At 38.1% G+C, this 115343-nt stretch carries 96 protein-coding genes and 1 tRNA gene (1 of these 97 only partly in view); 55 read left to right on the top strand and 42 right to left on the bottom strand.

What is annotated here, in order from left to right:
* The first annotated feature begins 326 nt into the window (after positions 1–326).
* On the top strand, positions 327–2297 hold the full coding sequence (locus IPI99_03185) for a hypothetical protein (GenBank protein ID MBK7339515.1): 1971 nt from the start codon (positions 327–329) through the stop codon (positions 2295–2297).
* Here the strand turns inward: IPI99_03185 and IPI99_03180 are convergent.
* The 7 genes from IPI99_03180 to mutL all read right to left on the bottom strand — a co-directional run bounded on the left by IPI99_03180 (position 2294) and on the right by mutL (position 8432).
* Positions 2294–3253, bottom strand: coding sequence for a M28 family peptidase (locus tag IPI99_03180; GenBank protein ID MBK7339514.1), 960 nt, complete (start codon positions 3251–3253; stop codon positions 2294–2296). The two genes, IPI99_03185 and IPI99_03180, sit on opposite strands and share 4 nt — an antisense overlap.
* A 142-nt stretch (positions 3254–3395) precedes the next feature.
* Positions 3396–3466: transfer RNA gene (locus IPI99_03175), tRNA-Gln, on the bottom strand.
* Positions 3467–3540: 74 nt separating this feature from the next.
* Entirely contained in the window at positions 3541–4125 is a 585-nt protein-coding gene (locus IPI99_03170; GenBank protein MBK7339513.1) for an aminoacyl-tRNA hydrolase, read from the bottom strand.
* A 31-nt stretch (positions 4126–4156) separates the two neighbouring features.
* The gene (locus IPI99_03165; protein MBK7339512.1) at positions 4157–5200 is read right to left on the bottom strand and encodes an endonuclease/exonuclease/phosphatase family protein; all 1044 of its coding nucleotides are present in this window, start codon (positions 5198–5200) and stop codon (positions 4157–4159) included.
* A 2-nt stretch (positions 5201–5202) separates the two neighbouring features.
* Positions 5203–6030 carry a rhomboid family intramembrane serine protease gene (locus tag IPI99_03160; GenBank protein ID MBK7339511.1) on the bottom strand — a complete coding sequence of 276 codons (828 nt, stop codon included), beginning with the start codon at positions 6028–6030 and terminating at the stop codon, positions 5203–5205.
* Positions 6031–6036: 6 nt separating this feature from the next.
* The gene (locus tag IPI99_03155) at positions 6037–6630 is read right to left on the bottom strand and encodes a rhomboid family intramembrane serine protease (GenBank protein ID MBK7339510.1); all 594 of its coding nucleotides are present in this window, start codon (positions 6628–6630) and stop codon (positions 6037–6039) included.
* A gap of 5 nt (positions 6631–6635) precedes the next feature.
* Entirely contained in the window at positions 6636–8432 is a 1797-nt protein-coding gene (gene mutL / locus IPI99_03150; protein MBK7339509.1) for a DNA mismatch repair endonuclease MutL, read from the bottom strand.
* A 134-nt stretch (positions 8433–8566) separates the two neighbouring features.
* Between mutL and IPI99_03145 the strand changes: the two genes are divergently transcribed.
* Entirely contained in the window at positions 8567–10459 is a 1893-nt protein-coding gene (locus tag IPI99_03145) for an amidophosphoribosyltransferase (protein ID MBK7339508.1), read from the top strand.
* On the opposite strand, the gene IPI99_03140 is transcribed toward IPI99_03145, so the two are convergent.
* On the bottom strand, positions 10456–10839 hold the full coding sequence (locus tag IPI99_03140; GenBank protein ID MBK7339507.1) for a DUF2237 domain-containing protein: 384 nt from the start codon (positions 10837–10839) through the stop codon (positions 10456–10458). The genes IPI99_03145 and IPI99_03140 overlap by 4 nt on opposite strands.
* Before the next feature lie 183 nt (positions 10840–11022).
* Between IPI99_03140 and IPI99_03135 the strand changes: the two genes are divergently transcribed.
* From IPI99_03135 to IPI99_03095, 9 genes are all read left to right on the top strand, one after another.
* The gene (locus IPI99_03135; protein ID MBK7339506.1) at positions 11023–11808 is read left to right on the top strand and encodes an OmpA family protein; all 786 of its coding nucleotides are present in this window, start codon (positions 11023–11025) and stop codon (positions 11806–11808) included.
* A gap of 82 nt (positions 11809–11890) precedes the next feature.
* Complete coding sequence (locus tag IPI99_03130; protein MBK7339505.1) at positions 11891–12607, top strand: hypothetical protein; 717 nt, start codon at positions 11891–11893, stop codon at positions 12605–12607.
* 71 nt (positions 12608–12678) lie between these two features.
* Positions 12679–13392 (top strand): YebC/PmpR family DNA-binding transcriptional regulator, encoded by a 714-nt coding sequence (locus IPI99_03125; protein MBK7339504.1) that lies wholly within the window; start codon positions 12679–12681, stop codon positions 13390–13392.
* Between the two features lie 8 nt (positions 13393–13400).
* Positions 13401–15338 carry a glycosyltransferase family 39 protein gene (locus IPI99_03120; protein MBK7339503.1) on the top strand — a complete coding sequence of 646 codons (1938 nt, stop codon included), beginning with the start codon at positions 13401–13403 and terminating at the stop codon, positions 15336–15338.
* Between the two features lie 2 nt (positions 15339–15340).
* Positions 15341–18247: a serine hydrolase gene (locus IPI99_03115; GenBank protein ID MBK7339502.1), complete on the top strand. Its 2907-nt coding sequence runs from the start codon at positions 15341–15343 to the stop codon at positions 18245–18247.
* Between the two features lies 1 nt (position 18248).
* The gene (locus IPI99_03110; GenBank protein ID MBK7339501.1) at positions 18249–19478 is read left to right on the top strand and encodes an ABC transporter permease; all 1230 of its coding nucleotides are present in this window, start codon (positions 18249–18251) and stop codon (positions 19476–19478) included.
* Between the two features lie 6 nt (positions 19479–19484).
* Positions 19485–19835, top strand: a complete 351-nt coding sequence (locus IPI99_03105; GenBank protein ID MBK7339500.1) for a hypothetical protein — start codon at positions 19485–19487, stop codon at positions 19833–19835.
* A 5-nt stretch (positions 19836–19840) separates the two neighbouring features.
* A complete protein-coding gene (locus IPI99_03100) occupies positions 19841–20509 on the top strand; it encodes a peptidylprolyl isomerase (GenBank protein ID MBK7339499.1) in 669 nt (222 codons plus the stop codon).
* 19 nt (positions 20510–20528) lie between these two features.
* Entirely contained in the window at positions 20529–21419 is an 891-nt protein-coding gene (locus IPI99_03095; protein MBK7339498.1) for a peptidylprolyl isomerase, read from the top strand.
* Between the two features lie 33 nt (positions 21420–21452).
* Here the strand turns inward: IPI99_03095 and IPI99_03090 are convergent, their stop codons facing one another.
* The 3 genes from IPI99_03090 to IPI99_03080 are packed head-to-tail and all read right to left on the bottom strand — an operon-like array spanning position 21453 to position 26593.
* Positions 21453–23054 carry a M28 family peptidase gene (locus IPI99_03090; protein MBK7339497.1) on the bottom strand — a complete coding sequence of 534 codons (1602 nt, stop codon included), beginning with the start codon at positions 23052–23054 and terminating at the stop codon, positions 21453–21455.
* A gap of 23 nt (positions 23055–23077) precedes the next feature.
* Complete coding sequence (gene rpiB / locus IPI99_03085) at positions 23078–23509, bottom strand: ribose 5-phosphate isomerase B (GenBank protein ID MBK7339496.1); 432 nt, start codon at positions 23507–23509, stop codon at positions 23078–23080.
* A gap of 15 nt (positions 23510–23524) precedes the next feature.
* Positions 23525–26593 carry a DUF2723 domain-containing protein gene (locus IPI99_03080; protein ID MBK7339495.1) on the bottom strand — a complete coding sequence of 1023 codons (3069 nt, stop codon included), beginning with the start codon at positions 26591–26593 and terminating at the stop codon, positions 23525–23527.
* Between the two features lie 114 nt (positions 26594–26707).
* On the opposite strand from IPI99_03080, the gene IPI99_03075 reads away from it, so the two are divergent.
* From IPI99_03075 to thiL, 3 genes are read left to right on the top strand one after another with little or no spacing between them, the layout of a single operon-like run.
* Positions 26708–26944 carry a hypothetical protein gene (locus tag IPI99_03075; GenBank protein ID MBK7339494.1) on the top strand — a complete coding sequence of 79 codons (237 nt, stop codon included), beginning with the start codon at positions 26708–26710 and terminating at the stop codon, positions 26942–26944.
* Positions 26945–27646 carry an RluA family pseudouridine synthase gene (locus tag IPI99_03070; GenBank protein ID MBK7339493.1) on the top strand — a complete coding sequence of 234 codons (702 nt, stop codon included), beginning with the start codon at positions 26945–26947 and terminating at the stop codon, positions 27644–27646.
* A gap of 6 nt (positions 27647–27652) precedes the next feature.
* Entirely contained in the window at positions 27653–28690 is a 1038-nt protein-coding gene (thiL, locus tag IPI99_03065) for a thiamine-phosphate kinase (GenBank protein MBK7339492.1), read from the top strand.
* 428 nt (positions 28691–29118) lie between these two features.
* Here thiL and rfbA read toward each other — a convergent pair whose 3' ends face one another.
* The 4 genes from rfbA to odhB all read right to left on the bottom strand — a co-directional run bounded on the left by rfbA (position 29119) and on the right by odhB (position 32298).
* The gene (gene rfbA, locus IPI99_03060; protein MBK7339491.1) at positions 29119–29988 is read right to left on the bottom strand and encodes a glucose-1-phosphate thymidylyltransferase RfbA; all 870 of its coding nucleotides are present in this window, start codon (positions 29986–29988) and stop codon (positions 29119–29121) included.
* A 65-nt stretch (positions 29989–30053) separates the two neighbouring features.
* Entirely contained in the window at positions 30054–30572 is a 519-nt protein-coding gene (locus tag IPI99_03055; GenBank protein MBK7339490.1) for a DUF1572 family protein, read from the bottom strand.
* Positions 30572–31075, bottom strand: a complete 504-nt coding sequence (locus tag IPI99_03050; protein MBK7339489.1) for a hypothetical protein — start codon at positions 31073–31075, stop codon at positions 30572–30574. The genes IPI99_03055 and IPI99_03050 overlap by 1 nt, the downstream gene beginning before the upstream one ends.
* Before the next feature lie 11 nt (positions 31076–31086).
* On the bottom strand, positions 31087–32298 hold the full coding sequence (gene odhB / locus IPI99_03045) for a 2-oxoglutarate dehydrogenase complex dihydrolipoyllysine-residue succinyltransferase (protein ID MBK7339488.1): 1212 nt from the start codon (positions 32296–32298) through the stop codon (positions 31087–31089).
* 192 nt (positions 32299–32490) lie between these two features.
* On the opposite strand from odhB, the gene rmuC reads away from it, so the two are divergent.
* Positions 32491–33981, top strand: a complete 1491-nt coding sequence (rmuC, locus tag IPI99_03040; protein MBK7339487.1) for a DNA recombination protein RmuC — start codon at positions 32491–32493, stop codon at positions 33979–33981.
* Here rmuC and IPI99_03035 read toward each other — a convergent pair.
* The 4 genes from IPI99_03035 to IPI99_03020 form a co-directional block, all read right to left on the bottom strand.
* On the bottom strand, positions 33978–34736 hold the full coding sequence (locus IPI99_03035) for a glycosyltransferase family 2 protein (GenBank protein MBK7339486.1): 759 nt from the start codon (positions 34734–34736) through the stop codon (positions 33978–33980). The two genes, rmuC and IPI99_03035, sit on opposite strands and share 4 nt — an antisense overlap.
* A 17-nt stretch (positions 34737–34753) precedes the next feature.
* Complete coding sequence (locus tag IPI99_03030; protein MBK7339485.1) at positions 34754–35179, bottom strand: DUF5606 domain-containing protein; 426 nt, start codon at positions 35177–35179, stop codon at positions 34754–34756.
* A 62-nt stretch (positions 35180–35241) separates the two neighbouring features.
* Positions 35242–35688, bottom strand: coding sequence for a 3-dehydroquinate dehydratase (locus IPI99_03025; protein MBK7339484.1), 447 nt, complete (start codon positions 35686–35688; stop codon positions 35242–35244).
* Positions 35689–35693: 5 nt separating this feature from the next.
* Positions 35694–37892, bottom strand: a complete 2199-nt coding sequence (locus IPI99_03020) for an ATP-dependent DNA helicase RecQ (protein MBK7339483.1) — start codon at positions 37890–37892, stop codon at positions 35694–35696.
* Between the two features lie 165 nt (positions 37893–38057).
* Between IPI99_03020 and IPI99_03015 the strand changes: the two genes are divergently transcribed.
* The 3 genes from IPI99_03015 to IPI99_03005 all read left to right on the top strand — a co-directional run bounded on the left by IPI99_03015 (position 38058) and on the right by IPI99_03005 (position 41786).
* Entirely contained in the window at positions 38058–39518 is a 1461-nt protein-coding gene (locus IPI99_03015) for an aminotransferase class V-fold PLP-dependent enzyme (GenBank protein MBK7339482.1), read from the top strand.
* A gap of 160 nt (positions 39519–39678) precedes the next feature.
* On the top strand, positions 39679–40878 hold the full coding sequence (gene dinB, locus IPI99_03010) for a DNA polymerase IV (GenBank protein MBK7339481.1): 1200 nt from the start codon (positions 39679–39681) through the stop codon (positions 40876–40878).
* A gap of 17 nt (positions 40879–40895) precedes the next feature.
* Positions 40896–41786 carry a hypothetical protein gene (locus IPI99_03005; GenBank protein MBK7339480.1) on the top strand — a complete coding sequence of 297 codons (891 nt, stop codon included), beginning with the start codon at positions 40896–40898 and terminating at the stop codon, positions 41784–41786.
* A gap of 172 nt (positions 41787–41958) precedes the next feature.
* On the opposite strand, the gene IPI99_03000 is transcribed toward IPI99_03005, so the two are convergent.
* Positions 41959–42762 (bottom strand): GHMP kinase, encoded by an 804-nt coding sequence (locus IPI99_03000; protein MBK7339479.1) that lies wholly within the window; start codon positions 42760–42762, stop codon positions 41959–41961.
* A gap of 344 nt (positions 42763–43106) precedes the next feature.
* On the opposite strand from IPI99_03000, the gene IPI99_02995 reads away from it, so the two are divergent.
* From IPI99_02995 to IPI99_02960, 8 genes are all read left to right on the top strand, one after another.
* Positions 43107–44045 carry a glycosyltransferase family 2 protein gene (locus IPI99_02995; GenBank protein MBK7339478.1) on the top strand — a complete coding sequence of 313 codons (939 nt, stop codon included), beginning with the start codon at positions 43107–43109 and terminating at the stop codon, positions 44043–44045.
* A 97-nt stretch (positions 44046–44142) separates the two neighbouring features.
* Positions 44143–45273: a glycosyltransferase gene (locus IPI99_02990; GenBank protein ID MBK7339477.1), complete on the top strand. Its 1131-nt coding sequence runs from the start codon at positions 44143–44145 to the stop codon at positions 45271–45273.
* On the top strand, positions 45263–46300 hold the full coding sequence (locus IPI99_02985) for a dehydrogenase (protein MBK7339476.1): 1038 nt from the start codon (positions 45263–45265) through the stop codon (positions 46298–46300). Before IPI99_02990 ends, IPI99_02985 begins: the two co-directional genes overlap by 11 nt.
* Positions 46297–46875: an SIS domain-containing protein gene (locus IPI99_02980; GenBank protein ID MBK7339475.1), complete on the top strand. Its 579-nt coding sequence runs from the start codon at positions 46297–46299 to the stop codon at positions 46873–46875. Before IPI99_02985 ends, IPI99_02980 begins: the two co-directional genes overlap by 4 nt.
* Positions 46872–48134, top strand: coding sequence for an HAD-IIIA family hydrolase (locus IPI99_02975; GenBank protein ID MBK7339474.1), 1263 nt, complete (start codon positions 46872–46874; stop codon positions 48132–48134). The genes IPI99_02980 and IPI99_02975 overlap by 4 nt, the downstream gene beginning before the upstream one ends.
* Positions 48131–48679 (top strand): hypothetical protein, encoded by a 549-nt coding sequence (locus IPI99_02970; GenBank protein ID MBK7339473.1) that lies wholly within the window; start codon positions 48131–48133, stop codon positions 48677–48679. Before IPI99_02975 ends, IPI99_02970 begins: the two co-directional genes overlap by 4 nt.
* Positions 48680–48682: 3 nt before the next feature.
* Positions 48683–49321, top strand: a complete 639-nt coding sequence (queE, locus tag IPI99_02965; GenBank protein ID MBK7339472.1) for a 7-carboxy-7-deazaguanine synthase — start codon at positions 48683–48685, stop codon at positions 49319–49321.
* Between the two features lie 182 nt (positions 49322–49503).
* Positions 49504–53145: a T9SS type A sorting domain-containing protein gene (locus IPI99_02960; GenBank protein MBK7339471.1), complete on the top strand. Its 3642-nt coding sequence runs from the start codon at positions 49504–49506 to the stop codon at positions 53143–53145.
* Positions 53146–53179: 34 nt separating this feature from the next.
* On the opposite strand, the gene recO is transcribed toward IPI99_02960, so the two are convergent.
* The 3 genes from recO to IPI99_02945 form a co-directional block, all read right to left on the bottom strand.
* Positions 53180–53863 (bottom strand): DNA repair protein RecO, encoded by a 684-nt coding sequence (gene recO, locus IPI99_02955; protein ID MBK7339470.1) that lies wholly within the window; start codon positions 53861–53863, stop codon positions 53180–53182.
* 224 nt (positions 53864–54087) lie between these two features.
* A complete protein-coding gene (lysA, locus tag IPI99_02950; GenBank protein ID MBK7339469.1) occupies positions 54088–55296 on the bottom strand; it encodes a diaminopimelate decarboxylase in 1209 nt (402 codons plus the stop codon).
* 26 nt (positions 55297–55322) lie between these two features.
* Positions 55323–56651, bottom strand: coding sequence for a hypothetical protein (locus IPI99_02945; protein ID MBK7339468.1), 1329 nt, complete (start codon positions 56649–56651; stop codon positions 55323–55325).
* A gap of 4 nt (positions 56652–56655) precedes the next feature.
* Here IPI99_02945 and nadB point away from each other — a divergent pair, with 4 nt between their 5' ends.
* Positions 56656–58311 (top strand): L-aspartate oxidase, encoded by a 1656-nt coding sequence (gene nadB, locus IPI99_02940; GenBank protein ID MBK7339467.1) that lies wholly within the window; start codon positions 56656–56658, stop codon positions 58309–58311.
* A 92-nt stretch (positions 58312–58403) separates the two neighbouring features.
* Here nadB and IPI99_02935 read toward each other — a convergent pair whose 3' ends face one another.
* Positions 58404–58904, bottom strand: coding sequence for an IS30 family transposase (locus IPI99_02935; protein ID MBK7339466.1), 501 nt, complete (start codon positions 58902–58904; stop codon positions 58404–58406).
* Positions 58838–59371, bottom strand: a complete 534-nt coding sequence (locus tag IPI99_02930; protein ID MBK7339465.1) for an IS30 family transposase — start codon at positions 59369–59371, stop codon at positions 58838–58840. The genes IPI99_02935 and IPI99_02930 overlap by 67 nt, the downstream gene beginning before the upstream one ends.
* 125 nt (positions 59372–59496) lie before the next feature.
* Between IPI99_02930 and IPI99_02925 the strand changes: the two genes are divergently transcribed.
* The 10 genes from IPI99_02925 (at position 59497) to IPI99_02880 (ending at position 67727) form a co-directional block, all read left to right on the top strand.
* A complete protein-coding gene (locus IPI99_02925) occupies positions 59497–61134 on the top strand; it encodes an NAD+ synthase (GenBank protein ID MBK7339464.1) in 1638 nt (545 codons plus the stop codon).
* Between the two features lie 56 nt (positions 61135–61190).
* On the top strand, positions 61191–62999 hold the full coding sequence (locus IPI99_02920; GenBank protein ID MBK7339463.1) for a tetratricopeptide repeat protein: 1809 nt from the start codon (positions 61191–61193) through the stop codon (positions 62997–62999).
* 25 nt (positions 63000–63024) lie between these two features.
* Positions 63025–63354: a DUF4286 family protein gene (locus IPI99_02915; protein MBK7339462.1), complete on the top strand. Its 330-nt coding sequence runs from the start codon at positions 63025–63027 to the stop codon at positions 63352–63354.
* 82 nt (positions 63355–63436) lie between these two features.
* Positions 63437–63751: a rhodanese-like domain-containing protein gene (locus tag IPI99_02910; GenBank protein MBK7339461.1), complete on the top strand. Its 315-nt coding sequence runs from the start codon at positions 63437–63439 to the stop codon at positions 63749–63751.
* A 99-nt stretch (positions 63752–63850) separates the two neighbouring features.
* On the top strand, positions 63851–64060 hold the full coding sequence (locus IPI99_02905; protein ID MBK7339460.1) for a DUF2892 domain-containing protein: 210 nt from the start codon (positions 63851–63853) through the stop codon (positions 64058–64060).
* A 2-nt stretch (positions 64061–64062) separates the two neighbouring features.
* A complete protein-coding gene (locus tag IPI99_02900; protein MBK7339459.1) occupies positions 64063–64326 on the top strand; it encodes a heavy-metal-associated domain-containing protein in 264 nt (87 codons plus the stop codon).
* Between the two features lie 80 nt (positions 64327–64406).
* Positions 64407–64700 carry a thioredoxin gene (trxA, locus tag IPI99_02895; GenBank protein MBK7339458.1) on the top strand — a complete coding sequence of 98 codons (294 nt, stop codon included), beginning with the start codon at positions 64407–64409 and terminating at the stop codon, positions 64698–64700.
* Positions 64701–64780: 80 nt separating this feature from the next.
* Entirely contained in the window at positions 64781–65182 is a 402-nt protein-coding gene (locus tag IPI99_02890; GenBank protein ID MBK7339457.1) for a BlaI/MecI/CopY family transcriptional regulator, read from the top strand.
* A gap of 6 nt (positions 65183–65188) precedes the next feature.
* A complete protein-coding gene (locus IPI99_02885; GenBank protein ID MBK7339456.1) occupies positions 65189–66631 on the top strand; it encodes a M56 family metallopeptidase in 1443 nt (480 codons plus the stop codon).
* A 10-nt stretch (positions 66632–66641) separates the two neighbouring features.
* The gene (locus IPI99_02880) at positions 66642–67727 is read left to right on the top strand and encodes a PDZ domain-containing protein (GenBank protein MBK7339455.1); all 1086 of its coding nucleotides are present in this window, start codon (positions 66642–66644) and stop codon (positions 67725–67727) included.
* A 384-nt stretch (positions 67728–68111) separates the two neighbouring features.
* Here IPI99_02880 and IPI99_02875 read toward each other — a convergent pair whose 3' ends face one another.
* From IPI99_02875 to IPI99_02865, 3 genes are all read right to left on the bottom strand, one after another.
* On the bottom strand, positions 68112–68873 hold the full coding sequence (locus tag IPI99_02875) for a LexA family transcriptional regulator (protein ID MBK7339454.1): 762 nt from the start codon (positions 68871–68873) through the stop codon (positions 68112–68114).
* A 78-nt stretch (positions 68874–68951) separates the two neighbouring features.
* The gene (metF, locus tag IPI99_02870; GenBank protein MBK7339453.1) at positions 68952–69908 is read right to left on the bottom strand and encodes a methylenetetrahydrofolate reductase [NAD(P)H]; all 957 of its coding nucleotides are present in this window, start codon (positions 69906–69908) and stop codon (positions 68952–68954) included.
* 73 nt (positions 69909–69981) lie between these two features.
* The gene (locus tag IPI99_02865) at positions 69982–70617 is read right to left on the bottom strand and encodes a carboxypeptidase-like regulatory domain-containing protein (GenBank protein ID MBK7339452.1); all 636 of its coding nucleotides are present in this window, start codon (positions 70615–70617) and stop codon (positions 69982–69984) included.
* Between the two features lie 127 nt (positions 70618–70744).
* Between IPI99_02865 and IPI99_02860 the strand changes: the two genes are divergently transcribed.
* Genes IPI99_02860 through IPI99_02850 form a run of 3 tightly spaced genes read left to right on the top strand, consistent with a single transcriptional unit; the run spans position 70745 to position 75649 of the window.
* Entirely contained in the window at positions 70745–72115 is a 1371-nt protein-coding gene (locus IPI99_02860) for an alkaline phosphatase family protein (protein ID MBK7339451.1), read from the top strand.
* Positions 72116–72147: 32 nt separating this feature from the next.
* Complete coding sequence (locus IPI99_02855; protein MBK7339450.1) at positions 72148–74823, top strand: D-alanine--D-alanine ligase; 2676 nt, start codon at positions 72148–72150, stop codon at positions 74821–74823.
* The gene (locus IPI99_02850; protein MBK7339449.1) at positions 74807–75649 is read left to right on the top strand and encodes a PASTA domain-containing protein; all 843 of its coding nucleotides are present in this window, start codon (positions 74807–74809) and stop codon (positions 75647–75649) included. The genes IPI99_02855 and IPI99_02850 overlap by 17 nt, the downstream gene beginning before the upstream one ends.
* Positions 75650–75674: 25 nt before the next feature.
* Here the strand turns inward: IPI99_02850 and IPI99_02845 are convergent, their stop codons facing one another.
* From IPI99_02845 to IPI99_02825, 5 genes are all read right to left on the bottom strand, one after another.
* Positions 75675–76547: a sterol desaturase family protein gene (locus IPI99_02845; GenBank protein ID MBK7339448.1), complete on the bottom strand. Its 873-nt coding sequence runs from the start codon at positions 76545–76547 to the stop codon at positions 75675–75677.
* Positions 76548–76574: 27 nt separating this feature from the next.
* Entirely contained in the window at positions 76575–77963 is a 1389-nt protein-coding gene (locus tag IPI99_02840; GenBank protein ID MBK7339447.1) for a carboxylesterase family protein, read from the bottom strand.
* Between the two features lie 140 nt (positions 77964–78103).
* Positions 78104–78793, bottom strand: coding sequence for a ribonuclease III (gene rnc / locus IPI99_02835; GenBank protein MBK7339446.1), 690 nt, complete (start codon positions 78791–78793; stop codon positions 78104–78106).
* A gap of 71 nt (positions 78794–78864) precedes the next feature.
* Positions 78865–80112, bottom strand: coding sequence for a beta-ketoacyl-ACP synthase II (fabF, locus tag IPI99_02830; protein ID MBK7339445.1), 1248 nt, complete (start codon positions 80110–80112; stop codon positions 78865–78867).
* Positions 80113–80181: 69 nt separating this feature from the next.
* The gene (locus tag IPI99_02825; GenBank protein ID MBK7339444.1) at positions 80182–80418 is read right to left on the bottom strand and encodes an acyl carrier protein; all 237 of its coding nucleotides are present in this window, start codon (positions 80416–80418) and stop codon (positions 80182–80184) included.
* A 140-nt stretch (positions 80419–80558) separates the two neighbouring features.
* Between IPI99_02825 and pyk the strand changes: the two genes are divergently transcribed.
* The 5 genes from pyk (at position 80559) to IPI99_02800 (ending at position 86364) form a co-directional block, all read left to right on the top strand.
* Positions 80559–81983, top strand: coding sequence for a pyruvate kinase (gene pyk / locus IPI99_02820; GenBank protein ID MBK7339443.1), 1425 nt, complete (start codon positions 80559–80561; stop codon positions 81981–81983).
* Positions 81984–82039: 56 nt separating this feature from the next.
* The gene (locus IPI99_02815) at positions 82040–83713 is read left to right on the top strand and encodes a tetratricopeptide repeat protein (GenBank protein MBK7339442.1); all 1674 of its coding nucleotides are present in this window, start codon (positions 82040–82042) and stop codon (positions 83711–83713) included.
* Positions 83710–84477, top strand: coding sequence for a DUF4292 domain-containing protein (locus IPI99_02810; GenBank protein MBK7339441.1), 768 nt, complete (start codon positions 83710–83712; stop codon positions 84475–84477). The genes IPI99_02815 and IPI99_02810 overlap by 4 nt, the downstream gene beginning before the upstream one ends.
* Positions 84478–85626, top strand: coding sequence for a peptidoglycan DD-metalloendopeptidase family protein (locus tag IPI99_02805; GenBank protein MBK7339440.1), 1149 nt, complete (start codon positions 84478–84480; stop codon positions 85624–85626). It abuts the gene before it with no gap.
* A 69-nt stretch (positions 85627–85695) separates the two neighbouring features.
* Positions 85696–86364: a lipoprotein signal peptidase gene (locus IPI99_02800; GenBank protein ID MBK7339439.1), complete on the top strand. Its 669-nt coding sequence runs from the start codon at positions 85696–85698 to the stop codon at positions 86362–86364.
* A gap of 539 nt (positions 86365–86903) precedes the next feature.
* Here the strand turns inward: IPI99_02800 and IPI99_02795 are convergent.
* The 5 genes from IPI99_02795 to IPI99_02775 all read right to left on the bottom strand — a co-directional run bounded on the left by IPI99_02795 (position 86904) and on the right by IPI99_02775 (position 91013).
* Positions 86904–87221, bottom strand: a complete 318-nt coding sequence (locus IPI99_02795) for a helix-turn-helix transcriptional regulator (GenBank protein MBK7339438.1) — start codon at positions 87219–87221, stop codon at positions 86904–86906.
* Positions 87222–87397: 176 nt separating this feature from the next.
* On the bottom strand, positions 87398–87736 hold the full coding sequence (locus IPI99_02790; protein MBK7339437.1) for a helix-turn-helix transcriptional regulator: 339 nt from the start codon (positions 87734–87736) through the stop codon (positions 87398–87400).
* 138 nt (positions 87737–87874) lie between these two features.
* The gene (gene tsaB / locus IPI99_02785) at positions 87875–88600 is read right to left on the bottom strand and encodes a tRNA (adenosine(37)-N6)-threonylcarbamoyltransferase complex dimerization subunit type 1 TsaB (protein MBK7339436.1); all 726 of its coding nucleotides are present in this window, start codon (positions 88598–88600) and stop codon (positions 87875–87877) included.
* Positions 88597–90225, bottom strand: coding sequence for a S41 family peptidase (locus IPI99_02780; protein ID MBK7339435.1), 1629 nt, complete (start codon positions 90223–90225; stop codon positions 88597–88599). Before IPI99_02780 ends, tsaB begins: the two co-directional genes overlap by 4 nt.
* Positions 90226–90281: 56 nt before the next feature.
* Positions 90282–91013: an alpha/beta fold hydrolase gene (locus IPI99_02775; protein MBK7339434.1), complete on the bottom strand. Its 732-nt coding sequence runs from the start codon at positions 91011–91013 to the stop codon at positions 90282–90284.
* Positions 91014–91152: 139 nt separating this feature from the next.
* On the opposite strand from IPI99_02775, the gene uvrB reads away from it, so the two are divergent.
* Both uvrB and IPI99_02765 read left to right on the top strand, forming a co-directional pair.
* The gene (uvrB, locus tag IPI99_02770) at positions 91153–93171 is read left to right on the top strand and encodes an excinuclease ABC subunit UvrB (protein MBK7339433.1); all 2019 of its coding nucleotides are present in this window, start codon (positions 91153–91155) and stop codon (positions 93169–93171) included.
* Positions 93172–93237: 66 nt separating this feature from the next.
* Positions 93238–93909: a hypothetical protein gene (locus IPI99_02765; protein MBK7339432.1), complete on the top strand. Its 672-nt coding sequence runs from the start codon at positions 93238–93240 to the stop codon at positions 93907–93909.
* 25 nt (positions 93910–93934) lie between these two features.
* Here IPI99_02765 and IPI99_02760 read toward each other — a convergent pair whose 3' ends face one another.
* Positions 93935–94834 (bottom strand): hypothetical protein, encoded by a 900-nt coding sequence (locus tag IPI99_02760; protein MBK7339431.1) that lies wholly within the window; start codon positions 94832–94834, stop codon positions 93935–93937.
* 32 nt (positions 94835–94866) lie between these two features.
* On the opposite strand from IPI99_02760, the gene IPI99_02755 reads away from it, so the two are divergent.
* The 4 genes from IPI99_02755 (at position 94867) to sprA (ending at position 103737) form a co-directional block, all read left to right on the top strand.
* Positions 94867–95253: a YqaE/Pmp3 family membrane protein gene (locus IPI99_02755; protein MBK7339430.1), complete on the top strand. Its 387-nt coding sequence runs from the start codon at positions 94867–94869 to the stop codon at positions 95251–95253.
* A 4-nt stretch (positions 95254–95257) separates the two neighbouring features.
* Entirely contained in the window at positions 95258–95566 is a 309-nt protein-coding gene (locus IPI99_02750; protein ID MBK7339429.1) for a DUF2752 domain-containing protein, read from the top strand.
* Positions 95567–95675: 109 nt separating this feature from the next.
* Positions 95676–96275: a Holliday junction branch migration protein RuvA gene (ruvA, locus tag IPI99_02745; protein ID MBK7339428.1), complete on the top strand. Its 600-nt coding sequence runs from the start codon at positions 95676–95678 to the stop codon at positions 96273–96275.
* 88 nt (positions 96276–96363) lie between these two features.
* A complete protein-coding gene (gene sprA, locus IPI99_02740; protein MBK7339427.1) occupies positions 96364–103737 on the top strand; it encodes a cell surface protein SprA in 7374 nt (2457 codons plus the stop codon).
* 361 nt (positions 103738–104098) lie between these two features.
* Here sprA and rsmG read toward each other — a convergent pair whose 3' ends face one another.
* Positions 104099–104731 carry a 16S rRNA (guanine(527)-N(7))-methyltransferase RsmG gene (rsmG, locus tag IPI99_02735; protein MBK7339426.1) on the bottom strand — a complete coding sequence of 211 codons (633 nt, stop codon included), beginning with the start codon at positions 104729–104731 and terminating at the stop codon, positions 104099–104101.
* Positions 104725–105789, bottom strand: coding sequence for a glycosyltransferase (locus tag IPI99_02730; protein ID MBK7339425.1), 1065 nt, complete (start codon positions 105787–105789; stop codon positions 104725–104727). Before IPI99_02730 ends, rsmG begins: the two co-directional genes overlap by 7 nt.
* A gap of 63 nt (positions 105790–105852) precedes the next feature.
* Between IPI99_02730 and IPI99_02725 the strand changes: the two genes are divergently transcribed.
* A complete protein-coding gene (locus IPI99_02725; GenBank protein MBK7339424.1) occupies positions 105853–110928 on the top strand; it encodes a hypothetical protein in 5076 nt (1691 codons plus the stop codon).
* A gap of 63 nt (positions 110929–110991) precedes the next feature.
* Here IPI99_02725 and IPI99_02720 read toward each other — a convergent pair whose 3' ends face one another.
* Positions 110992–111861 (bottom strand): hypothetical protein, encoded by an 870-nt coding sequence (locus IPI99_02720; protein MBK7339423.1) that lies wholly within the window; start codon positions 111859–111861, stop codon positions 110992–110994.
* A gap of 203 nt (positions 111862–112064) precedes the next feature.
* Here IPI99_02720 and IPI99_02715 point away from each other — a divergent pair, with 203 nt between their 5' ends.
* The 3 genes in view from IPI99_02715 to IPI99_02705 are tightly spaced (at most 37 nt apart) and all read left to right on the top strand, a layout consistent with a single transcriptional unit that may run on beyond the window.
* Positions 112065–113393, top strand: a complete 1329-nt coding sequence (locus IPI99_02715; GenBank protein MBK7339422.1) for an oligosaccharide flippase family protein — start codon at positions 112065–112067, stop codon at positions 113391–113393.
* Entirely contained in the window at positions 113394–115019 is a 1626-nt protein-coding gene (locus IPI99_02710) for a 7-cyano-7-deazaguanine synthase (GenBank protein ID MBK7339421.1), read from the top strand.
* 37 nt (positions 115020–115056) lie between these two features.
* A protein-coding gene (locus tag IPI99_02705) for a glycosyltransferase family 4 protein (protein MBK7339420.1) crosses the window boundary here: on the top strand, positions 115057–115343 show its 5' end (the start). Its footprint extends 793 nt past the window's final position; 287 of the gene's 1080 nt are visible here — the first part of the coding sequence; it begins with the start codon at positions 115057–115059; the stop codon falls past the right edge of the window.

Below are 115343 nucleotides of genomic sequence, written 5' to 3'. Positions count from 1 at the left end.
TATATGGATTTTCGGAACCAACAAAAAAATATTTCCGGCAGATATCTATTCTCATCATTGAGTTGAGTCCGGGATAGAAAATTTGATGCTTTTTTTAGTCAGGTTTACCTGTTTTTTGGTAGAGTCGGCTCTAAAATGAAATTTTTTTGAAAAAACTTCTTGGGCACCATTGATTCTAATGCATGTTTTTTTGACGAATTATAAATATGCACTTTGTATAATATAAATTGGATCGGTTTTTGATGTCCAAAAAGACCAATTTTTATCAATAATTTTGGTAACCCAAAGAATCAAATAGCGTCTTATTAATGCGAATTTAGCAGGGAATGAAATTAGTGAACCTATTGACAATAGGCCTCTGTTGCTTGATTTTCTCACATCAAGCACAAAGCCAGTGCAGCGAGTTTCGTCAACGAGACTCAGTAGCTTTACGTCAATTTTATTCGAATCTAAGTTCAGTCGGTAATTTGAACTGGGACTTTAATCTACCTTTAGAGCAAATTGATCCCAACAGAATAAAACTTGATGATCAAGGTTGTCAAGTGAAATATTTGAACCTGGAGGCATCCTCTTTCAGTTACGCCTCAGGCAGTTTCCCAACACCTCTACTTCAATTGAGCGGACTGCAGGTACTTAACTTGTCTTCCAATGGTATACAGGATGAAATTCCATATGAATTATACGATTTGCGTGAACTTCAAGTAATAGATCTCTCTTATAATGGTGGCTTGAGAGGAGGAATTGCTGACCAGATTGAGAAGCTCTCAAATCTACGGGTACTGCAAATGTCCGGAAATAAGCTTTCTGGACTTTTTCCAAAATCTATATGCAAATTGGCTTCTCTCGAAGAGCTTTCATTGACTCGAAACGAGTTCTATGGCACTTTACCCACTGAACTAGGACAACTAAGCAATCTGAAGTATCTGAGACTTGGATTCAATAAGTTTTCAGGAGCAATACCAGTGGAAATTGCCAATTTAACCCAATTGAACACGCTTTCTCTTCCTTCGAATGGTTTTACAGGAGATCTGCCAGCTGCTGTCGCAAACATGCCTTTTTTAGAGAACATTATTTTGTTCAATAACTTCCTTGAGAAAATGCCATCCTTTGAATATTTGAGAACTTATCAGGTAGAAAATAACCTTCTTAGTTTTGAAGATGTGCTTCCTATGTATACAAAGCACCATCATCCTAACTGTGATTTTACTTTTACTCCACAGAAAAAATTCAAGCTTACCAAAACTATACAGGTTGAACCCGGTGAAACGGTGCGTTTCGACTTACCCTTTGATAAGGCTGTCGCAAACAATCTATATGATTGGAGAAACCAAAATGGAGATTTTTTGTCTAACACAGGCGATTTTACAATCAAGTACAATAATAAGGTACACAAAGGTCTTGTTAGTGCGAAGATTACTAATCCTGAACTTGCCGAACTCTCCCTGGAAGTAGAGCATTTTAGATTGGAATGTGCGCCTCGAGTAAGGTATCTGGACACGGCGATTTGTGAAAATGCTTTTTTTGATATTCACAATGTTCGATTCGATGCGGCTCATGTCAGAGACACTATCTACCTGGAAGGCATGGGAATTCAAGGATGTGATTCTGTAATTATCGTGCATGTTGACCTGAGAAAATTCATTGAGCATCGCAGCTCTGCCGAAGTTTGTTATGGTCAATTTTTTGAGTGGAACCAACAATTGTACCATACTCCGGGAACCTATATCCAAAGATTTGCAAGTTCCAACGGATGTGATTCCATAGTGTATTTACAACTCAATGTTCTAAATAAAATGGAAGACTACGCAGAAATTAAAGCTTCCCAAATCACTCCGGGTTTTGTAGATATTAAGTTGAACATGGCATATGGTAAAAAACCGTATACATATGACTGGAATACAGGAATCAAAGAATCTGAACTTGTTAATGTGCGTCCCGGCTATTACAAAGTGAAGGTGACTGATGCCAATTTATGTACAGCTGAATTTATTTATGATCTTCGAACCTGGACAGGAACAACAGATCTGGCTGAGAGACCTTTCTATCTTTTATCTCCACAGCCGGCCAATCATTATGTTGTATTGAAATTTTTATCTGGAAGCCGGCATTCCGGAAATACGGAAATCTGCATTCTCCAGGGCGAGGGAAGGTTGGTGAGAAAAATTGTAACTGACACTCATCAATTTCAAGAGGGGTTCCATATAGATACTGAAGATCTTGCTTCAGGTATTTATTATCTGAGCATCAAATCCGAAGGGAATATTGCGACCATGTACCGATTGGTGATCAGTCATTAAATTTCATCAACATCTTCTTTAAATAGGAGTAAAAGGAGAGTTTTTCCCACCATTTCCAGGCTTACAGGATCTACCGCATCAGGTGTGTCTTTGTGCGTATGCCAATGACTTACAAAACCTGTGGGTGAGTTTAATGGACGGTTGATAATATCTATCATTGGAGTTTCGGCAATTGTATTGACAAATACATGATCATCAGTCAATGCACCTTCTGCTATTGGTACAAAGTAATTTTTATAGCCCAGCTCTTCACCTATTTTCCACACCTTATTGAGTACTCTCGAAGCATATTGAATAGATACCTCATCCCATGTAAAACGAGGATCTTTGCCTCCAACCATATCTAATAAAATGCCATAATCGGCCCTGTAACCGTTTTGCTTGGCAAGTTTGGACCAATGTTGAGCTCCGAGGCACCAGGATAATGGATCACCTCCATTGTCATTGCCATAATCCTCAGCATCAAACAAAACGATATCTACACCTATCTTGGAAAGCGGTTTGTGTTGTAGCAACTTAGCGATTTCAAGAAGAACAGCAACTCCACTGCCACCATCGTCGGCACCCAAAATGGGTTTATGGTGTAAAGATGTATCCGGATCATGGTCGGCAAATGGTCTTGTATCCCAATGAGCAGCTAAAAGTATCCTTTGCTTGGCACCGGGATTGGTTGAAGCAATAATGTTTGTTGCCGGAAGCGTTTTTCCATCAAAGGTTTTCGCATCAAAAGCTTGTTCGTTAACGCTCAATCCATATTCTTTGAATTGGCTGACAAGCCAGTCTTTGCAGTTGCGATGCCCTTCAGATCCCGGTACTCTTGGCCCAAAATCCGTTTGTTTTCTTACAAATCCGTAAGCTGAAGACTTATCAAATACTGGAAGATCTCCAACTTTTGACCGCTTGCAGGCAGTAAACATCAAAAGAAAACTTAAAGCAACAGTAAACCCAAACTTCATGGTCAAAAAATTTTTTCAAAGATAAGATCAATCTATCAACACCATAGATCTTGGGTCAGACTCTCTTTTCGATTAAATTATTTTTAGCCTTGGATAGGCCGAACCAAAATAAAAAAGGCCGGTAAATCACCGGCCCGGTTAGTTGACCTATAAGGATTCGAACCTTAACAAACGGAATCAAAATCCGGTGTGCTACCGTTACACCATAGGTCAATCTCCAAAATGGAGCGCAAATTTACAAAAATTCTATAAGTCAGATCCTGTGTGATGTTTTTTTACACAAAATTCTACTCATGGAGTTCAACTTTAGATGAATTGAAACGATTCATAGCTGGATTGATACCGGCCATAATGAATTCGATGATAGCCTCACTCGCCAGTTTTGTGATTTGCGGTCTCACGAAGGCTTCCTTTGCTGTCCACTTCCCCAAGACATAATCTACCTGCCTCCCCATAGGAAAACTTGAACCGATTCCGATGCGCAACCTTGAGTATTTGTTAGTCTGGAGCTCATCCTGGATATTCTGAAGGCCGTTGTGTCCACCAGCAGTACCATTCGGTCTAAGGCGAATGCTACCGTAAGGAATATGCAGGTCATCAGTAATAACAAGCAGATTTTCGATATCTATTTTATCTTTTACTAAAAAATTGCGAATCGCTTTGCCGGAGAGATTCATATAGGTTGTGGGCTTGATGATGGTCAGCTGTTTTCCTTTGTATTTTCCAGAGGCGACCTTGGCTAAATGGCCTGGTCCAAAATCGATGCCAAGCGATTGCACGAGCTCATCCACGACATCAAAACCAATATTGTGCCGAGTGTCCACATAATCGACGTCATAATTTCCCAATCCGGCTATAAGGTACTTCATGATTGATTTGAATTTGTCAAGCTTATTTAGGAATTTAAATTCTCGAATAAAGTTTTACAAGTATAGGATTATGGTCTGAAAAAGATGTAGACAAAACCCGGTGAAAACAAAATTCAAAATGTTTTTTTCCACCCCATACAAAATCAATTCTCAGCCCAGGAAGAGCGCCGACAAACGTGCTTCCAAATCCGCTACCCCTTTCCTGAAAACTATCTTTGTACTTTTCAGACAATAATGAGTAAACATAAGAAAATGGTGTGTCGTTAAAGTCTCCTGCGATCACTACAGGGTTTTTCGCTGTTTGGGCATGATCCAAGATCATTTTGGTTTGTTGGGCGCGAATGATGGAAGAGTTTTTGTAATTTCTCAACATCCGTCTCACTATAGCCAAGCGTTCAGGATCATCTTCTTTGTCGGTAATTGTTTCTACGTCTTTTGAAACGCGATTGGATTCCAGATGGACACTGTAAAACCTGATTTTTTTACCATCCACAAGAATATCAGCCCACAAACAACTATTGGTTTTCCGCCCAAATTCGACGAATCCTTTGTCTACTATTGGATATCTTGAATAGATGGAAGCACCATGTTGAATATCAAAATGGGTATATGGATATAATGCGGATTTAGTGATCGCCTCATCTGCATAAAAATTGTTTTCTTGTACACACAGGACGTCGGGATTGTGTTGTCTGATAAAGCTTAGAAATTTTGGAATGGAAAGTGCCTGATTTTGATCTCCGGCTATTTTGATATTTTTCAACCCATATAAGTTAAATGACATCACGGTGAAGGCACTATTGGAACACTTTCCCTCTATGCTGGAATCATTAAAAGCTACCATCAGATGCAGCTGAGGTATTGCAAACATCAACAGTAAAATTGATGAGATTGCGTATCTCCACTTGATCAACAACCAAAAAACAACAAATAGAATGTGGATTACTATAAAAATAGGCACCAGAAGACTGCTGATACTAAACAACCAATACGTTGATGGATCTGCTCCAGCTGCGATCAAAGTAATTACAAAAACCAAACTGCAGATTAGATTCAGTATGAAAAAAAATCTAATCATTTCTAGTCACCTTTTTTGAGGTTTTCTAAAAAATTCTGCTCTTCTTTACTGAGACTTTGAAGACCGCCGGATTTAATTTTGTCCAAAATTTTATTGAGTTGTTCTTCTTGACTTAAGTTGGAAGAGGGGGAGGTTTTTCTTGGAGATATAAGTCTTGGTCCCTGCATACGTTGACTGCGAAATAAATGGTCAAATCTTATAGTATAACCTTTCCAGCTAAAAACCATATAAAGGTATCCGAATAAACCACCGGCAACCATTGCCGCAGTATAAGGAGGATAAACAGGTAAACTGAAGATCACAGCAAATACAATCATTGCCATCGTAAAATATTTCAGAGGAACATGTCCTATCAATACAAATTTGAGTCTGAATTCCGGAGAGATTGTCGTAGCTGCTAGCAGCAAAGCTGCTATACCTGAGCTAGATCCATACCACAAAGCTTTATTCTCTTGAAAAAAAAGGGCACAGATCAAAAATGCAATTACTCCTGATAATAAACCTCCAATGAATATGAAAATGGCTTTTTTTCTCCCGATAAAATCTTCCACCCAATATGAAATCCAGTACAAGAAAATCATTTGAAATAAAAGAGACATCAGAGAAGGTACGAAAAATGCATGCGTTACCAATGTCCAAGGTTTTATGAAGAGCTCACTGCCTTGATTACTAACAAATAAAAAGGCTGCAGCATCAGGCAGAATTTGTTGAAATAGACTTTGGAAGATCACGAAAACGATCGAGGCGAAAACAGATAAAGCCAAAAACCAAATCCAAAATCCGCCATACCTCAGTTGATGCCTCAAATCCTGGTACAGATTCCTAAACATAGAGCATTATCTATATTTAGTCCAATAGATGATCAACAACAAGCCAAACAATGCTCCACCCAAATGTGCGAAATGAGCTATTCCGGGTTGGGTACCTGTCACCCCATACACAAAATCCAAAGCTACCATTGCAATAGCCATATACTTAGCCTTTATCGGAATGGGAAGGAATAAAAGCATCATTTCCAAATCCGGATACAGATAGGCTAAGCCGATAAAAAGTCCATTGATAGCGCCCGAAGCCCCTAGTACAGGTATTTCTGTGAGGTAAGTCATTCCCTGATATTGGATCTGGTAGTATTGAACCAAAAGATGTAAAATGGAACCACCAATACCTGATGCGAGATAAAAGATCAGAAACCTCTTAGATCCAAGGCGGTTTTCCATAAATGGCCCAATAAAAAATAAGGAAAGCATATTGAAAAGCAAATGGCTTGGGCTACCATGCATAAACATGGAAGTGATAATTTGCCAAGGATGGAAATGCTCGCTACCAGGATAATACAGAGCAAAATACTCCCTAGGGAGAGCCATAGTACCTAGATACACCAAGATGTTGATGATCAGAAGATGTTTGACTATTTGCGTGAGTTGCATCATTTGATTTACTTAAGTTTGGATGAAATTTCTTCCAAACTGATAGAAAGATAACATTTTCTGCCGGAAGGTCCTGCATAAGGCATTTCACACTCAAATAATTTATGAATGAGTAGTTCTATTTCTTCCTTCTGCAATTGACGACCTTTTTTCAATGCACTGCTTACAGCTGCAGACCGCGCCAGATTTTCTTCAACATTTAACTCAAACTCGAGGTTCATTTGATACTGATCAATAATTTTTTGGATAACATCTACCTCTAGGCTGTGCAGACTGTATATCTCAGGAAAAGCGTGAATGATAAAGCTGTCACCACCAAACTCTTCCAGTTCAAATCCTAGTCCTTGCAATTGGGGCATGAGAACTTTAAGTATGTTCGCATCCTGTGATCCTAAATGGATCGTATGTGGGAAGAGAAGCTTAATAGAATGTGATTTTTTATGCTGAATTATTTTTTTGTACTGTTCATACAGGATTCTTTCATGAGCGATTTGCTGGTCGATGATTACCAGACCATTCGCTGATTCGACAACGATGTAAGCATTGTGCAGCTGAAAGAAAGTATAGTCAGTAGTTTGAGGCTTGTGCAATCCACCTTCTGAAATACCTGAGGAAAATTCTTGCGGAATATCAACAGCGCGTTGTCTGAGTTCAGCCATTTGAGCCCAATTGAGCTGTTGCGAAAAATTTGGAATCAAAGATGGCGCCTGCTGATTGATTTTGTGTAAGCTGCCGGGCTGACTTGCTTTACCTGTGGATGCCAATAATTGTTCTATCCCAGGTTGACTGTTCTCAAAATCGAGCTGAGGTGCTAGTGTGAATTTTGCCAAAGCATGACGTACAGATACTTTGAGAAAATTGTATATCAATCTCTCGTCTTCAAACTTGATTTCATGCTTTGTAGGATGCACATTAATGTCAATATACTGAGGATCAATATCCAGAAAAAGAACATAAAATGGAAACATTCCGGGAGGGATGATTTCCTCATATGCCGAATGAATTGCATGTTGCAGATATAAATTCTTAATAAAGCGACGGTTGACAAAAATCAGTTGGTCTCCGCGGGATTTCTTGGCCAAGGTCGGTGTGCCTACAAAGCCGGATATATGCATGACCTCTGTTTGTTCGTCTAGTGTGAGTATATCTTCATTGTATTTTTTGCCAAAAATGTTGATCAATCTCTGCTTCAAGCTGCTGGCCGGAAGTTGGAAGATTTCATTTTCTTGTAAAAAATAGCTGAATGAAATTTCAGGGTGTGATAAAGCCTGGCGAACAAATTCGTCATACATATGCTTTGCCTCAATGCTGTCTGTTTTTAAAAACTTGCGTCTGGCTGGTATATTGTAAAACAAATGCTGTACTGCAATCTGAGTCCCTTGATTCGCTGCAAATGGTTCCTGAGATTTTATTTTGGAGTCCGCAGCAAAAATTTTAGTGCCGACAATATCTTCACTTCTTCTTGTCCGGAGTTCAACTTGTGCCACTGATGCAATTGAAGCCAATGCTTCTCCTCGAAATCCCATGGTCTGAATATGAAATAAGTCGTCTGCAGAGCGAATTTTGGAAGTTGCATGTCTCTCGAAAGCCATTCTGGCATCAGTGGCGCTCATGCCGACACCATTATCATTGACTTGAATGAGTGATTTTCCAGCATCCTGAACGATTAGTTTAATTTGGCTTGCTTGAGCGTCAATGGCATTGTCCAAAAGTTCTTTGACTACGGATGCTGGCCTCTGGATTACCTCACCGGCGGCAATCTGGTTGACAACTGCATCAGGTAAAAGAAAAATTTGGTCAGCCATGCAAATCGAAAATGTTTCTCAAAGGTAATCCAAGCAATTGGAGTGGCAGGTCTATCAGGTGGCGATTTTTTTTAGATCGAGATGAACCAATGGAGCTGGTATTTCTGCAGTATCTTTGCACCGCAAATCAAATTATGAGTGATCAGGTCAAACACGAGTGCGGGATAGCTTTTGTCCGACTGCTCAAACCTCTGGAGTTTTATGCTGAAAAATATGGAACTCCTTTTTACGGTTTGCAAAAGCTCCAGATACTCATGCAAAAGCAGCGCAACCGAGGGCAGGATGGAGCGGGTATGGCTACGATAAAACTCAATATTCCTCCGGGGCATAAGTATATTTCGAGAAGGAGAAGCAATGCTTCTAATTATTTACAACATCTGTTTGAAGGTGTCTTTAATCATTTTGAAGGTTTAAATGAGAATCAACTAAACGATGCAAATTGGCTCAAAAAAAATAAGCCTTTCATTGGTGAAGTGTTATTAGGTCACCTTAGATATGGAACACACGGTGACAACAGTATAGAAACAGTTCATCCTTTCATCAGGGAGAATAACTGGATAAGTAGAAATCTGGTATTGGCCGGCAATTTCAATTTGACGAATGTCGAAGAACTTTTTGATAAATTAGTGTCTTTGGGGCAGTATCCCAAGGTCAAGTCAGATACAGTGACAGTCCTAGAGAAAATAGGCCATTTTTTAGATGAAGAAGTCCAACAATTATTTAATTGGTACAAACCGGAAGGACATTCTCAGGTAGAAATCAATCCTCTGATCTTTGAGAACCTTGATGTATGCAATGTATTAAAGAAGGCAGCTCGCAAATTTGATGGAGGATATGTCATGGCAGGCATGATCGGTCATGGTGATGCTTTTATCCTTCGGGACCCACAAGGTATTCGTCCGGCATTTTACTACCAGGATGATGAAATAGTAGCGATGGCTTCGGAGAGACCGGCACTGATGACTGCACTCAAAGTGCAATTCAACAAAATCAAAGAGATCAAACCGGGCAACGCTTTGATTATTAAATTCAATGGAAAGGTGAGTGAAGAAAACTGCCTTGAACCACTTGAACCGAAACATTGCACATTCGAGCGTATCTATTTTTCCAGAGGAAATGACAGGGACATCTATAAAGAGCGCAAACAGCTGGGGATTGAGCTAGCTCCACAGATTCTTCAAACACTGGATTATAAGCTCGACCACGCAGTTTTTTCCTATATTCCCAACACTTCAGAGACAGCTTTTTACGGCCTATGCGAGGCTTTGCACGACCACATGAGCATGGAAAAAATTCGCATGATAAAAGCGCATCCTGAAGGTTTGAATGATGAACTCCTCCGAAAAACAATTCTACAAAGACCTCGTATCGAAAAACTTGTGGTGAAGGATGATAAAATGCGCACATTCATAGCGAACGATAAAATTCGAGGTGGGATGGTCTCACATGTATATGATGTGACATATGGGTTGGTAGAAAATGATGTTGATACTCTCATCGTGCTGGATGATTCTATTGTCAGAGGGACTACCCTCCGCGATAGCATTATCAGAATCTTATGTACACTGCATCCTAAAGAAATCATAGTAGCCTCATCAGCACCTCAAATCCGCTATCCGGACTGTTATGGCATAGATATGTCACAAATTGACAAGTTCGTGGCATTCAGGGCTATGGTTGATCTATTGCAAGAGCGTAATCTGGAGTACAAGCTAGATGAGGTCTATGAAGCTTGTCTAGAGGAGTTGAAAAAGCCACTTGAACAAATGACTAATAAACTTCAGGATCTATACGCATTATTCAGCGATGAAGAAATATCAGACAGAATAGCAAGAATGATTGAGATACCTGAATCAGGAATCCCTATAAAGGTGATTTTCCAAACACTGGAAGGCTTGCATAAAAGCTGTCCAAGACATTCCGGAGATTGGTACTTTTCCGGAAATTATCCTACACCTGGAGGATATCGGGTGGTGAATAAAGCTTTTGTCAATTTTATGGAGAAAAACGATGTACGGGCCTACTAAGGCTTTTCCGGTGAAGTATACTTGAATTCCAACAACAGACCAAAATCAATGTAGTGAAGTACATCTCGATTGGTGGCTTCCAGCACGACCTGAGGCGCATATCCTGCGATATAAGCTTCTTTCCATCTGAGGGCACATAAGCACCATTTGTCCCCTGGCTTTACACCAGCGAATTGATAAAGGGGCTGAGGATTGCTGAGATCGTTGCCTACTGATTTTGAAAATCTGAGAAATTCTTCATCTGCCACAATACAAACCGTATGCATTCCCACATCTTCCTTTCCGGTGGTACAGCAACCATCCCTGTAAAATCCGGTCAAAGGCTTGAAATTACAAGGTTCCAGCTTTTTGCCGAAGACGTTTAAAGGATTTTTTTCCATAAATGAAACTTAAGGAAGTCAACTTTTTTATAAGAACAATGGTTCAATTTCAAGTAACAATCCAATTAAATCATGATACGATATTTGTTTTTACCCCTTTTAGGTGGGATTTTGCTTTTTTCTTCGTGTGTTTCATCTAAAAAATTTAAGAATCTAAGTGAAGAGGCAGAATCTCTCAGGTCAATGCTGCAAAAATGCAAAAGCGACATAGCTGATTGTGAACGAGACAAGAATGACATCCTGGTCCAATATAAAACGAGACTAAGCAATGCAGACTCTGATCTTTCCACCCGAGATACAAAAATCAAATCTTTGGAAGACCAACTAGATTATGTCAAGCGCACCAATAGAAACCTTCTCGAAAGACTATCCGACCTGTCTGTGATTAGCAAATCAGGTGCTGAGAGTATTAAAAAATCACTGGAGTCAATGAATGAAAAAGACAAACAACTCTCACAATTGAATGCTGGACTGAGGCAAAAGGATTCCCTTAATCTGGCACTTGTTCTCAACCTGAAGAGGTCTCTGAGTGATGTGCCAAGTGATGATATACAAATAGAAGTCAAGAAAGGTGTGGTCTATATATCTCTATCTGACAAAATGTTGTATCGCTCTGGCAGCTCTTCCATTACAGAACCCGCCTTTAATGTGTTGAGCAAGATTGCCAAAATCCTCAATGATTATAAAGAATTAGATATTTTGGTTGAAGGTCACACAGACAATGTGCCGATCTCCACAGCCTGCCTAGAAGACAACTGGGATCTCAGCGCCAAGAGAGCCACCTCAGTAGTCCGTGCTTTGCAAAATAGATTCTCGGTCGATCCTGCGAGAATGACTGCAGGAGGACGTTCTGAGTTTGAACCAAAATCAGACAATTCGACCGCAATGGGTAAGAAAGAAAACAGAAGAACAGAAATCATCATATTGCCTAAACTCGATCAGTTCTTCAAACTGATGGAAAACAAGTAAATTAGGACATTGCGGTAATCACGATCTTCCTTAAATAAGAAGAGAGCTATTATTTTTGCACTCAATAATGATAAAAAAACAAATGAAAAAATTTTCATGGTCTGTCTGGATGTTGATCCTGATGACCAGTATTTCGTGTAAGACTAACACAGAAAAATCTGAGTCCAATACAAAGCGTATTGCGGAAGTGCCTGCAGACTTCCAATCTCAACTTCACGCCGGAATGCAGGCGATTCAGGCATATCGAGAGAACAAACAGGCAGACAGTACACAGCGGAAAGAGCTTCTTGACGCAGCAGTTATCCATTTTGAAAAAGCGAGTCAAATCGACAGTACCAACCAAGATTTATGCTTCCTTTTGGGCAATGCATATTACCTGTCTTCGAGTTATTACAGAGCGATGAATGCTTTTGAAAAATATAATCGCCTCTGGCCTGGCAATGCAGGCGTTGCGAACAATCTTCGGGTGACATATCGGGAAGTAGCAAAAGCTGAACTATATAATGAGAATAACCCTTTGAGTGCAAAAACATTCATAGATAAATCCCTTAGCCTGAATCCAAATGATCTGCAAACATTGGAGCTTCTGGGTGTATCCATGGCGAGATTGAGCAATTTTGACACGGCTCTCATTGTGTTAAAACAAGTCATCGAAAAAAATCCAAAGGCGGCGACTGCAATGACCAACGCCTCAATCGTGTACACCAAAATGGATATGATTGAGGAAGCTAAAAAGTATATCAAAATGGCACAAGCTATTGACCCAAGGCTCAATAATCCTATGTTGGAAGGCAAATAAGTCTTCTTAATCAGTGAGAAATTGGGGATTGGGATCAAAAGATGTAATTTTACCAGCCAAATTGATTAGACATGGGTAGGATTTTTGAAGTAAGAAAGCATAAAATGTTTGCGCGATATGCCAAAATGAGCAAACAGTTTGCTAGAATCAGCAAAGAGGTTTTTATGGCTGTAAAAGCATCCGGACCCAATCCGGACAGCAATCCGCGTCTGCGTGCCGCCATGCAGAACGCCAAATCCGTCAACATGCCTAAAGATCGACTTGAGTCAGCTATCAAGAAAGCGAGTTCCAAGGACGAGAAAGACCTCGAATTGCTTACCTATGAAGGCTATGCACCGCATGGAATTGCCGTGTTTGTAGAAACAGCAACGGACAACCCCACGCGAACTGTTGCCAATATTAGATCCTACTTCAATAAATATGGAGGATCCCTTGGTGTCAACGGGTCTGTAGGTTTTATGTTTGAACACAAATGTCAGTTTCGTGTAAAGAAGAAATCAGATGATCTCGATTTGGATGTGCTGGAACTAGATCTGATCGACAGTGGTATGGAAGAGCTCAATGCCGAAGCTGATGAAATTACAGTGTATGGTGAGTTTGATTCATTTGGAAAATTGCAATCCTACTTTGAAAAAAACGAATACGAGATCATCGAATCTGGTTTTGACCGAGTACCCACCACTACCAAAAAACTAAACGCAGAGCAAGAAGAAGAAGTCAATAAGCTTTTAGATAAAATTGAAGAAGATGATGATGTGCAAAACGTTTACAGCACCATGGAATAAATCTTTTGATGATTAAAAAACAACCGGCATCTCTCGATAAAAATCAATTTTTGTGGTCAATTTACAGACCCTATTTAGCTTGGTTTATCCCAATCCTGGCAGCTATCCTGTATCTTAATACAGTTCTGCATGATTTTGTACTTGATGATGCTATTGTGTTGTCCAAAAATGAATTTGTTCAAAAAGGCATTTCAGGAATTCCGGATATATTATCCAAAGACACTTTCAAGGGATTTTTCAAGAAGGAAGGAAAAGATAAACTAATATCAGGTGGAAGATACAGACCGTTGACTTTGGTTGTATTTGCTGTTTTGTTTGAAATTTTTGGAAACTCTGCATTTGTGTTCCATTTGTTCATGGTTATTGCATATTCAGCTTTGTGCTGGTTGATTTATAAATTGCTTTCGGAAATTTTAAAGGATTACCCTTCCGGCGAAAACCTTGCAATAGTTGCAAGCCTGCTTTTTGCAGTACATCCGGTGCACACCGAAAGTGTAGCGAATATTAAGGGTTTGGATGAAGTATTTGCCCTTGGATTTTCTTTATTGAGTTATTATCTCATCGTACTATATCTAAAGCAAAACAGAATATCATTCATGATTGGATCTGTTTTAAGTTTTCTGATCGCTCTGTTTTCGAAAGAAAATGCAATCGTGTATCTCGCATTAATTCCCATTTATTTGTTATTCATCCGGAAGCCGGCGAGTCAGAAATCTTGGTATGCTTTGGGAGGTTTAGCATGTGCAGCCTTATTTTTCATTCTTGTCCGATCTTATGTACTCAATTGGTCTTTCAGCAGTTCCGCAGGTACGGAATTGATGAATAATTCTTTTTTAAAATGGAATAATGGAAGCTATGTTGAATTTAGTTTGATTGAGAAATTGGGGACGATTTCCTTTACGCTTTGGAAATATTTTGCATTGATCTTCTTTCCATATCCATTGACTCACGATTATTACCCTCGCCACATTGGTATATATTCTTTTCACGATGTGAAGAGCATTTTAGGACTCGTGATCACCTTTGCATTATTTGTTTTTGGTGTCTTCAATATTAGGAAAAACCCTTGGTATAGTTTTGCCGCTTTTGCATATTTATTACCTCTGATCCTGGTGAGTAATCTCTTTTTTCCTGTAGGTACTAATATGGGAGAGCGATTTTTATTTATGCCAAGTTTTGGGATTATTTTACTCATTTCATTTTATTTGATCCCTCTGCTTTCTCAATTCAAAGTGCTTCAATATGTTTTCATTGGAGTATTGTTACTTTTTTCGATCATGACTGTCATGAGAAATCCTGCATGGAAGAATGATTTCACTCTATTTTCTACCGATGTAAAGACTTCAACCAACAGTGCAAAAATTAATAATGCAATGGGAGGAATTCTCATCGAAGGACTTCATTTGGAGACTGATTCTTCCGAACTACGGAGGAAAGCCAACACTGCCATCCGGTATTTGGATAAAGCAATAGAAATCCACCCTTTGTATTATGATGCTATTGTGCTCAAAGCAAATGCGTACTATTACCTCAAGGATTTTCCTACAGCTGTGAAATTGTACCAAAGTGTTCTCGCTCAGAAGCCTGGTGACGAAAGTGCAAATAAAAATTTGCCATTAGCGCTTCGTGAATATGGTAGAGATTTGGGAATGAATCAACACAATCCCGTTGTGGCAAAAGATATATTGCTCCAGGCTTATAAAATAAACCCAAGTGACATTGAAACTATCATGTTGTTGGGAATTGCCGAGGGAAGCACAAACAACAACGAAGCGGCTTTAAAATATTTTGATGAGGCAATTCAAATCAATCCAGAAAATGCTCAAGCCCACTTCAATAAAAATATAGCATTGCTCAATTTAGGGAGGAAGTTAGAAGCAGAACAAGCTTTAATGAGAGCCAAAGAACTGGATCCTCAAATATTATCCAAGAACGGAATTCAATAAAATTGATCAACAAACTGAAATATATTATATTGTTCGCCCTGACTTTGGGACAAGTCTCCGGGCAAATTCAATCGCAGGACGAATGGATTGCTGAACAAATGTACAGGATGTCAGTAAGAGAGAAAATCGGACAATTGTTTGTCATCAGAGCAAATAGTACTGACGACGAAAAGCAACAATTATCGGTTGAAAATCTGATCAGGAATTATGCAATTGGAGGAATTTGTTTTTTTCAAGGAAAAGCGAGCAAACAAATCGAATTAATTCAGAAATATCAGGTGCTTTCCAAGATACCCTTGATGATAAGTATGGATGCTGAATTTGGACCGGCAATGAGGTTGAAACAAGACGCTTTGCCTTTTCCAAAACAGCTTACACTTGGTGCAATAGATGATAATCAAATGATATTTGATATGGGCAAGGAAGTCGCAAGACAATTGCGATGTGTTGGTGTCCATATGAATTATGCACCTTGCGTGGATATATATGTGAATCCAAAGAATCCTGTCATCAACGATAGATCTTTTGGTTCTGATCGTTATGTGGTTACGGAAAAGGCATTGGCTTATATGGAAGGCATGCAAGCAGGAGGGATTTTAAATTGTCTCAAACATTTTCCGGGACATGGCGATACGGAAGTGGATTCTCATCTTGACTTGCCCTTAGTGTCACACGATAGAAGACATATGGATAGTCTGGAATTGTATCCTTACCGAATCCTGATGAATTCAAAACCTGATGCAGTCATGGTAGGTCATATTCAAATACCTGCTTTAGACACTCAGGCAAATCGAGCTACAAGCCTTTCACATAAAGTGGTATCAGAGATATTGAAGGATGAGTATCACTTTGAAGGCTTGGTGATCACAGATGCACTTGAAATGAAAGGCGTTGCCAAGCATTTTGTATCAGGAGAATTGGAACTTGAAGCTTTGAAAGCTGGAAATGATATATTGTTATTGAGCGAAAATGTTCCGGTAGCAATCGACAGGATAGAGCAAGCCATAAATTCCGGTGAAATCAGTATAGAAGATATCAACCTCAAATTGATTAAAATACTTCGTGCAAAGTGGAAACTGCAATTATATAAACCTATACTTCCTTCCGTTGAAAATATTTCAACAGAGATTAATGCCCCTGAGGCCAAAGCACTGCGCGATAAAATATATCGCAAATCCATTACTCTCATCAAGGACGATTTTCAGCAAGTGCCAATTCGTGATCTTAAGCAGAAAACACTATTTATCGCTGTTGGTGTGGACGAAGAGCCAATGTTTCTAACCCGATGTAAGAAATATTTACCTAAATCCAGAATGTTATTTTCAAAAACTCCCTCAAGTTTTAAAATCAGTGATTTAGAGTTGGCAAAGTTCGATCACATAATTATCTCAATACACAAGACTAACTATAAATTTGAAACTAATTATGGCCTTTCAGATGAAAATATTCAATTTGTCAAATCAGTATGCAAAAGTAATAAAGTCAGTCTCGTAATATTTGGAAATCCGCATGTAGCCGATTTTTTTCAGGATGCTTCTGCTCAAATTTTGTGCTATGAAGAAAACACTCTCAGTCAGGATATAACAGCTCAACTGCTATTTGGTACAGATGCTTTTACCGGGCGCTGTCCTGTTCGTTTGAAAGAAAAAACTCAGGGATCCATTATACCTTTGAAAAGACCTTCACTCCAACGTCTTGGATATGCTGAGCCGGAAGCTGTAGGTCTTGCATCTTCATTAGTTGAGAAAATTGACACTATTGCTCAACAATTGATCCAGGATCATGCTAGTCCAGGTTGCCAAATTCTGGTTGCTCGAAGAGGAAAAATAGTTTACCAAAAGAGTTTTGGATACCTCAGGTACGATTCTCTAGAGCCTGTCACTGAGAATACGATTTATGACCTGGCTTCTATTACAAAGATTGCAGCAACTGTACCCGCTTTGATGATATTGGATGACTATGGAAAAGTAAATTTGAGTTCTACACTAGCTTCATTAATTCCTTCTTTGGAAGGTTCAAATAAAGCAGATATCAAATTGAAAGATATTCTATTGCACCAATCGCGAATGGTGTCTTGGATTCCTTTTTACAAGGCTTCATTGATATCACCTGATACATTGAATATTAGGATAGATAGTTTTTATCGTACTGAACGAAATGATTCATTTCAGTTGGAGATCTGTAATCATGAGTTTATGAGGAATGATTTTTTGGATACGGTTTTCTCAAAAATTATAAATAGCAGGTTGCACACAGAAAAAAAGTATTTGTATTCCGACCTAGGATTCTACTTCATCCCACAAATTATAGGAATGATCTCTGGAAAATCATTCGAACGATTTTTGCAAGAGAGATTTTACAATACTTTAGGACTAGAAACGATGACTTTCAATCCATTGAAATCTGCTGTTCCGCTGTCACAAATTGCGCCCAGTGAATGTGATCATTATTGGAGACAAGAAGAAGTGCAAGGGTATGTCCATGATATGGGTGCAGCCATCACACATGGTATCAGTGGTCACGCAGGTTTATTTTCAAATGCAATGGATCTTGCAATTATTATGCAATGTTATTTAAATTTAGGAAATTATGGTGGACACGAATTGATTTCTTCGGGCACTGTGAGATATTATACAGCCAGAGATGGAGAATTGATGAGAAGAGGAATTGGTTTTGATCTTCCTGAACTTGGTCCTAATCTCAATCCTTATATTTCAACTTTAGCATCTCCCAAAACTTTCGGTCATCAAGGATTTACTGGTACATGTGCTTGGGTAGATCCTGATCAGGAAATCATGTATATCTTTTTATCCAATAGGACATTTCCTGATTCGTCACAGAATAAATTACATAAAAACCGCTATAGAACCAAGATCCAAGACAGTATTTACAATTCCATTCTGCCCTGACATGATTCTGCCTGCCTATATAGCTGCCAGATATATCATTTCGAAAAAATCATCTCAGGTGATCAACTGGATAACAGGCATATCTATCTTAGGAATAGCTTGTGGCACAACAGCGCTGATCCTTGTCCTCAGTGTTTTCAATGGATTTGAGGAGCTCCTGTCAGGGATGTTTAGCAAACATAATCCAGATATTAAAATCACAGTGGTACAGGGGCGGTATTTTGAAGAAGACAAGACTCTATTAAGCAAAATAACTGTGCTTGATGAAATACAGTTTGTGAGCAGGACCTTGGAGCAAACAGCGATGTTTCAATATGGAGACAATCAGGATTTCGGTATAATTAAAGGTGTTGATGAGTCTTTTCATCAGGTGTGTGGAATGGACTCTGCGCTAATTGAAGTTTCGGATTTACCTGACAAGGACAAATCCGATGATATTTATATTGCTTCAGGGATGGCTAATAAATTGGGGGTGGATATCACTAACCAAATTGAACCAGTACGGGTATATTGTCCGGGATTGAATCTGGAAAACTCAGATTGGCAACTGTCAGGTGTTCCCTATCAGGCTTTCGAACCAAGAGGCGTATATGCATTCCGCCAAGATCAGGATGCAAATTATATGATTTGCCAGCTGGACTTTTTGCGAAACTACCTGTCTTCCCCAACTGAATTAAGTGCGTATGAGATAAAACTGAAATCATCAAATGCACGTCATTCCAAAACTGTCGTCACCAAATTGAATCAGATTCTAGGATCGGATTATATTGTTAAAGACCGCATGAAACAAGATGAGGCATTTCTTAAAATTATGAAGTTGGAAAAATGGCTTTTTTTTACGCTATTCAGTCTTACCTTGATTCTGGTATCCTTTACGCTTGTTGGTACAGTTTGGATGATCGTACTAGAAAAGCGAAAGGATGTGAGCATTTTGAAGTCATTGGGTCTTGATGATCCTTATACGAAACAAATATTTCTCATGGTTGGAATCCTGGTCACAATTTGTGGGATTATTCTAGGGTTTGTAACATCATATGCATTTTATTTTTTGCAAAAAAAGTATAAACTTATTGGTGTCCCTGAAGAGTTTATTATTGATTCTTATCCGATGCAAATGAGATTTACCGATTTTATTTTGGTAGCATTGGTCGTACTGGTAATAGGAACTTTGGCGACTTTGCTACCGGTTAAAAAAGTAGGTGAAATTAAAGCAATTTTTAGGGAAGATTAGCGGATTATGGAAGAGTGGGAGTTTGAATTCAAATGGTTGGAGCTTAGACATAAAGTGAAGCAACGCATGGGCAAAACCAGCTTGCCAGATCTGAACGTTATCCTGCTCCTGATAGGGATACAGGAATATGGAAGACTCAAGACCAAATTTTCCAGAGAAGAAAAACAAGACTTGTTGCACATCGCGAGTTGCAGACTGCTTAGCCAGGATGGATTTTATAAATTTACTGGATTAGACGAAGAGGGATGGCCACATTATGAAATGCTAAAACCATTTAAACTTAAAGGTGTTAAAGAGCAGGAAATCTATTTGAAACACCTCATTATAGATTACTTTGAACGGGAATTGAATAATTAAAAGAGATGAAAATAAAATTACTGTTTGCATTTGGCTTACTCTCCATGTTGGTGTTGACAGCTTGTCAATCCGGATCCAAGAAAACTGCGAATGGAGAAACTCTGGTCATGATTGAGACAGATTATGGCAACATGAAGGTGAAACTTTATAACTCCACACCAAATCACCGTGATAATTTCATCAAACTGGCAAAAGAAGGATATTACAATGAGCTTTTGTTTCACCGTGTGATCTCAGGGTTTATGATCCAAGGCGGTGATCCACATTCAAAGAATGCGCCAGCCAATGCAATGCTTGGTGGGGGAGGTCCGGACTATAATTTAGAACCTGAATTTGGCAAGTTTCACTTCAAAGGAGCCCTGGCCGCTGCAAGACTAAGTGATCAAGCCAATCCTCGAAAACGATCTTCCGGTTCCCAATTTTATATCGTACAGGGTGGCCCTGTAAGTGCAGACATGTTACAAGGTATGGCTGCCCAAAAGGGAATAACGTATTCTCAGGAGGATTTGCAAAGGTATCAGAGTGTAGGAGGCACACCTTTTCTGGATAATGAGTACACTGTGTTCGGGGAAGTAATAGAAGGCCTGGATGTAATCGACAAAATCGCAGGACAACCTACAAATGAAGCCAATAGACCTCAACAAGATATTAGGATGAAAGTCCGTGTCCTTTAAATCGATCAAGTATAAAATTATGAATAGAGCGATATCATTAATAGCAATAGCTGCTGTTTTGTTATTTACATCTTGTAGCAGTAAGTTTTCTCAATTTTCTTCAGATAAAACTGAAGTAAAAATCCCTGAAAAAGTGAATTTCACCGCAATGAGTAAAACCGGGGATGAATATCATTGGGATTTTGGCGATGGAGAAATAAGTACAGAAAGAAATCCTCAACACCGTTTTGTCAAATCAGGACAACGTACAGTAAGCCTAACCGTAAAAAAATCAAATAAATCAAGTACAACCCAGATGAAAATGAATATCAATCCAACGGATCAGTGTCTGATCGAAATTCAGACTGAATTTGGAAATATGTTGGTAAGACTATACGACGAAACACCCCTGCACAGAGACAATATGATCAAACTTATTGAAAGTGGATTTTATAATGATTTGTTGTTTCATCGCGTGATCAATGGATTCATGATTCAAGGTGGCGACCCTGAATCTCGCAATGCACCGGCCTCAAAACAGTTGGGTGGAGGCGGTCCAAGTTATACGATCCCTGCAGAGTTTAACCCACATCTTGTCCACAAAAAAGGGGCAATCGCTGCAGCACGAACCGGTGATGCAGTGAATCCTGAAAAGCGTTCTTCCGGGTCTCAGTTTTATATTGTTCAAGGGACAAAACAATCAGAATCCGGCTTGCGTAGAATTGAAGATCAAAAGGGAATCAAATACTCCGCTGAGCAATTGAAAGCTCTGACTGAACAAGGAGGCACTCCCTTTTTGGACCAAGAGTATACGGTTTTCGGAGAAGTGATAGAAGGCTTAGAAGTTATCGACAAAATTGCAGCAACCCAAACAGGCAAATCAGACAGACCAGTGAAGGATGTAAAGATGCGAATCGTATCTATCCATTAATGAGTAAATCAGACTATTTCTTCTGTTGAAAACTTAGTTTCTATCAACCGGCAGCCGCTCATCTTGATTGGCAATGGCCCAGGCTAAATAGAAAATATGCTTGCCGATCTTTTCCATTTTACCAAAGAGTATTTTCTCACGGTCATCGGTTATCCGGTGATAGTCTTCATGCGTACCGTTGAAGAAGAAAATTGAAGGAATTCCTTTTTCAGCAAAATTGTAATGATCTGATCTAAAATAAAAGCGGTTTGGATCGTTAGCATCATTATAGGTGAAATCTAAAGTCAGTTTGCTATATTTTCTATTAATATTCAAATTAAGTTCATGCAACTGAGAGCTGAGTCGATCCGATCCTATTACATAAATATAATTTCCGTCGGTGTATTTGTCATCGATTCTTCCAACCATATCCATGTTGATATCTACTACCGTCTTATTGAGATCCAAACGAGGATTATTCACGTAATACAATGACCCCAGCAGGCCTTTTTCTTCACCGGCCATCCATAAGCAGAGAATGGATCTGCGAGGTCGATGACCATTTTGAGCTGCTTTTTGAAATGCTTCAGATATTTGCAATAATGTGCTAGATCCTGAGGCATTGTCGTCGGCACCATTGAATACCTCTGATCCTCGTTTTCCAATATGATCATAATGGGCCGATAAGATCACGATTTCGTTTTTGAGGTCAGTCCCTTCAATATACGCCATTATGTTTTGGCCTCTGACAGTTTTTTCTTCTCGATCCATCAGGACGTTCAGATTAGTTTTGACCGTTAATGTACCTGGTTTTCCTGATTTTTTTGAGCGATCTCGAAGAGCAATAACTTTGGTCAGTTTTTTACCTAACAGTTGAACAGCCATCGTTGAAGAAATGTACATTACCGGCGTACTGAGCTCGGATTCTTGGTCTTTTTTTTCAAAAACAATCGCCGGAGATAAAACTGAATTACGGTTTTCGTCTATTCGTTTTTTTAATCCATCGTCGATTACGATAATCATTTTAACTCCGTGGCTGGCTGCAGCTTTTTGTTTCAAATAGAAACTTGAAGACCATACTGAAGCCGAATTATCGTGTGTGATTTTGCTGATTCCATGTTCGTCTGTCGGTTCTCCATTGTAAATCAAGATGACCTTATTTTTGACAGTAGCATTTTTGTAATCACTATACTCCGGATCATCTATGCCGTATCCCAAATAAACGACTTCATTTGCGTCAAGCTGTAATGATCCACTTTGTGTTGGAATTACAAGATAATCCCATAGATGTCTGTACAATAGTCCATTGATTTTGATGGATAGATCATGCCAAGAAAGCCATTTTAGACCAATTTGCTGATAATAGCTGTTTTGATCCCCTATTTTTCGGACACCATATTGTGCCAATTTGCTAGAAATAAAACCTGCTGCCATTTCAATTCCCTTCGTTCCCAGTTCTCTACCTTCCATAGAGTCAGAGGCAAGAGTATATAGGATTTCTTTGAGATCAACGGAGTCGATCACCTGTGCCATTTCATGGAGCGAATCCAATGTTGGATTCAATTCGTCCGGAATAACTACTCCTGAGAAATACTGAGCGTATGACGTAAGAGATGTCTGCAAAGAAATTAAAACTGCTAAATATCTAAAGATCATTTTGAATGATGTCATTCGAGTATTCAACTACATTTCATTTTTTGAACTCGTTGCAAATGCCTTCCACCATCAAAATCGGTGCTTAAAAATATTCTGACCATTTCAATAGCCAGTATTTCACTGACAAATCTGGCTGGAATGCTGATAGTGTTTGCATCATTGTGTTGTCTAGCCAACCTGGCTGTTTCTTCATTCCAACACAGTGCACAACGAACGGATTCATGCTTGTTTGCAGTAATGGCAGCTCCATTACCACTGCCACAAAGCACTATCCCTTTGTCTGCAATTCCTTTATCCAAATCATTGCCGACTGGATGCACATAATCTGGAAAGTCCACAGAGTTTTCTGAGAAAGTCCCGTGATCATTTACCTCATGTCCATCGGCGATTAAAGCTGCGATGATCGCAGCTTTATACCTGTAACCTGCATGGTCAGAGCCAATGGAAATTTTCATGACTGCTGATGTTTATTAATTCGGCATAGATGCCGGAATGTATTTTTTCAATTGACTTTCAATAGCTGTTCCGAAACTTGGATCAATGAGTTTGGCTCGTTGAATAATTTCAGGTACACTGCTTTGTGTAAATGCTTGATCTTGCTCAAAACCTCCCTGTATTTCATCCGGTGATAAGGTCGAATAGAATTCCAACATATCCAGAGTTTCGTCAGCCAATGTCTGGATTTGTTTTTGGCCTTCCGTTTTATTACCTGCAGCTATGAGATTATCTACAAACGGCAATACTCGAGCATCATATTGGAAGTTCATATTTGGAAAAACTTCAAAAAATTTCGCAGCTACTTTACCCGCTCTTTCCAAATCTCCTTTGCGTTGTAAGCCCTCGGCAAGTCTCATCATCACCATACGGATAGCCTGTACACTCGGTGCATAGGAATGATCGACAAATAATTGTTTTTTGTCAAAATTTCCCCACTTGTATTTATTCATGACAACGTCATAAGTGAAATCCAGATCCATTTTTCCTGCACCATAGATAGACATATTTTTTTCGCTTATTGATTTTACAGGTACAATCCTGAGCGCCATACCATCCATGTTCACATAGTCACTGAGTCCCATTAGTTTTTCACCATGACAAGTTACAGAAAAGTAAATTGGTCTGTCAGCTATGTTTGAGTATAAAATATCTAAAATGGCCAACTCGTCTTTGGTGATATACGATTTGCCGGAAAGATTAATTGGAATTTTTGAAACCACATTTGAATCTGCGGCTGTAATCATTCCTGATTTCAATGCTACATCTGTAGGAATATTGAGCGAAACGAAATGTGTTGGCATGAAAGACTCAAATTCCCTGCCCCCACCTCCTGAAAGTTTATGGTCTTCACCGATAAATTTCAGAAACGCGCCTAAGTCCATTTCTCTGTCCAAATTGCCTTTTCCTTCGGGATCTTCCGGATTGTAGTAATAAATCTGATTGCGCAACATCCCACGGTATTGACTGGACGGAATTGACATTTTAACAGGAGCAGAATCATTTATTTTTCTCCTCTGTGAATCAATATACCAATCCACCGCGATAAGACTCAGGTTGATAACTCTCACGTCTCTACGTACACCTTCCACTTCCTGTGCATACCATACCGGATAAGTATCGTTGTCACCATAAGTAAATAGAATAGCATTAGGTCTACAACTTTCCAAGATATTGATTGCATAATCTCTGGCAGCTGTTATGCCATTTCGTCCCAGATCATCCATGTTTTTGGAAGCCATGATTACCGGTGCCGTAAGAGCGAGGGCAATCGCGACACCAGCTGAAGCCATACCTGCTACTTTTGCTTTTGAACTTAAGATTTCATAAAGTTGAAGTACCCCCATTCCTATCCATACACAGAAAATCATAAACGATCCAATGAGTACATAATCTCTTTCGCGGGGTTCATTAGGTGGTGAGTTGTTAAAGAAACAAAGCCCAAGTCCCGCAAGTAACCACATGGAAAATAAAGCCCAAAATTCCTGGCGACCTTTTCTGAAATTGTAAATAACACCTAATATTCCAAGTATTAATGGTAGGAAATAATATCCGTTTCTGGACTGATCTTCGCGAATTACGCGAGGAAGCCTATCCTGGTTATAAAGTTTGCCGCTGTCGAAAGCCTTGATTCCTGTAAACCAGTTACCATCTTTTACATTCCAGGGGTAAAATCCTTGTTCTGCATTTTGCCTACCGACAAAATTCCACATGAAATATCTCCAATACATCCAACCGAACTGATAGTTCCACATGAATTTTAGGTTGTAAGCCATTGAAGGTGTACCTTCTTTTTTCCCTGTCAGGTAGTCCATCCACATCCGATGTAACTGTGTACGTCCCTGATCATTATGACTGATACGAGGGAGAAACATTTCATCTTTTTTAGAGAATACGTAATCCATTTTACGATCCACAACAGCATATTTATTTCCCAGGCGTCCCCACCTGTCCTCTGATGTCATATCTATTGGTCTGGCATCGAAATGTGGACCTTTTAAAAGCGGCCTCTCACCGTATTGCTCACGATTCAAGTATGGCAATAGTCTCATCACATCAGTAGGAGCATTCATATTGATCGGAGGGTTGGCATTTGCGCGAATTAACACAACGCCAACTGAAGAAAAGGATATTGTGAGTACAAGGAGAGTGAATACCAGTTTGTGCCCAAGATCATTACCTTTTTTCTTGAAATAACCGAAGGCCCAATAGAATAATCCGCCGATGACCAAAATGGTTGGAATAAGTCCACTGTGGAATGGCAAACCCAAAGAATTTACCATGAATTTATCAAAGAAAGCCCACAGTGATGGAATTCCTGAGATAATGATTTTTTGAAATAAGACTGTAGAAACAACCCCTGCCAATGCCGCAAGGATTAGGCCCAGATAACTGTGTTTTTTAAATTCTTTGTAATAAATAAATATGGCTATAAGAGGGAAAGTCAGCAAGCTCAACAAATGGACACCTATAGACAAACCTGTTGCATATAGAGCAAATATCAACCATTTGTCATTTGACGGACTATCCTCTTTGTAATACCATTTTGTAGCAGCCCATAAAGTGAGACCTGTAAACATTGTTGACATCGCGTATACCTCACCTTCTACTGCAGAAAACCAAATCGAAGTACTGAATGCTGTAACCAAACCTGTAACCAATCCTGCTCCACAAACAGCTATGTCGGCCGGCCCTTCCGGATTTTTTCCGCGTCCAAATACCATGATTCGTCCTAACATAATGGTCATCCAAGCTAAGCACATTGCAGCTATGGACGTGCTGAGTGCAGACATAAGGTTGACACTAAATGCGATATCTGAAGGATTATTACTGATCAAGCTTGCTACCCAGGTAAATAATCTACCGGTCATAAGAAACAAAGATGCTCCCGGTGGATGCACTATTTGAAGTTTGTAAGCTCCTAAAACAAACTCTCCACAGTCCCATAAACTCCCAGTCCTTTCTACTGCAAAAAAATACACGATGAAGGTTACCAAAAACACCAGCCACCCTGTGAAATTAGCGCGATTTGTTAAAACATTCATTTGAAAATGAGTTGATTATAAATATAGTAAAATTATATTTTAAAAATATTCCTGTAAAAGTAGCAAAAGTCCGCCAGTCCTTTACACTTTACGCGATTAAATAGGCTCTGACGCATGACTGCTTCGGAAAAAATACCAATAAATAACGCAGGATTGAACTATTTCGTACAGTTCACATTGATTAAATTAAATCCTCTCCTCATGGTCAGATTGCTCATTGTCATATTGGCAGCTTATGGTGTCTATACCCTGTACAACAAGTTCATTGCCGTCAACCGCGCCTTAACAGAACAGGAAAATAAATCAAAGAACATAGGGTTTACAGACTACGAAGAAGTTGAGAAAAAGTAAATGGAAGAAATCAAGAAAGTTCCGATTTCGGAATTGATTCTATACAAGGATCATCACATCGTTGCAGTCAATAAACCTCCCGGAATGCCTTCCCAAGAAGATCCGTCCGGAGATAAAAGTGTACTAAGACTAGCAGAAATTTACACCAAGCAAAAACTCTTTTTGTGCAACCGGCTGGATAGGCCGGTAAGCGGGGTGATCTTACTTGGAAAATCACCCCGAATCCAAACAATATTTCAAGATCAAATGCAACAAGGGCTTTGGAAGAAGTCTTATATCGCAATAGTCCCTTATGATGAAGGTGATTTCCCTACCAGCTTAAAGCATTTCGTAAAAAAGTCCGGACAAAAAGCTCAAATAAGGGATGATGAGGCCGAATCCTATCAAGCTGCAGAGCTGCAATGCATTTCTTTGGCTACTTCTGACAAATACAGGCTGTTGGAACTTAGGACCGGCAGTGGTAAGTTCCACCAGATCAGAGCACAACTTGCTCATTCAGGATTCCCAATAAGGGGAGATGTAAAGTATGGTGCGCGGCGAAGCAACAAGGACAGGAGCATTGGATTGCATGCTTGGAAGATTAGTCTATATCATCCAATCACGCAGCAAGAAATGAATATTGTCACTCCTGTACCCACACATGATATATGGCCTGTGTTTGCCTCAAATATTGAGGCTTTGATTCAAACTCAAACAAATTAGTTTTTCATGGAGAATCAGGAAATAAACCGCACAGAAATCAATGACCTGGGTGAGTTCAAGTTGATTGAATTATTGACACAGGATTTTGATTTGAAAAAATCCTCCAGTGTGTTGGGTATCGGTGATGATGCAGCGGTGATCCAACCTCCTCAAGGCAATATGGTAATGACAACAGATTTGTTGGTCGAAGGAATTCATTTTGATATGACATATACTCCTCTCAAATATCTGGGATATAAAGCAGTGGTTGTCAATCTTTCCGATATATATGCGATGAACGCTATAGCGACTCAGATCACAGTATCGATTGCAGTTTCTAACCGCTATTCAGTTGAAGCATTAGCTGAATTGTATGAAGGAATTAGAGAGGCTTGCGAGGTTTATAAGGTTGATCTTGTAGGGGGTGATACGACATCATCACCAAAGGGATTAGTTATTTCTGTGACAGCAATAGGTTTTCAACAAAAAGAAAAAATCGTGACCCGCTCAGGTGCTCGCGAAGGTGACCAAATTTTTGTGAGTGGCTATTTAGGATCTGCTTATTTGGGTATGCTGTTGCTGGAGCGTGAGAAGCAGATTTTCCTGGAAAATCCACAGATCAAACCTGATCTGGAAGGTAAAGATTATCTGGTAGAGAGATTTCTCAAGCCGGAAGCTCGAAAAGATAGTGTCGCTTGGCTGGAAAAAATGGCGGTAGTGCCTAGCGCAATGATGGATTTGTCAGACGGACTTTCCTCCGACTTGATGCATATTTGTAGACGATCTTCCTGTGGTGCAGAGGTGTTTGAAGATTCTCTTCCGATTCATCAGGATGCTTCTATGCTGGCTTTTCAATTTCAAATGGACCCGATAACATGTGCATTGCATGGTGGTGAAGATTATGAATTATTATTTGTAATTAAACCTGAGGATACGGATAAACTAAAATATTTACCGGAATTTTATCATATCGGTGAGATTAAAAATCAGGAAACAGGCATCCAATTGCGAAGTAAATCAGGCAAATTGCATCCATTGCAAGCACAAGGCTGGAAGCACTTTTGAATGAATATGTAATTCAATTTTTTTGTTGATTCAATATTGAGAGCCAAATTGAATTTATTATTAAAATCAAGCATTTTAGGAGATTCGCAAGTAGAAATTTTTTTTAAAAAATGTTAAGTGAAGCTGTTCTTGGTTTTTTTATCATTAGGTGAAATCGCTCACTCAATTTTCGTTTTGCGAATCCACTCGGTCACATCTAATCCCAATACCTTATTGCCCAGTGGATTCTAACAAGGATCCCACATGCAAAATCCGGGTTTACATAATTTTTTTGTCTTTAACTTTTGAAAATAATCAAAAGAAACCATTTATTTAGGTTTTATCCGGAATCAAAAAAAGTTCATGTGTAAATTAGCTTTCGATTGAAATAATTCATCTCATCTTCAATCTGTATAACCGTTCTGCTATTTTTTATATTAAAAAGTGCGTTAATCCAAACTTTTGAGTAGTTGAATTAGGTATTCACCATAAATACTTTTTTTTAATTTTTCTGCTTCCGCACTGAGTTGACTTCTTGTAATAAAACCCATCGTATATGCAACCTCTTCAATGCAGCCTATTTTTAATCCTTGTCTGTCTTCTATGACTTGAATGAAGTGGGATGCATGCATTAAAGACTCATGAGTACCTGTGTCCAGCCAAGCCACGCCTCTTCCAAGTACACCTACTTTTAATTTACCCATTCTCAAATATTCTCTGTTGACATCAGTGATCTCATATTCTCCTCTTGCACTGGGTTGAAGGTTTTTTGCAATTTCGATGACGCTGTTATCATAAAAATAAATGCCAGGTACAGCATAATGCGATTTTGGGGATTTAGGTTTTTCTTCTATTGATAAGGCATTAAAATTTTGATCAAATTCAACCACACCATAGCGTTCCGGATCTTTTACCTGATATGCAAAAACTATCCCACCATTGGGATTTGCGCTTTCACGTAGCAATTCAGGGAATTTATGTCCGTAAAAAATATTGTCACCTAAAACGAGACATACACTGTCGTCACCGATGAATTCAGCACCAAGTACAAAAGCCTGAGCCAATCCATTGGGTATAGCTTGTTCCTTGTATTGGATATTTAATCCGATCTGTTTTCCATCTCCAAATAATTGAGCAAAAGATGGCAAATCACGCGGTGTAGATATAATCAGTACATCTCTGATACCAGCCAACATCAGAGTGGACAATGGATAATAAATCATCGGCTTGTCATATACTGGCATCAGCTGCTTGCTGACCGCAAGTGTGCTCGGAAATAATCTAGTACCTTGCCCTCCTGCTAAAATAATTCCTTTCATTTTTGTTCCTATCTTTGAATATTGAAGTTTGTGTTTTATATTTCAATATAATTTATCCTTCTTGCTTATTCCTTTTTTTCGGTAAAATCCAGTTTTTGATCATTATAAAACTTCAGATCTTTGTCGGTAATCATTTTGGTGAGAAAAATGATCTGACCGGTATGATATGAAAAGTGTTCTATCACATGGACAATTATTTCTATTGAGTTGAGATGATAAATTTGAATCTCAAATAATTTGTTCCACTCATTTTCATCCAAATTTTGAATCGCCCGATCCGCTTCAAGAATGGTCTTCTTCAAATTCAGTAATAGTTCTGCTTTACTTTTGTTAATAGGATATGCAAATTCAGAATTCCTGTCACGAAAACCATTACCAGACCAAGTATGTAATATATATTGCTTGACATTTCCGTTGAGATGTTCCAGCTGGTTTGCTATAGAATTGCAATGTACGTTTGGACGAAATTGAATGTCCTCCTCATCCAGTAATTGTAGGCAAGATTCTATTTTTGAAAAGTTCTCATCAATTACTCTTTGGGTAAATTGCAGTTTAAGAAAGTCGAAAACAGGATTTGCTGACATCAGCTGACCAATTTTTTGGTAAAAAATCTCACGAGTAAAACGGCTGCTACTATGAGTAATAATACTACCGGAAAAGGCATAAAACTGATGGAATAAATATGGGTGCGGTCGAGAACCCACATCATCGTCAAAATAATTCCAATGATCATGGCAAGTCCACTTAACTTGTCAAAACCCGGAATATAATCTAGGTCCACTTGTCTTCGAATCAACCATAGTGTGAAGATCATAGAAAGTATTGGAAATACCTGGATTAGAAGATCACTGTCCATGATACTCCTTCTCTCAAAAAAGAAGAAATATACATTTAATGTGACAGCAAAAATTCCAGGAATAGTTACAGCATAAATTAGAAAGCTGTATAAATTTTTCCAGGGGGAGAGATATGCCTCATCCTTTGCAAAAACCCCAGCAAGGAATGCCAATGCAGGAATCCCCAAAAAGTAAATCCAAAGAAACGATGGATTCTGTTGCACCCAATCAAAAAAATCCCGAAGCGTCATACCATGATAATTTATAAATGCAAAAATAAGCTCATCGGATCTTCGAGTAAAGATTTTACTCTGACGAGGAAAGTTACTGAGGAACTACCGTCGATCACTCGATGATCATATGAAAGCGCAAGATACATCATTGGTCTGATTACTACCTGGCCATTTAGAGCGATTGGTCTTTCTTTAATAGCGTGCATCCCCAGAATAGCAGATTGCGGTTCATTCAATATTGGAGTGCTCATGAGAGAGCCAAATACTCCTCCATTAGTAATTGTAAAAGTGCCACCAGTCATCTCTTCCAAACTCAAGCTACTGGTGCGGGCTTTTTCAGCGAGGACCTTTAATTGTAACTCGAATTCATGTAAAGAGATAGATTCCACATTTTTAATAGGAGGGACGACAAGTCCTGAGGGTGTAGAAATGGCTATAGCAATATCTGCATAATCGTGGTAGATGATTTCGTCTTCTTCGATAAAAGCGTTGACTTCAGGCATCTCCATCAAAACTTGAGCACAGGCTTTTGCAAACAAAGACATAAATCCGATCTTGATACCGTATTTTTTTTGATAAGCTTCATTGTAGCGATTGCGTAATGTGATCAGTTCTGTCATGTCTACCTCATTAAAAGTCGTCAACATAGCAGTCTCATTTTTGACCTTTACCAATCGTTTGGCAATGGTTCGCCGCATTCTGGATAATTTTTGTCTGCGGTCTGTTCTAGCTCCCGAAGGAAAGCTGGCTTTAGGGGCATGATACGGAGGTGTGGCAGTCTTCAGATCTTGGGATGCAATGTCTGTTATGGCTACAGTCGCAGATACAACGTCAGATTTAGTGATTCGACCTTCCTTTCCTGTCCCTTCAATTTGATCCGGCTGAAGCTGCCTTTCCCGCATCAATTTTTCGGCAGAAGGTGAGGCGATTGACTCTTTTGTAGAAGTTTGTGTTTTTTCAGCTGGAGCGGATGCAGTATTGTCGCCCGGCGATACAGTCTTTTCTTCTTTTTCCGTATCGATCAAGGCAACCAGGTCTCCAATTTTAAGATCCTGACCTATGTCTGCTTTCCAGTGGATGACACCCGCTTTTTCAGCCGGCAATTCAAATGTGGCCTTTTCAGATTCAAATTCACAGATGGCCTCATCCATTTTTACGAAAGAACCTTCGGATTTCAGAATTTTGATAAGGGTCACCTCAGTTACGGATTCTCCTACAGACGGAACTTTGACTTCTAGCATGGGCTTTTAATTTTTACAAAATTACTATAAAGCGTAAGTAATGTGAATTAATATTAAGTAAGCTTAATTTATATATTAATTTAATTAAATATGTGAAACATTTTCAAATCTGATCTTTTGCCGGACGATTGATTCCTTTTGCTTATCTTTCCCCAGCGAAACCCTTAATGGACTCACTACAATAACCAAGAAATGGAATCTCTCATTTACGGACTGATAGGGCTTTTGATCGGAATGGTGCTCTTCTTGTTAAACAAGCTCAGTTCTGTGCCCAAAAGTCAATTTGATGAGCTCTCAAAAAAGTGGGCAGATCTTCAGATGGAAAGTAAATTGGTCCAAGATAGGTTCTCTCATTTAATTTCGGACCATAAGTCACTTGGGGATCAACTTCAGATGAAAAGAGACGAGAGCCAAAAACTAAATTCTGACAATGTGCAACTCCAAACCAGACTGGATCACGGTTCACAGCAATGGAAACTACTGCAACAGGATCTTGAAAAGGAACGCTTGCTCAATCAACAACAACAAAATCAGCTCCAACAACTATCAAGAAGCATTACAGAGTTTAGCTCACAAAATAAGTTTCTTCAGGAAAAACTCGAATCACAAAAACAGGAAGTTGAAGAATTGAGGAAGCAGAGTATCCTTGAATTTCAAAATTTGGCCAATCAGATCATGGAAGAAAAATCCCAAAAATTTACATTGGCGAATAAAGAAAATTTAGAAACAATTCTCAAACCATTGGGTGAAAACATTCATCAATTCAAGCAAAAAGTTGAAGAGACATATGATAAGGAATCTAAACAAAGGTTTTCGTTAGAAGAGAAGGTGAAGGATCTCATTGAAATGAATAATAAACTTTCTCAGGAAGCGCATAATTTATCTTCAGCTCTCAGAGGTCAAGCAAAAAAACAGGGTAACTGGGGAGAAATGATTCTTGAAAGTATTTTGGAAAAATCCGGACTTCAGAAAAATCGAGAATACAAGGTTCAGGAAACTTTGTATGATGAGCATGGAAAAATGCTTAGACCGGATGTGATCATCTACCTTCCTGAAAATCGAACGATCATCATTGACTCAAAGGTATCATTGATTGCTTACGATAGGTTCAACTCAGAAGACGATAAACCAACACAGGACATTTATTTGCAACAACATGTACAGTCTGTTCGTCAACACATCGACGATCTGGCAAAGAAAAAGTATGATACACTAACCTCCGGATTAGATTTTACAATGTTATTTATTCCTATTGAACCGGCATATATTCTAGCGGTTCAGGAAGATAATGAATTGTGGAATTATGCCTACCAGAAAAGGATTTTGTTGATTTCACCAACCAATTTGATAGCAGCGCTTAAGTTGGTTACAGATCTTTGGAAAAGAGAACAACAAAGTAGAAATGCAGCTGAGATTGCAAAACAAGGTGAGAGACTTTATGAAAAAATCGTAGGATTCCTGGAAAGCATGGAAGATATTGGAAAACATATCAATAAGAGTCAGGAGATGTATTTAAAAGCAATAGGCCAATTGCGCGATGGGCGTGGAAATCTAGTCAATCAAGCAGAAAAATTAAAAAAACTTGGAGTTAAGTCTAACAAAGAAATTCCTTCAAATTTACTTGCTTTTGATGATGAGGAAGAGGATGAAGCAACTGATCAAAAAAAGCTTGGACAATTCTAATAAATCGAATTGTCTTTTTGATAAAGTTTTGATTTTAATAATCCAAACTTTTGTAATCTGTGGACTATAGAAACACGTAACACACCAAGACCGTAAACCACACTTCTTTTGAAATTGATAGATGAAGCTTCGTCGAAATATTTGGTAGGGCAACTAATTTCAGCAATTGAATAATCGAAATAAATAATTTGCGACAACATTTCATTGTCAAATACGAAGTCATCCGAATTCTGATTGAATGGTATATTTTGCAGCACCTCTCTGGAAAAGGCTCTGTAACCGGTATGATACTCTGACAATTTATATCCGCAGAGAAAATTCTGTGATAAGGTCAGGAAACGATTGAAAATATATTTGTAAATAGGCATGCCTCCTTTTAATGCACCTACACCTAGTATCCGTGAACCAAGAACTACATCATACAATTGCTCTCCAATAATATTCACCATGGAAGGAATAAGTTTTGGGGTGTATTGATAATCAGGATGAAGCATGATGATGATGTCAGCGCCGATCTCAAGAGCTTTGTTGTAAAGTGTTTTCTGATTTCCACCATAGCCTTTATTTTGTTCATGTCGGATGCAATATTGGATGCCGAGAGATCTCCCAATATCAAAGGTATTGTCCTTGCTTGCATCATCGCAAAGAATGATGTCGTCTACAATGTCCATTGGAATTTCCCGGAAGGTGCGCTCCAAAGTGAGTGATGCATTGTAAGCAGGTAAAACGACAGCGACTCTTTTGTTTTTATACATGATTTCGAATGCTTGAATCAATCAGTTTTTTCTGGTGGATTTGAGGTATTATCTTCTGGTACGATGAGTTGGTGAGATTTTAATTGATGATACCATTTAAGACATTTTTTCATATCTCTTGGTCTTACACGATATGGATCATGTTCCGGTAAAGCAATCTGAAAAAACTCTTTGATCACATTATCGGCTTCATCATGTGATGGAATCTTTGTATTTTTTTCAAACTCCACAAATTTTTCGTAAACGTCTTTGAGAGCGATCGTTTCTCCAAGAGTATAAATTCCCATACTTTCAAGTGGTGCGAATTCAGAATTTCGGGAGGAATAAAAATTAGTCTTTCCATTAGTCAGATCTTCTAATACAAGGCCATTCGATCTTGACGATATCAACTTGTATAAACCCGGTTGACCACTGACTGCAACTATTTGCTCTATTGAAACCATAATTTATTTTCAAATAAAAACTCAAAGATAAAATTTTGTCTTAAACATGAAAAGTGGATATTTTAAACCAATTGATCTGCATGAATAAATTCAAGCAGACGTTCCACTCCTATCGCATAACCACCCACACCCATACCTATGATTCTTGTATAGCACAACGGATGAATCAAAGAGTGATGCCTGAAAGATTCACGTGCAGTGATGTCAGAAATATGGACTTCCACTACTGGAATTTTTAACATACTGAGTGCATCAAAGATACTTACAGAAGTATGCGTATATCCACCCGGATTGATGATAAGACCTTGCACTTCAGATCCGATTAACGATTGAATAGCATCGATGATTTGATTTTCATCGTTAGATTGATATTGGCTAAACTTGCATCGTGGAAACTGTTGAATAAGGCCATCTAAAATATCCTGCAAATTTTGAGACCCATATATTTCAGGATCTCTCTGCCCGAGAAAATTCAGATTGGGTCCCTGTATGATACAAATTTTGATCATGCTGATCAATTGACCATTTCAGATAAAAACTTCAAACGTATGAGTCTTATTTCTTCAAAAGTGATATCATCCTCTTTCAATGCGCGATAAGCTTCTTCTGCCGAATCTGAGTCTGCCGTCGAAAAATATTCGTAAATATCCTGTTTATTGTATTCATCAACATTGTCTTCAATATAATAATCGATATCGAGTTTGGTACCTGAACTTACGATCATGTTGAGCTCATCCATAAGTTCTTCCATATTCATCTGGACATTTCTGCAAATATCTTCGAAGGGAATTTTTTTGTCAATTCCTTTGATGATTTCAATTTTAAATTTGGATTTGTCAGCTACCTGTTTGACTACAAAATCATCGGGTCTCTGTATATCATTTTCTTCTACATATTTTTGAATGAATTCAATAAAAGCGTTTCCGTATCGTTCCGCTTTACCTTTATTCACTCCGGATATTTTACAAAGATCCTCTATAGAGATAGGATAGCGTGTGGCCATTTCTTCCAGAGAAGGATCAAAAAATACAACCCATGGTTTTACATTGAATTTCTTTGCTACTTGTAAACGTATATCCTTTAGGGTAGCAAACAATGCTGGGTCCAGAGCCACACCTTGTGCAGGTGCACTGTCTTCCTCAAAACTGGAAGTGACCTCATAATTATGGTTAATAGATATCTCTACTTTAATTGGTTTGGTGAGGTATTCTTGGCCTTTCTCACTGATTTTCAAAACTCCATAAGATTCGATATCCTTAATGAGATATCCCATGAGAATTGCTTGCCTGATCAAAGAATACCAGAAAAGACTTCCTTGGGTTTCACCTGCACCAAACAGTTCATGTGAATCCAGTTCATAGTCCAGAATATCTTTTGTTTTTACTCCACAGATGAATTCTACCACCGGTTTGATGGTGAAATTTTGATTGAGAGCCAGTATTGTTTTGAGAGCTAGTTCTAGTTCAGATTTGACCTCCTGAGATTGCTTAGGATGTTTGCAATTGTCACACATTTGATGACAGGTCTCAGACTCGAATTCTTCTCCAAAATAATGTAATACAAATTTACGTCTGCAAACCGGACTTTCTACGTACGCCAACACTTCATCCAAGAGTTGAGCGCCCATTTCTCTTTCTGATGCGGGCTTGTCTCTAAGGAATTTTTCAAGTCTTACAAGATCAGCATTTGCAAAAAATGCATAGCAATCTCCGACCATTCCATCACGTCCTGACCTGCCGGTTTCCTGGTAGTAGTTTTCCAGTGATTTTGGAATATCGTAATGGATGACAAATCTCACGTCGGGCTTATCAATACCCATTCCAAAGGCTATCGTTGCACAAATGACATCAATCTCTTCCATTAAAAAATCATCTTGCACTTGACTGCGTGCTTTAGAGTCCATACCGGCATGATAAGGGGCTGCTTTGATACCATTGACTTGTAAAATCTGTGCTATATCTTCAGTGGTCTTCCGTGCCTGAACATAGATGATCCCGCTATGGCCGGGATGCGCTTTGATGATTTGGATGATCTGGCGTATCGTCTGCTCTTTATTGATTTTGGGCCTTACTTCATAATATAAGTTGGGCCGGTTGAATGATGACATGAAAATACCGGGGTCTTTCATCTCAAGGCTCTTGACAATGTCCACCTGTACCTTAGGGGTTGCAGTTGCTGTCAGTGCAATGATCGGGATGCGATGGTCTATAGAGTTGATCATATCCCTTATTCTTCTGTAATCCGGTCTGAAGTCATGTCCCCACTCCGAAATACAATGAGCCTCATCTACAGCGACAAAAGACAGATCTACGCTGCTAAGAAATTCTATGGTTTCGTCTTTTTGGAGCGTTTCCGGCGCTACATAGAGGAGCTTTGTTTTAGCGCGGATGATATCGTCTTTTACTTGTTTGATCTCACCCCGGTTGAGAGAAGAGTTCAAAAAATGAGCAACTTCATCCGTTTGTCCATAACCACGGATAGAATCCACTTGGTTTTTCATCAAGGCGATGAGGGGTGAAATGATAATGGCTGTACCTGGCATCATTAATGCCGGTAGCTGATAACACATTGACTTGCCTCCACCCGTGGGCATGATGACGAAAGTGTCTCTTCCTGCCAGTACACTTTGTATGATCGGTTCCTGATTCCCTTTAAAGGATTCAAATCCAAAGTGAAACTTTAGGGCTTCGTAAATTTTTTCTTCGTAAGGCATGATTTCTGAGATGTAGGCCTTTCCATTTTTTTCCTTAGATGGAAAGGGTTTAAAAATACGTATTAGAATACAAATTGTTGTAAATTTTTTATAAAAAAATAAATAAAGTGCGGTATCATATGGAGTTCATCCGAATTTGAATATATTGCCTTTTTCTACCTTGCAATGTCAGATGAATTACGTGAAAATATAGCTTCTCTTGAGCGTCAATCCTTGGTTTTAGAACCGGATTCTTCTCAGAGAAATGAATTGAGCCAGGCTGTGCAAAGTTTCGCAGAAAATTTTCTGGAATCTTTAGAAGAAGGAAATGCCTACCAGACATTTGACAGCGTAAAAGGATATTTTAAATTGAACGACAGTCCTGTGTCCACTGAGGATATGTTGGATGAACTGCGTAAAGGTATGCTCGACCATGGATTGAATCCTGCTTCAGGTGGTCATCTTGGTTATATACCCGGAGGAGGACTATTTGCCTCAGCTTGCGGAGACTTCCTCGCGGCAATTACAAATCAGTATGCAGGCATCAGTTATGGTGGTCCGGGAGCTGTGAGAATTGAGAATGAGTTGATCCGATGGCTCTGTGATCTCATGTCATATCCTTCAACTGCCCACGGCAATCTGACCAGCGGAGGATCGATCGCCAATCTCATCGCTATCGTCACAGCGCGGGAATCTAAAGCTATAAAGTCATCCCAGATCTCTGAGACTTGCATATATCTGAGTTCTCAAGTGCATCATTGTGTTCATAAGGCGATTCGGATCGCCGGTTTAGCGGAGGCCGGACTCAGAATTGTACCTCTGGATGGGCATTTTCGGATGGACGCGGGTGCTTTGGAAGAGATGCTTCATCATGATATTACTTCCGGTCTCAGACCATTTCTGGTAGTTGCGAGTGCCGGTACTACGGATACGGGTGCCATTGATCCATTGGATAGAATAGCCGATCTTGCTGGCGAGCATGGCCTTTGGTTCCATGTTGATGCTGCTTATGGTGGTTTTTTTAGACATTCCCATTTATCTCATCCGGATTTCGGGAAAGTAAGCGCTGCTTTTGCCGGTATAGAAAGGTCGGATTCTGTGGTGGTGGACCCTCACAAAGGTCTTTTTCTTCCTTATGGTCTGGGAGCTGTCCTCATCAAGGATATGGCCTCAATGTACAGAGCTCATTACTATCGCGCTGCATATATGCAGGATAGTCTGGGAGTGACTGAGGAGTGGAGTCCTGCGGACCTCTCACCGGAATTGACTAAGCATTTTAGAGGCCTTCGTTTATGGTTGCCCTTGAAAATGTATGGATTTGAGCCATTTTTAGCTGCTTTGGATGAGAAGCTGCTGTTGTGTCGGTATTTTTATCGCGAAGTGAGGAATCTGGGATTTGAAACCGGCCCATTTCCTGATCTTTCTGTTTGTATCTATCGCTATGTGCCTGCCGACCGTGATGCCAATGCTTTCAATGAATTGCTTGTCAGGGAGATTGTGAAGCATGGACGAGTTTTCGTCTCTTCCACCACGATTGACGAAATTTTTTGGATCCGTATCGCGATTTTAAGTTTTCGGACTCATATTAGACTCATTGACGAGTATCTGTTCCTCTTGAAGGACTACGTCCACCGGCTTCTGGCTTAGCAATGTGCACTTTTTGCTGCGGCAATCCGATTCTTTTTTCAACCACCCAAACAATTTTTATTTTTAGTCGAAATAATATACATATAGAATTATATTTGCCATAATATTCGACATTGTTGATTGGTCTTGGATAGGTCAACAAGAGAATAAGAAGAAAATTATGATGTCGGCTATGCGTTCCATATTACATCTTGACCTGGACAGTTTTTTTGTTTCTGTAGAAGTCAATAAGAATTCGGCGCTGAAGGGCAAACCATTGATAGTTGGTGGGATGAGTCAAAGGGGTGTAGTGGCGGCGTGTAGTTATGAGGCGCGCGCTTTTGGTATACACAGTGCTATGCCTATGAAGATGGCTCTGCGGCTTTGTCCTCAAGCCATTGTGCTGCGGGGAGACTTTGACAGTTATGTGTACTACTCACAGATGGTCACTGACATCATCGACGAGGAAGCTCCACTGTTTGAGAAATCCAGTATAGATGAATTTTATCTGGATCTGAGTGGCATGGACAAGTATTTTGGTTGTATGAAGTGGAGTCTGGAGTTGCGTCAGCGCATTATACATGAGACGGGCTTGCCGATATCGTTTGGGCTGTCGATCAACAAGATCGTCTCCAAGGTAGGTACGAATGAGGCAAAACCCAATGGTACATTACTGGTCCCCAATGGTGAGGAGAAGGGTTTTCTGGCACCTTTGTCCACCAATAAATTACCCGGAATTGGCAAGGAAACCTACAAGAGACTTAGTTTCATGGGTGTGCGCACCCTTAAGGTACTCAGTGAGATTCCCGTCAAGTTACTAGAGCGCGAGTTCGGCGAGTCCGGTAAGACAATTTGGGAACACGCCAATGCCATCGATAACCGTCCTGTGGTGTCATACCACGAAGCTAAATCCATCTCTAAAGAACAGACTCTGGAAAACGATACACTGGATATGGCGAGGATCAGACTGATCCTCTTGCGGATGACAGAAAAACTCGCTTTTGAACTGCGCGACTCCGGGCGTTTGTGTTCTGTGATCACGGTAAAAATACGTTATGCTGATTTCAATACTTTTAGTCGCCAAACCAAAATCTCCTTCACTGCTCTGGATGAGCCTCTGTGGGTGGCAGTGCAGACACTCTTTGACAAACTCTATGATCGAAGACAACTCATACGACTTGTTGGCGTAAAATTTGGTGGGCTCTGCTATGGACGTTCACAGTTGAGTCTCTTTGAGAATACTGCAGAACAGATCTCTCTGCTTAGACAGGTGGATCGGATCAGACATCGATTTGGCTACGCGGCTGTACAGCGCGCCGTGTTTTCCTCGACAGAATCTGACGGAGAACCGGAATCAAAAGCTCCGGCCTCAGGTATTTAGCCCGTACATTTGCAATCATGCGCGAATTCTATCCTTCGAAAATCCTGCTGGCAGGAGAGTACAGCGTATTGCTAGGATCAAGAGCATTGGCCTTGCCCTTTTTTAAAAAAAGAAGCAGTTGGTCCCAATCAAAACAGCTTGACGAGCCGATATTGCTGCCATACTTAAAACAATATGCAGAGAATCCCATATGGAGTGAACTGATAGACCAGAAACAGATGGACACTGACCTCAAGGCTGGATGGACACTAGAAACCAATATACCGCTGGGATATGGGCTGGGTAGTTCTGGAGCACTTTGTGCAGCAATAATCGACAAGTATAGCCGCGAAAGATCATGGACTCAAGAGAAGCTGCGAAGTCAATTGCAGCAGATGGAGTCATTGTTTCACCGTACAAGTAGCGGCATAGACCCGCTGATCTCCTTTCTACAAAAACCATTGATCATGGATGGGGATCGGATCAGTGAGCTGGACAGCAGCTATTTAACTCATTTGAACAATTATCCTATCCACCTGGTCGATAGTAAAAGGCCGCGCCAAACCTCAGAGTTTGTTCAAAAATTTAGGGATAAAATCACAGACGGGAAATATGAATCCAGAATTAAAAATGAGCTGATTCCACTCAATAATCGGATGATCTCTCATTTTGTCAGTAATCAAACCAAGGAGTTCAGAAACAGCTGGGTGCAGATCAGCGAGCTGAGTTTGGAATTATTTGCAGAGATGATACCACCTGACATAGAGCTTTTCTGGAGAAGGGGATTAGAGAATGGACGATTCGCTCTAAAGCTATGTGGAGCGGGAGGCGGAGGTTATTTTTTGATGTTGGGAGAATCAGATCGAGAAGAGCTCAATGTATTGCGACCCAATTTTTGCAATGGAAATTCGTCGGAGGAGACAATTTAAGTTGATTTGCTGACAATAAAACCCGTACTAGAAATTTAGCAACGAATTTTGGTTTCAAAGGAGCAAATTGAATTCAGTTGTTAAGCTGATTTTCGAAAGCAATTTGTACAAAGCAAAAATGAGGAAGGAAATGTGTAATGGAGGAATTTAAATCAGTGAGAATGAAGCAGAATTAAAGCACGAGTTCTTTGTATGGGATGATTTTAGTAAAGCCCTTGTTGTGAAAATAACTTTCGACTGTATCCCGTTTGCCACAGGCAAGCACCATATCACCTCCCCAGGCACCTAATGATTTCACCGCTCCGGGAAAATCAGGAAATTGAGTTTGGCGAATGGGTTTGACACCGAGATAATTTCCGATCAGATTTTCATGTTCTTCCACCCACTCCTCAAAAGATGAGAGAGTTTTTAACCCAATCAAGCGATCCGTAAGCTGAGAAACTTTATTGATAAGTTTTGAATCAGGTTTGTTCTTTTGAGTGAATTTTACAGCATCGCGACTATCCGCTTTTTGATTCAGCGGTATGAAAAATAATTGATCCATGAACGGTGGCAAGTAGTCTATTTCTGAAAGATCGATGCTTCCATCGCCCAGAGTAAATAAAACCGGACTATCTGCACCTGCACATGCGATATCATATCCCGAGCCTTCTTCTATATCAAAATAAAGATGATATGGATTGACATCTGCCCAAGCAGCCATGTTGTAAATCAAAGTGGAAGAGGAGCCCAGTCCCCAATTGCGTGGAAATTCTAGATAATGATCGACCTTGTATTTTTTCCAGTGAGATAGGAATTCGCTATTGTTTTGACAGCAGGCTTTGAATAGCTTGCGGAGATACTTGCCAATATCGGGATCAGTAGTTTCGACTACGTCAAAACCCATCAAATCTATTTCGGCAGAAAACCATTTCTTCCCGTTCTCGTCATAGCTGTTCCAAAGAACTTCAGATCCTGAGAGTTCCTGAACTTTCATTTTTTGGCCGAATTTTGCAGGGAGCGCCAGCGCAGTCGCACCGTGTACTACACAGTATTCTGCACTAAGCAGAACTTTTCCTCGTGCATAATATTCAGCTTTTATATATATAAAATTTTAAAATTCATGCGAAGATACACAGGATTCATGATCTGCCAAGTGTTTAGCACTGAATACCTAAAGTATTTTACTTTTTTTTTATACGAAAAGATGTTGCTTCCATATGCCTCATACAACGAAAGTGGGATCTGCCAGCCATATATATTAATAATTTGTTTAATATGTAAAACATAATTTCATTTTTTATATATGTTTTTCCTTATTTTTGCGCAAAATACAGTGATTTGGATCTATCTATTGCGATACCCGCTTACAACGAAGAAGAGTCATTGCCGGAGCTGGTCGCCTGGATAGATAGGGCATTGGCGAATTCGGGAATAGAGTATGATATTTGGTTTGTTGACGATGGCAGCACCGACCAAACTTGGGAAGTCATTGAAACATTGCACAGGAAATACCCAGTAGTGAAAGGGATTCGCTTCCGCCGCAATTACGGGAAGTCGGCAGCGCTACACACTGTATTTCATCAATGTACAGGTAAAGTAGTCATCACGATGGATGCTGACTTGCAGGATAGTCCTGATGAAATAATACCTATGTACAACATGCTACTCTCCGAAAAGCGTGACATTATCTCAGGTTGGAAGAAGAAGCGCTATGATAACGCAATTACTAAAAATCTTCCTTCCAAACTTTACAATACCGTCACTGGTTGGATGAGTGGTGTAAAACTTCACGACATGAATTGTGGACTCAAAGCCTATCGATCAGAAGTAGTGAAGAGCATTGAAGTGTTCGGAGAGATGCACAGATATATTCCGGTGATTGCAAAGTGGGCAGGTTTTAGAAACGTGGGGGAGAAAGTAGTTCAACACCAGGCTAGAAAATATGGACATTCCAAATTTGGAATGAGTCGTTTTTTATATGGATTTTTGGACCTCTCCACAATCATGTTTATAGGAAAATTCGGCAAAAGGCCGATGCACTTTTTTGGTGTATTAGGAGTACTGTTTTTTTTTCTCGGCGCCTGTTTTGTCATGTACATGATTTTTACAAAATATGCATACAATGTTTACGGGATGACTGCGCGTCCGGCATTTTATATTTCACTGGTTTTAATGATTATCGGATCACAACTGTTTCTCACAGGTTTTACTGCGGAATTAATCAGCAGGAACGCATCTGAACGCAATCACTACCAGATTGATAAGATCATGGATTAACACTCATTTTATGAGTTATCTTCTGTTTTTCACAAACATCTAAACTCTCATACCAAGTGGAAGCAACAATATTTCAGATTAAAAAGCATCATTGACTATGAGCAAAATTGTCATAGTTGGCCCTGCGCATCCATTGAGAGGTGGTCTGGCTTCATTCAATGAACGCTTGGCACGTGAATTTAAAAAATCAGGAGATGAAGTTTTGATATATACCTTTGCTTATCAGTATCCTTCTTTTTTATTTCCTGGAACAAGCCAATATTCAAGTGAACCTGCTCCTTCAGATATCGACATTCGAGTAAAAATAAATTCTGTAAATCCTTTGAATTGGTTTGCAGTCGGAAAGGAATTAAACAAACTTCGAGCCGACATTTTGATAGTTCGATATTGGTTACCCTTTATGGGGCCTTGTTTAGGAACTATTCTCCGACAAGTCAGAAAAAACAACCATACTAAAATCATTTGTATAGCTGACAACATCATCCCTCACGAAAAGAGACTTGGTGATCACGCATTTACCTCCTATTTTCTAAAACCTGTCCATGCCTGTATTACGATGAGTGAAAAAGTAATGGAAGACCTCAGAAAATTGAGACCCGATATTCCTGCAACTATTGTAGATCATCCCTTGTATGATGGATTTGGAGAATCAATTTCAAAGGTGGAAGCGCGTCGTCATTTGAAGCTGGGAACAGAAGAAAAGATCATGCTTTTTTTTGGTTTTATCAGAAAGTATAAGGGCTTGGATATTCTACTCGAAGCGATGAGTAATGAAGCACTAACTCTGTCAGGTATAAAGCTACTCATCGCCGGAGAGTATTATGAATCCGCCGAGCCATATCAAAAGATGATAGAAGCCAATAGTTTATCCACGCGGATTTATGATCACAGTCATTTTATTCCGGATAGTGATATCAAGTACTATTTGTCTGCAGCGGACGTTGTAGTTCAACCATACAGATCTGCCACGCAGAGTGGTGTCACACCATTGGCTTACCATTTCGAAGTACCAATGATCGTTACAGATGTGGGTTCATTACCGAGATTGGTCCCACATGGAAAAGTGGGATTGGTTTGCAAAGCTGATGCAAATTCTCTTGCGGCATGTATAGTCGACTTTTTTGCATATCCACAAGATTATTTTTTACCACAAATTCGGATAGAAAAAACTAAATTGAGTTGGGAAAAACTCAGACAAAAAATATTGAATCTCGCTTATGATATTTAGAAGCAGAGCTCCATTTAGGCTGGGTCTGGCCGGAGGTGGAACAGATGTGAGTCCGTATAGCGACCTATATGGAGGCGCTATATTGAATGCAACGGTGTCATTATACGCCAGTGCAACGATTGAATTGATCGATGATCCTTTAGTGGAATTGCATTCCATTGATCAAAAACAGGTTCAGATTTTTCAGATGGATGAAGAGCTGCAGTTGCATACAGGGTTGGAATTGCAAAAAGGGGTGATCCTGAGAATGCGGCAAGAGCGATGGCTCCCAGAAGGCAAAGGATTCAGGCTGACCACGGCAATGGATGTGCCCGCCGGCAGTGGATTAGGGACTTCTTCTACCCTGGTTGTTGCTATTCTAAAAGCTTTTGCTGAATGGAATAATCTTCCTCTCGGAGATTATGATATGGCACATCTTGCTTATGAAATTGAAAGAAAAGAACTTGGACTTGCCGGCGGGAAGCAAGACCAATATGCTGCAACTTTTGGAGGTTTCAATTTTATGGAATTTTACCACGACGACCAGGTGATTGTCAACCCACTTCGTATTAAACCTGAGTATATTCAAGAATTAGAACACAATCTCATCCTTTATTTTACTTCTTCCAGTAGAAAATCAACGGAAATCATTCAAGAGCAGCAGTTGAATGTAGAGAATAAGAAACAGAGTTCCATTGAAGCAATGCACCAGCTTAAAGAACAGGCGCGATTGATGAAAGAAGCTCTTTTAAGAGGACGACTTCATGAAATAGGCGAAATCTTGGATTATGGATTTGAGCAAAAGAGGAAAATGGCTCATAGTATTTCCAATGAAAGCCTGGATCATATCTATTCATCTGCTAAAGAAGCAGGGGCCACCGGGGGCAAAATCTCGGGTGCCGGAGGAGGAGGATTTATGTTCTTTTATTGTCCTGGAAATACAAAATATGCGGTTGCAGAACAATTGAAAAAACAAAGCGGTTATATCATTTCCTCCCATTTTACAGATAGAGGCGTACAAAGCTGGAGGGCTAGTTCGAAATTATGAAATCTAAAATAGAAAATATCATCAGAGAATCCATAGCTGTAAAAACTGCCTTGGTGTCTGATTCAGAAATGATCCGAAATATGGAAAACGCTTCCAATTGGATCACTGAGGCTATAAGCAGAGGTGGAAGAATCTATTTTTGTGGAAATGGAGGTTCAGCTGCAGATGCACAACATTTAGCAGCAGAGTTATCCGGTAGGTTTTATAAAGACAGGCCCGCATTGGCAGCGGAAGCGTTGCATTGCAATAGCTCATACCTCACTGCCGTTGCAAATGATTATTCATACGAGGTCATTTTCCAACGAATGATAGCAGGATTTGGAAAAAAGGAAGACATTCTTGTAGGACTAAGTACTTCTGGAAATTCGCGCAATATTGTGCTTGCCTTTGAAGCAGCAAGAAATCAAAAAATGAAAACCATAGGTTTAACGGGAATAGGTGGAGGTAAAATGAAGGAGTTGAGCGACATTCTGATATGTGTGCCTTCCGGTGATACGCCGAGAATTCAGGAGAGCCATATTTTAATAGGGCATATCATTTGTCAACTCGTAGAGGAAAAACTGTTTTTGTCTTGAAAGAAGTTATCCTGCTTGCAGGAGGGCTCGGTACACGCCTGCAGGGTGTAAATCCTCATCTGCCCAAATCACTCGCACCAGTAGCCGGGAAAGCATTTTTGTCTATCGTGATTGATGCATTATTTGGACACAATATTGATCGCATCATTTTATCCCTCTCTTATAAAGCCCAAGATATTATCCATTTTATTGCAGATCATTATCCTGGAGATTCAAGAATCCAATGTGTTGTTGAACCCAAAGCATTAGGTACAGGTGGGGCGATCAAATTTGCTTCTCAATTTTTGTCTGCTGATCGTTTTTTTGCTTTGAACTCCGATACTTTTTTTGACATTGACTTGGAAGGGATGAAGAGTTTTGCAGTATCAAGAAATGCTGACTTGGTATTGGCTGCAAAACGTATGCTGAAGCCGCACAGATATGGGACAATTGATATTGGTGACAATGACCAAATCCAAAAATTTAATGAAAAGAAGGAACTCGATTATGGTTGGATCAACGGAGGTGTTTATTGGATGAAAAAATCAGTGTTGAATGATTTTGTGATAGGAGATGTTTTTTCTTTTGAAAAAGAAATTTTAGAAAAAAAAGGTGGAAATACAGGTCTCTACGCTTATAAATCTGATGAAGCGTTCATAGACATCGGCATCCCGGAAGATTATTTTCGGGCACAAAATTGGTTTTCATCTGAAAGGCTCCAACAGCTTAGAAATCAAAAATCAAATCGCGTTTTGTTTCTTGATAGAGATGGTGTAATCAATGTCCTTCTACCTGGAGATTATGTCAAGAATTGGGACGAGTTTGTATTCAAAAAAGATGTTTTTGAAGGGCTGCGGTCAGTGAATGATTTCTTTGGTAAAATGATTATAATAACAAATCAACAAGGTATTGCCAAAGGAAAATACACTCACGGGGATCTTGAGCAAATTCATCTACAAATGAAGAATGAATTGAGTCGTCAGGGAATTGAAATTGATGGGGTCTATTTTTGTCCGCATTTAGAATCCGAAAATTGTAATTGTAGAAAACCCAAACCGGGAATGTTTTTCTATGCGAAGCAGGATTTTCCAAATATAGATCTGGAGCAATCTTTTTTTGTTGGTGACCAAGCCACAGATGTTTTAGCTGCCAAAGCAGCTGGTATTCAATCCATAGCACTTTTAGATCGTGCACCAACAGATGAAATGAAATTGGCAATGCCTGGAGCAACAATTTTTAGTCTTTTAGAGTTAAAATACCTGATTTTAGAGAAAGGATGAAACAGAATATTTTCCTAGCTTTCTTTTTGGGATTGACTTTGACACTTGCAGGGCAGCAAGACGGTACTTTTAGAGTAGAGATAGCACCTTTTTCACCTCCTATTGAGGCGATGATCCAACATTTTGAGGGTAGTCCGGTGACCCCAGTCATGGCTCCTGATCTGGATCAGAAAATGGTTACTATAGATGAAAATCGAGGCAGACCGCAAGTCCTGATTTTTGCTAATCTGACTGACCCACGAGTACTTCCCATTTTAATTCAATTTGCCAATTGGCACAAGTCAAGCAATAAGCCATCGTATATCATTGCATTAATGGATGAAACGCCTGAGCAATTATTAGCGGCGAAACTTAAGGAACAAGCTACGGATTTGACGATTATACCCAATTGTAAAATGCTGAGTGAAGCTGTTTATGGAATTGAACTCGGTGTGCCAAGGATGTTTTTGATAGATCAGATGGGTAATATTGCGAAAGTATTTCCTGCTGAAAGATTTAGCCAGCCGGAGAGGATTTTAGAAGAGTTGGATCATTTGTTACCCTGATTGATGGGACAGATTTATTCAGTCAAAGAGATTTTTTATACGCTACAAGGTGAGGGCTTTCATAGTGGAAGAGCTGCAGTTTTTTTGCGATTTTCAGGTTGTAATTTGTGGAGTGGCCGTGAAGAAGACAGGGCAAAGGCGAAATGTAAGTTTTGTGATACCGACTTTGTAGGGATTGACGGCGAAAATGGAGGAAAATATAATGCTGCAGAACTGGCAGAGCTGGTATATCAACAGTGGCCAATTTCTAACAGCTCAAACAAAATGGTTGTGTGTACAGGAGGAGAACCCATGCTGCAACTCGATCCGGAACTGTTGTCAATATTGCAGTCAAAAGGATTTTTTGTGGCAATTGAAACCAATGGAACAATTCCTGTGCTTGAAGGAATTGATTGGATTTGTGTTAGCCCAAAACCTCAAACAGAGATTGTGCAGATAAGGGGCAATGAATTGAAGTTCATTTACCCACAGCCGGATCAGGACCCTCAACAATTTGAAGAATTGGCTTTTGAGCATTATTTCGTTCAACCGATGGATGGCTTGGAACTTCAGAAAAACACTGAATCGTGTGTCCGATTTTGTAAATCACACCCAATGTGGAAGCTCAGTCTTCAAACTCACAAGATTCTGGGGATTCCCTAATAGTCGCCAAACTGGGACAGACGATATTGGTCAACCTGATTTTGAATCTGAGCTGTTTTTCGTCTAAATATACCCTGAATGGTAAAATCATCGGAAAATAAGCGCTGCTTGCCGAAATAATTGGGTCATTCCATAACGAAATTCTAATTTTGACCGTTATTCTTTTTTGCCAAAATTTCTTTATGTTAAAATTTATACTCTCATTTTTATTATTGGGCCTGATTCTAACAACTCAACAGGCAGATGCTCAGAAATTCTTTAAGTTGATTGACCAGGCAGATCATCTGCCTTCCAAAAATGGTTTTCGAACTATGAAGCATTATCAGCCATTCTACTTGGATAAAGCGCAACTGAGCAAATATTTGTCAACGCAGACAGCAAAGGATGATTATTCCAAAGCCATACCGCTTACTTTTCCTATGCCTGATGGAACTTGGGAAACATATCAAGTAGTAGAGTCGCCGGTAATGGAAGAAGCGCTAGCTGCCAAATTTCCTGAGATTAAAACCTATAAAGGCTTTCAGGGTGCTAGTACGATGAGATTGTCGATTTCTCCATATAGTTTTCAAGCTATCTTTCTGACAACGTCAGGTGAAATAGTGATAGAAAATCTAAGTGAAGGAAATCAGCAATATTTTGGGGTGTTCAGGGCTTCAGATCTTGAAGTCCGTTCAGGAAGCCAAGATTTGGCTTGTGGCACTCATGATCTGGAAGCAATAGTCCATACAGGTGAATCTAGTGAATTCAAGCAAAATATTTTGAAAGTAAGAGGTGTAGAACCGATGAATCTAAGGAAGTTTCGCCTTGCCTTGAGTTGTACCGGTGAATGGGGATCTGCAGCTAGCTTGGGAGGCGGCACCACGCAGTCAGCTTTAGACAAAATGGTAGCATCAGTAAATATTCTCAATTCTATATACGAAAAAGACTTTGGTGCACATTTGGACTTGATAGCAAACAATGAATTTTTGATTAATTTAGATGCTTTGCTGGATCCATATAGTTCACCGAGATCTGGACGCGATATCATTTCAGAAAATACCCAAATCGTAAATCAGAAAGTAGGCTCAAGATCTTATGATGTAGGTCATTGTTTTACTGTTGGATGTACTGATGTCGGTGGTGTGGCCAATCTGGCAAGTCTTTGCAGTACCACAGGTGGAAAAGCAAATGGATGTACCTGTTGGTATACAACAGACATCAACTATGTTACACAAAGGATTTTCTGTCATGAAATGGGCCATCAGTTTTCAGCTACGCACACTTTCTCCAATTGCAACGGGAATGAAGAGGGAAGAACAGCCTATGAACCCGGATCCGGTACCACCATTATGTCTTACAGCGGTTTGTGTGGTGGATTAAATGTTGAAATGGGTTCTACTCCACACCCCGATTTTTTTCATGTGGCATCTGTGGAGCAGGCTTTGACAATGACGAGATTAGCTGTTTCAAGTTGTGGCACAACTTTAACGACAAACAATACTAAACCAACGGTAAACATTGAGGTCCCTGAAGGATTGACGATACCGATACAAACACCTATTTCTCTGACGGGTTCTGCCACAGATGCGGAAGGAGATGTACTTACGTATAGCTGGGAGCAATTCAACCCCGGAGCTTATGGAGATGCGATTGGATCGGTAAGTTTGACAAGCGTAGGCCCATTGTTTAAAGTGAATTTCCCATCTACTGATCCTGTACGAGTGATTCCGAATTGGTCATCTATTCTGGGTGCACAAAACTTCAATTTGCGAGAAGTATTGCCATCAGTCTCCAGGCCTTTGGATTTCAGATTTGTGGTACGGGACAACAATGCAGAAAGTGGTGCAGTCTCATGGGAAAATCTTCATCTGGAAGTAACAGATCAAGCCGGGCCATTTACGGTGATGAAGCCCAATGGATCAGGAGACGTGCTCTATAAAAATGCTTGTAATGTCATCAAATGGGATGCAGCAAATACTAATGTTGCTCCTGTGAGTTGCAGTAAGGTAAATATTTATTTAATCTACAAGAACAATGTTAAGAATCCAATTTTGCTCAAAGAAAATGCTGATAATGATGGTGAGGAAATTGTCGATATACCGGATTCAATGGCAGTTGCCAACTGCAGAATTATGGTTAAATCCGTAGGAAATGTGTTTTTTGATGTTTCTGATCAAGATATTTCATTGATAGAAAGCAATTCGCCTTCTTATGACTTCAATGTCAACCCTCAGGTAGCAAAAATTTGTCTCCCTGCAAGGTTGGACTTGCATCTTCAATCATGTTTTCGGAATAGTAATTCAAGTAGTATTCAGCTAATAGTAGGACAAGGATTGCCAACGGGAGCTACATATCGTTTTAGTAAAACCGAACTTGGTCCAAATGACAATGCTGAGCTTTCTATAGATTTAAATTCGGTAAATGTATTGAGTAACTTAGTTTTTCAGGTAGGAGCTGTTCGTCCGGGTGGTGACACAGTGTACAGCGACGTGAAAGTAAAAGTGATCAACAACAATTTTTCGGATATGGCACTTTTATTGCCTTCTAATGGATCCACGGGGATTATCGAAGCTCCATTGTTCCAGTGGCTTAGTAGCATCAATTCAATAACAAATGATTTTGAACTTGCAACCAGTCCGGAATTTGGAAATACAATTATATTTTCCAAAAATAATCTCACCGTAAATAAACTACAATTGCCAATTACCCTTGAACCAAGTAAAGTATATTATTGGAGACTGAGACCTAATAATGAATGTGGTTCCAACTCCACAAGTGAAGTATATACTTTTCAGACTGTCAATAAAAATTGTAGTGTCAAAAGCTATCCTGATAATCCTGTCAATGTAGGAAGTGGTGTGTCAACAAAGAGAATTCCAATCGTAATTGAAGAAGAAGGAATTATCTCTGATTTGAATTTAAAAAAAGTAATCATTGATGCAGATGCTGTCACAGACGTCAAATTAAATCTTGTCAGTCCAAATGGGACTGTGATCAATTTGCTCAATTATAATTGTGGTATATCTACCGAAATAAACTGCCAGTTTGATGATGCTGCACCCAATGGCATATACTGTCCTCCGACAAACAACGTTGCAATGCGACCAAACACAAAACTTGCCTTGCTCAATGGTGAGAATGTAAAAGGTGAGTGGAATTTGGAGCAGCAGACGAAAACCAGTTACCGTGGAGGAGTCATGGTTGAATATTCTATAGAATACTGTGCTGATATCATTGTGAAGAATCCATTTGTTGTAAATAATGTAGCATTGCGTTTGGATAATCTTCAATCAAGAGAAATTCCAAGTAGTCTTTTGGAAGTAAAAGATGACGACAATGGTGCAGCTGAGTTGAAATTTACCTTGATGAGTATCCCTACATATGGAGATTTGAAGTTGAAAGGTAATTTATTAACTTACGGTTCAACATTTACACAGGCTGATATTGATTCCGGCAATCTCTCATACAGTCATACAGCAGCCCCTAATGTTACAGATGGATTTATTTTCAATGTTCAAGATGGAGCAGGAGGTTTTTATGGAGTGGACCTTTTTAAAATAATAGTTGGAACTGTAAGTTCAAAAGACCTTGCAGATGAATTGCATTTTGGTTTGTTTCCAAACCCTACAGACGGAGAAATTCATTTGATATTCCCCCAGTCATTATCGGAAAAAGATAGAATCCAAATTTTCAGGTTGGATGGTGTGGAGATAAAAACTTTTCAATGCGAAAAGAGCTCTACTCAAACATTAGATTTGTCGGATCTGACAGATGGAATCTATATTGTAAATGTACAAGTGAACGGTAAAAAGGCACAAAAGAAATTAATCATTTCCGGTAATTAGCCAAAATTTTGACCGCAATGAGGGAGATTGCCTATTAACCAAAGATTGTTTTATAAATTTCAGGTGATTTCATCTCACCGAATTGGTCGATATGCATTTTGTAATACAGGATGATAAGATCCATTATTTTTCGACGCGTGTCCAGCTTCAATTCAGCTTTTTGAGCAGTGAGCAACTGATAAAAGACAAAGCTGTATTCAGGTAAAATATGAAATTTATTCTGGGAATTATATGGTACGAAATCAGAATTTTCAAGGTCAAATGAGTTGTTCCTTACGTTGTAGTTGGTTTGAGGAGAGAAGCCAATATATTGAAGCAATTCAACAGAAAATCGGAGGTGGAAATCAAACTCTAGCTTTTCGATCCTATCTAAATAGACAAAGCTGGTTTTGAGAAAAGTGAATAGTTCAGGATTGCTTTGTTTTTCGTGGATAGATTTTCGGCATAATTCCAGCATGAAACTTGTCACTGCAGACCTGACGATATCCGAGTGTATGTGTTGGTAAATGATTGAAGATCTGGCTTCTTTAATACGGTGTAAAGTTTTGTTTTCATGGTAATAGCAGACGAAATCCAGAATATTGGAAAGCTGGAATAATGCTGCCAGCCTTTGATTGCCTCTGCTGAATACTCCATTCATAACAAAGCTCTGCATACCGAGTTTGTCTGTATACATATCCAATATGAGACTGCTCTCTTTATAGCGAACGAGTCGCATTACAATTCCTTCAAGCTGAAGCATCGCCGATAAGGAGCAAATTTTATACCATAATGTGGCCTATTTTTCATTTCGCACGGATATGGCAGTTGGGTTTTGTACCGATCCTTTACTGTAAAATTTGGGTTAAAGGAAATGAGCTTGTTGCTCTCAATATTGCTGGTGATACTCTAAAACAATAACCGGAGATACAGGTGCATTAAATTATGCAGATTTGTGCTTGTCTAAAAATCCTGAAGTATCTGATTTTTTAAGAGATCTTCAATGGTTTCTCTTTGGCGGATTAAAAAATCTTTGCCTTCGTAAAGCATTACTTCTGCTGGTCGAAAACGGCTATTATAATTAGAAGACATTGAAAAACAATAAGCACCTGCGTTTTTGAAACAGAGTATATCTCCGGGATGGATTTCTGAAATAGCTCGATTGCTTGCAAAAGTATCGGTTTCGCATATATAGCCAACGACATTATAGATTCTAGGACGACCGCCCGGATTACTGATATTTTCAATCTGATGATAGGAGCCATAAAACATGGGCCTGATCAAATGATTTAATCCCGAGTCTACTCCGGCGAATACTGTAGAAGGAGTTTGCTTGATCACATTGGTTTTTACAAAAAAATAACCACTTTCGCTCACAAGAAATTTTCCAGGCTCGAAAAGCAACTTCAATGGGCGACCATACTCCTTACAAAATCGGTTGAATGAAGCCGAGAGCAGACTTCCAAGTTCTTCTATATCCGTAGAAACATCATCAGGTCTGTATGGGACCTTAAGTCCGGAGCCAAAATCAATGAACTGCAGATCAGGAAATTTTCTGGCGACATCAAATAAAATTTCGGAAGCTAATGTAAAAACACCTGGATCCAAAATATCTGATCCAGTATGCATGTGCAAACCATTTATTTTAAGTTTTAAGGTGTCAACCAAACGTAAAACAAGAGGCATCTGATAAATTGATATTCCAAATTTGGAATCGATATGACCAACACTTATTTTTTCATTTCCACCTGCCATGACATGTGGATTGATCCGGATACATATTTTTGTATCCGGATAATGAGATCCAATATATTCCAGTGTTTCAATATGGTCTATATTGATTTGAACACCCAATTCAATTGCCATTTCTATCTCATCAGGCCCTACACAATTGGGCGTATAGATAATTTGTTCCGCTTTGAATCCCGCTTTGAGACCTAACCAAATCTCTTGAATAGAAACGGTATCCAATCCACAATTCCACTTTTGAATAAGTTTAAGAATATTAATATTATTTAAGGCTTTACAAGCAAAGTGGATATCAAGTTCGTCCACATCAAAAGCTGATTTCAATCTATTTATCTGGCGAAGTATTATATCTGTATCATAGATATATAGCGGGGTGTCATATTTTTTAACCAGATCTAAAACGGGAATATTTTGTATAAGCATAAATTGCAAACAATGAGTAGGTAAAATTATTCTGGAATTTGTATTTTGGTTTTGGTGTATGCAGAAAGTAAGGAGTATATTTTTAATTTGTCAGTTGTATCCAGATTTTTAATTCGCGTTCTGTGTCCACCAAATTTTTGATCAAATCTGTATGATTTTCCTCTTGGAAAAATGCCACATGCTGTCCAAGTATCACGACCCCCATAGATATAAATGATATTTTTTCCTTTATTCTCAGCAAGTTCCTTCATTTTTTTCATATAAGCACCTCGATACGTCAGATCGGCATTTTTTGGACAGAATGCCAAATTGCTTAGTTCGTTCTCATACAACAATAAATCATTCAATCCTGTAGTATCAAATCCGTAGTATCCAAATTCTGTCATAAATTGATAATAAGCAGGTTCAAAAGATTTGCAGGTAGGATCGTCATAAAAATTGAAATCTACTACCTCTTCTATGAAGTCAAAGATCACTTTAGGAGTCCAAGGCTCAAGAGGCAATTCGCTGCAGTCAAATCCCCATTGCCAAAAAGAAAATGGAAATTCAACCGAAGCAAAATCAATAACTTTATCTACACCGATTGAAAAATTTACTTTTTCTTCATGGGCAAGATTTTCTATCAGAGGACGTAGTTCTTCCCGATTTTGTAAAATAGATTTTTGAAATTCGAATATTCTTTTTCTGCATTCTTCCGTGCCGACCTGTTTTTTGTAATGGTCGATTGTACGATGATCCTCTTGAGCAGTCGGAAATGGAGCAACATATGCTACCGATGCTTTAATGTCTTTTGGATAGGTGAGTTTGTATAAAGCTGTAGTAGTGCCACCTTTGGAGATTCCAGTACTGATCCATCTTTTTTTATACATTTTTTTCAACAACCCATTGATATAATGTAGATCTTTCAAGGCTTGATCGTGATTGAGCAAGGTCCAATCCATTTTCTCAGGCTTTGAGTCACCAAAATATCTGTACTCTACAGTCACCTGGTTTGCATCCAACAAAGTAGTCGGTTCATACACTCTTGATCTGCCATCATAACCTTCAGTAACAAAGACTACTGGTCTGGAGAAGCCTGCATGATGAACATATATTTTTTGGTAGAAGCTTCCTTTCTCAGGGTGATTGTGGTCTAATGCCTGTGGCACTTTTAGTTCCCAGATCGATTGAAACGGTGCAAGCGGATCAAGCTGTTTCACTTTCACACCTGGAATATGTTTTTTAAAAAGCATTTCGAGTTTAGTGCTCGACTGTGCTTCAACAGTCACTTGAGTTGAAAGAAAGAGTAAGATAAATAAGCTGAAAGGGCCTATGGACCCAATTTTGATTTGAGAAAGCAGTGAAGTGATTGACATCAGCATGAAGTGTAAAGCAATAACATTGTACCTTTGGGGCTTAAAGATAAGGGAAGTGTATCAATCAGATGTACTAATCATTGGCAGTGGGATCGCAGGCTTGAGCTCAGCCATTCATATCTCTCAACTCCGACCGGATCTCAAGATCACCATAGTGAGTAAAACGACTAAGGAGGAAGGGAATACCCGATATGCACAGGGAGGAATTTCGGCAGTATGGAATTTGGAAGAAGACAGTTTTGAAAAGCACATTGCCGATACATTAGATGCAGGTGATGATTTATGTGATCAGAGGATAGTCCGGTTGGTCGTTGAAGAAGGCCCCACTAGAGTGAAAGAATTGATAGATTGGGGTGCCAATTTTGATAAATCTGCCACTACCGGAGCTTATGACCTGGCACGAGAAGGGGGACACTCTGAGCACAGAATATTGCATTTCAGGGATCTCACAGGTGCAGAAATCGAAAGAACATTGTTGCAAAAAATCAAACTGTTCCCCAATATTAAAATATTGGAGCATTATTTTGCTATTGATGTCATTACACAACATCATCTGGGTTACAATGTAACCAGGATAATGCCCGATATTGAATGCTACGGTGCTTACCTCCTGGACCTCAAAAGTTTAGACGTAGAGATGCATCTGGCTCGGGTTACGGTCTTGGCAACAGGTGGGGCAGGTCAAACCTACAGAACTACCACAAATCCATTGGTATCAACTGGAGATGGAATTGCCATGATGTACCGGGCAAAAGGGCACGTAGAAAACATGGAATTTGTCCAATTTCACCCTACGGCATTATTTAGGGCTGCTGGCGAAAATCCGGCTTTTTTGATCAGCGAAGCAGTTAGAGGATTTGGAGCAAAACTGAAGTCCAAAGAAGGAGAAGAATTTATGCATAAATATGACGCAAGACTTTCTCTTGCTCCGAGAGATATAGTTGCGAGGGCTATTGATAGCGAGATGAAAGCTAGAGGTCATGATTTCGTTTGTCTGGATTGCAGACATTTGGACAAAGAAGGATTTATCAATCACTTTCCGACGATCTATGAAAAATGCAAATCGATAGGAATTGATCCATTGACAACGATGATTCCAGTAGTACCGGCTTGCCATTATTTTTGTGGCGGGATCAAAGTCGACGAATTTGGGAGAAGCTCCATACATTACCTGTATGCTGCTGGGGAATGTACTTCAACAGGCCTGCACGGGGCAAATCGTCTTGCTTCCAATTCATTGCTGGAAGGAGCGGTTTTTGGATATCGGATTGCAAAAGATATCATTTTGAGTATTGATGCCATTCAGCTGAATGTTCGCATACCCGAATGGAATGCTTTTGGCACAACCCAGCCAAAGGAGATGGTTCTTATAACCCAAAGTATTAGGGAACTCAAAGATATCATGAGTTATTATGTAGGTATCGTTCGTTCCAATGTCCGTCTCAAGAGAGCTTTGGATCGTTTGCATCTATTGTACGAAGAGACAGAATCATTATACAACAATACGGTTTTGTCTCCGCAATTGTGTGAATTGCGCAATTTAATTACCATAGGTTATCTTGTATCTCGATCAGCGTCTATGAGGCAAGAAAGCCGGGGTTTGCATTTTACCACGGATTATCCTGACAAACAGAATTTTCTTCAGACAACGCTTTTATAAGCTTAATTGCCAATTGATTTTAAATCACTAGTTTTTTTTGAAAAGTCTGGATGATTATTTTCAAGCTTCTATTTTTAAAATAAATGCTGAATTCAACATTTAAGTGCGACAAGGTTCAAAAATACTTCATTTGGTGTTTTGTAGCCTAATTTTTTTCTTGGTCGATTATTTATTTGGGATTCAATTCGATCCAAGTCAGTTTGCTTGAGCATGGAAAAGTCTGATTTTTTTGGCAAGTATTGTCGTATTAAACCATTGATATTTTCATTGCAACCTCTTTCATAAGCGGAATATGGATGAGCAAAGTATATCTTAGTATTCAATGCTTTTGCCAATGTTTGATGATCTGCATTTTCTTTTCCATTGTCTAATGTAATTGTATGGCATAAGTTTTTATATTTTTTCAATTTGCAACTGATTGTTTTGGCTGTGAATTTAGCTTCTTTGGACTCCAGCTTAATGATCTTGACAAACAAGGATTTTCTTTCCACCATACTGGCAATTTGGGACTTATGATTCTTTCCTACTATAGTATCTCCTTCCCAATCTCCATACCTTTTTTGAGATTCAACAATCTTTGGTCTATCTTGAATACATACTCTGTTTTGATAATTCCCCTTTGTTTATAGGTATTTTTGCGTCTTCGCCTACTTCTGTGGGAATGTCTTAAATTACTCCATAGATCACCTCCTTTCCTTTTATCTTCATATACATATTGATATATGCACTCTTTACTAACCCTTTCATACTTATCAATATTCGCTCGACCTTCGATTTGCTCTGGGCTCCACTTGATTTTAAGTAATTGATCCACTTTGCTTTTAAGATCGCTTGTAATTTTATTCTTCCTTCCCTTTCCTTGTGCTCTCTGTTCACTCCGATCCTGAGCTCTTGCGCTTCCATATAACTTGTATGAACCAGGTGAAGAGTTTCTATCGAGTTCCCGATATATAGTGCTTCTATGATATCCTAATTCCACAGCAATCTGAATAATGCTCATTCCTTGCCTTTTAAATTGTTCAATTAATACCCTTTGAGGGTAGGTGATTTGTTTATACATTTGTGTACAGTTAAAAATCTTGAGGGGAAAGTACCTATTTTTATAATAGGTCTTTCTCCAAAAGAATGTTTTATTAACTGTCGCACTTATTTATGGAATCTAGTAATAATTAATTTTTCAATAAAATGAAAATTGCATTAGCACAACTCAATTATCATATCGGAAATTTTGAATCAAATCTAAAGCTAATGTCCGAAGCGATTCAGGAAGCCAAATCCCAGGGAGCAGATCTCATTTGTTTTTCGGAGTTGTGTACTTGTGGTTATCCTCCCAGAGACTTTCTTGAATTCAGAGATTTTATTCAAAGATCCATGAAAGTAATTCAAGAGCTTTGTAATCTGAGTGAAGATATTGCCATTATCGTTGGGTCACCTACAGTTAATCCAGAGATTGAAGGGAAAGACTTACACAATTCTGCATTTTTTCTATTTGAGAAAAAAGTCCATCATATCGCACACAAGGCTTTATTGCCTAATTACGATATATTTGACGAATACAGATATTTTGAGCCGGCGCGAAGCTTTAAAACATTAGAATTTAAAGGAAAAAAAATAGCACTGACAGTTTGTGAGGATATTTGGAATTTAGGTAATAATAATCCGATGTACACCATTTGTCCTTTGGATGAAATGATGGAGGAAGGCTTTGACATGATTTTTAATTTGTCCGCATCTCCATTTGATTATATCCATGCATCTGATAGACTTGAGGTCATTAGAGCAAATGTCAATAAATATAAAGTTCCATTATTTTATGTCAATAATTATGGGGCCCAAACAGAAATCATTTTTGATGGAGGCTCTGTAGTCATGTCTCCTGATGGTAGTATTTACGACGAGTTGCCTTACTTTGAAAAAGCATTGAAAATATATGATTTAGATGATGTCGTAAGAGGTCGGGCAGAGCAACAGCAAACGAAGCATTCAATCGAATTGATTTATCGTGCTTTGATCTTGGGGATTAGAGATTACTTTAAAAAAATGGGTTTCCAAAGAGCTATATTAGGACTTTCAGGAGGTATTGATTCGGCGCTCACTGCGGTTTTGGCAGTTCATGCTTTGGGCAAGGAAAATGTTAAGGGTCTCTTGATGCCGTCAGAGTACTCCAGTTCTGGCTCCATTACCGACGCTGAGGCGCTTGCTAATAATCTCGGTATTGACTATGAAATTATCGCTATAAAAGACATTCAAAATAAATATCTCGAAACCTTGTCACCTTTTTTTAAAGACAAGCCTCAGGATGTCACTGAAGAAAATCTACAGGCGAGAATCAGAGGAATGCTGTTGATGGCATTTTCAAATAAATTCGGGTACATTTTGTTGAATACTACAAACAAAAGCGAGATGGCGGTAGGGTATGGCACTTTATATGGAGATTTGTGCGGTGGTATTGCTGTCTTAGCTGATGTATACAAGACCCAAGTGTATGAACTCGCAGCATTTATCAATCGAGACGAAACAATCATCCCAATCAACAGTATTCAAAAACCTCCTTCAGCAGAATTGAGGCCAGGCCAAAAGGACTCTGACTCATTACCTGACTACTCTATTCTTGATCCAATCCTTTTCGAATATATTGAAAAAAGACAAGGGCCTTCAGATCTTGAAGCCAAAGGATTTGAACAAAACCTGGTCAATCGCATTCTGAAATTAGTCAACAGGGCAGAGTTTAAGAGGCATCAATCACCACCGGTACTTCGTATATCGACGAAAGCATTTGGTCAGGGTAGAAGATTGCCTATTGAAGCAAAATACCTGTATTGACGGCTGCTTTTGGGTTTATAGGAAATTTCTTTGTTCCATTTAGCGTTTAATTGATAATGTCTAGAATTTTGGTTTTAATCTTTTGCTTGCTTTTGGGTTTAGGGCTTGTCCCCGGATATGCTCAGGATCCTAGATTGGCACAGCAATATCTCAAGAATGGTGAATATGAAAAAGCCGAGAGTATGTACCAAAGCCTTTACCAGAAAAATCCTCAAATAGAAGTCTATTTCTCAAATTATCTCGAATGCCTCATTTCACTTCGCAAAACGGATGAAGCCGAATCTCTGATTAAAAAGGAAATCGATCGCAGACCTAAAGATTGTATGCTATATGCACAGTATGGCGCTTTTCTGGAAAAGACAAATCAAGCTGAAAAATCAGAAAAACAGTATGAAAAGGCACTCCAAAATTTGTCTACAGATCTAGTAACGGTCTACCAACTGTCTAACTTTTTTATCAACCAAAATAAATTCGAATTAGCCATTTCTACCATTGAAAAAGCACAAAAGACAAACGGAACTCATGGAGATTTTCAAACATTGCTAGCAGACCTTTACCGGAAAAAGGGGGATTACAAAAAAATGTTGGAGAATTACTTGTTAGGATTAAAATCTGGGGTCATAAGTGCAGACAACCTCCAAAATTTGCTTGTAGTTTATCTGCCAAAAGATTTGTATCCTGAACTTCAAACTCATCTTTATGCTGAATTGGAGAAAAATCCGGAATTGATATCTTATATGGAATTGCTGGCTTGGTCCTTTATACAGAATAAAGATTATTTTCAGGCATTGCGCCAATACAAAGCTATAGATGCTCAGCTACAGGAAAATGGTAACAGGGTTTATAACCTTTCCCATGTAGCTATGCAGGACGGTGATTATAAGACTGCCATTGATGGATTTACTTACCTGAAGAATAAAGGGAATGGGGAGACATTTTATCTGGATGCAGTGCGTCAAACACTCATTTGTAAACGCAAGCTTGTGGTTGAAAAGAATAATTACAATCAAGGAGATCTGGTGAGTTTGGAATCTGAATATGAACAGTTTAGAAAAGATTATGGAACTAGTCGTATGGCTGCCCAACTCATTATTGAGTACGCAGAACTCGAAGCCCGTTATCTGAGAAATGTCGAAAAAGCGATCAGTATTCTAGAAGAGCTGATTAAGCAAGCTGCAGTCGATCCTCAAACCAAAGCTGAGGCAAAACTTGATTTAGCGGACTATTATTTAATCACGGGTGAACGATGGGAAGCTACTCTATTATATTCTCAAGTTGATAAAGATTTCTTGGAGGACCAACTGGGAGAATCAGCCAGATTCAGAAATGCTCGTTTATCTTATTTTGCAGGTGATTTTGCCTGGGCTCAAGAACAATTTGACATACTCAAGCAAGCGACTAGTAAGTTGATTTCTAACGATGCTATTGATCTTTCAGTTTTTATTTTGGATAATCTGGCGAAGGACACTCTTGGAGAAGCATTGCAATTGTACGCCTCCGCCGAATTGAAAGTTTTCCAAAACCAATATGATGAAGCTTTGAACATCTTGGATTCTATCCAATATGTGAATGTTGAAAACACTTTGGAAGATGATGTGTGGTATCTGCAAGGCAGGATTTTTGATAAACAACAAAAAACAAAAGAGGCACTTGCCAAATATGAAAAGATCTTAGAAAAATACAAAGACGACATCCGAGCCGATAATGCTCTATGGGAAATGGCAAAAATTTATGATTATCAGCTTGAAGACAAAGCAAAGGCGAAAGAACTTTACGAAAAGTTATTTATTGATTTCAGTGGAAGTATACTAGCAGTCGAAGCAAGGAAAAGATTTAGGACTTTGCGTGGAGATCCTGTGCAATAAAAGTTCCAAATAAGCCATAGAGAAGATGATTATTTATAATGTTACGATCAAATTGGATCCGGAAATTCATGAAGATTGGCTCTCCTGGATGAGACGACACCACATTCCCGAAGTATTGGCTACAGGTTATTTTGTGAGATGTAGATTGTCAAAACTGGACGTGAATGAAGAGGATGGAATCACTTATGCAGTCCAATACGAATGCTTCTCCTCTGATCACCTGCAGAAGTATATGATGTTATGTGCTCCGGCACTTCAGAAAAAACATATAGACAGGTACGCCAACCGCTTTGTTGCTTTCAGAACTATTCTCCAGGTTATCGAAGAAATATTTCCTGCGGATAAGCTATCTTGAGTAGATTGATCAAGTTCAGGCTAAACAAAAGACTGTTTATTTTATTTAACTATATGCTGATGATCAAAAACTATTAATGCATATGTTCGATTTTATTAAAAAATTATTCTCTCAGGCACCACAAGTAGACCTAAAACAGCTAATTCGAGAGGGTGCGTTTTTGGTGGATGTGCGAACACCTGCAGAATTTCAATCAGGGAATGTTAAAGGGAGTGTAAATATCCCTTTGGACACCATTCCCAGACAACTTGAAAAGTTTAAAGGGAAGAAGTCTGTGATCGTATTCTGTAGGTCGGGCAACCGAAGCAGTCAAGCAAAAACTATACTCCAAAGAGCCGGAATCAGTGAAGTCTATAACGGGGGGACGTGGGAACAGGTTAAAATGCTAAAAGCATAATCATTCAACCAATTTAATGGAATGAATTCAGATAAAATGATTTCTTCAACTGAAGAGACTTTATTCAAATAACAAAACGAAAATAAAACAAAACCAATCATGAAAAAAAACATGGGAAGTACTGACAAAATGTTGCGGATCCTTTTTGCGGTCGTAGTAGCTGTACTTTATTTTATGAAAATGATCACAGGCACTGCTGCGATAATTTTAGGCATTCTTGCAATTGTGTTTTTGATTACTAGTTTTTTAAATTTCTGCCCTCTTTATGTTCCTCTGGGCATTGATACCAGAAAACAATCAGAGAAATAACTATGGATTTTGTTGTAGAAAATATTAAATGTCACGGTTGTGTAAATTCTATCAAGACGGGTTTATTCAAGATTGAGGGAGTTGAACAAGTTTCTATTGATTTGGATTCTCAGACAATTCGTGTGGATGGAAATGCAGATCCTGAGCTTATCAAAAAATCATTGAGCGGCATGGGTTATCCTCTTTTGGGTGACAATAATATTATCCACAAGGCTAAGTCCTACGTCAGCTGTGCTATTGGACGACTGGATACTGAAGCAGTTTAAGCCATTTTTTACAGTTGTCCAAAGGTCTGTTATTGAAACTACTTCAATGACAAGGATTTTATTTAAAAAAAATTTTGGAAATGACATTTCAGGAAATAATTCAGTCCGAAAAACCGGTGCTGATTGATTTTTTTGCCGAGTGGTGTGGTCCTTGTAAAATGCTGGCTCCGGTTTTGAAAGATGTAAAAAATACTCTGGGAGAAAAAGTCCAAATTGTTAAAATAGACGTAGATAAGAATCAAACTTTAGCCGGACAATACCAGATCAGAAGTGTACCTACTCTGATGATTGCAAAAAAAGGTAAAATACTCTGGAAAGAAAGCGGTATGCTGACTAAAGGTCAACTTGTCCAACTGTTGGAGCAGTACGCTTAGCTAGCTGTAAGGAACATCGAAAGCAAATTTTTTATTACGAATATGTTCGTAGATGAAAATTTTGTTATAGATTTGCTAGTATGTTGACAGATCATAACAAATTCGAGTATTTCCCCACTGATGCAGAGCTGGAGATTCTGCAGATTTTGTGGAAAAATGGTTCGGCAACGGTCAGAGAAGTATTCGAACAGCTTGCTCTGCGTAAGGATATAAAATATACCACAGCACTGAAACTCATGCAAATCATGCATGAGAAAGGTTTGTGTTCAAGGGTGGCACAGGGAAAACTACATATTTACAAGCCATTGGTACAAGATGATCAAATAAAAATGACAATGGTAGACAGCATTGTAGATCAGGTTTTTGGAGGTGCGGCAATGGAATTGGTTCTACAGACGCTGGGAAACTACCAAGCGACACCGAACGAACTGAAGGAAATAAAATTGATGATAGAGAAACTAGAAAAATCTAATCCATCCTAATACCTCATGGCTACAATTTTTTTGATCCAGCATGCATTTGTCTCGACAATGTTGCATTCTCTATGGATTGGCGCCTTAATTTATTTATTGCTCTTCGCATTTAAAACAATTTCAACCCCAAAGGCAGCCGTTTTAAAGACGCTGTACCAAGTAGCATTTGCCGTATTTTTTATTTTATTGAGCTATGTATGGATAAATTCATACAAATTGGAAATCAAAACGTTTGTGGAGATCCTGAATAGCGCTCCTATGATTCAGTTTAACAATAGTGCTGAATACAATTATTGGTTTGATGCTTTATTTTTGGGCTTTTGGTTTTGCGGTGTGAGCTTTTTGTTCTATCGATGGATTAATGCAAAGAATAATTTAAATGAAATCTTAATTCATTCCAAATTAGCAGAGCCTCATTGGAAGATGGCAATGGATAAACTGTGCACAAGATATAAGTTAGAAAAAGTAAAATTGTATCAATGTTCAGGTATAAGATCAGCCTTTGTGACAGGACTTTGGAGACCAATCATAGTGATTCCAACTGCCTGGATGAATTCCTTAAGTGTTGAAGAAGCAGAATATGTGCTTTCACATGAACTTATGCACTTGTTGGATGATGACCATTGGACAAATTTAATGATCCAATGGATAGAAATCCTTTTCTTTTTCAACCCTGCAATCTTAAAATTGTGTAATGAATACAGAAGTCTACGTGAATATACGGCAGATAGATTTGTTGAGAATGAACCCTATTCCAAAATAAAATATGCAAAGCTATTACTGCGATTACATGAATTCAACTCAAAAGGAGTTCAGGCAATGGGGGTACATTTTTTGTCTGACAGAGTTGTATTTATGAACAGAATTGCTGCTATTTTAAATCAACCGATCCAAAGTAAATATTCTCGCGTATTCGGCATGATTTTAACTCTGCAAGTACTCATTTCATTTTTAATTTTGCTCAGGCCAAATTTTAAACAGATAAATCAAGATACATATTTAGTTTCTGATTTTGTTTATATTGATAATGCTTGCCCTGTAAATGAAAACAAAATAACAACGGGCAAAGTAACAATTAAGAAAAAACGTAAAATATCCAAATTAAAAATTGTTCCGATTTCGAAAAGAGAAGTTCTGATCAGTTCTAAGCCAATAGAAAACCATAATGAAGATACTCCTACCTCGAAGACTATTCCAAACGTTTCACGTAGGATGAATATTGCTCAGGTATCTGAAATTAAATCGCGGAATGATACGAGCCAAGTCATTGTAATTCAGAATGTAGCTGAACCCTTAGCTGCTGAAGGTGTTTATGATTTGCAGATAATTCGCAGTAATACAAACAATAAATCCAAGGTAACTATAAACGTAGTCAAAACTACAAATACCATGATGAATCAGGATTTGCCAGACGAAACCCGTCAAATTGAAAAAAATATAAATTCCTCAACCAATTAAATTTCTTTGTATGAAAAAGCTCACATTGATTCCGATCTTGATATGTGCAATTATTATAAGTGCATTTGCTCAAGAGATTAAGAAGGATGAAGGTACAGAAAAGAAAATCGTAATCAAAAAGATCATTAGAAACGCGGACTCAGAGTTGAGCGATAATGATATCCAAAAACTGATTGATTCTGTGCTCCAAATTGAATCGCCTGTTGCCGGCAATATCCAAAAGAAGATTATAATAGATTCTGATGGAAAGGAACATATAATAATGGAATTGCCAGATGCTCAAACTCTCGCTCCTGGCATGAGTCCAGGAGACCAAGAAGAGATGGAGTTTTTAGTTAGTGATGATGAAGTCGATCATACGAATAAAGCGGTACTAGGGATTGAAATTAGGGATGTTGGTGGTTATAATGGTGCATTGATTGAAAAAGTACTAGATGGATCTGCTGCCGGCAAATCAGGATTGGTAAAAGGGGATATCATATTGAAAGTTGACAAGGTGAAAGTTACCGGAATGACAGACTTGATCGATTACTTATCAACAAAGAATGTTGGCGACAAGGTGAAGATCCAATACTTAAGAAATGGTGTAAGTCACAAAACTCAATCATTATTGCAAGCGCCCGCTCACATCCAAGCAAGGGAAATGAATGCACCAAAATGCTGTAAAGGAATGAGCTCGAAATCTAATTGTGAAGGTCAAAAAAAAGTTGTAGAAAAAAGAATTATCCGCGCAAATGATGGAGATGATACTGTCATTGAGATGAATATTGTTGGCCAACCAAAGGAGTTGAAAGAAGAAAACACGAGACAGATAAAGAAAGAGTCAACAAGCAATTTATCCATATCAATGATGAAATCATCTGATAAACCAGATGAGGCAACCCTGGATATGGAATTTACTGCAGAACCGGATCCAATTTCTATCCTGATTCTTGATCAAAATGGTAACCAGCAATACACAGATAAAATTCAAGATTTCTCTGGAAAATTACATAAGAAAATCGTTTTGTCCTCTGCGGCAAAATCCTTAAAAGTTTTAATTATAAGTGGGGATAAAATTCTAGCAGAAGCTCAGTTAATGCAGGCTGAGAAGTGACGAACCGCTAACCGACCTTGTTTGATATTCATTATTCAATATAAAATAAAGGTATCAATATCTGAATGATTTCGTATAAAGCATTGTAGAGAGCAAAAGGCTCTACATTCGATGTTCAATGCTTGCTCGATTGGATACAAATTTTACTTTGTATTATTATTACCACCAGTCAAATTATCTGAAAACCAAACTTATTTGACTCGCACGACAAATCTCAAAATAAAATCTGAGTTAAAGTCCGATGGAACTTTAAATATTTTTTATTGGCTTCCTTCCTGATTTGACTCTCACTCGGCTGTATTCTATTCACTGTAATGGATGTTATAATTAATTCAGTAAGGTTTTACAGCAACTTTTTATTTAGTGAATCAAAATTAAATTCTATTATTTATTTTCCACTGATTTTTGAATTCTTGATAATTGGGATTGCAGATCTGCCAATTTCATGGAGATATCAGTTTGTGGTAGTTTCATCGGATCTTGAAAACTCACATGTGCTTTATAATGCCAAATTTCAGAGATGTCTGTTGCCGAAAGTATGTAGTTTTCATATGTAGGATTGTCTGATTGGAGGATATATTCATTGATGCGGTTTGATTTTTGAAGTCTTTTATAAACAATACCATCATTTTTAGATACTACAACATAACATTCATTGTTTTGTAAGTCGTCTAATTGTTCGACATAAGAACAAATAACGATGGATCCGGGAGCCATAGGAAGCATTGATTCACCTGAAATTTCAAAAGCTCGGTATTTTCCTTGTTTCAACTGAGGTATAGATATTTTGGGCAGATCTTTGATAAATTCCGGTTCTTGAAATTGTGATAAATACCCTGCATAGGCTTTGGATTGAACACATTCTATGTTATTGATTCCTTCCTTATCTGTCGTCAGACTTAGTATTTTCATACCTTTATAATGAAAAGCATCCAAATCACCGGTGAACAACTTTGAGTTCAATAAATCATCAATTGGTACTCCATACATGACGGCAATTTTATGAAGCAAACGCAAATCCGGTTCTGTATGGGCTCGCTCATAATCACCAAGAGTAGTTCTAGATACGCCAAGTTTTTCGGCTACTTCCTGCTGTGAAAAACCATTTTTCTTCCTTAAAAATTGAATATTTGCTGCAAAATGCATACTTTTTTTTACAAATATACAATATATTGTCGAATATATCGACAAAAATCTTTCGGTCTGGCTTTTTCCTAAAAAAGATTAAATCACGCTTGCAGCTAATTTTTTGATGACATCGCCATCGCTCATAGTGTAGTAATGAATGCAAGGAACACCGGCAGTTTTTAATTCTCTGGATTGTGCGATACACCATTCTGTACCGATTTCCGTGATGGCTTGTTCAGTTTTTGCTTTTTGAATTTGTCTGACTAAGTCATCTGGAATTTCAATATAGAAGTTTCGAGGAATTGAGTTAAGCTGGTACTTTTTTGTAATGGGTTTGATCCCCGGGATGATGGGTACGTGGATACCTTCTTTTCGACAAGCATCTACAAAGCGAAAAAATTTTTTATTGTCAAAAAACATCTGAGTAACAATGTAATCTGCTCCGGCATCTATTTTCTTTTTCAGGTACTTCAGGTCCATTTTGAAACTTGGAGACTCAAAGTGTTTTTCCGGATAACCAGCTACACCTATGCAAAAATCCATTGGTTGTGCTTTTTCAATATTGATATCGAGATAGCTTCCCTGATTCATTTTTGCAATTTGGTGAACGAGATCCAAAGCATATTCGTTGCCATCTGGTTCAGGCATAAATTTGTCATCAAACTTTCTCGCATCGCCACGTAGAGCCAAAACGTTTTGAATATTTAAAAAATTTAACTCAATCAATGCATTTTCTGTATCCTCTTTGGTAAAACCACCACAAATCAGGTGCGGTACGGCTTCTACTTTGTATCTATTCATGATGGCGGCGCATATCCCAACTGTGCCGGGACGCTTTCGGATTGCCACTTTTTGGTAATATCCTGAAGGGTGTTGGTTGTATATAAACTCTTCACGGTGATACGTGACGTCAATAAAAGGGGGTTTAAATTCCATAAGAGGATCCAATATATCGAATAAAGAATTTATCCCTCCTCCTTTAAGTGGTGGTAACACCTCAAAAGAAACTGTTGTTTTGCCTTTATTTTTTTCAAAATATTCTGTCACTTTCATAGCTTACAAAGGTAATCAACTCAATAAGAAATATTTGGTATTGATGAGCAGAAAGATCAATCGATGTGGGCTGTTACTGTTTTTTGCGTTTGAAATCACCCCTTTTCCAAGCTTCAAAAAACTGGATCCAGGCGATCGGACTGAGAATATTCATAGGCTTAAACTGCCCTTTATAATAGTATGCGCTTGCTTGTTGTTGCAAATATAAACTTGTACTTGCTTGTGCGTCCGCTGGGGTTATTTCTATCAGTTTCTTAATCGTTTGTTCAGCCAGGTTTTTTTGCACAGCGTCTTGCATTTTATCGGTGACATCCATTGCCAGGAACTCCTGACGTAAATGTTCTTTACTTGGCCAAGGATAAACCACAGTTTGTGGCAGCAATATTTCATCTCTGGTTAAAATCTGGAAGATCGTATATCGATCTGTATACAAACTATCCGGCACGACATATTCAGCTGACTTGAAACCGATATATCTGAACACTAAAGTATCTAATTTTTGTACTGCAATACTGAAAAATCCATTTTGGTCAGCCCAGCCTCCTCTGTTTGTACCTTTGATATAAACCTCTGCATAAGGAAGTCCTACAGGTTCAGCCTTATGTTCTGAAACTACCATTCCGGATATTTGGATCAGAGAATTGTCTTGAGCGGAAAGAGTGTTAGCAAGTACCAAAAAACAAAATATCGTATAAATATATAATTTCATAATATATGTATTAAAATTGACAAAAATTTAGAATATATGGTTGAGATGTTGATTCAACATTGCCCCAAAGTCCGACAATTCATAAATCTCATCTATCTTTATGGATTCATTATTCGATAATAAACGGATGTTAAAGATAATTAGTGTTTGCATTAGTTTTGTACTCATTCTTGAATTTCATCTTTCTTTTGCTCAGGTAGTGAGCGGACCCATGTTGGGCCATATTGAGTTACGGACGGCGAAAATTTGGGTTCAGGTAGATGCCGGCTCCACTGTTGATTTGAAATTTTGGGATGCCAGACATCCACAACAGCAAAAAACTGCTTTCAAAACTGTGACCCAAAGGTTTGAATTTCAAACTCAGGTATTTGATCTTACCGGACTTGATTTTAATACTGAATATGAATATCAATTATTTTCAGGTAAAAAAATGTTGGACAAAAAGTACGGAGGAAAATTTATAACCAATGATCTCTGGCAGTATAGAAAACCCGCACCGGATTTTTCATTTGTCACGGGAAGTTGTTCATACTTTAACGAGCCCATTTATGATAGACCAAATGAAACTTATGGTGCGGATTCACTTATCTTTCTCAGCTTAACCAAAGAGCCTGCAAGATTTATGGTGTGGTTAGGTGATGCCTGGTACACCAGAGAAGTGGATTACGGAAGTGAATGGGGATTATGGTATAGAGCTTCACACGACAGAGCGTTGCCATATATGCAGGATCTGTATAAATCATACAGTCATTATAGCATTTGGGATGATCATGATTTTGGACCGAATAATCAAGGTTCGTCTTATATTTTTAAAGAATCGTCAAGGGAAGTATTTAAGAATTATTTTGCAAATCCTTCTTATGGTTTTGATGGTAAAGGAATTTTTACAAAATTGAGTTATAGTGATGTAGATATTTTTTTATTGGACAATCGCACCTGGAGATCTGCCGATTATCTAAATGCAAAAATTGATAATTTGCCAAACCCGGAGAAAAGAATGTTTGGTAAAATGCAAATGGATTGGTTGAAAAATGCGCTTGTTGAAAGTTATGCAACCTTCAAAATCATAGCGACTGGTTCTCAGATTCTCAATCAAATGAGCTGGAATGATTGCATGAAATATTATCCTGCTGAGTTCAACGAACTGTTAACTTTTTTATCTACCCAAAAAATCAATGGAGTAGTTTTTCTGACTGGTGACAGACATCACTCTGAAATCATTCAAATGAAAAGAGACAGCCTCTACACCTTGTACGATATCACAGTGTCCCCGCTGACTTCAGGAATCGGGAAAGTGACCGGCACAAAAGAGTTCAATAATCCTGATCGGGTTTCGGAAACATTACTCGAAGATTACAATTATGGAAGGTTTTCATTTACCGGCAAACGGAAAGAAAGATTTATGAAAGTTGAATTCGTGGACAGAAAAGGTGTGGTACAAAAAACCTGGTCCATTTCAGAAAATGATCTTCGGTGGCCATCCGTTAAAAGAGATTAGAATTCGAACAAATCAAAAATTATACCTAATGCATGAAGGATAAATTAAAGGTTGGAGTATTATTTGGCGGTCCATCAAGAGAGAGAGAGATTTCTTTTGCAGGTGGACGGACAGTTTATGACAATCTGAATAAAGATCTGTTCGAAGTTATTCCACTTTTTTTAGATAGCAGAGGAAATCTGATAGTCCTGGATTGGCATTATGTGTACAAAGGCACGATACGAGATTTTTATCCTCCTGTATCTTATTTACCTCCTTCTCCCAATGGATTTCAAATTTACGTGGAAAGTCTTCACTCCATTTCGCATGAAGAAGAAGATCAGATGATCAAATGCATCGGAAAAAAAATTCGATGGACTGATTTAAAAGAGACAGTAGATTTTATTTTTCTATGCTTGCACGGTCAGTTTGGTGAAGATGGACAAGTGCAGAGTATTTTAGATTCTTTGTTGATTCCGTATTCAGGTAGCGGAGTACTGCCATCAGCCATTGGAATGGATAAAAGCTTCCAGAAGAAACTCATGGAACAAGCCCAATTTGCATCTCCAAAAATGTACGTCTGGGGACGCGAAATTCTTGACATGCGTAACTTTTCTGAATTGTACAACCAAGTAGAAAAGAAGATTGGCTTTCCTTGTGTAATTAGACCAGCGCATCAGGGATCCTCAATAGGGGTCACTGTTTTATCTGCGGATGCGCTACAATCTGATTTTAAAAAAGCTGTTGAGACTGCCTTTTTTATTCAAAGATTAGATGTAGCGACTTTTCGGTCATTGAACGCTGAAGATCAGATTAATCTTTTGAGGTCACTATGTGATCTTCGTGATGGTATTGGCTTGCCTATGAAAAGTAATGGAATAGAATTACATCATCCGGAGGAATTATTACAAACTATTCTAAATACAAATGAGAAGGAACTACTGTTAGAAGGAATTTACTCTGAGAATAAAATCATAGTTGAATCATTTATTAAAGGTCGTGAATTTTCTTGCATAGTCATCAGGATGGAAGATGGTTCCGCAATTGCACTTCCGCCAACTGAAATCATCAAGCGTACTGAGATGTATGACTACAGATCAAAATATTTACCCGGATTGTCGCGCAAACAAACTCCCATAGAAGTGAAGGATTCAGTTTTGGATGATATCAGAAAGGAATGTGTTCGGCTTTTTAACTACTTTGAATTCCACACTTATGCCAGAATTGATGGATTCCTTGGAGAAGATGGATTGATTTATCTCAACGATCCCAATACGACCTCAGGTATGATGCCTTCGTCTTTCTTTTTCCATCAAGCTGCAGAGATTGGATTAAATCCATCGCAATTTCTCAGTTATATTATCAGAATTTCCTTGCAGGAAAGAATACATACGCAACTCCAGATTTCACAGTTTGAGAATCTCCTTCGACGTCTAGATGAGAATCTCCATAATCAGGCAATTGAAGACAAACAGAAGAAGAAAGTAGCAGTAATATTGGGAGGATATTCTTATGAAAGGCATATTTCTGTAGAAAGTGGCAGAAATATTTATGAAAAACTTGCGAGTTCAGAAAAATACCACCCATTTCCAGTATTCTTAACAGGAGATGCGTCATCATATCAATTGTACAAAATTCCAATCAACTTTATGTTGAAGGACAATGCAGATGATATCAAAGAAAAGATTGAGCATTTTCATATTCATCCATATTTGAAAAATTTGCGGCATGAAGCTCAATCCATTACAGCAAAATTTAGTTCTGCAAGTTATCACTATGAACCACAGTTGTTGAGTTTTGAGGATTTAAAAAAGGAAGCGGATATTGTTTTCATAGCGCTGCACGGAAGACCTGGAGAAGATGGAAATATACAAAAAAGGCTGGAAGAAATTTCGTTGCCATACAACGGCAGCAATCCTCAGTCCGCTGCACTTACGATACATAAATACAATACCCTGCAAAGACTTAAATCCGAAGGATTTATTGTGGCGGAACAACTATTGTTGACTGCGAAAGATTATAATAATCAACAGGAAAGTTTTATTTCTAGGATTGAGTCCGAATTCCATTATCCGTTCATTGCAAAACCTGTCGATGATGGTTGTAGCAGTGCTGTTGTAAAAATTAAAAATCGTGATCATCTGAACTCTTATTTGGAAGCTCTGTTTCGAGCTAATGCACATCTTACTGATGAGTTGCGAAATAACTTACAACTGGATGCCAATGAGGAATTTCCTCAAAAATCAGAGGTATTAATTGAAGAAATGATCACCTCTAATAATGCAAAACAGTTTCTAGAAATTACAGGTGGCTTATTGACACATATTGTGGGTAATAATATCAGATATGAAATATTTGAAGCATCTGAAACACTTACTAGCGGGGAGGTTTTGAGCTTGGAAGAAAAATTTCTCGCTGGTGAAGGTCAGAATATTACTCCTCCGCGATTTGGCAAAAATAAATCCGAGTACGAGATAATTTCTGCCAAAGTAAAAGCTGCTTTACTTAAAGCCGCAATTACACTAGATGTTACCGGATATGCTAGAATTGATGCTTTCGTGAGAATATATGATGACAATAATGTAGAAACTATTATTATAGAAGTCAACTCATTACCGGGTATGACACCCGCCACCTGTATATTCCATCAATGTGCGGTAAATGGATATACACCATATGAATTTATTGATCAGATTTTAGAATTTGGTACACATGACAAATCAAAGTGAAAAATTTCGACTTATGGAGATAGGAGGTTTCCTCAAAAGTTCATTATTCCTCCACACCTTGGTGAGGTTATTTCTATTTTTTCTTATCCTCTGGGCATTGAGCAGTTTGGTATTGAGTTTTTATACCAATCATGGACAAAAAATAGTTCTTCCAAATTTCATTGGAGCAAAAATTAAAGTGGCAGAGAAAAAAGCTAAATCAAAAGATTTTGAATTTATCGTTACAGATTCAATTTATTTATCGGGAAAGCCCGGAGGACACGTACTTTCTCAAGTGCCGGTTCCTGGATCAAAGGTAAAAAGGGGTAGAAAAATTTATGTTACAGTCACACGATACATGCCTGATATTGTATTGTCAGAGCACCTTCCGGTCATGTACGGTAAGAAATTGGAACACATGCAGATTGAGTTATACAATTTGTATGAATTGCGCTGTGGTGTCTTGGGGTATAAGTACGATCCAGGGCCTCCCGGTCATATTTTGGAGATCTACTATAAAGGTACACTTCTGGCAGATGCTAAATCTAAGCGGGAAGATATCAAATTGTATAGAGGGGACACTCTGGGTTTTATAGTTTCAACGACGGCTGGTGGAGAGATAGAAATCCCATCATTGAGATGTATGACTCTTGCAGAAGCTAAGTTTTTGCTGGCAGCATCAAAACTGGAAGTTGGTAAAATCAAACTCGAAAATGAAGAGGAATTTTCGGATGATAATTATTACATCATCAATCAATCGCCTGCAGCCGGTTCAGGAGAGCTGATAAAAATGGGGGAGAAAATCAATTTAGTTATTCAAGAAGATTTACCTCCTGATTGCAATTAATGAATCAACTATAACTTGCCGATTTCTATCGAAATATTCTTTTGAAAGGATCTGCAATCTGTCCCAGAAATCCTTTAGGATATAAATTTATTTTTTCAAAACCAAGGACTTCGTCTCGTCCATTATCTGGCCAGTACACTGTCCCAAATATATAATCCCAGATACTCAAACTCAATCCATAGTTGACACCATAGGAGCCTTTAGGTAAATGCTGTGCATGATGCCAAATGTGCATTTGAGGGGAATTAAAAATATATTTTAATGGTCCTAGTGGTAAATATATATTGGCATGATTCAGATGCCCGATCAGTAATGCTATGATGTGTACAATAAAAAAATCATCCAGGCCAAAACCAATCATTGCCAGTGGAATGTATTCAATACTTCTGTATAGAATAGTTTCTCCAAAGTGAAAGCGGAGATGAGCTGCAAATCCCATCTGTTGAACAGAATGATGCACCTTGTGAAATTCCCATAAAGTGGTACTTTTGTGTAATAGTCGATGAACATTCCACTGAATAAAATCTCTTAAGATGAACATTAATAATAATTGTAACCAAGTCGGCCAAGAACCTATTTCCACAGCTACAATATTTTTTATACCAAATAGTCCCAAGAAATTGTTAAACAAGTTAACAAAAAAATCAGAGAATGCAGCATAAAATATTAATGAAAAGATAAAAAAATTAAAAAACATATAAAATATGTCTAACCAAAAATCTTTCCTAATTCTTGGCTGATTTTTCCTCCAAGGAAAAGCTAATTCAAGACCATAAACCAAAATGGAAAATAAAATTAAAATATAAAAATAATTGTGCCAAGATGGATTAAGTATTTCGTATTTAAGATAATTATAGTAGGAATTATAAGATTGTTGAATTTGATCAAAGGCTTGCATAAAATCATTGGAAAAATGTATGAAAAATTATTTGATGTATATCTTTTGAGAATGTAGATTTTTTAAGCTTGTGTATGCTTTTACAATATACAATCCTGGAGTTATCTTATCTTTTAAATCTACTTCATGCGAAGAGTTTTTTACAGAATTGTCCATTATCAATCTTCCGGTCAAATCATAGATTTCAATATTTTTAATATCCAAGTCGTAGGACCAATTGATTTTAGAATGACTGATATAAAACTGTATGTTATTTTGCAAATCAGGGCTCAAATTCCCTGTAGTATTACAAGTAGAAGAAGGAATATTCCCTTTTGATTCAATAATTGGTGCAAAAAAATTGGCAATTTTTTGAGCTCGCACATCTTGAAGATAAATAGCATGTCCAGGCAAATTCGTATCACAATAATTATTGCCTGTATCTTGTGTATCATCAAATAAAATTGGATGGCCGGTAAGCGAGTTCAGGTATTTAAGAACCGCTCTTCCACCTTTTGCCCATGGCATATTATCCATAGGTTGACACAAGTTAAATGGGTTAAAACAATTTTGAAATAATGGACTAAGTAATGGTTTTTCCTGAATATCAGCTATCGCATCGTTCGTATTATGATAGACGTAGAGTGCAGGATCGCCTGCTTTGATGTCTAAATGGCCAAGTTGTCCTCCGATCATTATTGCAACACCAAGTACTGATTCATCCGTATGATCAGTAGATTTTATTTCTCCTCTGATGCTGCCCAGATCAGGTCGCAGCAAACTGATAGTAGAGGGTTGGCAGAGTTTGAGATCAGCATCTGCCGGGTTGACGGATTGTATGCCATTGCACATTGCAGGTTTTTCGAATTCTTCATTCAAATAAGCTGCCCAATAAGCCACAAATGCACCTGCACTTTCGCCTGCAATAAATGTGACATTCTGGTCACTGCTGTCAATATCAGACCTGGCTTTGACAAATCTTAAAGCGGCTTTCATATCCTGCATTCCTCTGTAATTCGCCCGGAATACTTCTGCAGTATCATAGTTATACACGCATCCATATTCAACCGGACATAATACATATGGTGTATAGTTACTGCGTTTGTGTGTACCGAGTCGATATTGGATTGAAGCAACAAGCCAGCCTCTTGCAGCCATACCACGTGCTACATTGATAAATGAAGCTTGTTTGCGATCACCGCCAATCCAAGATCCTCCATGCGTAAAAACGATGATAGGCCGCTTACAATTATTGTCTCCAACCGGTTTGTACAAATCTAATTTGAGATTGATAGTATTTCCTGCATAATCTACAGCAGTTTGATAAGGGATATCATATTCAGCTCTGACAGCATATTGTGATGAAGTATAAGCTTGTTGACTGAGCCCGAAATCATATAACAATAGAGAAAAAATAATGTAAAATATTAAGCGCATAATTTGTATAAATTGTAAATGAAGAAAATAAGTCTATACATGAATTTGTTTTCGCCACAATAAATATGATATTTTTTGGAAACTAAATGTGTAACTAACATTTGAAATAGTCCAAAATTTGCACTTTACAATAAGCTTGCTTATAAACAACCTGATGAAGTTGCTTGAATTCCCAATTCTTTCATTGCCAGACCAGCAGCCATTTGTTCTGCGCTTTTTTTATTGAAATCCTCTGCGGAGCAGATTTCTTTTCCATCCAGAATAACTGCAATTTTAAATCGATCACGTTTATCGGTTTTGAATTTTTCCAATACCTTAAAATCGATTTCTTTAGTATGTTTTTGGCACCATTCCAACAATTGGCTTTTAAAATTGTCATCTGTGGATTCCAATTCATCCACGTTGACAAACTTTCTAAGGATGTTTTGTAATATGTATTGTCTTGTGAATTCAAAACCTTGTTCCAAAAATATGCTGCCGACCAAAGCTTCAAGTGCATTTCCAAGCATAGATTGAGATATCGGTGCTTGGTTGAATTCAAGCATCAAGTGATCCAGGCCCATTTGCTCAGCGATATAATTCAAAGTTTTTCGCTTTACGATCTTGGATCTCATTTTAGTTAGAAAACCTTCATCAGCATGTGGGTATTTCATAAATAAATATTCCCCTACGACAAAGCTTAACAATGCATCCCCGAGGTATTCTAACCTTTCATTAGATTGATAAATCCCTTTGGATGTTTGAGGATTGTTATTGAAAGTAGACTTATGATGGAAAGCAGTTTTAAAAATTGCTATATTGCTGGGAGTAAATCCAATTAACTCCTTCAGTCTTTCCACAAAGTATTTATCCTTAGAAAAATACCTGTGAGAAGTTTTTTTATAATACTTGAGAATATATCCTAACATCTTTTGAAAATCACGCTACTGTTATGACCCCCAAAGCCAAAAGTGTTACTCAGGAAAATATTTATTTTCCTCGATTGCGCTTGATTGAAGGTAAAATTAATTTTAGGATCCAGTTCTGGATCATCAGTAAAGTGATTTATGGTAGGAGGAATAAAATCGTGTTGAATGGCAAGAATTCCGGCAATGCATTCTATCACACCGGCAGCACCGAGTAAATGACCAGTCATTGATTTTGTGCTGGAAATATTGAGTTTGTAGGTATGTTCCCCAAAGACTTGTTGGATAGCTTTTACTTCAGCGATATCGCCAAGTGGTGTTGAGGTCCCATGCGTATTAATGTAATCAATATCAGATGGCTTGAGCTGTGCTTCTTTGAGTGCATGCTCCATGGCTGCCCTAGCACCAAGACCCTCAGGATGCGGAGCGGTAATGTGATAAGCATCAGCCGTAAGCCCTGTTCCAATGAGTTCGGCATATATCTTTGCTCCACGTTTGACCGCATGTTCATATTCTTCAAGGATCATAGCACCTGCTCCTTCTCCCAGGACAAATCCATCTCTGTCTTTATCATAAGGACGAGACGCTGTCTTCGGGTCATCATTTCTTTCTGACAATGCTTTCATAGATGAAAATCCACCTACACCAGCTTTTGTAATTGCGGCTTCAGATCCACCCGTCATCATGAGGTCGGCTTTGCCATGTCTGATGTAATCAAAAGCATTGGAAATGGCATGAGACGAAGATGCACAGGCAGAAACAGTACCATAGTTGATACCCATCAAGCCGTATTTAATTGAAATATGGCCTGGTGCAATATCAGAAATTAATTTTGGTATCAAAAAAGGGCTGTATCTGGGAGGTCCTGTATGAAGTGCCGCTTCAGAAATATCCGTTTCCAAAGTATAAAACCCACCTATACCACTACCCCAAATGACTCCAAATCGCGTTCGATCGACCTGATCTAACTGAATCTCACTGTTCTTCATCGCCTCTTCAGCGACAACCAATGCATATTGGGCAAATGGGTCAAGCTTACGGGCCTCTTTTTTGTCTAAAACTTCTTCAGCTGAGAAATTTTTTAGTTCACAGGCAAATTTAGTCTTGAACAAACTCGCATCAAAACGAGTAATTGGCCCTGCACCACTGACGCCTGATTGAAGGCCATCCAGATATGCTTTTTGACCATTTCCAATTGGAGATAAAACACCGATTCCTGTTATGACGACTCGCCGCATAAAGATTTGTAGGATAAAAATAAGAACCGGCACAATCTACTGAGAAAATGCGCCGGATCAGTTATTTTTTTCGGATTATTTGCAATTTGCTTCCAAATAGCTCACAGCTTGACCTACTGTCTGGATCTTTTCTGCCTGATCATCCGGTATAGATGTATCAAATGCTTTTTCAAATTCCATAATTAGTTCGACAGTGTCTAGAGAATCCGCACCGAGGTCGTTTACAAAACTAGCCTCATTGGTGACTTCTGACTCATCTACTCCGAGTTTTTCGACAATGATTTGCTTGACTTTTTCTGCTATTGTTGACATTTTTAAAATGATTTGTATTAAACCATTGCGCAAATTAAGGGATTCACTTAGGGAATACCAAAGAAATTGCGTTTTTTTATTTTGTTTTGCGGTAAAACATTATCCATACCCATAATTGTTCCATTTAATCAAAGATTTTTATGTTAAATCGAAATACTAAAATTGTCGCGACTGTAGGCCCTGCTTGCAATACCTATGAAAAACTCCTTGATCTCGTCAGGAGCGGTGTCTCTATCTTCAGACTTAATTTCTCTCATGGAACGCACGATGATCACAAATCCGTAATAGACCATATTGTGCGAATCAATGGGGAATTTGACGCTCATGTCGGTATTTTGGCGGATTTGCAAGGTCCAAAGCTTCGTATCGGGAAGGTCGAAAATAATGCGCTGGAACTGAATCCAGGGGACATCCTCACCTTTAAAGACCAGGAATGTATTGGGACTAAAGAACAGATTTATATGAGCTATGATTATTTTGCCCGGGATGTTCGTCCTGGAGAAAAAATACTCGTAGACGATGGTAAGCTTGTATTTGAAGTATTGGAAACCAACAAAGTAGATACAGTCCGCCTGAAAGTACTCTTTGGTGGAATTCTTTCGTCGAACAAAGGTGTAAATTTGCCGGATACAGCGGTTTCCTTGCCAAGCCTTACGGAGAAAGATCTAAATGATCTTGATTTCATTTTGACACAGCCGGTAAATTGGATAGCTCTCTCTTTTGTCAGGAAAGCCTCAGATGTGGAGGATCTGATCGCTCGTATCGAAAATGCTGGTCACCCTGCAAAAGTGATTTCGAAAATCGAGAAACCGGAAGCCGTTCACAATATAGATCATATTATCAAAGCAAGCAATGGTATTATGGTAGCACGAGGAGATCTCGGGGTGGAAATGCCGCTTGAAAAACTTCCCATGATACAGAAAATGATCATCAACAAGTGCATCCAAAGATCAAGACCTGTCATCGTGGCCACACAGATGATGGATTCCATGATTGTCAATCCGAGTCCAACAAGAGCAGAAGTTACTGATGTGGCAAATGCGGTACTTGATGGTGCTGATGCAGTAATGCTCAGTGGAGAAACTTCCGTGGGCAAGCATCCAGATATTGTGGTGGAAGCAATGAATAGGATCATTCTCGAAGCAGAGAAATTTTATCCGAATCAATTTCGCAAACCTATACCTTCGGAAAAATCATCGACTTTCTACAGCGACGTGGTTTGTTTTAATGCGGCACGTACAGCAGAAGAAATTGGTGCCAAAGCCATTGTTGGCCTTACGGTTTCAGGATATACAGCATTTAAGACTTCTTGCTATCGACCCAACTGCCCCATTTATATATTTTCACCTGCTCACCACATGCTGGGTACACTTAATTTAGTATGGGGAGTTAGGTGTTATTACTATGATAGAAATACTTCCACTGACGAGACCATAGAAGACCTTATAGAAATCCTAAAAGCCGACGGCAAAGTTAAAGCAGGAGATATGGTCGTCAATACAGGTAGCATGCCACTACACAAAAAACTCCGCACGAACATGCTCAAAGTGACAGAGGTCGAATAAAAATGAAATTTTTGATTCAAAAAAAGCGTTCAATTTTGCAAAATAATTTAAATTCTTTGAAATACTATATTTTACTATTCTTCTTGATGTTTTTAGCTCTTCATGCGGGAGCACAGCAGGATTTATCTCAGCTCAATTTACCTAGAGAAAGCGAGTTTATTGAAGCCATAAAACAAGAAGCCATAGGCAACTTACCTAAGGCGGCAGAACTTTTTGAAAAATTAGCAGAAAGCCAGGATTCGAGGTCTACGGCACTATTTTATCTGGCTCGACTCTATCGCAAATCAGGCAGACATGAAGATGCTATTAAGGCAATAACAGAATGTACAAGGCTGGCACAATCAAATAAATGGTTCTGGGTGTATCAAGCTAATCTGATGGATGAATACGGACGCAACCAATCCGCAGCAGAAGCTTATGCAGCTTTAAGCCGCCTGGAACCGGATAATTATACCATGTACGACAATGCTGCACTCAGGTTTTTGCAAGCAGAAAAACCCGAAGAAGCTCTCGGAATAATGGAATCGGCACAAGCTGAATTTGGATTAAATCCTTTGATTGCCATAAGGAAGGCCGAGCTTTATTCTCTTCTGAAAAAAGATAAAAAAGCCAAAGAAGCACTGGAAGGTGCACTTATAAAATATCCGGAAAATACCGATTTATTGGAAAAAATGATACAGTTTTATGAGAATAGTTCCAATACTGAACAAGCTCTTGCTTATATGGAGCGACTACGGAAAATAGATCCTTCAAATAAGAGATTTAATAAACAATCAATGGGCTCCGGGGTGACGGAAGTTCAATTCGGGCAATTTTCAAATGACCCGACAATAACTATCGATGAGAAAATAAAAAAAATGATACCAGTACTGGAATCAGAACACTTTTTGACAGACACAGCTTTCTCCAATCGGATAAAAAATGAAATACACCAATTGGCATATGAGAATAAAAATGATCTCAAACTACAAGCCTTGTATGGTGATGCATTGTTTTTGAAGAAAGAATACCGGGAAGCATCAAATCAGTATATTAGAGCAATTGAACTTGGAAAAGTTCCTTACTCTGTTTGGGAACATGGAATTTATAGTTTGATACAAAGCAATAGGTGGATCTCTCTTGAAAAATATTTAAACATCGCCTTAAATTATTTTCCAAATCAAAGTTATTTGTATTTTGCGCTTGCAAGGGCACTGATTGAACTCCGGAAATATGAAGAAGCAGATGACGAAATTAAAAGATTAATGCCAATGATTGGTTCCAATACAAGCAAAGTTATTGATTCTAAGATATTGCAATATCGTCTTTTAATGGCAAAGAATAAAAATGATGAAGCTAAAGCTTTGATACAAAGTATCGAAATCAACAATTTATCATCAGCTCAGATAATTGAATATTCTTTAGCTGAAAATTGTGAAGTCAAACAACAGAATGATCTGGGACAAAAGCTTTCAGAAGCCTGGGCTGATGATAAATTGCCTTTGGAGTACAGATTATTCAGCCAATCGAATACCAGTTTTTGCAAGGGAGACATTTTGAATGCAAGTAAAAGTATGGACAGAATTGTGCAATCTGGTATCGAATTAAACATCGATCAAACTATTTTGAGATCGAGAATCTTAAGTACATCAGGAAAAAAATCTGAAGCAGTTCTTTTGCTAAAATCCATGTTGCCATATGCTGAAGATAAAATGAAAATTGAATCATATTTGAAAAAACTAGAAAATTGAAAGTAAGCAGATTCATTTTTGGCATGGTGGTTTTATCCATCTTTTTCATGGGTTGTGGAAGTTCTCGAAAAATGAATAATCCATCTACTGTAGAGAAGAAGGAAATCAAAGGCCTGGACGCCATTATCGAGAAATTACAATCGCGAAATGATTTTGGTTATTTTACTACAAAAGGTGAGTTACAGGGAACCACTCGCATTGGAGATCAATCTGCTTCATTTATCATTCAATGTAAACAGGATTCAATGATGATTATCTCTGTGAGGAAGTTGGGTTTTGAAGTATTTAGGGCAAAGATCACACCTGATTCGGCAATTTTACTAGATAGGATAAATCAAGAAGTACAGAGATTTTCTACCAGCGATTACCAAGAGAAGTTTCATGTCCCATTTGATCATTATTTAATTCAAGATTTATTGACCTCCGGATGCTATTTATCCGAATATTTAAAGTATTTTGTCAGTGAAAATGATTTGAGTGTAAAACTTGAAGGCGTTTCTGAGTTGTTTCAAACCATGGTTCAAGTGGATAAGCAAGATTATTTTCCTTTGCAATTTAATTATTTACAACAAGGCAGATCTGCTACCTGGAAAGTCATTGAAAAACAAATGGAAAATTCAAAAGTGCTCCAAAAGAAATGTAGTTTGGTTATCCAAGATCCCGAAGAGGGAAAAATGAGTATCTTGTTTGTTTTTGATTACTGGTCATTTGATCGTATAACCAATATGAAGTTTGATATTCCTTCCCATTACAAATCAAATTAAATGAGCATTAGGAGGATCCATTGGTTGGGAATGGTTTGTTTATTCGGAAGTCTGGTTGTGATATGTTCAGCTTTTTTATCCGAAGTGCTCCCTCAAGGGAGATTGGACGAAATTAAAAAATCAATAACAAAAATAAATCAGCTTTTATCTGATTCTCAAAAGGAGAAACTTTCTTTACTCTCAACAATTCAGATGTCTAGGAGTCAACTGGATTACAGGACAGAGTTGATTTCTGAACTCAATAAGCAAAATACCCATATCTCAACGGAAATCATTAATCTGGAGAAAAACAATGAAAAGGATGTTCAGAAAATAGACCATCTGAAAGTACAACTTAGCGCGATTTGGAGAATGAAGTGGAAACATATCTGTGCAGGAAATACCTCCCTTGTTTCAGGTGCGGATCAAGAATTGAGTGACAAAATTCTGAAATGGTATTGGATAAATCAATGGGAACAAATAAAGGGGCAACAGTTAAGGCAATTGAAAGTTACTCTGCATTCCTATTTTTCGAACAAAGATAGACTACAGCAAAAAAGAGATAGTGTTGCAAACATGGTTTCTCAACTGAGCGCCGAAAAACTTAATCTCGCGTCTGATTTGGATAAAAGCAGCATTCTAATGAGAAGTATGGTGAACAAAGAAGCCGATCTAAAAGCGGAATTAGCAGGTTTTAAAATGAAGCAAGAGAAACTTGAAGCCATTGTCTTGAAATCGATATGTTCAAATAGTAGTAATGAGGCAAATAATTCAGCGGGGTCACATAGGTACTCTTCTGAATGGCAATTTCCGGTTACAGGAGGGACAATAATTTCGCGATTTGGCAAAACTGCAGCTGCTCCAAATATCTATACCAATAATAATGGGATTGACGTGCAGACGAATGATCCTTTTGTATCAGTGAGTAATGATGCGGAGGTTATTCAGATAGCTCGCTTGCCAAATGATACGTACATGGTGCTGACAAGAGTCGGTGAAATTTATACAGTGTATTCGCAGTTGGAAAGTGTCTTAGTCCGACAAAAGGAATGGATTACAAGAGGGATGAAAATTGGTAAAGCTCGATCAAATGAGAAGGGAGCTTTTGAAATGCACTTTGAAATTTGGAAAGGGAAGACACCACAAAATCCATTAAACTTTGTCAACTGATCTTTATTTATATTGGGTTGCTGTAGTATTGTGGTGGAACGTTAATCAGAGATTAAGCAAAACTTAAAAATGGACAATCGTAAACTCGGACTTCTTTCATTGATCGTAGTATTGTCGATCTTAGTTATGGATCAGGTTTTAAAGATCTGGGTTAAGACACATATGGAGCAGGGAGAGGAGTTTCTCATGTTCGGACAGCAGTGGGCCAGAATCCACTTTGTAGAGAACGAAGGAATGGCATTTGGGCTTAGCCTGGGAGCATTTTGGGGCAAGCTTGCTCTGAGTACGTTCCGGGTCGTCGCCGTTGGTTTCATCATTTATATATTATTGCAACTCATCAAAGCGAAAGAGCGAAACGGATTGATTATTGCTTTCTCTATGATTCTAGCAGGTGCTATTGGAAACATCCTCGATAGCGCTTTTTATGGATTAATCTTTTCAAATTCACCTTATCATGGAGGCTTGGCTACTTTTTTACCTGAGGAAGGAGGATATGCCCCTTTTATGATGGGCAAAGTAGTGGATATGTTCTATTTTCCAATGTTTCATTTTACCTTGCCGAATTGGAGTCCTATTTGGCCAAGTGAACCGTTTGAATTTTTTAGCCCTGTGTTTAACCTGGCAGACTCGTCTATTTTCTGTGGAATTTGTCTTTTTTTGATCTTTTATCAGGGTAGCTCAAAGGAAAAGGCCCTTGGATCTGATAAGAATATACAGGCAGTTGAAGAGTTTCATTAGAAGCGATTCAGCTTTTCACGTTTCAAATGAAAAGTCGCTATTGTTCTCTGAATAGATTTTACTTAAGTATCGCTTGTAGATCAAGTATAATACAAAAGAAAGGAAGGAATTAAACCTAAATTTACCTAAAAATACAAATCGTACCAAGTTGACTTCAAAATCAAGGCTTAGCAATATGCATTATTCAGCAAAGTAGAATTTTTTTTGAAACTTGCCCAGGAAGCTGAGTTAGGTAATATCATTATTGACCAATTGAAATGTCACCAGTTTACTCCACGAAGAGGAAAGACATATCCCGGCAAAGTTCTGCTCCGTTAACCAAGAGCGACTTAAATCAATCACCAGATTTTCGCTTCGTGAAACCACTTGCTTACATTAAAAGCTTCATTATTATTCTCAATTAGTCTTTCACCTCAAGTTTAAACATAAAAATTGGGGTTAAATGACAAAAACCGGAGATCAAATCAATGATGAGATTTCCGGTTTTTATGTTTCTTTTAAAGTAAAAAGTCAGATGATTAAGTAATAAAACTCATTCTTCAGGCTTTTTCTTTTTTACTCAGAAAATTTCTTACAGCGATCTGCGCCTTTTCTACACAACTGTAATTGATTTTACAGTGGACAAACTTGCCTAATTTTTCTGTCTGTATAACTCCTGCAAGCCTCAGTATACTGAGATGCTGGGAGGTTACAGATTGTTCGATTTCAAGGGAGTGGTATATCATATTGACATTTACCATACCATTTTTGTCGATAAACTCCAGAATTTTTAGGCGGAGTGGATGAGCCAGAGCTCGCATTAGCTCGCATGAATAATCGAGCTTGACCGGATTGAAAATGACCTTAGCTTTCCTCATCGGGGGCTTCTTATTTTGATTCGTAGTTGACCTTAATGGGACAAAGATGCGAACATTATCCGATTTTACAAATAAATATTAAATATTTTTTTTATTTGTTAAGTGGTCACTTACTTGAAGTAATGTAGTGTAGAAGCTTTTAATACGATAGAGATTGATTTTTAAGGACTTACAATTTAGCCAGCGAGTTCTTCCACGAGTTTGGAAATTTGGTTCAAACGATCACGATCCAGTGAGTAATAGATGAATTTTCCTTGGCGCTCTGTAGCAACCACTCCTGCGCGTCTCAAAATTGCCAGATGCTGAGATGCAACGGATTGCTCTAACCTCAACTTAATGTAAATGTCAGTGACAGTCATCGTGTCATTTTCCTCCAAAAGGTCAATGACGCGCTGGCGCAGCTTGTGATTGACAGCGCGGAGAACCAACACAGCCTTTCTTAAATCGGCATAGTCGAGCTGTATATCCTTGCCCCCCTTCTTCAGCGTAATCGTTTCGTTTTTTTTGTTCCTCATTTTCGGGAATTTTTTTGTTGATCTAATACGAGCTGAAATGAATCCAAAACAGTGCCAATTTTGTGCTGGGAGCTTTTTTTCTTATTTGATAAACTGATATTTTTCTTTTATATATATAAAAATTCTCCTAAGGTCCTTTTAGTTCAATGTTTTATATATTTTAACTTTTGCTGTTGTAATGTTAGGTTCTTTAATATAATCAGGTGCTAAAGTCGATCTGTCGTCCCAAATTTTTGTCTCATACCTCTTTTTGCCTATGATTCCTATATAGCTGGCGTGTGAAACGATTTCGCTCAAAGTGGTTTCATAATTTTTCAAAAAAATCTCAGTTTTCGCTGCCCCGCTTCCGCCCAAAGCAAGCTTTGCTCCACTTTCCAGATCAGGAATCTCGACTGTGAGGGAAAAGTCATGGCTGAAAGCTTTTTTGAGGCTTTTACCGTCTCTATCGTAAACAGCCATATAAACCTCGTCTCTTCTGGCATCTATCATCGGTAAATAATAGTCAAAATCGGCATTGATCATCCGCATTCCTAGTGCGATACCTTCCAATGATGAAATACCCAAGATAGGGATATCCAATCCATAGCTAAGACCTTTTGCAAAGGAGATTCCCGCTCTAAGTCCGGTAAAAGAACCAGGACCGATGGATACTGCAATCGCTTTGAGATCAGCTAGTCCAAGGTCAGCCTCAGCTGTTAGTCTATCTAGCCAGTCAGACAAAACACGTACAGGGTCAGCCTTCAATTCCTCTTTATTGAACCAAATACCATCTCTATTGCACAATGCCATTGAGCAGTAATCGGTGGCAGTCTCAATAGCTAAAATAGGCGGTTGGGATGTTGTCTGAGGATTCAAAAAGCTCATGGAGTATGAAGAATGGATTTCATTTTTTCATTGGACAGCAGGGTGCTGATGGCTTCAGCAACCAATTTATCCTGTCCAAGTCTCTTTGCATACCTTCCTGATTCATAACCGGTTCGAGAAGCAATCTCTTCTTCTATCAGATTGGAAATCAAATCTTTATTGTCTTGAATTTGTAGCCATTGTAGCTGGTCCAAATTATTTTTAATGGTCTGAGTTTGTGTTATCATTGATGATTGTCCTGATTTCTTGAGTTCTTTTTCAAAATCAGCCCATTTGGATTCGGCGTCTGACTTATCATCGAATTTGTTCTGTTTCAAGTAGTCCACAAAATCGTTAAACTGGTTGAATTCAAAGTTTTCAGGTTTTTCCGGTGCGGAATTCTTCAGTAAATAATGAGTGACATAATTGAATATAAAATCTTGATCTACAATCTTTTGTACGATTTCAGGAAAATTTGCTTCTGGAACTTCTATATCGGGTTTAATTCCTCCTCCATCGTATACAGGTCTTCCATTTTTCGTTTTGAAGAGCGTCCTCAACGAATCCGGCAGATGTACGACTTCTCCATTTTCATATTTCACACTTTGGATGCATCTACCTGAGGGTATGTAATATTTAGCTATGGTCAATTTAACAATTGCATTATACCCTACATCACGAGTATTTTGCACAAGTCCTTTCCCATATGAAATTTGTCCTAAAATGACTGCTCTGTCTAAATCCTGTAAGGTGCCGCTTACGATTTCTGAAGCGGATGCAGAGTTTTTATTGATCAGAACTGCAACGGGCATACTTTCGTCCACTGGATTCATTTGGGTTTTGTAAGTCATGTCCTTTTCCTTTTGTTTTGACCTCGTGGTGGCAATTGTTTGTCCGGCAGGAACAAAAGTATTACATACATTTACGGCTTCATGCAAAAGGCCGCCACCATTGTCTCTCAGGTCTAAGATCACTCCTTTGATATTGGCATTTTCTGCTTTTAGTTTTCTCAGGGCATCTTGGACATTTTTTCCAGCATTGTCTGTGAAAGTGGTCAAGCTGATATAAGCAATGGAATCTCTCAGTATAGATGAGTAAGGCACATTTGGTATGTTAACTTCATCTCTGATGATAGTAAATTTTTGAGATTGACTTGAACCTGGTCTGAGTATTTCCACATCAACTTCTGATTTGGGAATACCTCTCATGATATGGTTGAGATCCTCGCTATCTTTGCCTTTTGCGTCTTGATTGTTGACTTTCAAAATTTGATCTCCTGCCCTTAAACCTGCTTTGTATGCCGGGTAGTCTTTGAACACTTCTGTGATAGTCAGGTGATCTCCCATTTTTTTAGCCTTGGCACCTATGCCGTTGTACTTTCCTTCTACTGTCAGACGATAGTTTTCTATTTGGGCTTCGGAAATATAATTCGTAAAAGGATCAAGTGAGGCAAGCATCGCATCAATCCCTACTTTCATTAATTTCGAAGGATTGGTTTCGTCTACAAAATTATTGTTTATTTCCTTATAAACATTAGCAAATATTTCAATATTTTTTGTTATTTCAAAATATTTGTCGTAATAAAATGAACTGGCTCCGATCAACAAAAAAACAGTGCTGAGTAGGATGAAAAATTTCTTTGACATGTAGATCAAACGCTTATAATTGGATTTGTAATGCTTAAAACGCCAACCCGAACCATTTAGTTATGTGAATTAAAAAAATCTCTTACGGTTCTAACGAACTCATCGGGTTGATCTGCATGTACCCAGTGGCCTGCATGGTCGATCGTATGAAAGAGAGCTTTTTGATATTGTACTTCCAATTGAACCTGATCTCCGCTTGTGATATAATGGGATTCAGAACCTCTTACAAAGAGGATTGGGATATGAATTGGCTTGGACGGTTCTACTGACTTGAGAATCTCAAAATAATTCTCGGTTAGAACCGGAATATTTGCTTTCCATTTAAATTCCTGCTGATCACTTCTATCCAGATTTTTCATCAGGAAGAGTACGAATGAAGCGTTATAACCAAGATTGGTGAGATAATCTACAGCTTCTGATCTGGATTTAAATTGTGAGATTGGCATTTGAAGCAGGTCAACCATCATTGCTGATTGTTCAGGTGGATAGCTTTTTGTGCCAATATCAGCAATGACCATTTTTTGAAAGATCTCTGGCTGAGAATTTACTATCTCCAATAAAATCTTTCCACCCATTGAGTGACCAATAGCGTTTATCGGAACATCCATATGACTTCGGATGAAGGCAGATATTTCCTCGGCTAAAATCTTAAAATTGAATTGATTTGAATGTGGAGATCTTCCATGATTTGGTAAATCCGGTACAAAAACCTGATATTGATCGCTAAGAGATTTTGCCACGCTTTGCCAGTTGTCCAAACAACCCAGAAATCCATGTAATATGATCACCTGACCTTTGTCTGGAGGAGTGCCATATATTTTAAAATTTAAATTCAGTGATTAAGCTTTCGTTTGTAACAATTTCTTTGGGCAATCTGTTTTTTAAGGTTTGGCTTTAGCTCTGTAAATCTAATAAATTCTATTTCGCATGTCTTTCTTACTAGAATCAACATACAAACCAGCAGGAGACCAACCCGAGGCAATCCATCAACTTTGTTCAGGGATCGTTGAAGGTGAAAAATCTCAGGTACTTCTGGGGGTCACCGGATCTGGTAAAACCTTTACCATGGCCAATGTGATTGCTAAAACCAATAGACCAACACTGATATTGACACACAATAAAACATTAACGGCTCAATTGTATGGAGAATTCAAGGAGTTTTTTCCCAATAATGCTGTTGAATACTTTGTTTCTTATTACGATTACTATCAACCGGAAGCTTATATTTCAGTGACGGACACTTTCATTGAAAAAGACCTTCAAATCAACGAAGAGGTAGACAAATTGAGGCTCAAAGCAACCTCATCACTACTTTCCGGAAGGCGGGATATCATCATCGTGGCTACTGTATCCTGCATTTATGGTATGGGCAATCCTGAAGACTATAAACAAGGCATTATTCGAATCCAAAAAGGTCAGACACTAAGTAGAAATGGATTTCTTTATAGATTGGTAGATAGTTTGTACAATCGGACAGAAACTGAGTGGACCCGAGGGACATTCAGAGTGCGTGGAGACACAGTGGATATTTTTCTGCCCTATGTGGATTATGGATATCGAATCAGGTTCTTTGGTGATGAAATTGAAGAAATAGAGCAATTAGAAACACCTTCAGGCAAGAGGATCTCCAGCCTGGATTTTGCTGCTATTTTCCCAGCAAACCTGTATGTCGCACCAAAAGACCGTTTGAAGTCAATATTATATAGTATTGAAGATGAGCTTAGTTCACAAGTGAAGTATTTTGAACAAGAGATGAAATACAGTGAGGCTAAACGTATCGAAGAAAGAGTCCAATTTGATCTTGAGATGATTCGCGAACTAGGATATTGCAGCGGAATTGAGAATTACTCGCGCTTTTTTGATGGGAGGGTGCCTGGAACCAGACCCTTTTGCCTGTTAGACTATTTTCCTGATGATTATCTCATGTTTATCGATGAAAGCCATGTTACCTTACCTCAGATAAGAGGGATGTGGGGAGGTGATCGAGCCAGAAAACTCAACCTGGTCCAATTTGGCTTCAGATTGCCATCAGCTTTAGATAACAGACCTCTGAATTTTGATGAATTCAATGGTTTAATAAATCAGGTAGTGTATGTCAGTGCAACACCCGGAGAATATGAATTATCCGAGACAGAAGGTGTGGTAGCAGAACAAGTTGTCAGGCCGACAGGTTTACTTGATCCTCCGATTGAAATTCGCCCATCGCTGCATCAGATTGATGACTTACTGGAAGAAATTCAAAAGAGAAAAGACAAAGGAGAAAGGATACTGGTCACCACTTTGACGAAGAGGATGTCAGAGGAACTGGCAAAGTATTTTCAGCAACTGGCTATCAAATGTAAATACCTGCATTCAGAAATTGATACTATGGAGCGGGTCGAAATCATCAGAGACCTAAGAATGGGTTTGTTTGATGTTCTAGTGGGTGTCAACCTGTTGCGTGAAGGTTTGGATATGCCCGAGGTTTCATTGGTTGCAATTCTGGATGCTGATAAAGAGGGATTTTTGAGAAATGACCGGTCACTAACGCAGACTGCAGGGCGGGCGGCAAGGAACGCGAATGGATTGGTTATCTTTTATGCAGACAAAGTCACAGATTCAATGCAAAAAACCATCGATGAGACCAACAGGCGACGTGCCAAACAAATGGCATATAATGATTTGCATGGTATTGTGCCTGTTACACTGAGTAAGACCAAAGAAGAAATCATGCAGAAAAGCAGTATTCTGGATTCAAGAGCCAGACCGAAGGATTACTATGTCGAAAAAGATGATCAATCGCTTGCTGCTGATCCTATAATCAGCTATATGAATGCTGAACAATTGCAGAAATTACTCATCGAGACAGACAAAAAGATGAGAGATTCAGCAAAAGAGCTTGATTTTATTTCTGCGGCAAGATATCGCGACGAGATTGCTGAGATCAAAAAACAACTCAAGCAGTAATTTTAGTTCTGAAGCTGGAGCGATCGGCAATTTATTGTTATTTTTGGAAAAATAAAGGAGACTGAAATGGAAGAAAATGAACTCATTCACTTTAGGGCATTCCAACATGAAGAAGACAGTGCCGAACTTGTAGAGTTGTTGAAAGACAATGATATAGAATACAAGTTAGAAGAAGTTGAGGGCATTTTTGACCCAAGTTTTGCACAAACTGAGATTCCGGGAGGATTTCTACTCCTTGTTAAGCTATCCGACATAGACCGAATTCATGAGTTGATCAACAAAGACCTTGAAAACAGACTAGATCTGCTTCCCAATGACTATTATTTATACTCTTTCAGCGACAAGGAGTTATTAGATATCCTGTACCGACCGGAAGAATGGGGAGATGTGGACGCCTTGCTTGCAAGAAAACTCCTGAAATCTCGCAATGTACCATTGGATGATGCACATATAGAGCAAGTAAAAGAAGAGCGTGAACTAGCAATCGTCAATGAAAAGTCAGATCCTACCTGGTGGATTGTTTTTGGGTATATCCTTGCTGCTGCTGGGGGATTGTTAGGTTTGGTATTAGGAGCAAACTTATATTACACCAAAAGAGATTTGCCTGATGGAGAGCGGGTTTACAGGTATGAAGAGAAAGCGAGAAAGCATGGTTTTTGGATAATGATTATCTCCGCAATTGTTCTTACATATTTAATGGTGCAATACTTTATAAATTACGAAGCGTCTTCAATTTAAAAATAGAGGGTAGTCAATCAGAAATCTATCGTTTTATCTTGATAAAGGCAGTTTCGCCCAGTTTAAGTTGCACCAAGAGAAGTTGGCTCTCATTTTTATCCAATAGCAAGGCTTTCACAGTACAGGGAGGATATTTACCTTCAGAAATTGCACTTATTGCGATATCAACAGCTGAAGATTTTTCAATGGGAACTGAGATTATCTGGGGCGCATTACTAATCCGCAAATCGGATATCCACACTTCATTATTTTTCAATACCCTGACTTTATCTCCATCTTCCAGTTTTTCATCCCAAATTTGAATCCTGATGGAATCAGATTTCCATTTGAATGAAACGGTTTCATTTGTTGAAATTCTTTTAACCTGATCAACGGCTTTGAGTTCATTCAATTTTTCACCCAATTCTGCTGAAATCGAATCCGGGATAGAGTTGGAGGGGAGGTTCTTAGCTACCTTGGATGCTACTTCATAAATAGCTTTTGGTGTACTCATGATGATAGTCCCTCCTTCACAACTCTGAGTCTGGCGGTCTTTATTTTCTGCCGTAAAATCACCCTGAAAAAATGGTTTACCAAGCTTCTTGTCTAAAGTGCCATTGACTTTCATGAGGCAAAACTCACTTATTGGAGTCAGAGATTTTGTAAACAATATCTCCGTTTCCTCAAATTGAAATATTTTAGTTTTCTTTGAATACTTTCCTACAATCTTTGCTTTGGTCTCGTCGGGTCCATTGATGTCAGAAATGGAATAGCCTACAATTTTTTCTCCAAACATTTGGTAAGTAATGGAATACGAGCTAGCCTCCGTTCTGCCAATTAATATGGCTCCCGTCAATTCTACATCTTGAGCATTTAACCAAACTGCTGAAAAACTAAAGGATATTAAAAATATTAAATTAACAAAAGATTTTGTTAAATAAGTCATTATTTAGATATTTGACGCAAAATTAGTTCAATATGAAAAACTTTTCAAACCTACTTTCTCTAAGTGCACTTTGCTTATTTGTGGCTGTTCTAGCCATAGGTATTCCGAATGAGTCTTTTGCCGCTTATCCTGGTAAGAAGACTGTCAAAACAGAATTACAGTCTGCATCCATTACTGCCGGACAAACTATTACGGTCACGGACCCTAACATTTTGTACGGAAAACAATCCCTACCTCTTGAGGCTCAGGGCGGATCAGATGATAAAGTTCTTTTGATCGTTTTAGCTCTGTTACTTCCGCCATTGGCTGTATACATGTATTATGACGAGTGGAATGGACAGTGTTGGTTAAACCTTATTTTGACTCTGCTTTGTGGAATACCAGGCGTAATTCACGCTTTGATTACAGTAATCAAGTAAAAATTTGCAAGAAGGTATCAAACGAAATCTTTACTGGTTTTATTTAGGCTTCCTCCTCATAGGACCAGTGGTCTTGTTTATTTTACCTGCAGATTTTTTTGACCACTCAACTATAGAGTTGTGTTTGTCAAAAATTTTATTTGACAGAAGTTGTATTGGATGTGGGATAACTCGAGCAGTGATGCATTTTATTCATCTTGAGTTCGATATGGCCATGCAATACAACAAGCTGGTGGTCTTGGTTATACCACTTATCCTCTACTTATGGGGAAAAGAGCTATTCAAAGTGAAAAAGTATTTGAGCGTGAGTTGAAATGCTTTTTCGCTTTTTTTTTGTTGTTACGATTCAATCTTTCAGCTTTTTGGATTGCAGAATGAGATTATCCTAGTTCTTCTTACCTTTACGCCAACAGTCTTCGCATATGATTAGCACTGTCAAAGGCAAAATTGAGGAAATTAGTCCGACACATGTCATCCTTGAATGTTCGGGAATTGGCTATCATATCCATATCAGCTTAAACACTTTTACTTCAATAGCGGATCATCGTGAAGTTAAGTTATATACTTCATTTATAGTCAGGGAAGGGGGAGAACAGCTGTTATATGGTTTTTGGACGAAAGATGAAAGGGCCTTATTTGATATGCTAATTTCAGTAAGTGGCGTCGGGCCAACTGCTGCAAGACTGATTTTGTCTTCGCTAGAACCAATAGCTGTCAAAGATGCTCTGGCTAGCGGAAATGTTCAACTTTTCCAAAGGATAAAAGGCATAGGTCCAAAAACAGCCCAACGAATCATCATTGATCTCAAAGACAAAGCCATCAAGGAAAGTTCCGGAGAGGCGCTTACAGGAAAATTGCTAAGCACAGATTCAACTAAGCGGGCGGAAGCCATATCCGCATTGTTGTCTTTAGGTTTTAACCGCCTTCAAATTGATAAAGTTTTTCAGGCAAACTCCACCGTGATTGATCAAGCAGGTTCTGTTGAAGAAATCCTCAAGTTTTCACTAAAAAAATTAGCCTAATTCCGCTTACATTATACCTAAATGTCCAGAATATCGTTATCATGAGATGCTTTTTTACCAAAACCGTTAGATTTTGATTTTGAGATGTATGAGTAAGAAATTTTCAGCTGTTACAATATTTCTAATTCTATTATGGAGTTTTTGTGATTTTTCTTATGCTGGTGGGCATGAGGTGCCAGAGTATCCATCGTTTGTTAAAGATGGGAGCTTTTCCGTTTTGGATACAACCCCTGATGCGGGCCGGATCATTATCAGAGATATTGACAAAAAAGATAATCCATTTGATTTGAAAGATCCTAAGTCGGTCGAACGGGAAGTGGAATATGATCCGGAGTCCGGACTTTATAAAATAACTGAAAAGATTGGTTCAGATTATTACAAGCCGCCTACTTACATGACTCCTGATGAATACATGGAGTATAGAACAAAGGAAGAAGATGACGAGTTTTTGAAGAACCTTGCAGGTATTTCTTCAGCAAAACGTAGTATCTCTGGTGCCATTGATCCAATTACCAAGGTCAATATCCAACGGAATCTTGCAGACAGAATTTTTGGTGGACTTGGAGTGGAAATAAAGCCTGTTGGTTCGGTAGGATTATCTCTGGGAGGATACTACAGTTTTAACGATAACCCAAGTATTACAGAGGCTCAGAAAACCCAATGGGGACCACTTTTTGATCCTGATATCCAACTCGATGTTCAAGGTAGCGTTGGAGACAAATTGAAACTCAATACAAATTACAACACTCAAGCCACCTTTGGTTTTGAAAATAAACTGAAATTGGAATACGATTCCCAAAAGTTTTCAGAAGATGACATCATTAAGAAAATCGAAGCGGGGAATGTGAGTATGCCATTGAAATCTAATCTTATCCAGGGATCACAGAACTTATTTGGTTTTAAAACCGATTGGCAGTTTGGACATTTGAAGTTGACAGGACTTGTTTCACAACAGAAATCAAAACAGGAGAGTATCAAGATACAAGGGGGAAGTGTTGTCCAGGAGTATGAAATCCGACCTGATCAATACGATGAAAACAGACACTTTTTTCTCAATGACTATTTTAGGAATTCCTACGAAGAAAATCTCAAAAACTTACCGGAGGTCACAAGTAAGTTTAAAATCAAAAATCTCGAAGTTTGGTTGACAGATGATGCTCCAAATTCCAGAGAATTGGACTTTCGGGATATCATAGCGCTTACCGATCTCGGGACACCAACCAATGGCAGATGGGATTATGAGAATCCGGGCCAATTCACAAAGCCAAGTGGTGTGCCTGTAGATGCACATGGAACACAACTTTATACGAACGAATCCAATCTGATGTCAGATGTGATCCTTAAAGGTCCTAAAGAAATCAGAGAATTGTCAGAAGCTACCAGAGCATTAACTAAGCTTGGACTCAAGCAAGGAAGAGATTTTGATAAAGTGAGAGCAAAACGACTCAGCAGTAATGAATATACTTTTAATCCGGACCTTGGATTCATCTCATTAAGAATCAAACCTCGGCCAAATCAAGTGCTCGCAGTTTCATATCAATACACTTATGCAGGGCAGGTCAAAGATATATTTACCGACATCCAATATAAAGTTGGTGAGTTTTCTTCTGAGATTAAATCTGACAGTACCAACTACAGGGTGCTTTTTACAAAGATGCTCAAGTCTTCAAATCAAAGTACCAACAGTGTAAACTATGATTTGATGATGAAGAATGTGTATTCGATCGGCGGATACAATTTGAGTGAAGACAATTTTAGTTTTGACATTTATTACGAAGCTCAAGATGGCAAGCAAAAGCGATACATCGAGGAACTCGAAGGTTATCCATTGCTTAATTTATTCAGGTTGGACTTTCTCAACCAAACCAAAGATCCTCAACCTGATGGAGTCTTTGATTTCGTTCAAGGTCAGACTATCATCCCGGTAAATGGGAATGTCATTTTTCCGGTGCTAGAACCCTTTGGTAACTCGCTGAAACCATTACTAGAAATGACCAGGGTTATCAGTGATCCTGCGGTAATAGACAAGATCGTGGAGAAATACAGTTATCCAGAACTTTATGATACTTCAGTCACAATAGCGAGGAGCAATCTTACTGCAAATCAATTTTTGCTAAAAGGAAAATTTAAATCAGGAAAATCTAATGAAATAAACCTTCGGGCAGTCAATCTGGATCCGAACTCTAAGGTTACAGTGACAGCTGGATCTTTACCATTAGTGGAAGGTAGAGATTATACCTTTGACAGGAATTTAGGGAAAATCACAATTCTCAATGAAGCTTATCTGTCTTCCGGAGTGCCTATCAATGTAAACTTTGAAGACAACTCATTGTATAGTTTTCAGACTAAAACTTTGTTGGGATTCAGAGCTGAGTATTCCAAAAGGAAGGACTTCTATATTGGTGGTACTTATATGCACCTGTTTGAAAGACCATTCACTCAGAAAGTCAATATTGGAGAAGATCCAATCAACAACAGAATCTTTGGATTGGACTTTGGACTATCAAAAGACGCTCCATGGATGACTCGAGTGTTGGACAAATTGCCATTTTATAGCACGAAAGAACCTTCCAAGTGGTCGCTTCAGGCAGAGGGTGCTTATCTGAAACCTGGTCATTCAAGGGCCATTAATCAAACTGGTAGTGAAGGAGGAGTGATTTATATTGATGATTTCGAAGGTAGTTCCAGTGGGATTGGATTACACTACAATGTGACGCAATGGGTATTGGCTTCTAAGCCACAAGGTATAGACAATGAACCTTCATTTTCTGAGGATGATAGCGCATTTAATACTCTTTTTGGGTCATCAAACCGAGCGTTACTTAGCTGGTATAGGATTGATGAATACAGTCGCCAGGGAGCTCCGGATGCCAGTGCAACTTACACCAGAGCAGTTCAGGAAAAAGAAATTTTTCCAAGTCGGAGCATACCACCGGGTTACACTCCAGAAATCACATTTGATTTAACCTATTATCCTCGTGAAAAGGGGCCGTATAATTATGATATTCCAGGCGGTATTCAAGCTGGAGCATTCCGTACAGCAGGCGTCGACAATCAAAATAATCTATTAGAGCCACAAACGAGATGGGCGGGGATCATGTCAAAATTGAGCACAAATGACTTTGAAGCAGCAAATGTGGAATATATTGATTTCTGGTTGCTCAACCCATTTATGCAAAAATACAATCAATCTCCAGTTACGAGTGATGGAAACATGTATATTCAATTGGGATCTTTTTCTGAAGATATATTTAAAGATGGCAAACAACAATTCGAGAATGGTCTTCCGACAACAAGTCAAAAAGTACCGACTGAACAAACTGTCTATGGCAAGATTTCAAAATTTCCTCCGATAGTCAATGGTTTTGATATTTCTGAACGATCAAAGCAAGATATTGGATATGACGGACTGAATACATTTTACGCTGAAAATGAAAAAGACGAAAAGAGTTTTTTCAAAGATTACCTTGATGTATTGTCACAATCACTTGCTACTGATAAGTACACACTCGTGGCAGCAGATCCTTCAAATGATGATTATGTGTCATACCGAGACTCCAAGTTTCAAAGCAATGGAGCTACCGTCTTGGAGCGATACAAACGTTATAATATGCCAGAAGGAAATGGCGGCACTCAGGAAAGTGCTAATGCAATTGCTTCCACGGCTTATTCCCTGAATCCGGATCAAGAGGATATCAATTCAGATAAATCGCTCAATGAACTGGAGTCCTATTTTAATTATACTATTCCGCTCAAGAAAACTTCAGATAATAAAATAGCCTATGACCCAAATGATCCAAATAATAGGATCACCCAAGAAAGAATAGTCCAGAGGACTGGAGGTGATGAAGTTTGGTATCGTTTTAGGATTCCAATCAATGAAAGTGACAAAAAAATTGGCGAAATACAGGATTTTCGGTCGATTCAAGCAATCAGGGTAGCTTTTGCAGGATTTACTGAGCAAGTGACTTTTCGTATGATTAAGCTACAATTAGGTCGAAATACGTGGAGAAGATATAGTACAAATGTATGTGAAGATTTTATTGACAAATATCCACTTATTGTAGATAAAGTCGATATAGAAGAAAATTCAAATAAACTTCCATTTCATTATCTTTCTCCACCTGGAATTCAGCGTGAAAAATTGTACAGCGGCCAATATTCCAACCTGGAAGTGAATGAGGCTTCTCTACTGTTGAGAAAGGAAAATCTATACCCTAAATGTGAGCAATCAGTGTATAAGATCCTTGATTTGGATATGCGCAGATATGAAAAGCTCAAAATGTTTGTGCATGCTGAATCCAGTACTCAAATTAATAAAGGTGATACAAAAATCTTTTTGAGACTTGGCAAAGACTTTACAAACAACTATTACGAATACGAGATACCTCTTCGCATGTCAACACCGGATGCCGTAAGTGTTTCATTGAAAGATTCAATTTGGTTAAGTGAGAATAGTTTTGACTTTCCTTTATCACTTTTGGTGGATTTAAAGAATGAAAGAAATAAACTCAATATTCCTTTTGATCAGGAATATGTCATCTCTGATCCGGCAAACCCTGAACATGTAGTAAAGATCAAAGGAAATCCAACCCTTGGCTTGGTAAGAGGCGCACTTATTGGATTTAAAAATGAAACCCAGAATATCATAAGCGATATCGAAGTATGGGTGAATGAGTTCAGACTTACAGGATTGGAAGAGAAAGGTGGATTTGCTGCATTGGCTAGGGGCGAACTCACACTTTCGGATTTGGGAAATATAAGTTTGGCAGGAAATTACAGTTCAGTAGGATGGGGAGGATTGGATCAAAAATTGGAAGACAGAGCTATTGAAGAAGTTGTACAATATGATGCTACTACAAATTTGGAGCTTGGTAAATTTTTACCTAAGAAATCCGGACTCCGTGTACCTCTTTCATTACAGGTATCCAATGCGGTTAAAACCCCTTTGTATGATCCAATTGATACAGATGTCAAATTAAAAGACAAAATCGACCAGGCCAGAAATTCCACTGAGCGCGACTCCATCAAAGACAGAGCAATTGACAGAGCAAGGATCACTAGTTTTGCCTTAAATAATGTGCGAAAGGAAAGGACAGGTTCTAAAAAACCAATGCCTTGGGATATAGAGAATTTTGGTTTGAGTTATCAGCAATCTCATGCTAAAAAATCAAATCCCATTGTGGCAAATGAGGAGCAAAAAAATCAACAGGGTAGCCTGGATTACAATTACAGCATGAACCCACTTTATATCGAACCTTTCAAAAAAGTGGTGAATTCAAATTCTCTGAAATTTATTAAAGAAATCAACTTCAACTTGATTCCAAACAGTATATCGGTACGAAATAATTTAGACAGAAAGTATGCAATCAGGACCTATCGATATGCAGATCCTCGTTATTCGACCTGGGAGGATACAAGGTTTGGATGGAACAGAGATTATACTTTGAACTGGGATTTGACCAGATCAATAAAGTTTAGTTTCAATGCAAGCAATGAAGCGACTATAGATCAGATAACATACGACCCATTAGTGGGCTCAGATGTCGATCCGATCACCAGAGCGAGAGTGGATGATAATAAGAGAACTGCTTATCTATGGGATCAATTGGGAAAATTTGGACGGACTAAAGAGTACAAACACAATTTTACTGCATCTTACAATCTGCCTACGAGGTTGATTCCTGCATTGGATTGGGTTACAGCACGAGCACAATACACTGCAAATTACAATTGGTCTGCCGGATCTTTATTGGTTATCGATTCAATAGGAAGCGTAATCGGAAACGGGCAAAATATTACTCTCAATGGTGAATTGAATTTTTCTAATCTATATAATAAGTCATCATATCTCAGAAAGATAAATGGAGAAGGGTCTCAAAGATCAAGGCCATCCGTCCGTAAGTCAAATCAATCCAATCAAAAAACAGACAAAAAGGATGATGACAAAAAAAACAAGAAAGAAAAAGAAAAGAAAGAGCGCAATGTCTCAATAGGAGAGAAAATTGCCCTGAGACCACTCTTGATCCTGAGGAGAATCCAATTGAATTATACACAAAACAAAACAACAGTTGTTCCGGGTTACCTCGAGTATACAAATATTCTGGGTATGGATCAGAAATTTACAAATCCGGGATGGAGTTTTGTTGCTGGAATTCAACCTAAACTTTCCGGCGATTTTCTAAATAAATTGGCAGATCGCGGCGTAATCAGCGATAATTATTGTCAAAACAAAGAAGTATTGCAGAGGGAAGTGAAGACCTTTGGTTCTAAGATGAAACTTGAGCCATTCAGGGATTTTAATATTGATATTAGTCTAGATCGAAACCGTACAAATGATTATTCTGAGGCGTTCAGATTTGGTCCAAACCCTTCGAATTTGCAAGACACAGGATTCTTTCATTTTACTCCATATGAAACTGGGCAGTATACTATTTCATTTATATCATTGAATACTTTATTCAATAATGATATTGATGGACTTTTTAACACTTTTTCTGAGCGACGTACAGTGATTTCACAAAGATTGGGTGCGATTTATAATATCACAACACCAAATCCAAATGCACCAGCATATATTGATGGTTTTTCTGGTGATCACCAAGATGTAATAATTCCGGCATTTTTATCTGCATATACCAATACAGATCCGAATAAAGTCAAGCTGAACGTGTTGAATTCATTGCCATTGCCAAATTGGCAAATTAGCTATAATGGTCTAACAAAGTTGAAAGGATTGAAGAATATATTCCAGGATTTATCAATCAGACATTCCTATTCGAATAAACTTTCTGTATCAAATTATAAAACAAGTCTAGACTACAAAGAAGACAATCAAGGGATTCCTATCAAGCGCAAAACGAGCGAAGCAAATGCTTCTTATTATGCAAAGTTGGAAATTGCTAATGTCATAATTGATGAAAAATTTGGCCCATTGATTGGTATTAATGTTAAAACTAAAAGTGGCATTGAATTGGGTTTTGATTATGGAAAATCAAGAACTCTATCGCTTTATGGAAATAATGATGGACGATTGGAGGAAAGAAATTCTACTGATTTGATTTTTAAAGCAGGCTATACCATGAAGAATGTTTATTTGCCTTTCATTCCAGGTGTAGAGAAAATAAAAAGGACTGCAAAAAAGATTAAAAAGAAAGTGGGAGATCCAAATGCTCCATCCGCTAATGTCACAAAACCTAAGGGAAATGATTTGCAGTTCACTTTAGATTTTGGGATAAGAGACAATATTTCCAGAACTTCAGTGCTGGATTTGGGAGTACAGGGGGTGACAAATAATGGTTCGAAGCAAATCTCCTTTGCTCCAAACATTCTGTACAATATCAACAAGAGTTTGAACGCAAGATTATTTTTTGACTATAGGAAAAATATTCCTTATAGTACAAACGCTTACAAATCGGTGAATGCAAGTGGAGGAATAGCTATTCAATTTCTTTTGAACTAAAGAAGAAATTGATTCTAAACCAAATATTGCTTTGGAAATCTAATGCACACCAATTTGAATTCAAAATATTGGATCTGTGCAAATCTTTATACGTAAAAATAGATTGCTTTCAAAATAAGCAAGGTATAGAAATATTTTGGTCCATCTTGATGGATCAAAATGAAATGTAAGAGAATAAAAGTTTTCTCAGTAAAAAGCAAATACCATGGTCTGGAAATGGTGAGCAGGGTTCCTTCATCATCAAGTGAAATCGTTTACTCCATTTTCATTGTGTGAATCCATTCGGGCTCTTTGAGTCTCATTATTTTATTGCAAATTTGATTTTGTCACGATCCCCAAAAAAAATTCTCGGTTAAAGAAATTAGATTTGGACGTAGACAATTTTTTTGTCTAGAAAATACTCTTGAGGTAAAATATCTGATAGTTGATATAATTCGTGGTAACTGTCTTTTTGCAATAGTTGAAGTTCACCATGGAGATTTCCGCCTTTATAGCAATATAAACCGTTGGGGATTGAAGATTTTTGGGTCCGGGAAATCAATGGTCTCGACCAGGATATTAGCTTGTCAATACTTGCGACTGCTCTGCTCACTACAAATGTATAACTACCGGAATGATCTTCTGCTCGTTGATGCAAAGCAGTAATGTTTGGAAGATTTAAGTTTTTAATGATATCATTTACGACCAGAATTTTTTTACCTGTGCCATCTATTGCTGTAAATTCTACCTGGGGAAAGCATATCGCCAATGGGATTGCAGGGAATCCTCCTCCTGTCCCAAGGTCTAAAACCTTGATTCCGGCCGGCCAATGGACAAATTTTAAGAGAGAAATGCAATGAAGTAAATGATGAACTACAAAATGATCCATATCCTTCCTCGAAATTAAATTTATTTTTTCATTCCAACTCTGGTACAAAGGAATTAATGCGAGGAGTTGATTGAACTGAGCATCTGTGAGCTGGGGTGCTATTTGTAATAGTATGGATTTTACCAAGTCTTTTTGATTTTCCAGAATAATGGGATTTGGATGATAAGATGGATCAAATAAGCAATTTCCATAAGGGGGAACAGTAAAAATAAATCATGTTCATGAAGAAGTACTGATTTTCTGCGCACTACAGGTAGAATGAAGAGTAATCTCATGAAATAAATGAACATACTCAAAATCAACCCATATTTGAATCCAATTAAAAGCACAAAGCTCAAACTTCCTGCCATTGAAATAAAAAATCCAAGAAGGTAAATTTTGATCCAAAAGGAGTAATGATGAGATGTTGAATAATGTCGCCATTTCTGCTGGATGTAATGTTGATAGCTGGTTTCTCCTTCAGTATACACGAAGGAGTTGGGATCTACAGTATAGGTCGTATTACATCTATGGGCAATACTTTTGATGAACAAATCATCATCACCATAAGGAATATCGAGTTGCAACTTATTGCTGTCAAACAAGCTTTTATGATAAAATAAGTTACGCCCTACTCCCATATAAGGGAAACCATTGGCGCAGGCTCCTAAATACTGCATTCCATTAATCCAGCATTCAAATCGGATGAGTAAATTTAAGAGACCAGAAGTTTTGGAATATGGGGCATATGCGATTACAATTTTTTTGGACTCAGTTGCGTTTTGTGCCATAGTGTATAGCCAATTAGATGAGCTCGGGATGCAGTCTACATCCGTTAATGCTAGCCAAGAAAATTTCGATGCTTCTACCCCTTTGTTCAAAGCAGCTTTTTTACCGTGATTGTTTCTTTCAAGTTCAAGTAAGCTTAGTTGCTCAAATCTGTCCTTGAAGCCTTTTAGATACTCGAAACTATCGTCGACGGAATGATCGTCAACATAAATGACTTCGAAATTGGAATAATTTTGAAACAAAATTTGGTTTATACTTGTTTTTAAATGTTTTATACCATTTTTGACTGGTATGATAATACTGATATCCTTGCCTACATCAACCTTAGGCTGAGTAAGAGTGATACCGTCAAATACTTTCCACCAATAAATGGAGTAAATAAAGATGAAAACGAGACCGGTCAGTATCCAAAACACTTCCAAGACATCAAAGAAAAGAAATATTGCGATAATCTTTTAAATATTATAAAAAAATGTAATATGTTTGTACCTTATTTTGATAAAAACTTAAAACTCAAGACGATGAGGTTGAAACTCACATTGTGGTGCTTTATTGTATTTACAGTCGTATCAGGAATTGAACTGAAGGCTCAAATGACATTCGATGGCTCTGCTTTATATGGCAACGAATGGATCACGACAGGTCAGGCATATTTTAAATTTTATGTTTCAAAAGACGGATTTTACCGCTTGAAATATGAGGAAATGGTGGCTTCAGGCTTACCGGCTGACAATATTCCTGCAAATCAATTCAGAATTTACCATTTAGGAAAAGAAGTTGCGGTTTTGGCCTCAACTGATGCGATCATGAAGCCCGGAGATTTTTTTATGATTTTCGGTCAGGAGAATCAAGGTGAGCTCGATCATGCACTGTTCAAAGATCAGACGGATTTATTTAACCCTTATTATAGCATGTTTACTTCAAAATCATGCTATACTATCACTTGGAGTGCTAACCCCGGAGCAGCTAGAATTTCTACTATAAATAATGATCTTTCAGCTCCAGTACCTAAGGAAGAATATTTCACAAATACAGAAAGGAAGGTATTTTCAGATACAATTTCAAAAAGGGCAATAGGAACAGGTTCATTTATACGTTCGCCAATGTATGATGCTGGTCAGGGATTTGCCACCGAGAAAAACACTTTCCTCACAGTGCCAATAAATTTTACGGGTGCTTTCATTGGACCAAATGTGCCAAAAGCTCAAATCCGTTTTTGGATGGCAGGAAAAGGTGAAGATGACGCAGCCCACTCTTGTGATATTTCATTGGATGGGGTAGTCGTAGAAAATGAGAAGTTCAGTGGTAATAAGGTGCATGAAACCAGATTGGCATTAGATCATGAAACACTCAAGCAAAATTATAATTTAGGAATTACAGTAGACCGAACGAGAAATGAGTTCGACCTGGTATCGCTTTCTTTTATTGAATGGACATACCAGAAAACATATAAATTTCAGAATGCAAGATTTGCCAGAATGGTCATCGAATCCTCTCCAATAAGGAAATATTTGGAGTTGGAAGATTTTGACGGTGGTGCGGAAATCGGAGTTTATGATGTAACGAATTCAATCTTTTTGACCAGTACTCGAGAGAATAGCGGGATATATAAAATAACATTACCACCTTCAGTTAAAGAACGCGAAATTCTTGTTTTCAATTTGTCGGACCGAAAAGATGTTTCACAATTAAGTGAAATGAAATTAATCGGAATTGAAAAATCTAATATCAATTATGTGATTTTAAGTCATTCCAAGTTAATGGACGACGGGACTGGAAAAAATCCAATAGAAGAGTATGCAGAATTTAGGAGAAGTCCGGAAGGTGGGTCTTATCAGGTTAAAGTGGTCGATGTTGACATGGTTTATGATCAGTTTGGTTATGGCATTCCGGGTCATCCTATCGCTATCCGAAACTTTTTCCAGTACCTGAGAAACTACTATTCGGATCTAAAATTTGCTTTATTTATTGGGAAGGGATTGGAGAATAAATATTCCAGAAAATACAGTTCTGAATATGATCAGTTCATCTTTATTCCACCATTTGGATATCCGGGCTCAGATATGCCTTTCGTTGCAGATAATAATTTTATTCCTTTTTGTGCATATGGCAGGTTACCTGTAATCAATGCTGCAGAAGTGAGAAAGTACTTGGAGAAAGTAAAGGAACATGAAAATTTTTTGCAGAAGTATTCCTACACACCTGAGAATAGGGAATGGATGAAAAGAATCATCCATCTTTCAGGAGGCAGGCCTGAAGATGCAGCGTCTCTTCAAGCAGAATTGGAAACGATGGAAAGAGTCATTGAGAACAATCAATTTGGAGCAGATGTCACCACATTCTACAAATTGTCCTCTAAACCAGTAACCACTCCTGATCTTGAAACTATTAGATCGCTTGTGAACGGAGGCGTATCAATGATTTCCTATTTGGGACACTCGGCAGCAACAAAGCTAGACTTTAACGTGGAGTCAGTTTATGCTTACAGTAACAGGGAAAAATATCATGTATTTCTAGCTATGGGGTGTTATGCCGGGGAGTATTATGAACCGACAAGAAGTTTGAGCGAAGACTATAATCTTGCGCCAGAAAGAGGATCTGTTATCTATTTATCTAATTCAATTGCAGGCCAACCGACGATACTTGGAATTTGGGGAAGTGAGTTCTATAAATTGCTAGGAGGTTCATTTTATGGTAAATCCATTGGTGAAGCCATCCAGCAAGTTGGCATTACATTAATGCCGAATAGCGTTGAAGCTATGGCTTCACAAATAGTATCAGAAACATTCAATGGTGATCCTGCGATCAAGTTTTTAGGTAATAATCGTCCAGATCTTTTGTTTGATCCACAATCGCCAAAAATTGAGCCAGGGCAGATTTATGCGTCTACAAAATCATTCAAATTTAGTGTGGATGTTAAAAACGTAGGCGTTCACTATAAAGATTCAGTCTTGCTTACTATTGAGCATCAACTACCATCAGGAGTGAAGAAAATTGTGGTAAATGAAAAAATTCCTACGCCGGCATTTAAATCTACGCATACCTACAGTATTCAGCTCGATGGAGACCGTTCTACAGGGAATAATATCCTATTCGCAACATTAGATCGCGACAGCAAGATTACTGAAGGTCCGGCACCTGATGCGGAACGCAATAATGACTTGGTATTGTCAAATGGCGACCTGGGTTTTCCATTTTATGTAGTCGCCAATGATGCGCAACCGGTATTCCCACCTGAATTTGCCATCATAAATCAAGATAAGCCAACGTTGATTGCCTGTAATGGAAATACTTTGGCATCAAAAACACAGTATAATTTTGAGCTGGATACGACCGAGTATTTTAACAGTCCACTTTTAAAATCTTATAAAACAACACAGACCGGAGGAGTAGTGAGTTGGTCAACTAATCAGTCTCTGCTTCCAGGTAAAGTATATTATTGGAGGGTTTCTCCGGAGCTGAGTGGTTCTGGCAACAAAGCTTGGATAAACAGTTCATTTATATATCTGCCTTCTCAATCAGAAGGTTGGAACCAATCTCATTTTTTCCAATTTACAAAAGACAATTTGGAAGATATGGTGATTGCTGAACCAGGGAGAAAATTCAACTTTGCAAATGAAGTGATAGAGTTCAGGGCTTCAAATGGATATATTGAATTACCTAGTTATATCAGACCTAGAATATATTCAGGTACCGGATCGGTAATGGATTTCCAATATTGGAATCATTACAACTTTAATTTTTCCGGAATCGTAGTATCCATGTTTGATACTGATGTAAATCAAATGAGGGTGAATGTTACCGGTACTGATGGCGGTAGTTTTGATGATGCTCATTTACTTGCAGGAATGCCATTTTATTTATTCAAAACGGATACAAAGGCAGAGAGAGAAAAATTGATCAATTTTCTCAAGAGCATAAGAGTAAATGATGTAGTGGTGATACACACATTAAGACAGAAAGACTTGCTTTTTTATCCGGAAGAGTGGGAAAGTGACGGACCTGAGAATATTTATAGTTTGTTAAATAGTTATGGAGCCACTGTAGTCAATGAACTGAAAACGAAAGGCTCAGTTCCGTATATATTGACTTATCGAGTACAACGACCGGATTATCAGGTAAAGGAAGTAATAGGTGACCTTACATCAGAAATAGAATTGGTCAATTATTTTGAGTTACCGCGAAGAGAGGGTAATACACAATCAACCATTATTGGACCAGCAGCTTCATGGGAAAATTTCGAATGGAATTCAAATGAACTCGAAGTTCCAAATGACAATGAAAGTATAAGTATATATGGAGTAAATCAAAATGGATCTGAAGTAAAGCTTTTTGATGCATTTACACAGCAGAATCAGGATTTGAGATCCATAAATGCAAAAGAGTACCCGAATTTGAAGTTGAAGTGGTCAGCTTCAGATAGTCTGAAAAGAACGGCAAGTCAACTTGATTTCTGGAGAGTACACTATACGGGATTACCTGATATTGCATTTCATCCTGCTTTACTTTTTACAAAAAATAAAGACACCTTGAATCAGGGATTCCCTCTGAAAGTTGAAATTTTAGCCCAAAATATCAGTACCAAAGACATGGATAGCTTGTTGGTGAAATTTACTGTGATAGATAGTAGAAACAAACCTGTAAGTTCGTACACACGGATGATGCCTGTAAAAGCTATGGCTTCATTGATCGTGTCCCAAACAGTCAAAACAAACTCACTGCGGGGTGCATGTAAGCTATTTATTGAATTGAACCCAAATGATGACCAGCCTGAATCTGTAAAATTCAATAACGTAGCCATTGTAGATTTCTATGTGAGAAGAGATGTGAGGAGGCCTTTACTTGATGTTACATTTGATGGCAAGCGTATTTCCGATTATGATTTAGTCTCTAATCGATCCAAAATTCAAATCAATTTGGTTGACGAAAACGAAACTTTGTTATTGGATGATACTTCACTTTTCGAGATAAAATTGGAGTATCCAAACAGGGAGATTAAAAAAATATACTTTGACCAATCAAATGTTACATTCACCAAAGCTTCTGAGAACACGTCAACATCACAAAATGAAGCTATAGTTCAAATACAAGGTGATTTTTCACAAGAAGGTGTTTATACTTTGATTATAACGGCAAAAGATCTGAATAATAATTATGCAACTGAAACTGCTAATTTGGTAAGCTTCACGATCACAAATGAGAAATCAATTTCTCAGATTTATAATTATCCAAATCCATTTACCACAAGAACGAAATTCGTTTATACTTTGACCGGGAATGAATTACCTGCTTATTATAAAATGCAGATTTTAACTGTTTCAGGTAAAGTAGTCAAAGAAATCACTAAAGAAGAACTGGGTGAACTTAAGATTGGAACCCATATTACTGAATATGAGTATGATGGCACAGATGATTTTGGTAATAAACTTGCCAATGGAGTGTATTTGTACAGATTTATTACAAAAGATGCAGCCGGAAAAGATTATGCTAAATATGAAACTGAAGGAGACAAATTTTTCCAAAATAATTTTGGAAAAATGGTTATCATTCGATAAGAAGGATCATTGCATTGATGATAATAAAAAAAGAGCCAAACAAAATTGGCTCTTTTTTTATAACTAATAATTGGTGAATTTATTCCATTTACAAAGAGCGTAAGACTGGATTTCGGAACCAAATCCCATAAAGAAATTTTCTATTGAAAAGACAATTGAACCATCAAAATGAAAATTTTGACCTGCGCGTAAACTTTCCTGAATGGCTTTCCATAAAATGTGACTTTGAGATAACCTATTTTTAAATTTTGGGTTTTGAATATTTGCCCATAGATAACGGTCAGCACCATCTTCTATAATAATTGAAATGGATTCTATGTTTTTACCTCTCTTATAAGAGTACAAGTGAATTGCATTTCTTTCTTTCAAAATTGGCAGAATACTCTCCATAATCTTTTGTGTCAATCCGTGCTTTAAATAGTAATTGTCGCAGTTCCAAATTAAGGACAAATCATCCCAATTGTTGTAAAAGATATTTTCAGAATGAGCTTGGTGCAATCTGTTTTTTGTTTTTGAACTTAGATTGAGGTATGCATTATCTAAACTAGTATTTGCATTGATAAAACATGTATTACACCAATTTGATTCATAATTGTATTGGTTGAGGACAGAAACAGTATTCACTTCAGATGGAAGTTTAAAATTTACTCTCCAATGATTTCGTACATTTTCATGAAGCTCAGAGAGCAGGTGACATTGCCTACTGTATTTAGTAGTGGTTTTGATATCATCCGGTTTATGGATAATCCTCATCTGGAAAGGATTAAATGGTGGGCAATCCACGAAACTCATTCCCAAAAATTTCCTTTGCCTGAATACCGCTGTCAATTCACTTCCTTTTCTTTCGAGTTCAATGACCCGAAAGCGATCCTTCCCGCAGATGACTGAAAGCCAAACTGGGTCAAAAAAAATGGAATTTGAAGAATCTTGCATGAATGTGCAAAATTACAACATTCAGGACATTGTTAGCTTATGTTAAATCCAATAATCAACTTTTCATAAATTTTGAATCGAATTTGCGACATTTGCATTAAATATTAAGTACCATTCATTCGCCATCAATTGATAGGAAAGGATTTCTGAATGAAATATTCAGATTGCAGCTGTTCAGTACCATAATTATCACTATAATTCAGGTGCTCACGCTTTTGTTGGTGGGCAGATATCTGGATAAGACCCAATTGGCGATATTTACGATTTTCCAATTAATTTTTAGATTGGGATTGTCTGTTTTTGACCCGGGGATGTTTATTTCAGTTATTCAGAAAAAACTGAGAAATAAAGTAATAATGTGGTCTTTAGATAGGTGGCAGTTGTTTTTTGTAACTGTGATTTCCTTTGCAATAGTATTATGGTTTGCTCAAAGTGGATCAATAGATGCGAATCTGATCGCAATAATGTATTTGGGTATTTGCACATTGTTTTGGATTGGTGCCACAAGTAAGTTTCAATCTCAGCTAATAGCAGATAACAGACAGAAGGAAGTTTTTTGGGCTCAGGTCTTAGCCTATGGGATTGAGTTTATCTTTATAGTTGCGGCACTAAATTATTTGCCTGCGTTGTGGATTTTCTGTATTGGATTAACAATCAGAGTGTTAATCATGTTTGGATGGGCTTGGATTATAAGTAATAAAAAGGAAGAGAATCTACTTTTAAAAAGGGATGAATACTTGGATTTTAGTCGAAATCATGTTCTGACCCAATTGTTAAGTTTTATTCAGGGCAACTACGATACCGTTTTTATAGGTTATTTGTTTGGATTACCTTTTTTGGGTATTTACAATCTTGCATGTGAATTCAGTTTTTTGTTGTTTTCAAAGATCAATCCTATTTTTAATCGTGCAATATTTCCAGTAATTAGTTATCAAATGTCAGGAGAGCAAAGGCAGACTCTGACATGGAATACAATACAAACATACCTGATTGTAATGATTCCCATTCATTTATTCATAGGATTTAATGCTGACACCATCCTTCACTGGGCATATCCGGATAAAGGGATAGAAATAGCAGTTGTGGTAAAGTATTTTATTTTCATTGCTCTGATCAGAGGTGTCAATAATATTTTGAACACATTTATTTTAGGATCTGGAAATAGTCGATTTATCTTAATTTGGAATGTTGTTATTTTATTGATTAATTATTTGTTTATTTTAGTATTTCTCTATTTGAAAATTAGTCTGGATTTGTTTTTGATTTGGTCAGTATGCTATGCATTTGTACTCATGTTAGTAATATTGAAGTGGATGCATGCCGAGAACTTATTAGGAATAAATCTGAAATCCGGTTCGGCTTCAAAAATGCTATTTATTATATCGATTTTTGGTATTATATTATACGCAATGCAATGGATACATATACCGTTTTGGATTGCTTCAATAATCGCTATAATTGTTTATTCTATATTGTTATACATTTTCAATAGAAGAATTTTATTCAACTTACTTAAACTCAAATTGGTTTAAATGTCAAAAGTTTTTGGGTATATTTCAGATCGACATTTGATTGATTTGCCGGATAGTAATCACGCTTTCAATCATCTCATTCAAAATAAGAATTTCTATTGTGAATTTTCTTCGAATCTGGAAGGAAATTGGTTCAAGCGGGAAATGGACCAGGGGATATTGATGTTATTTGGAAATATTACCACGTTGGACGGATTTGAAAAATTCTGGGATAATTTGAGTTCGTGGAAACTGGATGATTATAAGATTCAAGTCAGGGCTTTATTCAGCTACATTAATGGACTTTATTGTTTAATTTATTTGGATCGCACTAGCCAAACGACTTATATCATTCAAGATCCATTGGGCTTTTATCCATTATTTATTTTTAAAGATAGTACTTCCGTTTATTGGATGTCAGAACAACAAGATATGTTGTATATTCCAGCTGTCAAGATTCAATGGAATCAAGAAGCTGTGGATTCTATGCTTTCCAATGGCCATTTATTATCTGGCCAAAGTTGGTTTAATGGGCTTTTTCGGACACATGCAGCCGGTATTTATGTGTTTGATAAATCTGCCAATTTAATTTCTAAAGATACTTATTGGTCATGGAGTATCGTGCAAAAACAATCGATTGATTCGGCAGAGGCTATGGAGAAGTATTATTCCATATTCGATCAGTATATTCGGCGACTTCAAATCAAAGAAGAGAATGTTGGTGTGAGTTTAAGTGGTGGTTTGGATAGTAGATTTATTAGTTTTTGTGCCAAGAAGTATTTTAATATTAAGGCTTTTACCTTTTCGATGAAATCTAGTTTGGATTTGCAAATTGCAGAGAAAGTGAGTAAAAGCCTCGAGATCGAACATAAACATCTGGAAATCGAGTACTCGGAATTCATTCAAAAACGATTGTTTTCTGTATGGAAGACTTCAGGCATGTTAGGGATAGACCATATGCATGAAGGTGGTTTGCATGAAAGTATGAAAACATTCGCTAAAACTTATTTTCATGGATTTTATGGTGGGGGAATTTATGGATCGACGTCTCAGTGTAACAAGCGGATTGATGAATCCATAGCTAAACAATGGTTTAAAGGATCGGTGGAGCAATTGCATATTGATGACCCATTCTATGATATACAGAATATTGATCCATTTATAACCGATCATAAAATACGAAATGAGAGCGCAATGAGTTTATACTTGTTGTCTTATTTTTGTAAACCTATCATCCCTTTTTATAATTTGGAATGGATGACCTTTAATTTAAGCCTACCAGATGAGTGGCAAGTGAATAATAAATTTTATTTGCAAGTACTTAAAAAATATCTGCCGTCTGAATTGAGTTCACTAAATTGGCAAAAGACAGGAGTTCCTATTGAGCATGAGAATATGAACGCATTTCTAATGCAGGTTCGGTATTCTGGTATTAGAGACCGCGTTTTCAATCAACTTGGCAAATCTGCTCATTTTTTTAATTATAATTATGCGGACGATCAAATTGATTATGAATTGTATAAACAAGATTATAAATCTCTAACTGAACGTAAAATATCAAGTATGAACAGAACGGAGAAGTTGCGCCTTCTGACTGTCCTATTATTTCAAAAAATGATACGTTATCGCACTTATGAAATCGATTAATGTATTGAATATTATTGATTGTCATCTTTCTGTTACCATGAATTGGTTAGAAAGATTGTTGTTGCAATCGAGCCCTAAAGTAAATCATTTTGTTTTTGCAAAGTATTTTTTAAAAGGCACAAAATCAGATTTTGTACCAATAAATAAATCCATTCTTCAAGTATCATACCCTATTCCATTACACCAAAAGATCCAACGATCTTTATCTGATCATACTCTCCGGAAAGAATTAAGGTCGTTAGTTCATTCTAAAATGTTTGAAGTAGTGCATGTGCACTTTGGTCACGTAGCTTTGGAGTTTGTTGATCTATTGTTAGAATTGAA

The sequence above is a fragment of the Saprospiraceae bacterium genome, assembly GCA_016710235.1.
GTDB lineage: Bacteria > Bacteroidota > Bacteroidia > Chitinophagales > Saprospiraceae > Vicinibacter.
This window is presented reverse-complemented; position numbering and strand designations above follow the sequence as displayed.

What these genes read in the sequence shown, in the direction of transcription:
- IPI99_03120 (MBK7339503.1), top strand. Translation starts at nt 13,401, where the DNA reads ATGATTAAAAAACAACCGGCATCTCTCGATAAAAATCAATTTTTGTGG.
- IPI99_03035 (MBK7339486.1), bottom strand. Translation starts at nt 34,736, where the DNA reads ATGTATAAAAACAAAAGAGTCGCTGTCGTTTTACCTGCTTACAATGCA.
- IPI99_02890 (MBK7339457.1), top strand. Translation starts at nt 64,781, where the DNA reads ATGTTGACAGATCATAACAAATTCGAGTATTTCCCCACTGATGCAGAG.
- IPI99_02725 (MBK7339424.1), top strand. Translation starts at nt 105,853, where the DNA reads ATGTTTGTACCTTATTTTGATAAAAACTTAAAACTCAAGACGATGAGG.
- IPI99_03180 (MBK7339514.1), bottom strand. Translation starts at nt 3,253, where the DNA reads ATGAAGTTTGGGTTTACTGTTGCTTTAAGTTTTCTTTTGATGTTTACT.
- IPI99_03165 (MBK7339512.1), bottom strand. Translation starts at nt 5,200, where the DNA reads ATGATTAGATTTTTTTTCATACTGAATCTAATCTGCAGTTTGGTTTTT.
- IPI99_02960 (MBK7339471.1), top strand. Translation starts at nt 49,504, where the DNA reads ATGTTAAAATTTATACTCTCATTTTTATTATTGGGCCTGATTCTAACA.
- IPI99_03160 (MBK7339511.1), bottom strand. Translation starts at nt 6,030, where the DNA reads ATGTTTAGGAATCTGTACCAGGATTTGAGGCATCAACTGAGGTATGGC.
- IPI99_03135 (MBK7339506.1), top strand. Translation starts at nt 11,023, where the DNA reads ATGCTGCAAAAATGCAAAAGCGACATAGCTGATTGTGAACGAGACAAG.
- IPI99_02850 (MBK7339449.1), top strand. Translation starts at nt 74,807, where the DNA reads ATGACAAATCAAAGTGAAAAATTTCGACTTATGGAGATAGGAGGTTTC.
- IPI99_02860 (MBK7339451.1), top strand. Translation starts at nt 70,745, where the DNA reads ATGTTAAAGATAATTAGTGTTTGCATTAGTTTTGTACTCATTCTTGAA.
- dinB (MBK7339481.1), top strand. Translation starts at nt 39,679, where the DNA reads ATGATGTCGGCTATGCGTTCCATATTACATCTTGACCTGGACAGTTTT.
- IPI99_02885 (MBK7339456.1), top strand. Translation starts at nt 65,189, where the DNA reads ATGGCTACAATTTTTTTGATCCAGCATGCATTTGTCTCGACAATGTTG.
- rfbA (MBK7339491.1), bottom strand. Translation starts at nt 29,988, where the DNA reads ATGAAAGGAATTATTTTAGCAGGAGGGCAAGGTACTAGATTATTTCCG.
- queE (MBK7339472.1), top strand. Translation starts at nt 48,683, where the DNA reads ATGGGACAGATTTATTCAGTCAAAGAGATTTTTTATACGCTACAAGGT.
- IPI99_03080 (MBK7339495.1), bottom strand. Translation starts at nt 26,593, where the DNA reads ATGAATGTTTTAACAAATCGCGCTAATTTCACAGGGTGGCTGGTGTTT.
- IPI99_02780 (MBK7339435.1), bottom strand. Translation starts at nt 90,225, where the DNA reads ATGTCAAAGAAATTTTTCATCCTACTCAGCACTGTTTTTTTGTTGATC.
- IPI99_02760 (MBK7339431.1), bottom strand. Translation starts at nt 94,834, where the DNA reads ATGACTTATTTAACAAAATCTTTTGTTAATTTAATATTTTTAATATCC.
- IPI99_02915 (MBK7339462.1), top strand. Translation starts at nt 63,025, where the DNA reads ATGATTATTTATAATGTTACGATCAAATTGGATCCGGAAATTCATGAA.
- thiL (MBK7339492.1), top strand. Translation starts at nt 27,653, where the DNA reads ATGGAGAATCAGGAAATAAACCGCACAGAAATCAATGACCTGGGTGAG.
- IPI99_02980 (MBK7339475.1), top strand. Translation starts at nt 46,297, where the DNA reads ATGAAATCTAAAATAGAAAATATCATCAGAGAATCCATAGCTGTAAAA.
- IPI99_03025 (MBK7339484.1), bottom strand. Translation starts at nt 35,688, where the DNA reads ATGATCAAAATTTGTATCATACAGGGACCCAATCTGAATTTTCTCGGG.
- IPI99_03155 (MBK7339510.1), bottom strand. Translation starts at nt 6,630, where the DNA reads ATGATGCAACTCACGCAAATAGTCAAACATCTTCTGATCATCAACATC.
- IPI99_03015 (MBK7339482.1), top strand. Translation starts at nt 38,058, where the DNA reads ATGTCAGATGAATTACGTGAAAATATAGCTTCTCTTGAGCGTCAATCC.
- IPI99_03090 (MBK7339497.1), bottom strand. Translation starts at nt 23,054, where the DNA reads ATGATCTTTAGATATTTAGCAGTTTTAATTTCTTTGCAGACATCTCTT.
- IPI99_02875 (MBK7339454.1), bottom strand. Translation starts at nt 68,873, where the DNA reads ATGCATTTTGCAGCAAATATTCAATTTTTAAGGAAGAAAAATGGTTTT.
- IPI99_02720 (MBK7339423.1), bottom strand. Translation starts at nt 111,861, where the DNA reads ATGCAAGATTCTTCAAATTCCATTTTTTTTGACCCAGTTTGGCTTTCA.
- recO (MBK7339470.1), bottom strand. Translation starts at nt 53,863, where the DNA reads ATGCGACTCGTTCGCTATAAAGAGAGCAGTCTCATATTGGATATGTAT.
- IPI99_03185 (MBK7339515.1), top strand. Translation starts at nt 327, where the DNA reads ATGAAATTAGTGAACCTATTGACAATAGGCCTCTGTTGCTTGATTTTC.
- IPI99_02805 (MBK7339440.1), top strand. Translation starts at nt 84,478, where the DNA reads ATGAGCATTAGGAGGATCCATTGGTTGGGAATGGTTTGTTTATTCGGA.
- IPI99_02970 (MBK7339473.1), top strand. Translation starts at nt 48,131, where the DNA reads ATGAAACAGAATATTTTCCTAGCTTTCTTTTTGGGATTGACTTTGACA.
- IPI99_03100 (MBK7339499.1), top strand. Translation starts at nt 19,841, where the DNA reads ATGAAAATAAAATTACTGTTTGCATTTGGCTTACTCTCCATGTTGGTG.
- IPI99_02920 (MBK7339463.1), top strand. Translation starts at nt 61,191, where the DNA reads ATGTCTAGAATTTTGGTTTTAATCTTTTGCTTGCTTTTGGGTTTAGGG.
- IPI99_03030 (MBK7339485.1), bottom strand. Translation starts at nt 35,179, where the DNA reads ATGGTTTCAATAGAGCAAATAGTTGCAGTCAGTGGTCAACCGGGTTTA.
- rmuC (MBK7339487.1), top strand. Translation starts at nt 32,491, where the DNA reads ATGGAATCTCTCATTTACGGACTGATAGGGCTTTTGATCGGAATGGTG.
- IPI99_03140 (MBK7339507.1), bottom strand. Translation starts at nt 10,839, where the DNA reads ATGGAAAAAAATCCTTTAAACGTCTTCGGCAAAAAGCTGGAACCTTGT.
- IPI99_02765 (MBK7339432.1), top strand. Translation starts at nt 93,238, where the DNA reads ATGGAAGAAAATGAACTCATTCACTTTAGGGCATTCCAACATGAAGAA.
- mutL (MBK7339509.1), bottom strand. Translation starts at nt 8,432, where the DNA reads ATGGCTGACCAAATTTTTCTTTTACCTGATGCAGTTGTCAACCAGATT.
- IPI99_02845 (MBK7339448.1), bottom strand. Translation starts at nt 76,547, where the DNA reads ATGCAAGCCTTTGATCAAATTCAACAATCTTATAATTCCTACTATAAT.
- IPI99_02800 (MBK7339439.1), top strand. Translation starts at nt 85,696, where the DNA reads ATGGACAATCGTAAACTCGGACTTCTTTCATTGATCGTAGTATTGTCG.
- IPI99_03070 (MBK7339493.1), top strand. Translation starts at nt 26,945, where the DNA reads ATGGAAGAAATCAAGAAAGTTCCGATTTCGGAATTGATTCTATACAAG.
- rpiB (MBK7339496.1), bottom strand. Translation starts at nt 23,509, where the DNA reads ATGAAAATTTCCATTGGCTCTGACCATGCAGGTTACAGGTATAAAGCT.
- IPI99_03110 (MBK7339501.1), top strand. Translation starts at nt 18,249, where the DNA reads ATGATTCTGCCTGCCTATATAGCTGCCAGATATATCATTTCGAAAAAA.
- IPI99_02790 (MBK7339437.1), bottom strand. Translation starts at nt 87,736, where the DNA reads ATGAGGAACAAAAAAAACGAAACGATTACGCTGAAGAAGGGGGGCAAG.
- uvrB (MBK7339433.1), top strand. Translation starts at nt 91,153, where the DNA reads ATGTCTTTCTTACTAGAATCAACATACAAACCAGCAGGAGACCAACCC.
- tsaB (MBK7339436.1), bottom strand. Translation starts at nt 88,600, where the DNA reads ATGAGCTTTTTGAATCCTCAGACAACATCCCAACCGCCTATTTTAGCT.
- IPI99_02930 (MBK7339465.1), bottom strand. Translation starts at nt 59,371, where the DNA reads ATGTATAAACAAATCACCTACCCTCAAAGGGTATTAATTGAACAATTT.
- IPI99_03105 (MBK7339500.1), top strand. Translation starts at nt 19,485, where the DNA reads ATGGAAGAGTGGGAGTTTGAATTCAAATGGTTGGAGCTTAGACATAAA.
- pyk (MBK7339443.1), top strand. Translation starts at nt 80,559, where the DNA reads ATGTTAAATCGAAATACTAAAATTGTCGCGACTGTAGGCCCTGCTTGC.
- IPI99_03095 (MBK7339498.1), top strand. Translation starts at nt 20,529, where the DNA reads ATGAATAGAGCGATATCATTAATAGCAATAGCTGCTGTTTTGTTATTT.
- IPI99_03125 (MBK7339504.1), top strand. Translation starts at nt 12,679, where the DNA reads ATGGGTAGGATTTTTGAAGTAAGAAAGCATAAAATGTTTGCGCGATAT.
- IPI99_02925 (MBK7339464.1), top strand. Translation starts at nt 59,497, where the DNA reads ATGAAAATTGCATTAGCACAACTCAATTATCATATCGGAAATTTTGAA.
- trxA (MBK7339458.1), top strand. Translation starts at nt 64,407, where the DNA reads ATGACATTTCAGGAAATAATTCAGTCCGAAAAACCGGTGCTGATTGAT.
- IPI99_02795 (MBK7339438.1), bottom strand. Translation starts at nt 87,221, where the DNA reads ATGAGGAAAGCTAAGGTCATTTTCAATCCGGTCAAGCTCGATTATTCA.
- IPI99_03020 (MBK7339483.1), bottom strand. Translation starts at nt 37,892, where the DNA reads ATGCCTTACGAAGAAAAAATTTACGAAGCCCTAAAGTTTCACTTTGGA.
- IPI99_03055 (MBK7339490.1), bottom strand. Translation starts at nt 30,572, where the DNA reads ATGTCAGCAAATCCTGTTTTCGACTTTCTTAAACTGCAATTTACCCAA.
- IPI99_02990 (MBK7339477.1), top strand. Translation starts at nt 44,143, where the DNA reads ATGAGCAAAATTGTCATAGTTGGCCCTGCGCATCCATTGAGAGGTGGT.
- IPI99_03000 (MBK7339479.1), bottom strand. Translation starts at nt 42,762, where the DNA reads ATGAAAGTTCAGGAACTCTCAGGATCTGAAGTTCTTTGGAACAGCTAT.
- IPI99_02855 (MBK7339450.1), top strand. Translation starts at nt 72,148, where the DNA reads ATGAAGGATAAATTAAAGGTTGGAGTATTATTTGGCGGTCCATCAAGA.
- IPI99_02755 (MBK7339430.1), top strand. Translation starts at nt 94,867, where the DNA reads ATGAAAAACTTTTCAAACCTACTTTCTCTAAGTGCACTTTGCTTATTT.
- IPI99_02710 (MBK7339421.1), top strand. Translation starts at nt 113,394, where the DNA reads ATGTCAAAAGTTTTTGGGTATATTTCAGATCGACATTTGATTGATTTG.
- IPI99_03050 (MBK7339489.1), bottom strand. Translation starts at nt 31,075, where the DNA reads ATGACGCTTCGGGATTTTTTTGATTGGGTGCAACAGAATCCATCGTTT.
- nadB (MBK7339467.1), top strand. Translation starts at nt 56,656, where the DNA reads ATGAAGTGTAAAGCAATAACATTGTACCTTTGGGGCTTAAAGATAAGG.
- IPI99_03145 (MBK7339508.1), top strand. Translation starts at nt 8,567, where the DNA reads ATGAGTGATCAGGTCAAACACGAGTGCGGGATAGCTTTTGTCCGACTG.
- ruvA (MBK7339428.1), top strand. Translation starts at nt 95,676, where the DNA reads ATGATTAGCACTGTCAAAGGCAAAATTGAGGAAATTAGTCCGACACAT.
- IPI99_02985 (MBK7339476.1), top strand. Translation starts at nt 45,263, where the DNA reads ATGATATTTAGAAGCAGAGCTCCATTTAGGCTGGGTCTGGCCGGAGGT.
- sprA (MBK7339427.1), top strand. Translation starts at nt 96,364, where the DNA reads ATGAGTAAGAAATTTTCAGCTGTTACAATATTTCTAATTCTATTATGG.
- odhB (MBK7339488.1), bottom strand. Translation starts at nt 32,298, where the DNA reads ATGCTAGAAGTCAAAGTTCCGTCTGTAGGAGAATCCGTAACTGAGGTG.
- IPI99_02825 (MBK7339444.1), bottom strand. Translation starts at nt 80,418, where the DNA reads ATGTCAACAATAGCAGAAAAAGTCAAGCAAATCATTGTCGAAAAACTC.
- metF (MBK7339453.1), bottom strand. Translation starts at nt 69,908, where the DNA reads ATGAAAGTGACAGAATATTTTGAAAAAAATAAAGGCAAAACAACAGTT.
- IPI99_02905 (MBK7339460.1), top strand. Translation starts at nt 63,851, where the DNA reads ATGAAAAAAAACATGGGAAGTACTGACAAAATGTTGCGGATCCTTTTT.
- IPI99_02880 (MBK7339455.1), top strand. Translation starts at nt 66,642, where the DNA reads ATGAAAAAGCTCACATTGATTCCGATCTTGATATGTGCAATTATTATA.
- lysA (MBK7339469.1), bottom strand. Translation starts at nt 55,296, where the DNA reads ATGCTTATACAAAATATTCCCGTTTTAGATCTGGTTAAAAAATATGAC.
- IPI99_03005 (MBK7339480.1), top strand. Translation starts at nt 40,896, where the DNA reads ATGCGCGAATTCTATCCTTCGAAAATCCTGCTGGCAGGAGAGTACAGC.
- IPI99_03075 (MBK7339494.1), top strand. Translation starts at nt 26,708, where the DNA reads ATGACTGCTTCGGAAAAAATACCAATAAATAACGCAGGATTGAACTAT.
- IPI99_02945 (MBK7339468.1), bottom strand. Translation starts at nt 56,651, where the DNA reads ATGTCAATCACTTCACTGCTTTCTCAAATCAAAATTGGGTCCATAGGC.
- IPI99_03130 (MBK7339505.1), top strand. Translation starts at nt 11,891, where the DNA reads ATGAAAAAATTTTCATGGTCTGTCTGGATGTTGATCCTGATGACCAGT.
- IPI99_02865 (MBK7339452.1), bottom strand. Translation starts at nt 70,617, where the DNA reads ATGAAATTATATATTTATACGATATTTTGTTTTTTGGTACTTGCTAAC.
- IPI99_02840 (MBK7339447.1), bottom strand. Translation starts at nt 77,963, where the DNA reads ATGCGCTTAATATTTTACATTATTTTTTCTCTATTGTTATATGATTTC.
- IPI99_02910 (MBK7339461.1), top strand. Translation starts at nt 63,437, where the DNA reads ATGTTCGATTTTATTAAAAAATTATTCTCTCAGGCACCACAAGTAGAC.
- IPI99_02900 (MBK7339459.1), top strand. Translation starts at nt 64,063, where the DNA reads ATGGATTTTGTTGTAGAAAATATTAAATGTCACGGTTGTGTAAATTCT.